Source organism: Chryseobacterium shigense (assembly GCF_900156575.1).
Classification (GTDB): Bacteria; Bacteroidota; Bacteroidia; order Flavobacteriales; family Weeksellaceae; genus Chryseobacterium; species Chryseobacterium shigense.
In genome coordinates this window covers 807,402-889,412 of record NZ_FTNY01000002.1, presented here as the reverse complement: position 1 = coordinate 889,412, position 82,011 = coordinate 807,402, and the positions used below count along the sequence as shown (strand labels likewise).

The following is an 82,011-nucleotide window of genomic DNA, read 5'->3' as shown; positions in this document are numbered from 1 at the left end:
TACAATTTCAAAAACCGCGATATTCTGATGGGAATGAGTGTGATTCAGAGCCGGGATGAAAGAGAAAAGAATAAAGACTTTACCAAAGGAATTTTACTGGGAGGTTATACACAAGCAGAAGGACGAATAGAAACAGATGACGAAACATTCTGGATGCTGTACCTGAATCAGGAGGGAAATGAACAGTGGAGAAAATACGTCAAAGGAGAATCCAGGAAGAAAGAAGAAAGACTTTCAGATATTAAGCTGAACAGAGACGGTTCAATAATTCTTGCCGGAACCAGCGCTGAAGAACTAGGAAAAGAGAACTGGAAGATTGTGAAATTGGGAGACAGTCAGATCAATAAGCTGATCGAAAAACAGGACATTAAAATTTATCCGAATCCGGTTTCAGACTATGCTTACGTAGAAATAGGCTTTGACTTTAAAGAGGCGGATATTGTGTTGTATGATATGGGTGGAAGGGAGCTTCAGAGCTTGAAGACGAAGAATAAAGTGACCAAGATCAATACTCAGAATTTAATTCAGGGGGCTTATCTGGTGACGATCAAAACGGATACGAATAAAACGGCTAACGCTAAATTGATAAAAAAATAAGTGATGAAGAATAAGATTATTTTATTGATGATCGTTCATTTTGTAACGACTGTCTCTGCCCAAATCAATGTAAAATCGCCCAACCTGGATGCGTCGTCTGTATTTAAATTTACAGAAACGCCGGTTTCACTTAATAACGGCCTAGTAAATATCAATTTACCGATATATACCATAAAAACAAAAGATCTTTCAATTCCTATTCAGCTGGATTACCATTCAAGAGGAGTACGGGTTGAGGATATTGCCTCCACAGTTGGAATGGGGTGGAGTTTGAGTTACGGAGGAATGATCAGCAGGCAGGCCAGAGACGGGGCAGATGAGTTATCAAATGGCTACCTTATTACAGATAGTTATACTAACTTTTTTACTAATATTCAGAAAAGAGCAGCGGTGTATGAGCAAACGATATATTCTCCAGCAAGGGATCTGATTCCTGACCAGTTTTATTTTTCTACTCCCGGGTATTCAGGGAAATTTATTTTTGACCAGTTGGACAAAAAAATTGTTCAGCAGCCTTATAGCGATTATAAAATATCTTCAATCGCCACGCAAAGTTCATTACTCAATAGCTGGGTGGTAACAGATGATAAAGGAAATAAATTTTACTATGGAAATTTAGGTTCAAAATCCTTTAAAAGTTCACTTCAGGTAGTCAGTTACGTTCAGAATGGTACACCGGCTATGGCATATAATGCAAATGGAGATGCACCCGATAGTTCACATATTGACACCTGGTACCTGATTCAGATTGAGACGGTTAGCGGAGATCTTATAAAATACAATTATACATTGGATGAATCCGCTTATTACAAAAAAGATTACGATAAGATTGTTTATCCTTGTATTTCAACACCTTGTGACCAGCCTTCCAATCCGGGGGTCTATACTTATTTTTCCAAAATCAATGAAAATAAATATATTCTGGAATCTATTGATTTTCCTGAGGGCAAGGTTAAATTTATACCTTCTTCTTCCAGTCGGGCGGATGTCTTAGGTGGAAAATCATTGGATAAAATTCAGATCTATGACAGTAAAGATCATTTGATTGAATATTTTCAGCTCAATTATAATATCCAGGAATCTATCCAGAATCCTAATACCAATCCTTTATTGGCATCATTAGACGCTTCGTCCAATAAAAGGATGTTTCTCAATGAAGCAATCCGTTATTCAAAGTCTAATACCGTTATTGAAAAATACAATTACCATTACAATTCTACTCCGCTTCCTAACAGATTTTCAACATCTCAGGATATTTGGGGATATTATAACAACGCTTCTAACGGCAGTTATTTGCATTTTTTTGATTACAACGGGCATTTATCAAGCAACCGGGAGAGTGACGATGAGAGATCAAAAGCAGGGATTTTAGAATCAGTAAGCTATTCTACAGGTTTAAAAACAGAATTTATTTATGAAAATAATCTTCTGAAGCCTACTTTTAGTATGGGCGAAGTACTTGGAAGTGTAAACTCACCTTATCGTACTCAATCAGAGACTCTTTTAAAGGCGGGAGATCAACTTCCCAACTATAATGTAGCGACCAATTCATACTACAAAGATATTACGATAGATCCTCAAATGTATGATTCCGAAATAGAAATAACTTTTGATTATCATTCATTTACAGATCCTAATATACCTACAGCATGTAGTTATTATACGGGATGGGTTGAGAAAAACGGTGTACGGGTTACCCTTTTTCCCAATATAGGAGCTAGTAAGACCATTGTAAGGGGAACTTCAAGAACGCGAGCACTTACAGCAGGTTCATCTTACAGAATAGGCATCACAGCATTTGGTTGTTCCTTGGAAGATATTGCTTCTAACCCTTCTGAAAGTGTATCATTGATGTTGGATTATAAGGTTGCCAATACAGGTACTAATGAAACCCTGTACTATGGACCCGGAAACAGGATCAAACAGATTAAATATTGGGATAAAGACCAGTTAAAAATAAAAAAAACGTTTGAATATAAAGGCCCTGCCGGAGAAAACAGCGGAGATTTATTTGGAATGAAAGAATACGTGGGTATAGTAGGGATGAATTCGAACAATATTCCGGTGTTAGATCCAAAAGGAGTTTTGGCAGGCTCCATCAATTCCTCTCTGGAGTCTAACAGTATGGGATACAGATATGTAAAGGAATATATAGGTGATGCTGCTGAAAATAAAGGACGTACGGACTACGAATTCACGAATTTTTCTGATGGAAGCAACTTTTTAAAATATCCTTTTACGCTGCCAACAGACAACCAGTGGACCAGAGGATTATTAGTCTCAAAAAAATATTTTGAGAACAGCAATAATTCTTACAGACTTTTAAGAGAAGAGTTCCACAAATATAAGTTTGGTGGTTTTGATACTCCGTATGAGATCAGTCCGGCAATGGGATTTGAATCGGCAGATGGAATGATTAGCAACTACACCAAAAACAGAGATTATTATATTGTCCCGCTGGCTCATATGTATATGAATCTTTCTCATCTGGTTAACAAACCTCTGCCACACCCTAATTTTTTAGTGGCAGACTTTACCAATAATTTCAGAATATATTATAAACCCTACTATTTTAACAGCGGTAAAATAGAAAAATATAAAACAACAAGCTTTGATTATCTGAATGATAAAACCTTAGCTTCCGACAATACCTTTTTATATAACAGCAATGATCATTATCAACCGATTTCACAAATAACAACCGATACGGATAAAAAAATAATGGAAACCACCTATAAATATGCTCAGGAAAAAGGAAATCAATACCTGATTGATAAAAATATTGTTGGGGTTCCTTTAGAAACTGTTGTTATCAATAAAAAGGATACTCAGGATACAGGAAAAAGAGTATCAAAAACTGAAACAGTATATCCGGTATCTCAATCAGAAGCAGATGCCAAAACTGCAGGATTAGCTTTACCATATGAAATACAGTCCACAGATTTACTCACTATAATCAGTAAAGAAATTGAGTATCAAAAATATGATTCCAAAGGTAATATACAGCAGTACACCACCAAAAATGGTATTCCCACCACCATTATCTGGGGCTATAACCAGACCCAGCCTATTGCCAAGATCGAAGGCGCCAAGCTTTCAGATATCAGTCAATCCATCATTGATACTATTATTAATGCCTCAGACAACGATGCCCAATTAGGTACCGATGCTTCCGAACAGACTTTGATTGCGGCTTTAGACCTGTTTAGAAATAATTCCGCATTATCAGCGTATCAGATCAGTACCTACAGCTATGATCCGTTAATCGGAGTGAAAAGCATCACCCCACCCTCCGGCATCAGAGAACTTTACAAATATGACACTGCCAACAGGCTTGAAAAAGTCATTGATATCAATGGGAAAGTGCTGAAAGAATTCAAATACAATTACCAACAATAAAACACAAATTATGAAAAAAACAATAGTCATTATCGGCATTTTAGCCGTTCAATTTATTTCAGCACAATTATATACCTCTGCAAGTGTTGTTAATCCAACGTCGACTCCTGCATCCAATAATATAGGAATAAGAACTCAAGAGCCTTATTCTAATTTAGAAATTGCCAGCAAGAATGGAGGAAAAATGACAATGTCCACCGGAGGATGGAGCGTTTCTTCTGCCAATCCAAAATATCCTACTTTGGAATTAGCAGAATACTTAAATAATCCTAAAGTGAGAATGGCTGATACTGAAAAATACGGCTATACAAACGCATCAAAATTTTCTATTTTGTTTCATGACCAGTGGTAACCATTAATTTAAGAGAATGTATAAAAAATTATATATAAGCATAGGATTGCTATGGGGTATTCATCACTATGGGCAGGTGGTGTTAACTTCTCCTCCTGCTCCGAATAGCGAAGTGGCAGATCCGCAAAGTATACGGATGCTTCCGGGATTCAAATTTAATTCTGTCAATGGAACATTTCGGGCCTATATAGGGACAACATCTCCCGGTAATCCAGGGAATACTTATACGCCCATTACCATTGATTATTCAGCTAATATTTCAAATACTGAAAATTATATTTATACCAGACAGTATTTAGTCCCTACCGAAGTTTCAAACGGATCGCTGCAACAGATACAGAGTGTTCAGTTTTTCGACGGTCTCGGAAGACCTAAGCAGTCGGTGAGCATCAAATCTACTCCTACAGGAAAAGACCTCGTAACTCATATTCCTTATGATGGATTTGGACGGCAGGTAGACAGCTGGCTTCCGGTTCCTATGGCATCACAGAGTGGAAATATTCAAACCGGAGTGGAAGGGGCTGTCAATGCCTATTATCAGTCCAACGGGATTAATGATTCTTTTCCTTTCAGCCATAAAAATTTAGAAAACTCTCCGCTTGACAGAATTTTAAGCCAGAAAAATCCTGGAGCGGACTGGCAGAACAAACCCGTTGTTTTCGGCTATGAAGCCAATACAACAGGCGAAGTAACAAAATATACCACCGCCACCAGTTGGGTTGATGGAGCTACTTCTTCGGTATTAAGTCTATCCGGAACATACGGAGAAGCTCAACTGTATAAAAATACCGTCACGGATGAAGACAACAATAAGACCATAGAATTCAAGAACGGTAAGGGACAAACGCTATTGGTCAGAAAAGTCATCAGTGCCTCCGAAAATGCAGATACTTATTATGTGTATAATGAATATGACCAGCTGGCATTTGTAATTCCGCCATTGGCGTCTGCTTCTGCATCAGTAGCTGCCGCCGCTTTGGAACATCTTTGTTATCAATATAAATATGATGGCAGAAGCAGACTGGTAGAAAAGAAACTTCCCGGAAAAGGCTGGGAACAGATGGTGTACAATAAAAAAGATCAGTTGATTCTGTATCGCGATACCGTTCTGAAAAACGGAATTGCCAACTTTACAGCTGACCAGTCATGGAATTTTACCAAATATGACCAGTTTGGAAGAGTTGTGTACACAGGAATTTCAAGAGACGGAACTGCGAGACAAAATATACAGACTTCTATTGATAATCAGGCTTCGAATGTTTCTTACGAAGCCCGTGGAGGAAGTTTTGCCTTGAGTGGAATGAATATAGAGTACGGAAACGTTTCATATCCTACAAGTATCGAAAAGATTCTTACCGTCAGCTATTATGATACCTATCCTCAGGGTGCACCAGCAGTTTACGGGACAGTTTTAGGTCAGGAAGTACTGCCTCAGCCTACCCAGGGCTCGAATATCAGCACTAAAAGTCTGCCCACAGCTTCTTATGTGAAAAACATTGACAATGACAGTTGGACAAAAGCATATACCTACTATGATAAGAAAGGACGGGCAATATCCACTCATTCTGTGAATCATCTTGGAGGATACACCAAAACTGAAAGTTTACTGAAGTTTTCAGGAGTTCCGGAATATACACTTACCGAGCATAAAAGAGCTGTAGATGCCACGAAAGTCAACATCAAAGAAACCTTTGAATACGATCATCAGGAAAGGCTGGTCAGACATTGGAATGAGGTCAATGGTGGAGTGAAGGAACTTCTTGCTGAAAATCTATACAATGATCTCGGACAGGTTCAGACCAAAAATGTTGGAAATACAACAGGCAGTCCTTTGCAGAGTGTCAAATATGCATACAATATCAGAGGATGGCTCACGAAACTTAATGAACCTTCCAATCTGCAGAATAAACTCTTTGCTTATGAGTTGAGGTACAGCAAACCGGACAACCAGTTTTCAGGTTCTGCAAAGTACAACGGAAATATTTCGCAGATGTCTTGGATTACCCAAAGTGATGCGGTTCTGAGAAATTACTCTTATGAATATGATGGTCTCAACCGTCTTAAAGAAGGACGTTTCTGGGATGCCATGAATTTAGACAGAGGAGAATACCATGAGAAGCTTACCTACGACCTGAACGGAAATATTAAATCCCTGCTCAGAAGAGGAAGACAGCTTCCCGGCTATACGGCTCCTGAAGTGATGGATGATCTGGAATACCATTATGAAAATGGGGAACAGAGTAATAAATTAGCCTACCTTAAAGAGATGGGAACGGGTAATGCCTTAAGTGGTTATCCGCTTTCATCAGGAAGTACCGGAAGTACGATCAGCTATGACCTGAACGGAAATATGACACTTCAGCAGGATAAAGGGATCTCTATTCAATATAATTATTTAAATTTACCAGGAAAGGTTTCCCAGAATGCCAAAGTAACCGATTACATCTATAGAGCAGATGGAGTAAAAGTAAGAAAGCTCTTTGGTACGGACACCACAGATTATATAGACGGTTTCCAGTATGAAAATGGTACGTTGAAATTCTTCCCTACTGCAGAAGGTTATTTTAATTTCGAGACGGGGAAGTATGTGTACAACTATACCGATCATCTTGGAAATACCCGTTTGAGCTACTTTAAAAATGGCTCAGGAGCAGAGATCATTGAGGAAAGTAATTATTATCCGTTTGGATTGAAGCATGAAGGGTATAATGTTTTGTCGGGAAATCCTGCGTATAAATATAAGTACAATGGGAAGGAGCTTCAGGAAAGTGGAATGTATGATTATGGGGCAAGATTTTATATGCCGGATATTGGAAGATGGGGAGTGATAGATCCGAAAGCAGAACAAATGCGTCGTTGGTCAACTTATAATTATGCATTCGATAATCCAATCAGATTTATTGATCCGGATGGTAGAGCTCCTGTTGATGATCATTTCAATAAATATGGAAAGTATATTGGTACAGATAAGAAAAGTACCAATAATGTTGTTGTGCATAGTAACAGTTCAGCTACAAAATTATCTCAATTAAAAGGTAATACAGGAGCCGCTAGCCTATCTCAGTTAAATTATAATAGCAAAGGAACAAACAAAGCTGTTTCAAATATTTTAGCGCACTATGCAGGAGAAAAAGGAATATCTGGACATACCGGAACGTATTCAGGATCAAGAGGATCCGCTCTAACTATGGCAAATGGTAATATTTTCTTTAATACTAAAGCTTTAAGTGATGGAACTTATGACAATGCTTACAATATTAAATCTACCTTGAATCATGAAGGAGGAAAACTTGGACATAAAAATGAAAACATTCCTGCCAACAGGTATACTTTTGTTGATCATGCAACTGTTTATTTAAATGAAGCTAAAAATCCTGATTTTGGCAAAACAACACAGGGATATCGATACGGACAAGCTGCAAGTTTTGGTCAACGGGTGCTCAATGCGGCTGAAAAAGAAGCAAGTTATGGTGCTGACCGTATGAATATGATCAATGAGTATAATGAAGGAAATACAGGAAGCGTAACCATTACACCATATAATGGTGGAAATAATTTACCAACAAGTACAACAATAACCGTTAGTGTAGGAAACAGCACTTATCCATCAAATCCATATGAAGATATTAAACATCCCCAAGATTAGCCTTTTTCTTTTTATTATTTTTGCATGTAAAGAAAATAAGCAAGATAAAATAGAGTCAGTTTTTGCAGGAGAAACGAGTAAAAAATGGTATGCGTATAGTATAGATAGTATACATTGCGCTCAAGCATTTTATCCTTTTCGGGTATTTGAATTTTTTAAAGATGGACGACAAATCCAGTATATTAATAATTATACGACTAAGAATTTAGACACAATCCCGAAGGATGATCTATACAATCCCGAAAAATGGTTTATTATCAGTGATTCCATTGTTAGTATAGATTCTTATAAAAACTCTAAAAATGGCTATTATCATAAGAATACCAGTAAAATACTGTATTACAATAAAGACACTATTATTTTACAGGGAACAAAACGTAGTAATTATGAAGGAGTTCTAATCCTAACTCGATATAAGGAAAAAGAAAAAAATAAGTAATAAAAAAACCTCCCCCTCGCTGGAGCGAGCGTCTCGCTCCTGTTTATCAATAAAAATAAGCCACTGTTTTTTACAGTGGTTTTATTATTTTAGCCTAAAATAAAGTAAGAAAGATCTTCGGTACAGACACCACAGATTATTTAGACGGTTTCCAGTATGGAAACGGTACATTGAAATTCTTCCCTACCGCAGAGGGTTATTTTAATTTTGAAACCGGAAAATATGTGTATAATTATACCGATCATCTTGGAAATACACGTTTGAGCTACTTTAAAAATGGCTCAGGAGCAGAGATCATTGAGGAGAGTAATTATTATCCTTTTGGATTGAAGCATGAAGGGTATAATGTGTTGTCTGGAAATCCTGCGTATAAATATAAGTACAATGGGAAGGAGCTTCAGGAGACGGGAATGTATGATTATGGAGCGAGATTTTATATGCCGGATTTGGGAAGATGGGGTGTGGTGGATCCGTTGGCGGAGAAAGCTCCAAATCTATCACCCTTTAGGTATGCTTACAATAATCCAATAAGGTTTTTAGATCCCAATGGTGCATATGAAACGGATGGCCATTTTTGGACTGTCTATTTAATGGCTACGATGATGGGAAGAAAAGATGCATATTCGTTAGCTTATTATACAGAAGCTCCGGACAATATAATGGCGAGAAATGGTGAAGTTATGTCGTCACCAAGTACTTGGATGGATCCAGGATTACAAAGAAGTATACATGCTCTAAATGGAGGACGTTCAGGAACTGCAAGAAATATTGCAAGAAATATGCTACATAGTGCAGGATCTATGGCAGAAGTAGGAAGGGCTTTGCATTATTTTGGAGATAGTTATGCACATACAATGATGTCTGATGGAGATACAATGTATCCCAACGGCCAAGGACATTTATTTTCTGCTCATGAACCGGATAAAATTGCCAATCGACCAGACCTGTATTTAGAATATGCAAATAGTTTGGCAGATAATTTGGGTTCGAAATTAGGAGCAGGAAAAATTGATATGTTTACATTTAATTACGTTGCGAATAGTGGAGGTACTACAGAACAAAATAGTGCTGTTTTTGAGACAGAAGTAAGAATAAGAGAAGGTGCTCAGACGTTTTCTGTCGCAGGTAACCAAGTTGGTACAATTAATAATTATTTAAGAGCAAGAAATGGACATTTTAATGGACAGGCTAAAGGAAATGTTGTAAATACTGATGTTGACATGTATAAGCGGAATAAAAAGGGAGAATGGGAAAAAACAACAGAAAATAGAACTTTTATAACTTTTACACAATAATCAATAATGAAAAGAATAATATTATTTAATTTATTATATCATATTCTATCATATTCTATTATTTCTATTACCACTAATAATAGTTTTTATTTTTGAAGGATATGGTACTGAAATGTTTGCTTATACTTTTTATTTTTGCATCATGTATTTTTGTATTGGATTTGTTTTAGATGGTCTAATAATAGCTATTTTAAATTATTTTGAAATAATTAGATTAAAATGGATTTTATTTATTTTGATTTCTATAACTATATTCTTAATAACCGTATACATACTTACACATAAGAATATAATACTAGAGTTATTTACTTTTGGTTTAGATGCTAATTATGTTACCATCATATTTTTAATAAGTATTCTTGTAAGTTTTTCTATTTCTTTAAAATTAATTAGACCTGATAAAAATGAAAAATAGTATTATTTTAGTAAAATTAATAAATATCCTTGCTGGTACAATCTATGATAAAAAGTAATTAAAAGCATTGAAATTTAAGATGCGAATTTATACGTTTACGAATGAAGTATTTTCGTAATATTACAGAAATTACAAGCGTACTACTCATGTCCATCAATAACCCCCCCCCTCGCTCGTGCTTCCTCAATAAAAATAAACCACTGTTTTTTGCAGTGGTTTTATTATTTTAGCTTAAAATAAAGTAAGAAAGATCTTCGGTACAGACACCACAGATTATGTAGACGGTTTCCAGTATGAAAATGGCACGTTGAAATTCTTCCCTACCGCAGAAGGTTATTTTAATTTTGAAACCGGGAAGTATGTATACAACTATACCGATCATCTTGAAATACACGTTTGAGCTACTTTAAAAATGGCTCAGGAGCAGAGATCATTGAGGAGAGTAATTATTATCCGTTTGGATTGAAGCATGAAGGATATAATGTTTTATCTGGAAATTCTGCGTATAAATATAAGTACAATGGAAAGGAGTTGCAGGAGACGGGAATGTATGACTACGGAGCGAGATTTTATATGCCGGATATTGGAAGATGGGGTGTGATTGATCCGCTGGCGGAAATATATAGAAGACATTCACCTTATAATTATACTATCAATAATCCTGTAAGATTTACTGATCCGGATGGAAGAACCATAAACGATCCGCAGAGCAAAAAAGAAGCTGAACACACACACAAATGGGGCTCAATATGAGAAAAACCCAATTAGAATCGCAAAGGAATATGATTTATAGCTCCGCAACCGATAAAAATGGAAAAGTTTCTTTAAGTAAAGCTCAGAAAAAAGAAATAGGTAATATTAATTCGATGATTACTGAAGTTAACAAGTCTGTGAATGATATAACCGATATGATCAATGATAAAAATAATGATTATGTATTCAAAGATGCTTCATTGAACGGTGGACTACCACAAACGATGAGAACAGGCAGTGCAGAAGTAACCATTTATTTTGATGATTATGATAAGAAAGTGCATGAAGGTAGACATGGAGGACAAATTGCCAGAGGAGAATATGACATTAATACTTCAGGAAATTTAACATCTGGAAGTTTTGGAGCAAGTAAAGAAGTGGATGCTTACAAAGCACAATTATCAGCAGTTGGTCAAATATTATATAAACCTTATTTAGATTTTTCAAATCCTAGTAATTTATTGAAAATAAATCAAGTACAAACCGTCACTGAGCTTAATGATATTAACAATAGTTTTCTTCAAAGTTTAGTTGATAATCCTGGATTGAATCAATCTTTAATTTATCCTCCAGCAACTAATACAAGCTATTATGCACAATAAAATAACTTTAATTATATTTATTTTGTTCATTTCCTGCAAAAGCCAATCTTTAACGATAATCGGCAATGAATATATTTATGAACATAGTAATAGAAAATTGTCTATTCAAATATTGGATGAGAATAATCTCATTATTAAAAATGTTTTTAATTGTACGAATATGGCAGATCAGTTCAAAAATATAGTATTTAAAAAGAGATATCGTATTTCTAAGAATAAGATAATAATTTTGAATCCTCAAAAAGAAGAGTTTAACTTACCTTATTTTAATGATAGTGATTGCAATTTTCTGAGTGAAAAATATAGAACAAACATAAGAAAGCTTTATGATGGAAGGACATTTTATCCTGATGAATCTTTGTATCATATACCAAATATTGATACTTTAAAGATAACCCAAGACAACGATTTGTATTATTATAAAAAAGTTGAAAATAGAAGTGTTGGTTTTATATTCAAAAAGCAGTAATACTAGCTTTATAAGCTTCCGTTAATCTATAAAAAAACCATCGCAATTGCGATGGGTTTTTATTTTATAAAGCTGCTGCGTTTTTAGCAAAAAAATCTTTAAACTTTTTATTGGTGAGCCCCCGCTGGCGCGAGCGTCTCGCTCGTGGCCATCAATAAAAATAAACCACTTTTTTTTGCAGTGGTTTTATTATTTTAGCCTCAATTAAAGTAAGAAAGATCTTCGGTACAGACACCACAGATTATTTAGACGGTTTCCAGTATGAAAATGGTATATTGAAATTCTTCCCTACCGCAGAAGGTTATTTTAATTTTGAGACTGGGAAGTATGTATACAACTATACTGATCATCTTGGAAATACTCGTTTGAGCTACTTTAAAAATGGCTCCGGAGCAGAGATCATTGAGGAAAGTAATTATTATCCGTTTGGATTGAAGCATGAAGGGTATAATGTCTTGTCTGGAAATCCTGCGTATAAATATAAGTACAATGGAAAGGAGTTGCAGGAAAGTGGAATGTATGATTATGGTGCAAGATTTTATATGCCCGACTTAGGAAGATGGGGTGTTGTGGATCCGTTGGCTGAACATTCTCATGATGAAACTCCTTATAATTATTGTTCTGGAAATCCAATTAACAGACTTGATCCTAATGGAATGTGTGATGATCCTAACTGTTCTCATGGAGGATTACGTCGCGCTTGGGATAGTGTAGGTAGATTTTTTGGAGGTTGGGGATATGCTGATAAAAAACAAGAAGCGTCCAAGTCAGGAAATTTAGAAGTAGGTATTGTAGAATCTCTCGGACGATGGTTGGATGAACCAGTTGATTCCGGCACTGCACAAGCAGCGGAAGATTTGGCTCATAGCAGTATGTCTGGAAACTTTACAATGCCTGATACAAATGAAGGAGTTTTATTATCTATTGCTGTTGCTTTTGGTTCTGCCATGCAAGATGCTAATGGATTTAGATATCCTAAATATGCTGCTAAAGGTACATCGAAATTTTCAGCAAAAATAAATAGTTGGCACAATTTAAATTCGACTTCAATAGCAGGAGGAAAAACACGCGCAGGAACCTTTGCTCTAAAAGAAATATTAGACTTAGATATAACAACATACAATGCTGGTAATTTTTCAAATGCAAATAATGGTAATGGAGATGTAGTGATTAATGGTAGAGTTTATGGTATGAAAAATGAAGGACAAACATTATTTCCTAGAAGTGGCGGAGCTCCTCAATTTCAAGATTTATCTCAAGGGCAAATTAAAGCAATACAATTGATGAAAACAGTACCTGCTAGCAAAGTAGATCAAGCCCTAAAAGGAGCTGGTGTATCTATTACAGATACTAACATTGCAAGAGATTTTATAAATAAATATTAGTATGATTCATTTTATTTGTTATTTAAAGAAAAAAAAAACTGATCATTATATTGTTGAGTTATTAAAAGAAATTTTTAATTGTGATATAAAGGAAATCAGCAATTTAATAGATGAAGAAAAAAGTCTGATTAAATTTGAGAACCGAATATTAGATGATATTTCTGAATTCCAAGTGGAATTGAATATTTATTGCATAGATGAAAGAAGAGTTGAGGAGCTTAAATTTAATAATAATATTTCTTTGGGCATAGCTATCTCAAAAAATATTAATGAAGACATAGCTGTTAACGATGAAAATATATGTGATAATCCTTATCAATGGATTTTAATAAAGCAAAATAGCTTGTTTTTGGTTGAAGAAGAAGAAGATGATAATAATGGAATTACATTAAATCAGAATAATAGAATTGAAATTCCGTATAATAATTCAATTTAATAAATTTCCCCCGCTGGCGCGAGCGTCACGCTCGCGCCCATCAATAAAAATAAACCACTGTTTTTTACAGTGGTTTTATTAATTTAGTTTAAATTAATGGAAAGAGTTCCACCCTGCCACTGAAGTCATTTTTTTAAGATTAGAAGACACGTAACAGAAATTAAAGAAAGCTTAAAAAGAATGAAAACAGTACTTTTTTATAAACATTCAAAAACCTCTATGGGATTTTTTAAAAAAAATATTAACAAGATTATTTTATTATTCTTCGGAATTATGTTTTGTGGGATCATTATGAAAAAAATATTTGATCCTAACTTATCCAAATATAAATATTTTGATCAGTACTGTAATGGGCAAGTTATTTCAAACTCATATGATCTTACGACTCATTTCAATATTGTTAAAGCATCAGATGGTAATAAAATTTACTTGGAAGACTTAAAAATAATTTCCTTAATTAAAATAGGAGATTCTATAGTAAAGGATAAAGACGTTACCTATTTTACCGTTTATAAAAAAGACAATACTAAAGTAATTTATGATATGTACAATAAAAATTTGAAAATAATAAAATGAAAGCCAAGATGGCACGAGTCTTTCGCTCCTGTCCATCACTAAAAATAAACCACTGTTTTTACAGTAGTTCTATTATTTTAGCAAAAGCTTGATATAAAAAATGAAACAATTTATATACACCCTTGAGCATATATATACCGATGAAGACCATACGGCAATTAAACTTTTAGGATTTTTTGATGACTTAACAAAGTTGGAGAAAATCAAAGATCAGGCATTGAAATTTCCGGGATTTCGGGATTATCCGGATGGATTCTTAAGGATAAAAAATGAAATGAATAAAGTTCATTGGAAGACAGGCTTCACTTCTATAATCGGGGAGGTTGGAAGAGATTATATACCTGAAAAAGATGAAATAGATAGAGGTTCTTCTGTCGTTCAAAATTTAACCGCTATTTTCAGCGTGAGTCACATATATACAATTGACAGATATTTAGATGATGAAAGAATCATTGGTGTATTTTCAAGTTTAGAAGAGGCACAACAAAATGTGGACGAACTAAAACAACAGCCCGGATTTAAAGAGCATCCTGAAGACTTTATGGTTGGTGAAATAGAGCTGAATAAGCTTTTATGGACTTCTGGTTTTTGATTGGAAAAAATCGGGCGATGATATAGCTTATTATATCCCCTGCTGGCGCGAGCGTATCGCTCGTGTCCACCAACAAAAATATGCCACTGTTTTTACAGTGTTTTGAAGTCTTCACTTATGGGCAAATAAAAATAAAATCTCCCCGTTGATCGTCCTAAGTCTATTTTAGATGGCGGTTTAAAATCAATAGAGGATAGAAATAAAAGAGAACAGAGTCCATTAATAAATCAAACAAAATTGCCCTATCATCAATAATTTATATTAAAATGAGATACTATATTTTTATATTACTTGTTTCACTCTTTGGTTGTGAAAACAGAGTACCTAATAAAAGTGGTGATTATACTACTACAGATAAAGAAATTGCTCTTAACTTAGCAGAAAAGAAATGGAAAGAAGTTTACGGAAAATCATCTATAAATAAACAAAAACCATTTGCTACAGAAAAGAAAAACGATAGTATTTGGATAGTTCACGGAACATTTCCTAAGCCAACAATAGGTGGTGTTGCTTATGCAGAAGTGAACGTAAAGACAAAAAAAGTGATTAAATATACTCACGGAGAATAATAAAAACTCCCGCCGAAAGGCGGGAGTTTTTATGTTTTAATTTCCAAAATGACAACTGAAAATCTATAAAATAAGTTGTCAAATTGGCAACAAATATTTTTATTTTCACCCCGCTGCGCAAAGTCGGAAGACTTTGCGCAGATAAATAAAACCCCTCGCTTTTGCGAGGGTTTATGGTTTTACAAAGCAGCAGCGTTTTTAGCAAAAAAATCTTTAAACTTTTTATTGGTGAGCATTTTTTCCACGAGTCGGAAAATGGTTTGCTTGTCTTCTTCTTCTAGCTGTTGAATAAGCCTTATTTGTTCGAGTTCGGTTTTGTCTTCCAAGATTATTTCTTTGGGAGTAGAACCGTCATAATTTATAATCTGGTCAATCGCCCCCCTGCTGGCGCGAGCGTATCGCTCGTGCCCATCAATAAAAATAAAATCTCCCATATCCTTTCCTCCAACTCATTTAGTTGTATCCTTCCGCATTATCTACATAAAAACCATTTATCCATAATCATTATCCAGCTCAGAAAACAACTCTGAAAATAAGTTTTTCAGGATGGCATATTGAATGCCATTTTCTCTGGTTTTACAGCTTGTCTTAAGGTATTCTTAGCTTTTATCGTAGCTATAGCCGTTTTGTTTGCTATATTTGTTACACCATCACACAAAATCCTACCGCCATGAAAAAAATCCTTTTAGCCATTCTCGGCATTCTTGTTATTCTAGTTGCCATACTTTTGATCAAAACGTACACGTATCCGTTTAAAAAGAATACAGCAGGAACTTCTGAAGGGTGGAAACCTGCAAAAAATGATTCTGCACTCATGCGTTTTTCAGGAGGACTTAAAATTCCTACGGTTTCCACAGGAAGTCTGGGAGAATTCAATTATGCTCCCTTTGATCAGTTTAAAGAATATCTGAAAACATCGTATCCGCTGGTCTATCAAAATACCGAAAACAACGAGATCAATACCCATGCATTAGTTTTCCGGCTGAAAGGGAGCGATCCTTCACTGGAACCTGTTCTTTTTCTTTCCCATATGGACGTTGTTCCCCCCGGAGATGCCGACGTAAAAACTAAGGAGCTGAATATTTTCAGACCCAATGACAAACCTTTGCCTCCCGTTTCTAAAGTAGCGGAAGACTGGGATTTCGAACCCTTTTCAGGAACCGTTGCGAACGGAAGAATCTACGGAAGAGGAGCCATCGACATGAAAGGAATGCTATTCTCCCTGATGGAATCTATGAATACAATGATTAAAAATAAAACCGTTCACAAACGCGATATCTATCTGGCTTTCGGTTTCGATGAAGAAGTAGGAGGGCAAAAAGGAGCCGTACAGATTGCAGATTATTTTAGGAAAAAAGGATTAAATTTTGATGCAGTCTACGATGAAGGGGGATTGATCTTGCAAAAAGGAAACGTGGCAGGAATAGATTCTGATGTTGCCGTGGTGGGTTGCGCAGAAAAAGGATTTTTGTCAGCTAAAATTAAGGTTAAGGGTCTTGGCGGACACTCTTCAATGCCACCGATGGAAAGTGCCATAGGAAAGGCTGCCGTCATCATGCAGCGTCTCGAAAATCATCAGATGAAACCTACCATAACTCCGCTCATCAAGAACTTTTTTGATAATATCGGTGGAAGTATGCCATTTCTCAACAGACTTGCTATTGCCAATCAATGGCTGCTGAAACCCGTTCTTTTGTCTCAGCTTACAAAAAATAATACTACCAATGCATTGGTGAGAACAACAACTGCCCTGACCATGATGAAAGGAAGTGATGGAACCAACGTTCTTTCACCCGAAGTCGAATTCGTCGTGAATTTCAGACTTCTACCCGGTAACACAGCCAAAGAGGTCCGCGAACATATTGCAAAAGCCACAGAAGGTTTCGACGTTGAGGTGGAAGAGATCGATAACACAAGAGAAGCTTCCGCAGTTTCTCCAACCAATACTAAAGCTTATCAATTAATAGAAGCCGGAGTCAAAGAGATTCACCCGGGTGCAATCGTTACCCCTTATCTTACCATGGCAGGAACTGATGCCTACAAATACCAGATCGTAAGTAAAAACATCTACAGATTTATGCCCATTAAGATCAACAGCTCAGAACAGCAAAGCATCCACAGTACCAATGAGTACATCAGCATCGAAAACTACCTCAAAATGATTCACTACTTTGAGTATATGATGATGAATTATGATAAATAGTTACGGGATACGGGTTTCGTTGTGCGGAATTTGAGAGTCCGAGAGTTTTAGTGATTTAGAGTCCGAGAGTGCTGGTTGCTGGTTGACAGTTGCTGTTCAAATCTTGAAACGATTATCCCGAAACATGTCTGACATCTGGCCTCTGCGATTAACCATTCAATTGCGAAGCAAAACTCACCATTGACATTTCCTGATCTCAGTCTAAAATCTAAAGTCTCATCTCTGAAATCTGAAGTCTATCATCTGAAATCTATATCTTGACTCTAAAAAAAAATAACACGTCAAGTTTTGTCGCATTACCGCTATAGCTTTGTCCTATCAAAATTACAGAGTTATGGAATTGCCGTTTTACTTAACATTTAAAGAATTTGAAAGCCATTATTACGATACCCTCGAACAGTGGTTTGAAGAATATCACAATGCCAGCGAGATCGATTTTCTGAAAGCGCTTGCAGATCTTTACAGCCCTTATCTCTACTATAGTTTTGCGGATGACAGACTTCTGGCGGATGCTTCTATGGAGATCAAAGACTGCTTTTTTCCATCCCATGAAAAAATTGGAATTTCTTTCTGTCCAAGTTGTGAAAATGGAAAATATCCTAAAGCCTCCAAAGGAATGAACCATATATTTGAATGGAAGAACATTACCATGATGGAATATGCTCAGCATATTCTGGATAAAATCAACAGCCATATACTGAAAAACAGCAGTTCTCCGGATGCCGGTAAAACAATTCTGGATTTCATCAATGAGCGTGAGATTGTTACCAAAAGAGAAGGAGCAGGATATTGTGTCAATTACAGCAGACATCAGGCTGCCGTTCCATTCTTAAAGGCTTATCTTCCTTACTATGGTCAGACTGTCAATATTGCAATATATAGAGATTTTATTTTTTCTGTAGCGCAGATTGCAGAATATATTGATAAGAAGCTGAGATCTGTACAGGCTTTTGAACATACGGTTTATGCTAAATTAAAATCAGAAGCCAAATTCAAAGTACAGATGAGCCATCAATTTTTGACGATCTGTAATTGAATCTTACACCAACCATTCATATTTAAATTATATTATCGGAATACCGCCTCCGGTTTTCCAGACAAATCCTGACAGCAATGCCAGGATTTTGTTTAATTTCACCCATTCAACACCTTCATTTATTTTTAAACGGTAAATTCCAAATAATATCTGCCGCCAGATAATGCACACCACCTTTCTTTATACTTCTGCTTCCTCTGATCAGATCATTTACATATCCTATATCTACAGTAAAAGGAGAGTGTGGAATACTAAACATATAATAAGCTCCAATACGCATTTCCCGGTATCCGAAAGGGGTCCATTTCTGTTCCGGTTCATTAAGGTAACTTGTGGAAAAGAGGCCTTCTGCACTTAAAGCCAGCTTCTGATTGTTTTTCTTTGACAAACTATAGGTTAACTGACTTTTAATTCTTGTTCTCAACTGAAAATCCTCGTCAGCCTGTCGAAAATCAGAATCAAAAAACTTCCGGAATTCCTGACGGACTGTATTCTTCAGTTTCCATCTTTTCCCAAGATTAAATGTGTAAGCATACCTTCCGTAGATCCTTAATTCCTGCTCTGTAGCTTCCTTTTCATAAGGTTCGGAACTTTCATATTTGGGCTGTCGACGATAACTGACCGCATAGCTATATTGTTGATTGGGCGCAAAAGAATGATATACCTCATGGTTCAAAACAATGATGGCCTGTTTTGAGACTAAATTATAATCATCAGGACTGCTTTTCCTTCCCACGGCAATATAACTTAAAGTCTGTTTCTTTCCCAGCGAATCAAGTTGACGCCTTACTCCAAAAGCTGACCAGAAAGCCGAATTCGCATCTCCAAGGCCCGGCGGACTGATCTGTGCATGTAATGATCCGCATAAGCTGAATAAAAATATCCCGATAATAATTTTTCCTGTTCCGAGCATCCTGTAAAATCTGTTGAATCGTATTTTGAGTATCTGTTCAGTCACAAGATGGAGTTGAATATTAAGGGATACTGTAAAATGATGATTTGTTGTAGCCAATGGAGGTCCTTTATCCATGAAATAATGATGTAAATGATTTTAATACTGTTGATAAACAGGACAAATTAAATACATGATTTAGGAATGTTTTAGGAATAGGGAAGGATCAGATACAAAAGTTGTGTACTAAATGAATTCCTCTCGCTGATTATACAAATAGAGAAGATAAAAATAAAAATCTGTTTAATCTGACCAATCTGCGTGAAATTTATAGATCCGTTCCCTTTAGTAGAATCCAGGGAATGGATTACATCTTTATTTCTTTTTTACAAAAAAAAGCCTTAAACAATTAAGTTTAAGACTTTTACATTTTTGCAGAGAGGAAGGGATTCGAACCCTCGATACAGTTACCCGTATACTACCTTTCCAGGGTAGCTCCTTCAACCACTCGGACACCTCTCTAATTGAGATTGCAAAAATAGAGTAATTTCTGGAATCTGCAAATTATTATTCAAAATTAGTCAGTAATTTCTCCGCAAAGGCTTCTGGTGAAGTTGTCGGCAAAAGTTCCTGGGTAATTAGGATTGTCTATCAGGTGCATTGCTTTGGTGATCGCCGTCTCGGCGGTCATGTCCCTTCCGCTGATCGCTCCGATTCTTGAAAAGATATTGCTGTTCTCATATTTCCCAAAGGAGATCCCACCTGATATACACTGACTTACCACTACGATTTCAGTGCCATTGTTGCGGATTTCCTGAAGCGTTTCCTGCGTCTTTTCACTGCTGAAAATGGTTCCCGAACCGAAAACCTGAAGGATTAAAACCTTCATTTTAGGGATTTCCTTAAAGTGACTCAGATGCATTCCCGGAAAAATCCTCCAGAAAAGAATATCTTCAGAAATATGTTCATCCACATGGAATTCTACCCCGGGATCACAACGGTACAGATTATCTTTGATAATATTTAAATGAACTCCGGATTGTCCCAAAATAGGGTAGTTCGGGCTGGAATAGGCATCAAAATACTCCGCAGAATATTTCAGCGTTCTGTTTCCCCGTAATAATTTATATTCAAAATAAACGGCCACTTCCTGAATAACCGCTTCGTCATTTTCATAAAGACTGGCGTAATAAAGACTGGTCAGAAGATTTTCCTTGGCATCCGTTCTCAAATCTCCGATCGGAAGTTGTGAACCTGTCATAATTACAGGTTTCCTCAATCCTTTTAACATGAAACTTAAGGCAGAGGCGGTATAAGACATGGTATCAGTACCGTGAAGGATCAGAAAACCGTCATACAGCTCATAGTTTTTTAGAATATAGTTGGCGATCACCTTCCATTCCTCAGGTCCCATGTCCGAAGAGTCCAACGGTTTTGCGAAAGGGTGCACAAACACTTCGCATTCCATTAATTTCATCTCTGGCATTTTTTCGAAGATATTTCCAAAATCAAAGGCACGGAGACTTCCGGTTTCATAATCTTTTTCCATACCGATGGTTCCTCCGGTATAGATGAGCAGGACTTTTCTTTTCATGAATTACTTTTTAGTAAGAAATTGAGCCTCGTTCAGGTTCATAGCCCAAAATTACGTTAATTTGCAAAGATTTGAAAATGAATGGAAGATTTAGCGCAAACTTTTGACTATTTAAAACAGTTTTTAACAGAGGAAAGACTCTCAAAAATAGAACATTTCTCCAAAGAAAGTTCCGATTTTGTCCTTCCTGTGATGGATGATGTCTACCAGTTCAGAAATGCAGCGGCCATTATAAGATCCGTGGAAGCCTGTGCTTTTCATAAGGTCGTGGCGATGGAGGAGGAAAATGTTTTCGATCCTAACCTTACGGTCACCAAAGGAGCCGAAACCTGGGTGGAAGTCGAAAAAATGTCTAAAAACATAGCTTCCCTGCAGAATATCAAAGACAGAGGATATAAAATTCTGGCCGTATCACTGGAAAAAAATGCCGTGATGCTGCCTGACTATCAGATTACAGAACCTATCGCTCTTGTATTTGGAACGGAGATGGAGGGCGTATCGGAAGAAGTGATCGATTTTGCAGACGAAACACTGGCGATCCCAATGTATGGCTTAACGAGAAGCTACAATGTTTCCGTGGCCGCAGGAATCTGTATGTACGAACTGAAACAGAAACTGATGAAATCAGGGATTGATTATAAATTGAATGAAGAAAAAAAGATGAAAATGAAGATCCGGTGGGCCGTCAACTCCATGCGAAGCGGAAAACAGATCTTTGAAAAATATTTGAGAGATCATAACCTTACCCTATGAACAGAATAGGGGTCTTTATCTTAATCATTTTAAGCAGCTGCAGCAAGAAGGAAGCAGCTGAAAAAAATCATATTGAAGATAAAGACAGTCTGGTACAAAATATAGAAATACATACACAGGAAGAAGAAGATACAGCATCAATTCCTTTTTCCCAATCTCTGAAAGAAAATGGATATCTGTATACACTTAAAGGGCTCGAAAGCCCTAACGGAGCAATCAATTTTAAATCCATCAATATATTTTACAGAAACAAACTTCATCAGAAAATTATTTTTGATACGGTATCTGTTCTGAACGAAAGGGAAGTGGTTTTTAATGTCGATAAAGATGCGAATTTTGACGGGTTTAATGATGTAGAACTCATTAACTGGGCCGGGAATTATGCTTATTCATCAAGCTTTTGGCTGTATAATCAAAAAACAAAGAAATACGATTATTACAAACCCCTGGATACGATTCAGAATATTAAAATTGATACTGGAAAAAGGGAAATTACTTCAGATTATCATATTGGCCCGGTTAATACTTACAGCAAAATCTATCAATGGAAAAATGGAAAACTTTTGATGATGAGCGCCCATATTGAAGAGGAAGGAGATGTCATCCGCATGTATCGGAAGAATGGAAAAATCATTGTAGAATAATGTGTTTTCTCCTTATTTCCTAACTCCTAACTCCTAACTCCTAACTTCTAATCTCTAACATCTAATTTCTACCCCTTCATCATCTTAAAATAATTCCAGGCGGCTACAAATACACCAGCCGTTTCCGTTCTCAGCCTCTGATTTCCAAGGGAAACCGCTTTTACATGACTTTCCGATAGAAATTGAATTTCCTTTTCAGAAAAATCCCCTTCAGGACCAATCAGAAAAGTCATGTGATCCAATGAAGGGATATCTTTAAGTTCCATTCTTTCAAGATTTTCGTGGCAGTGTGCCACGAAAGTATGTTCCGGATCAATATTCTTTAAAAAATCAGTAAGTTTCACCGTATCATTGATGACCGGAAAATGAAACCTCAAGCTTTGTTTGGAAGCGGCAACAGCCTGTTTTCTGATCTTGTCAATATTAAGATTTTTACGTTCAGTTTTTTCAGTCTGTAAAATCGTGATCTCAGAAATTCCCATTTCCACAGCTTTTTCCACAAAAAATTCAATTCGGTCAATATTTTTCGTCGGAGCAATAGCAATGTGAAGTTTTGGATTAAAATCAAGAGTATCTGTTTTAATGTCTGAAACCTCGATATTGGCTTTTTTACCTTCGATCACTAACTTTCCGGAAGCAACATTTCCTTTTCCGTCTGTTACGTGAATGTCTTCACCATCTTTCATCCGAAGAACTTTCACAATGTGCTGTTGTTCTTCTTCATTAATTATTGCTTTTCCGTGATTGATTTCGCCAAAAAAAAGTTTCATATATCGATATTTAGAATGCGCCTGAATTGTATTGATAAGGGATGATTAAAAGCTAATTTCATTATCGCTTAAAAATGCGACACCCGTTTTTATCGTGGTATAAATATCACCTTCACAATCTCTGTAGGAACAGGCGTAAATTTCTTCAATCCACTTATTATTCATAAAAATTAAATTCAAATATTCGTTTTTTCTTAAATTATTTTTGATGGATAAATAATCTCCTTCTTTGGGTTCGTAAGTAAAACTGAATACATTTTCTGAATTGATTTTCTCTACGATTTCTTCCTTTATATTTTGAACATATCCAATTTCTGAACTGATCATTAAATAATCTTCGTCCTCAGATGTTTCTGTCACTTCATTTTTTCCGGTAATCGTTTCTAAAACCCAATAATATTTCGAGTTCTTTTTAGATTGGGTTCCCAGTACTTTTTCTTCTAAGAGTATTTTCATAAATCATATTTTGCTGTTGCGGATGTTTTCATATCCGTAAATTCTCCTCGCTCATATTTCAGTTGAGCGACCATCGCGATCATCGCCGCGTTATCTGTGGTATATTCAAACTTTGGAATATAAATATTCCAGCCAGATTTTTCATGATGATCCTGCATCGCTTTTCTCAAAGCAGAATTGGCAGAAACACCACCGGCAATGGCCACCTCTTTTATATTTAATTCTTTAGCCGCTTTTTCAAGTTTAGCCATCAGAATTTCAACGATTGTTCTTTGAACGGAAGCGCAAAGATCATTCAGATTTTCTTTAACAAAATCCGGATTTTTTCTGACCTCCTTCTGAATAAAATAAAGAACAGATGTTTTGATCCCGCTGAATGAATAGTCATAATTTTCCATTCTGGGCTTGTTGAACGTGAAAGCATCAGGATTTCCTTCCCTGGCCAAGCGGTCTATAATAGGTCCCGCAGGGTAGTCCAGGTCAAAGATCTTTCCAATCTTGTCAAAAGCTTCTCCCGCGGCATCGTCAATTGTTTTTCCGATAATTTCCATATCAAAATAATCCTTTACCAATACGATCATTGTATGTCCTCCGCTTACGGTAAGACACAGGAAAGGGAATTGAGGCGGCATAGGATTTGCATCTTCGATGAAATGGGCTAAAATGTGCGCCTGGAGATGGTTAACTTCAATCAATGGAACATTTAAACTCATTGCCAAAGACTTAGCAAATGAGGTTCCTACAAGAAGAGATCCTAAAAGTCCGGGGCCGCGTGTAAATCCTATAGCTGAAATAGCATTTTGTTGTATATTTGCTTTAGTAATAGATTTTTCAACAACGGGGATTATATTTTGCTGATGCGCTCGCGATGCCAGTTCCGGGACCACACCTCCATATTCTTTATGGATGGCCTGATTCGCAGCAATGTTCGACAGAATACAGTTTCCCTTGATGATAGCTGCTGAGGTGTCGTCGCAAGACGATTCAATACCTAAAATTATAGAGTCGCTCATAATAATGGCAAAGTTAGAGAATAATAACGAGAATGAGAATAAAAAATCAGTAGCTGAGAACCTGAGTGATCAGGTGCAGAAGACTGTGGGGAATGTAGAAGACGCTGTGAAGGAGACAGTTAAAGAAGCATCTGAACTGGCATCAGATGCCATTCATCATCCCGTAGAGACAGCTGGAGAATTTGGAAAACAGGCGGTAAAAGATGTCACCAGCTATTCCTGGTGGGCAAGGCTTCTTCTCATCCTTTTCTGGCTGGGAGTGATTCTCGTGGGTGGAGTATTAACGGTTATTAATCTTCCCGCCACCAAGCAATGGGCAGCAGATCAGGCACTCCAGATCGTTAATAAAGATTTTAAAGCGGGAATGTCTACGGAAAGTGTAGAGGTAGATTATTTCGGAGACGTCATTATAAAAGGATTAAAAATCAAGGATTATAAAGGCCTTGAATTTATCAAAGCTAAAGAATTCCGCGCCAATTCCGACTGGATGTCTTTAGCATTCAATGCCATTTCAGGAAACAGCAATTCATTAAGTTTTAATTCACTTACTCTTGTCAATGCAGACGTAAAAGTCATCACTTACAAAGGTGACAGTATTTCCAATTTTATCAGATTTACACAGTTGTTCGACAGCGGAAAAAAAAGAGACCCGAAAAAGCCTCCTTTTCAGCTGAATTCCCGCGTGCAGATTATCGATTCAAAAGTTTCCATCATCAGTCAGAATTCTCCGGGAGAACCGGGAAAATGGCTTACGGCAACAAAATTTAATCTAATAGCACCTAATGTGAAGGTGAACGGACCCAATATTTCGGCGCTCATCAATAATATGTCCTTCGTCACTTCCAGATGGGGCAAATCTCATTTGGTAGATACATTCTCTACAGAACTTTCTTTAACCCACGAATTTCTTTCATTAAAAGACCTTACTCTGAATACAGACCATTCGCTGCTTCAGGGAAATGTTAAATTTAATCTGCATGACGGCTCATGGTCAGACTTTGCAGACCGTGTCCGCTGGGATATGGATATTAAACAGGGAAGCCAGTTGAGCGGATATGATATCAGCTATTTTGTAACCAACTGGGATAATTTCAAGCCATTCAACCTGTCAGGGAAAATGACCGGCCCTTTGAATAAATTTCATTTAGAGAACTTCCTGATCAGGAATCCTGACGTGAATATTGCCACGAAAACCATGAAGATAGACCGATTGCTGAAAGGAAATTTTTCTATTGAAACCAACGATCTTTCAGCAGACTTTACCTATAAGGATCTTAAAGCCATGATGCCTTCATTTATTTCTAAAAAGATGAAGAATTTTGCTGATGATTTTGGAAAACTGAAATATAACGGAGCGGCAAAAGTAAATCCTGAGCAAATCTATGTAGCAGGCGGAAATCTGATGACAGGAATAGGACAGGCCAAGATCTCCAAGCTTTACCTTACCGGATATAGTACGGCAATGCCTAAATATTCTGGATATCTGGAAGTAAAAGACCTGAATACTTCTGTCATTACGAAAACAAAAACAGTCGGTTTGATCTCCGGTAAATTTGATGTTGACGGACAGAGTTTTGACGTCAATACAATGCGTCTGACGACTAAGTCCCAGATTTCCAGCATCGAGATTATGGATAAGCAGATCAGCAACCTGTATCTGGACGGATTACTAGATCATAAAAAATATAACGGACTTATCACCGTCAATGATGAGCAGGCTAAAGCAACAATTAAAGGCCTTATTGACTTCAGTACCTCGAAGGTTGCTATGAATGTAAATGCAGACGTGACTTCCCTGAATCTGAATTATTTTACCAATAAACCGGGAAGCCAGATTGTAAGCGGGCAGATAGAAGGCAAAATGTCCATGTCTTCCATTAACGACCTTACCTTAGATGTTGATGCCAATAATCTTCACTTTGCTACGGCCACACAAAAATATAATATTCCTAATGCGAAGCTGAAAACCTTTATAGAAGCAGGCGGACGTGTCATTGATGTTGATGCGCCGGGGGCCGCAAGCGGTAAAATTTCAGGAAAATACAGCCTTGCCGATCTTGTAGGAATGATGGAAAACGGGATAGGAAGAATACTCGTTGGCCCTCCGCCAAGAAAGTTATACAGAGGTCAGAATTTTAAAATGAATTTTGATGTTCAGCAAGGGGTGGTGAATTATTTCCTTCCTGATCTGAAACTTCCGCAGGGTGCTGTAGTAGAGGGAGAGTACAACGGAGATTCCAATGATCTGATCCTGAACGTTGACGCGGCTTCTTTGAAGTATATCATGACGAAAAAGGAAGAGATTACGGATGCAGACAAAGCTTTAGCGGCTGCCAATCCTGAATATCAAATCAATGACCGGAGCAATATTTCCAGAGACAGTGCCATGATCGACAGTGTTATGGTCAGGGTTAATACCGCGAATCTGGATCAGCAGCTTTATGCAAGGATCAGTAAACTGGTCTATAATAAAAATATCATCAAAGATTTTGAACTTAAGGGTAAAAATGAAAATAATACAGCCCTTCATCTGGCTACTACATTCAAACATGGAAGTCCGGAGGATGAGCTGAATGAAAATCTTAAAGCTTATGCCATTAATGTAGATCAGTCTACCAATGCTGCAGGAGATTATGTTTTCAGATTTGAGCCTACTGAAGTGAAATTTAATGATGTTACCTGGGCAATTGATACAAGTCCCGAACTGGATCATTCCATCACTTATAGAAAAAATGCCGGAGATTTTGATATACGGAATCTTAGGATTTATTCAGAAAAAAGTGCCCTGTTTATTAAAGAAGCCCAGTTTAAATCGGCCAAAGATTTTTATGTAGATGCAGATATTGAAGAATTTGCGGTAGAAAAGCTTCTGGAGATGCAGTCCGGTGGAAATCCTATGGGAATTAAAGGTCTTGCCAACGGAAGTGTGAAGATTAAAATGGATAAGAGCACGCTGCAGCCATTGGTAGACCTTACGGTAGACAATATCATGATGAACGGAAATGAAATGGGTGACCTGACAATTTCTGCGACCAACGGGTTCTCTCTGAATGTATATGATATCGATATTAAAGTGGCTTCTGCCGGAGTTCTCGGAAATAATAACCTGCATCTTACAGGGACTGTAAATAATAATACAGCCTCTCCAACGATTGATCTTACAGCGGAGATGCGTGATTTTGACCTTGCCTTTACCCAGCAGTTTGTTCAGACTGTTTTCGGAAATATCAGAGGAAAAGCAACGGGAGATCTTAAAATCAATGGAAAGTTGAGCAATCTGGATTATAGTGGTGATATTGCCTTAAAAGGTTTTGGTCTGAAACTTCTTTTTACAGGGGTGGATTACTCATTTGATGATACGGTCATTCCACTTTCAAAAGGGCTTGCAATCCTAAATAATATTGAGGTGCATGACGGAAGATCTAATTCTAAAGGAACCATTTCCGGTGCGATTCAGTTTGAAACGATTTCTTCAATGGGGGTCAACCTCGTGATGAGAGCAGATAATCTTATGGTACTGAATACCTCACAAAAAGATCTTGATCTTTTCTGGGGAAGAGTATACGGACAGGGAGATCTGTATGTGGACGGACCTGTTTCCGGACTGAGTATTTCTACTCCTAATATGAAGGCATTGAATGGAAGTACTTTTACCTTTAATTCCAGTTCGACATCCAATGTGGAAGAATTTAAAATGCTGAGGTTCCTGAAAGAAGGAAAAGACGGGTTGATCACTCTGGAAGAAAAGAAGAGGACCGGAGCCAATATGAATATTGATTTCAGTCTGGATGTAGATAAAGGAACAACTGTGAATGTACTGGTAGGAGATGATGTAGGAAATATTATGGTAAAAGGAATAGCAGAAAAGCTGAGGTTCCAGATGGGAAGACGGGGAGGGATTGCAATGAATGGGACTTATAAGGTAGATAACGGAACATTTGTTTCCAAAGCTATTCTGAATAAAACCTTCCAGATCGAAAAAAACAGCAGCATCCGATGGGATGGCGATGCGATGAAGCCGGCGCTGGATATTACAGCCAATTATGTAAGAATGGTTGCCAATGCTGGTGAATACCTGAGTATGGGGAAACTTCAGCCGATCAGTGTGCTGCTTCAGGCGAATATCACCCAATCATTAATCAATCCAAAAATAGACCTTAATGTGACCGCATTGGATGTGTCCAGCCAGGTGAAAGAAACATTGGCGGCCAAGATGAGCCAGGAAGGAGAAAAAGTTCTTCAGTTCGGTTCCGTGCTATTGTTGAGTACCTTTAATGTATCCAATAGTGGAGGGGTAGATTTTGATGTGGCGGGAGTGGCTGAATCTTCAGGATATAATTTGCTTCTGAAACAACTAGGATCTGTACTGAATACGATGAGTAATGAATTTCAGATTGACCTGAATTATGTAAAAGGTGATCAGAATTCCAATACCGGTGACCGTGCGAATGCCGGGGTGAGCGTAGCCGTTTCACCAAGGATTAATATTAAAACAGGACTGGGAATCCCACTGACAAAAACGGAAGGAGCGCAGAATAATTATCTTTCCGGGGAAGGATCTATTGAATATGATATCTCAAAAAAGAATGACGGAAGTCTTGTTTTAAGAGGATATTCCAAGCCTACCAACATAGGAATGATCAGTACGAATGGTTCTGCAAATCAAGCGTATGGTGGGGGTGTAGTGTGGAGTAAAAGCTTTAATTCTCTCTTCAAAAAGAGGAAAAAAGATAAAAAACAACCAGAAGCTAAAAGTGAAATAAAAACAGATTCTACAAAATCAGGTGCTAAATAATCGTGATATTTTAATGATTTTTATCATCTGTGTTAATTATTGTTAATGTTTGATATAATTTTTTTAGTTAAATAATTTTTTATAAATTTGCAATAAATACATGGATTTTTTAAGAAAATTGTAATTTAACTAATATGAACTATCAACTGGACGAAATAGACAAGAAAATTCTTGATTTCTTAGTCGAAAACACAAGAATGCCTTTTACAGAAATTGCTAAGCAGATGGATGTTTCTGCTGGAACAATTCACGTAAGAGTGAAAAAAATGGAGGATGCAGGTATTATTTTGGGATCATCTCTTAATATCGATTATGGTAAGCTGGACTATCACTTTACAGCTTTCATTGGAATCCTTTTGACAAAATCAAACCGCACTCAAGAGGTATTGAAAGAATTATCAGTACTTCCTAACGTCATCGAAGCTAGCGTTATTTCCGGAAAATATAATATTTTCTGTAAAGTAAGAGCTAAGAATACGGAGGATGCGAAAAGAATTATTTATCAGATAGACGACATTCAAGATGTAATGAGAACCGAAAGTATGATCTCCATGGAAGAGTACTTGAGCGACAAAAACAGATTGATCAACGCTATTTCTATATAATTCAAATTCTAAACGAATATATACCAAAGAACTTATGAATATATTCATAAGTTCTTTATTTTTGTACCTATGGAAGAATACAGTTACTTTGACGAGGATCCAAAGAAAGGATGGGGCTTTATTTTAGCATTTGCAGCATTGATGCTGTTCACAATTATGGGGCTTGGAATAGATGTGGATGAATATCTCCAGCATGAGTTTCTTCAGATCCCGAGATGGTACTTTTTTGTTATCTTTTCCATTGATGTCCTGATGATGATCGGGCTGATTCTGATGTTTTTCTACAGAAAAATAGGCATCTTTATGTTTCCGGCACTGCTGGTCCTGCATTTCTTTATGCATAACTATTACCTGTCTACATTTTTGTATACGGATGTGACCAATCTTTTTCTGTTTACAGGCTTTGGAATGCTTGCCATTATACCCAAATGGAAATTTTTCAGATAAGAATCATTCCGGATATTTAAGTTTTTAATTGTTGCGTGTAAAAATGTAAAGCCTGCTGTTTCAGCGGGTTCTCACTCCATGCTTCCCATTGCCCTGTATAAGGGTCGTAACCGCATTTTAAGGGCTTTGAAAGGTCTGATCCATTGGTGTCTTGATGGGTCCGCTCCGTATAAGCTCGGCAATCGGTACAGATATACCTGAATTCACAGTCTTTGCAGACTTCTATCTTGTCTTTGGTGATGGTCCAGTATTTTTTAAATCCGGGTTTCATCAGAGCTTCTTCAAGACTCACGTCGTTGATATTTCCAAAATGATCAGCCATGAGCGGACAGTTTTTAATATTACCGTTATAATCTATGCCTATTTTTTTATGAAGGCAGGAATTGTAGTTGAGTGCTTCTGAAACTTTCGGAAGGTTGGTGTTGAAATATTTAAGATCTACTTTGCCGCAGGAGGATATTTTGATCTCTTCTTCTACAAAATGCACGCGAAATCTGAATTCATCTTTTATATTAAAAGCTTTTCTTTCACAGTTATAATAAACAATCTGATATATTCGTTCTGTATTCTCATGAAGAGTATGTATGAAGAGTTGATCTACCTCTTTGTGAAATGGCGCATAAATTTCTATTCCGCATGCTACTGATGCGGCGAAGATTGCATCAATCTCTATAAAATCCTGTGCTGCTAATTTTTTTTGACTGTAAATGACCAAATGTTTTATTCTAAGGTTTTCTACCGACATCCTTATATTTTTCAATATAGAAATGTCTGATAAGTCTATAAAAATTTCTGTCAGAAGGCTGGGTTCATCATATTCATAGGAGATAGGCGGGAATTGTTCATCCCAGCTGTTTTCCGTAATAAATCCGTATTCCTTTTCCAGCAGGAGATCTACATATTCCTGAATAAACGGTTGAGATTCGTCATCATATTTCTTCACGATATCTTCTAGAGCATTGTGCTTTAGCTCTTCTAAACATTCATATAATTCCAGAGGATAGAGTTCCGATACATTCCTTTGAAGATCAGAGATGAGAATTCTGGTGGGTCCTTTGGTAACTACTATATTGGAAAACAAATTGAAATATCTCATAACAGCCGGATCAATGGTTTTACAGGTTTTTCCCTAACATAAAAGGTACTTTGATATTTTTTACTTTTCAGTACACATAAGGTGTTGCTATCGATCTTTTTAGGATTTTTATGTTTAAAATATTCCATGTGTTTGAATGATAAAGACAGCTTATTTTTTTCTCCGAAATTTTCTTTCATAAATAATCAGCAATTTTTTTAAACAAGGGATAATTACAATGATAAGCTACATTAGCAAATTGTCCTACGGGATTCACCTCCAGAAAATAATATACCTCGCCACTTTTGATAAAATCCAGAGAACCACAATTAAGATCCAGTAGTTTCATCAGCTTTTGAATCTTCATTTCTACCTCCTTCGGAAGGTTATACCTTATATTTCTATTGGGTTTTTCATCATTATACTTTCTGAAATCTGTTTGAGTCTGCTCATCATTTTGGGAAAAAATAGCCATGGAGAAGCACTCACCGTTTAAATAAAAAGTTCTTATTTCAAAATCCTTTTCTATTTTTTCCTGGAAAAAAGAAGTGAAAAACGGCTTTTTCTCTTTTTCCCTGATGATGGTGGTATACATAATTCCATCCCGTTTTTCAGAGATATTATCCAATATTACATTACCAGTGATCGATTTGGTAATGGTCCTGTTCAGAATAACATCATCGGTATTTTCTGCTAAAAAGTATTGTGGAACCTGCATCCCTGCCTTTCGTGCATATTCCAGGACCAAAAGTTTGTTGACATGACTGTTACTTTGCTTATTCACATGTCTTCTTGATTCTAAAGTGGTAAGTACATAGTCTTCCAGCCAGTGCTGGGCTTCATTCATATGGATATTAATAGAATCATTATGATATTGCAGGCGCTTAAACTGCAGCCCACCTCTTCTGTACCACATACTTTCAATTTCATCAAGAAAAAAAGCTTTGTTTTCGCTTTGGAGAAGAAATCTTTTTTTATCGACTTTTATTTCGAAAAATTCATCATCATTGATAAGAATAAAATTCTTGTCCATAGAGACCAGCCAGCGGATCACTTCTATCGTTGTACGGTCATTATTATCAGAAATTATCAGTATCATTTGGTTTTCAGGCTATCAGAAAAGTCTTTTGCTATTTTATTTCGATATTTCAAGCTTGGTAATCCTATACTCTTTCTGTTGCGGTTTACTTTCGCTGAATCTTTTATATTTTGATACCCTTGGTAAACGCCATAGGTATAAGGAATTTTGTGATGAATATTATTTCGGTCTACCATAGCAGCATAATGGACTGGAGGGCATTCCCCTGACCTTACATACTCTAGTATTTTTGTTTTGAAATACGGGTAGTATTCATCATAATCTGCCATATGCAGTAATAATACACTCATCGGCATAAAAGTATCCTTATGGTATAAACCTATTTTCTGCATGGAAGGGTAGCCATGATTTTCAAAAGTCCATTTCAATAGTTCAGCATTTTTCAGGTCATTTTCAACGCGATCAGAATTATTAATGCGCTCTCCATATTGATCCCGGGCAAATGCAATGACAAAAGAGTCAATCAGTATTTTGTCATGCTTACTTTCCCATCGGGCAACTGCCTGCTCTATGTTCACACTGTCTATTCCATATTTTTTATAAAGCTTAATGAATTCTTTATCTTCCTTTTTATATCTCCAGTAAGGTGCAATTAAGGGAATAAGCCGATAAAGGCTTTTTTGTCCTCCAAAATTTTTGCCGTACTTATCCGAACTCCTTATATAGTTTTCATATTCTTCTATACGCTCCTGATTAAGGGGGCGGTATTTCCTGAACAGTTTTTTGTATTTTTTTATCGCTTTTTCAGGCTGTTTGGCCACTCTGTAGATGCTGTCAATTTCGTTCACCTTATTATAATATGTAATATAATCCCTGCTTTTACAGCAGTAAAAGAGAAAGCAGATTAGTAGAGAACTCAGATGTATACATCTGATATTTTGATTGTGTCTCATATTCAGAAATTGTTATTATAAGTATTTAAGCAGTACCTGCTGATTAGGTAAACAAACAGGACCATAGATAGTCCTGTTTGTGCTGCATCATTTAATAAGGAGCAGTTGGGTTGGCTCCTTCAACCACTAAGGTCATTGTCTTCTTACCGTCTTTATAGTATGCGGTATCTGAGCAATTGTTTCCACAAGCAGTGGATTCTGAGGTTCGTGCTGAATCATCTCCTCCACGGATAGCCTGCAGATTTTTAAGTTCTTTGTTTTCTAATGAAGAAAAGCCGTTCTTCATTCCTTGAAGCTTTTTCATAATTGAATAATTTTTTAATTGATATTTATGTTGTCATATAAACCCTGACATGGGTTTTGTTATTCTGTATTCCATCCCATACTGTACACTTATGGGTTGAAAGCAGAATTCTCAATCAACGTTGATGATTTCAAAACTATCAATAAATAAATCCCTTTAGTGGGATTTTATTTGTCAATTTGTTGCTATTTTTTTTGGACTAAAAGTTGTGCTGTACATAGTGAAAAAGATCCCTAAAAACACCTGTATCGTAAAATTTTATCAATATTTAAAAATGGTGTATAGTATATAAGTCGTAAAACTTAATCATTAAAGAAATGCCGGAATCTCTCATTTGTATGCAGTAATGGCGGATGATACATACATAAAAATTAGGATATATCACCAGCAGATGACGTTCAAAAGATTTATTTTTTTCATCTATTTTTGTATATTGAGCCCCATCATCAAAACCAAAATCACAAAATCGGCGTATGCAAGACCTCGAAGAACTCAATTCTGAGTTAAAAAAGCACCTTGAAGAAACTAAAAAACAGCTTATTAAAGATATTGTACAAATTCTTAAAGGAGAAAATATAGACTATCTTGAAGGCAACGGTAAAGTGGATATCAAAGCTCTGTATTTTGAATATGAGTATGATTATCTTGACATCGTAGCCTGGGCTGTAGATAAAAACGGAGAAATCATTACAGACATCCTTAAGCTTCCAAGTCAAAGAAAAAAACAGACAGGGGGAAGCGCAGATTGGAACTCATTTCTGCCTGAAAATATAGGAATTGCAGCTTCAGAATTTCAGGATTGCCATGAGGACGAAGAGGATTTCGATGACTTATGGGATGAATATAACGAAGAAAAATACGAATTGTTTGAAGACTGGTTCTGTACATGCTGGAAAGAAGCTTCAGCACAGGCAGAAATCAGGGCAGATGCTTATTTTTCAGTACATGACACCTACTTCAAAACAGATCTGGGTACATTCAAAACGATTAATGACGATGAGATAGCAGAACGGTATACATCCCAATCAAATAATTAAACATTAAAATACATCACTATTTATTATGAACACTTATCAATTTTACAAAAAAGAAGGAAACTTTTATACTTTTAAAAACCAGCCAATATTTAGCTTTGTATTGGCCATCATTATGTTCGTGGTTGCAGGAATCTCTTATAAAAATAACATTCCTTTACTGGGCTTATTCCTGGTGGCTCTTGGAGCACTGATCATCGCGAATTTCTTTGCCAAAAAGTTTGTGATTGATACGCAACAGCAGACCATTACCTGCAAACCAAGTGTTTTTGTTGCTTCAAAGACCTATTCTTTTCAGGAGTTTACTCATTTTCAGGTGCTGGCGATGAAGTACCTTGGATTTATAACAACCAATGTATTCCTGAATATTTATTTTGAGGTGAATGGGAAAGAGCAGAAATTTATGATAGGGCAGGCTCTTACTCATAAAAGCATCCAGAAAATGGTCAATGAAACTGAAGATATCATGGGACTAAATGAAAACATGCGATGAATACCAAAGACCGATATAAATTTGAGGATAACGGAAGTGAAATAAGTTTTATGCCTGATTACAACTTTCTGCATACTTTAAAATGGTGGCTGGGCGCTGATATTCTCGCCGTTCCGGTGCTGTATTATTTCAGAAATATACTGTCTGAAAATGCATTTACCATTGCTTCTGTTATATGGGTGATCTACATGGTTTATTTTCTATGGGATCTTATCTTCAAAGTTCCTGTAAAATACATTTTTGATAAAAGGGAAAGGAGCATCTACAGGAAACGATTTCTTACCAAAAAAATCATGAACTTTGATGAGATGACCTATTTCATTAATGATGAAAGCGGAGGATATTACTATGTTATCGGAAAAAAAAGAAACCAGTTTGTGAAAAACTACAGGATCAGCAGCTATTTTTCAGGTTCAAAATCATCCAGAATAAAAGAAGATGAATTTTTGAAAAATATATTGTATCCGGTACTTGATGGGCTAGATATTCCGATCAATAGACCTCAATAATCAGCTTAGGTATAGAAAGACCTGCCTTACTTATCAGCGTCAAAATAAGTACTGCGACCATTCCCCTCCTCCGGAGGGGTGGCAAATCAAAGATTTGACGGGGTGGTAAAACAAAGATCTTATGGGGTGGTAAAACAACTCGGGCTGTTTCAAAGAAACAGCCCGAGCTTAGTTATATGATATAGCTTATCTTACTTATCTAAAATTCTCTTCACCGCTTCTTTCACCGCAGCAGCGTCGATTTTATATTTTTTCATCAGTTCGGCAGGCGTTGCAGATTCTCCGAAGGTATCATTTACAGCAACAAATTCCTGTCTTGTAGGTCTCTTTCTCGCCAGCATTCCCGCGATAGATTCCCCTAAGCCACCAAGATAGTTGTGCTCTTCAGCAGTCACGATCTTTCCTGTCTTTTCAACTGATTTTAAGATGATTTCTTCATCAAGAGGCTTGATGGTGTGGATGTTGATCACCTCACAAGAAATACCTTCTTTTTCAAGTTCGTCAGCGGCTACCAGAGATTCCCAAACCAAGTGCCCTGTTGCAACGATGGTTACATCAGTACCTTCCTGAAGCATAATCCCTTTTCCGATTTCGAAAGGCATATCTTCCGGAATGAATACTGGAACTGTAGGTCTTCCGAATCTTAAATATACAGGGCCTTCGAAGTCTGCAATAGCAAGCGTAGCTGCTTTAGTCTGGTTGTAGTCACATGGGTTGATTACTGTCATACCCGGAAGCATTTTCATCATCCCGATATCTTCCAGAACCTGGTGAGTAGCTCCATCTTCACCCAAAGTAAGACCAGCGTGAGATGCGCAGATCTTTACATTTTTACCTGAATAAGCGATTGACTGACGGATCTGATCATACACTCTTGAGGTAGAGAAGTTCGCGAAAGTTCCTGTAAAAGGAATTTTTCCTGTAATGCTCAAACCTGCAGCAATTCCCATCATATTAGCCTCCGCGATCCCTATCTGAAAGAATCTTTCCGGTGCTTTTTCAATGAATTTTTCCATTTTCAAAGAACCGATAAGGTCTGCACAAAGTGCCACTACATTAGGGTTTTTGTCGGCAAGTTCTGCTAATCCAGCTCCAAATCCTGAACGCGTATCCTTTTTTTCTGTATATGTATATTTCATTTTTTTTTACTAAAGTTTTTAATATTTGATCAATAATAGGTCTAAAGATTTAAAAACGGCCATCATTGATCATTGATCATTTATTATTAATAATCAGCAGGAGCTTCCAGATATAATTGTTTGAATGCGGTATCCAGCTGCTCATCATTCGGAGCTTTCCCGTGCCAAGCGTGTGAACCCATCATATAATCTACACCATAACCCATTTCTGTATGAAGAAGGATTACTACCGGCTTTCCTTTTCCTGTCTCAGTTTTTGCTTTCTCAAGGATAGCGATTACCGCCTCAAGATCATTACCGTTTTTCTCTTCCAAAACAGTCCATCCGAATGCTTCAAGTTTAGCATGTAAATCACCTAAAGTCAATACATCATCCGTATCACCATCGATCTGACGTCCGTTGTAATCAATTGTTGAAATAATATTGTCCACTTTCTTACCGGCAGCATACATCAAAGCTTCCCAAACCTGACCTTCCTGAAGTTCACCGTCTCCGTGAAGCGTGTAAACAAGAGATGGATCTCCGTCCAGTTTTTTACCCTGAGCTACACCAAGGGCTACAGAAAGTCCCTGACCAAGAGATCCTGAAGCGATTCTGATCCCCGGAAGACCCTCATGAGTAGTGGGGTGACCCTGAAGTCTGGAATCCAGTTTTCTGAAAGTTTTCAGCTCTTCTACCGGAAAAAAACCAAATCTCGCTAAAGTAGAATAGTAAACCGGTGAAATGTGTCCGTTTGAAAGATAAAAATGATCCTCGTTCTTACCTTTCATCGTGAAAGGAAGATGATAATTCATTACGTTCCCGTAAAGCGCTGTGAAATATTCCGTACAGCCTAAACTTCCACCCGGGTGTCCTGAATTGACCGCGTGAACCATTCTTAAAATGTCTCTTCTGATCTGCGTAGTAAGAGATTTCAACTCTTCGATACTTTTACTCATTATATCTGATTTATTTACACGCGAATTTACAATTTTTTACCGGCTTACGGAAATGCAAAAATCCGGACTTAGGATCCGGATTTGTAATTATTTTTGCGAAATACCGATTTTAGCAGCCTTCGTTAAGGTATACTGAGATTTGTGTAATGATGCTGTTTACAAATTTAAAAGAAAGCTGCGTTCCCGCATCAAGATCTTCTAAAGTGAAATATCCTGTATCTTTAAGACGCTTTTCTCCCTTTTCATCCCATGCAGGATGTACAGTAAAACTCGGATAATTTCTATAGGCACTCATCAGGTCATCTTTGGTATTTCCTACTCCGATTCCGCTTTTTGTTTTGAATTTTTTGCTTGTGGTTGTCAATCCCATAATACTGACCTCCTTAGGTTTTGCTTCGCTGATATAGTTCTCGTAGAGATCAATAAGGATTAATTCTCCATTATATTTTACGTTGTTCTTGATCTGTCCGTCTGTCATTTTCAATGAGATACCTGCTGTCTTTTCAGCTTCTGCCTTTTCCATAAAGACTTTGTAAGGACCCATTCTTAAAGTGGAAATCTCAAAATCCTGAGCATGTATACAACAGAATGTCAGCAGGAACAGGATCAGTGAAGTAATTTTTTTCATGATTGATGATGTTTTTTTGATAATGAGCAAAGCGACACTGATTTTATTTTTTGCCTAATGTTGTATTAATAGCTTTCTTAATCATCGGTTCCATAATGGTATAGCCGGATAGAGTAGGATGGATACCGTCTTTTGAAAGGCCTTCACGCATCCCTCCTTTTTCATCTCGCATGGCTGCATTGTAATCGATGAAAGGAAGTTTATTCTTTTGTGCGTACTGTTTTAGCCTGCTGTTCAGGGCATCCACTTTCTGCGCCACATCAGTTATTTCCTTACGCCAGGGAAATGCAGCTGCAGGAAGCACAGAAGCTATCATTACTTTGATTCCGTTGCTTTGGGCAATGTCAGCCATGGCCTTGATATTGTTAAACGTAAAATCCTGATCATAGATTCCCGTGTTTTGGGCAATATCGTTAGTCCCGGCATTAACGACGACCAATCTTGGTTTTAAAGCTACGACATCATTTTGAAACCTTAGCAGCATTTGTGAAGAGGTTTGTCCGCTGATGCCTCTTCCGGTATAATTGTTCTCAGAAAAAAACTCCGGATGGCTTTTTACCCAACCTTCGGTAATAGAATTACCCATAAAGACCACATCCACTTTTTTCCTGTCATTGACAATGACCGTATTGTCATCTTTATACTTCGCAAGATTCGCAAAATCAACCGCACTTTGTGCGCTTACCAGTTCGCCTGCCAGCAAGCCTCTGTTGAAAATAGAAATGATCATCAGGGGCTCTTGATAAGATGATAGTATGGATCAGACTACTTTTAAATACTGTTTATTTTTGACCAGCCACAAACCGATGAACGTAAGAAGACCATTAAGAATAATCAGTTCCACCCCAATTCTGTAATCCGTATAAGTCGTAACGGACAGATTGATCAGATAAGTAATAACCGGTGCTAAAAGCGTAACGGCAAGAATGGAATATTTTCTTGAAATCTGAAATTTGGTAAAAATTCCGAAAGCAAATAGTCCTAAAAGCGGTCCATACGTATATCCCGCTATTTCCATGATCAGATAAACAATTGATTTATCATTCATCGCTTTAAAAACCATAATCAGGATGAAAAATACGACCGTGAAAGTTAAGTGAACTTTCATACGAAGGTGTTTTTTCTGTTTTTCCGTTCTGGTTTTATCTTCATTAAGGTTTAATAAATCAACACAATAAGAGCTTGTTACTGCTGTCAGCGCCCCATCCGCAGAAGGGAATAGTGCCGAAATCAATCCAATAATAAAAATAATAGAAATGAACATTGGAAAATGCCCCTGAAGGGATAAAGCTGGAAAAAGGTCATCTCCCATAATATTTTTTATATTTCCTGAAGCATCTTTGAATCCGAAAATATTGGTTATCGTTTCAGATTTTGCAAGGCCATATTCAGCCCCATTCTGCAAAGCAAAAAGATAAAGTAAACCGCCTAAAAACAAAAAGGCAAGATTAACAAAAAGAAGCGTTCCTGCAAATGTCAGCATGTTCTTTTTAGAATTCTGAAGATTATCCACAGAAATATTTTTTTGCATCATTTCCTGATCCAGTCCGGTCATTGCGATGGTAATGAAGATTCCTCCTAAAATAGTTTTAAGGAAGAAAGTTTTGGAGTTAGGATCAAAATTGATAAAATGAGTGTAGTTTTTCTGTTCCAAAATGGTGTACGCTTCGCCAAATGAAAGGTTCAGATTAGATAAAATATAAATGATACAGGCAACCAGACTGATGATCATAAATGAAGTCTGTAAAGTATCCGTAATAACAATCGTTTTCACACCACCTTCAAAAGTATATAAAAGTACCATCAGTAAAAGGACAAGAGCCATTACCCAAAAAGGAACACCCAAACCTTCAAGCAAAAATATCTGCAAAACATTCACGACCAGATATAACCTTGCCGTAGCACCGATCGCTCTGGAAATAATGAAAAATATGGAACCTATTTTATGAGCTTCTACATTAAATCTTTTGCCTAAATAAGTGTAAATAGACGTCAGATTCATCTTATAATAGAGCGGCAGCAAGATGGCAGCAACGATAAAGTAGCCTATGAAAAAGCCAATCACCATCATGTAATACTCAAAACCGCCGAAAATATATTCACTACCGGTCATCTTTCCTACCGTTCCCGGAACTGAAATAAAAGTAACCCCACTTAGGCTGGTTCCTATCATCCCGAATGCCACGAGCCACCATTTACTTTTTTTATTCCCGATAAAAAATGACTGATTATCTGAATTCCGGCTTGTGAAATAGGAAATCACCAAAAGGCCGATAAAATAGATAAATACAAATAGCAAAAGGATGGTTCCTGAATTCATACTGAATTTTTAAATTTTAGCAAATATAGTTTTTTTCTGTTCTGTTAAAAAAAAGAAAAAGCCTTTCAGAGATTAAACGCTGAAAGGCCTGTATTTTGTGAGCAAAAATCAGGATCAGTTCACTAAAACATCCTGCAGCTCTTCACTTTTCTGAAAACTTGCTTTGGCAAACGGACAGAGAGGAATAATTTTTTTATTGTTTTTCCTGGCAAAATCTACCGCTCCCAGAAGCATTTCTTTGCCTACACCTTTTCCATTGTAAGCTTCTTCCACCTCCGTATGGTCAATGATGAATCTTTCTTCTCCGGCCCAGGTATAAGTCATTACTCCTGCACGTTTTCCGTCTATGAATGCCTCAAAACTTCCGTGTTTCTCGTCGTTGTTTTGTTTTACTTCGATCATATTATGAGAATTTAGTTAGTATTTCTATATCGTTAGTTAATATTTTGTGTACAGGACAGGCATCTGCGATCGTATGCAGTCTTTTCAGCTGCTCATCATCCAGAACACCTTCAAAAGTGATCTCTCTTTGGAATACCGCTCTTTTGGTCAAAGGGTAATTTTCAAGCGTTACTTCCACATGAATGTTTTCCACATCCCATTCCTTTCTTTCGATGTACATTCGTAAAGTGGCTGCAGTACAGCTTGCCAGAGAAGTTGCCAGGATTTCCATAGGATTGAAACCTTTATTCTGGCCTCCTTTATCTATCGGTTCGTCGGTAATGATCTGGTTTTCGCCGGCCGTTACCTCAGTATAATATTTTGTTTTTCCTAAACTTGCTTTTACGGTTACCGCCATTATTGTTGTGTATTGAATTTATAACTTAATGCGCCCGAAGGGCATTGGTCAATCTGGTTTTTAAGTTCTTCCGGACTTGCATTTTCAGCTTTTATCCAGGGTCTGTCTTTAGGATGGTAGACTTTGGGAAGCATTTTTACGCAAACAGCCGAGTGGATACACTTCTGAGGCTGCCAGATGACAGTGATACTGCCGTTGGGATATTCGTGAGTTTCCATATCAATTTTCTTTTAATGATTTTTCGATTCTTCGGTCCGGAATCAGCCATATCAGAGCCACGATATAATAAAAACCTATGGCAATATAGGGATAAAAAAATGAAACCGCGATTCCCAGGACATAAAATATAATCGAGATATATTCTTTAAACCTGGAATGGATGGCTTCTTTTAACCTGGAATTGTCACCTTCACAGCGGATGATCAGGTTCTCTAAAATAGTGTAAGCTACCGCAGACATGATCAGGCAGATTCCGTAAGCGGCTACCGGATTTTTCGCAAAATGGGTCGTTCCGATCCATTCCGTAGCGATCGGCATCAGCGAAAGCCAGAACAAAAGATGAAGGTTGGCCCAGAGAATACTTCCGTTGATCTTTTTGACAGCCTGAAGCAGATGATGATGATTGTTCCAGTAGATACCTACATAAATAAAACTGAAAATATAAGCGAGAACTCTCGGGATAATAGGCTTTAAACTGGCCCAGCTGCTTCCTTCCGGAACTTTCAGCTCAAGAACCATGATGGTAATGATGATGGCTAAAACGCCATCGCTGAAAGCCTCCAGTCTTCCCTTAGTCATTGGTTTTGACCGTATTTTTAAAGTTCTCTATTTTTTCCTTAAGTTCTTTCAGCAGGTCAGGATTAATAACGCCACTTTCCATGTCAAAATTTTCATAAAACTTGGGAAGTGAGAAGGTATCCTTGATATCGGCTGCAAATTGCGGGAAAAATGTCTTGGCCGTATTCATCACATTGCCTCCGCCATAACCTCCCGGAGACGTACTCATCAGAAGCATGGGTTTATTCTGAAATACTTTGACATTAATCCTTGATGACCAGTCGAAGACATTCTTAAAGGCTGCACTGTACGATCTGTTGTGTTCTGCGAGCGAACAAATGATCACATCACATTCTTCAATTTTCTTTAAAAAATTATGAGCTTCATCAGGAAATCCCTTCTTTTCGAGATCTACTGAGAAAACGGGCATTGTGAAATCATTAAGGTCGATCAGATTGATGTCTTCGTCGTGAAAATCTTTCAGAACAAATTTCACCAGTTCCCTGTTGATGGACGTAGAAGATGTACTTCCTGCAAATGCTAATATTTTCATGGTTTGTAGTTCTTTACGGATTGTTATTTTCTATTTAAAATCGACTTGGGAAGAGGAACGTATTCGTTTTCGTCACCCGGAACCAGAGGGAATGCTTCATGATTCTGATCATTCCAGTTTACTTTCGCCTGGTCGATCATTTCTTTATCCGAATTCACAAAGTTCCAGAATATAAAACGTTCTTCATCAAAAGGTTCGCCACCAAAAAGATAAACCGTGCCGTTTTCGCTCATTTCGAATTCGCAAAGCTTAGTATCTTTGGCAATCATCAGCTGCTTAGATCCGTAAGAATTTCCATCCGTGGAAACCGTTCCGTCAAGTACATACATGGCCGCTTCGCCGTACAGATCCTTTCCGATGCTTATTTTCTTCGCTTCTTTAGTTTTGATCTCAATAAAAAATAATTTACTATGAACCGGAACCGCAGATTTTCTTCCGAATGCTTCACCGGCAATCAGTTTATACTGAATTCCATCTTCTTCCCATACCGGAATTTCATCGGCTTCAATATGATGGAAAGTAGGTTCTGTCTGTTCCAGATGTTTTGGAAGGCCTACCCAGATTTGAAATCCGTGAAGTCTTTTGTCACTGTGTCTCAAATATTCAGGAGTCCTCTCCGAATGCACCACGCCTTTTCCGGCAGTCATCCAGTTCACCGCTCCCGGTTTTATTTCAACCGCACTTCCAATGCTGTCTCTGTGAAAAATAGATCCTTCTAAAAGGTAAGTTAAGGTAGATAATCCGATATGCGGATGTGGCGGAACATCAAGATTCTGGTAATCTTTCAATTCTGACGGTCCCATATGATCAATGAAAACGAAAGGTCCGACCGCTCTTTTTTCACGGAAAGGAAGAAGTCTTCCCACCAGGAAATTTCCTATATCTGCTGCTTTTTCTTCTATGATAAGTCCGATATTTGACATAATAAAGTAGTGTTTTTGAATTCTGTTTATAAATGGATGAAATACATTGTTGAAGGGCTATAGTTTGTCGTATCCTTCAAATTTTTCATCAACAATACGTTTCCACTCCGGATGTTTCTTGATATAGGCAAAAACATAAGGGCAGAAGGGAAGGAGTTTTTTTCCGTTTTCTTCAATATAGGTTAATGTTTTTTCTACAACAGCGATCGCAGCCCCGGTTCCAGCGAGTTCAGGCTCGGCTTCGGTGTGTACCAATGCGATCTGGTCACCCATTTCGCGGTAATCGATCAATGCAAAATGTCCGTTGATTTCTATTTCAAATCTTGTTGCTGCTTTTACAAGAGGTATATTTTCAAATTCTGGTTTCATAAATTTTTAGAGGATAAAAATGTCAGCAAATCGTAAAGATGAATTGAATCTTAAATATTTACTTTTTTTTAAAGCATTTAGCCAAACCTTATAGGCTTTTAAAACCTATAAGGTTTAACTTCAGCCTTAAAATTTCAATAGAATCAATTGTTTTCATCTGTGCGTTTCACAAAACACTATTAGATAAAGTTAATAAAAAAGGAAGAATGTAAGATTAAGATAAATTTAATTCTGCTAATCTTCCAGGTAACCGAACTTTCCGGTATTAAAATCTTCAAAAGCCTGCATAATTTCTTCTCTCGAATTCATGACGAAAGGTCCGTGAGGATAAATCGGTTCATTGATTGGTTCTCCGCTGATGATCAATACTATAGAGTCTTCAAGAGCTTCAATACTGAACGTATCGCCCTCATTTTTAAATAAGACAAGGTGATCTGCTGGTGCTTTTTCCTCTCCATTCACCGTAATACTTCCTTCAATCACCAATGCAGCCGTATTAAAACGGGCCGGAAAGCTAAACTCAGCTTTGCCTCCTGCTTTCAACTTAGCATTCATCATATTCAAAGGTGTGAAAGTATCTGCCGGACCATGGTGTCCGTTGTATTCTCCTGCAATAACTTCTACAACACCGTTTTCGCCCAAATCAACACGTTCCATAGACGAATTTTCTATAGCCTGGTATTTCGGACAGCTCATTTTATCTTTAGCAGGCAGATTGACCCACAGCTGGACCATCTGAAAAATTCCGCCTTTTTTAGACCATTCGGTTTCGTGGTATTCTTTGTGAAGCACTCCTTTTGCTGCAGTCATCCACTGTACGTCTCCTTCGCCAATAACTCCGCCTCCTCCGGCGCTGTCATGATGTTCTACTTTACCCTGATAAGCTATCGTTACGGTTTCAAAGCCTCTGTGAGGATGGACGCCTACACCTCTTGGTGTTTCAGAACCGTTGAAGTGGAATTTTGAATTATAATCAAGCATAATGAACGGGTCCATTCTTTTCATGTCCAATCCCTGTACCCCTGGTATAAAATTATGAACCCTAAAACCATCCCCTACAAAATGGGCCGGTTTTGGAGATACTACGATTTCTACTCTTTTCGCTGTCATACTATTGTGAATTTTATATAACAAAAATACGGCAGCAAGAAATCAGGTACATTGATCTGTGTTAAGTTCGGTAAAAGGAGAAATAGAAGGAATACAACTGGGAATTAATCTTCCTTAGATTGCATATTCTTCCCATCTGAAATATGAAGCCTTCTGAAAACAAAACCTGAAATAATAGTTAATATTCCCACGGTAAGAAAAGTGTAACGAAAAGCATTGTGAATTTCGCCTTCAATAAAATCTGAATTTTCAAATAATTTTAAAACAATAAGCCCGAAAGCAATTCCAAATCCGATAGCCAGCTGCTGATTAACGGATATCAGTGAATTTCCGCTGCTGGTCTGGAAGTTTCTTAAATCCGCAATGGAAATGGTATTCATGGAAGTAAACTGGATTGAGTTGAAGAACCCAAGTATGGCAATGATGGGCACAAACCAGTATAAAGAAGTATAGATATCCGGAATGGCGAGAAGACAGATCAGGGTTCCGATGATGAAGGTATTCACCATTAATGTCTGCCGGTAGCCATATTTATCTAAAATTTTAATGACGGACGATTTCCCGAATATGGCAGTCAGAGCCATCGGAGCAATGATCCATCCTGAAGTTACGGCCGACTGTTTATAGGCAATCTGAATCATTAGCGGAAGCAATAAAGGAACAGAACTGATTCCGAGTCTTGTGGCCAGGTTTCCTACAATGCCCACGCGGAAAGTTCTTACCTGAAAAAGGTCTAAAGGGAAAATCGGATTTCCTCCTCTTCTTGCATGTTTGTAATAATAGTAAAGAAATAAAAAGCCAAGAATAAATACAAAAAGGACGGGACTTATATTCTGCATATCTCCGAAGAGTTCCAGTGAAATAGACAACAGAAGGGATGCAGCAGCAAAAATGAGAAATCCTTTTAAATCGAAATCAACATCCGTGGATTTGTAATCGGGCATATATTTCAGTCCCAGGATAATGCCTAAAACTCCAATCGGAATATTGATCAGGAAAATCCAGTGCCATGAAAGGTAGTCTACCATATAGCCTCCAACCAACGGCCCAAGTACAGGCCCGATCAGTGCCGGAATAATGGCGAAGTTCATCGCTTTCAGTAATTCACTTTTGTCAAAGGTTTTAATCAACGCCAGTTTTCCTACAGGGGTCATCAAACTTCCCCCGACGCCCTGAATGACCCTCGAAATTACCAGGTGGGTAAGATTCTGTGACATGGAACAGAAGAGCGAACCTAAGCTAAAAAGGATCAAAGAGAAAATAAATACTTTTTTTGTTCCAAAGCGGTCTGCCAAAAAACCGCTGGCAGGCATAAAAACCGCCAGAGTCAGAACATAGCTGATAATGGCATTCTGCATATTGAGTGGAGATTCATGAAGATCCCTGGCAATAGAGGGCAGGGAAGTGTTCAGAATCGTAGAATCCAGCATCTGCATAAAAATAGCCGTGGCCAGAATTAATGGAAGTATTTTTTTTACAGAGGTTGGTTGCGGGCTTGTTTCTGTCATTCGTTGTAGACTGGAAATCGTTAGACTTCCAGATTTATTTATGGGTAAGAAATTACTGTTTTTAAACAGTCTGAATCTTAGATGAAGAATTTAGTATAAAATTAAAAAAGTCCTGTGAATTTTCACAGGACTTTTCAATTTATTTTCTAGGTTTTTCTACTCCTTTCCATTCGTTGCCGGCTTTTCTGTACTGGCTTAAGATGAACGTTTTGAAATCTTTTGTTTTATACTCGATGTTATCAGTGTTCTGTTCGAACGGCATGATGTAATAATAATCGATATCCGTTTTGTCTGATTTGTTCCCTTTTTTCACAGTAGGGACATATTTTGAGAATTTATAGCCTGGAAGGTATTGTTTTAATCTTACGTAAAAGTCTTTGTCTTCTTTTTCGTTAGGAATGATGTCTATGATGTTTAAGTCATCTTTTTTCTTGTTGATCCATAAATAATATGTTTTTTCTTCTCCCAAATTTCTGTTTAAAGAGTTGAAGGCAAACAATTCTTTAGGAACCAGTTCTTTGATCTTTTCAGGATCTACTTTCGTATAGAACTGTCCTTTGGATGGATCTACATAGGTTTCGAGATTGTACATCAAAACCGAATTGTTTTCGAATTTCTTATTCTTAAAATACTGATTTAAAGATAATTCAGCAGTGGCTCTAAGTTCTTTTCCTCTCTCATCTAATTTTTTGGTAGGATTCTGAGGATTTACTTTTTTCACGAACTCATATAAAACAATAGGTTTTACATCTTTAAGGTGAGGATACGTTTTAAGCTGCTCTGCTTTTACCAGCCAGTAGAACTGCTGATAATAGTCATCCTTATCCTGATCTTTTACAGTCTTATAAGATAAAGCAAGCTTTTTTGAATTTAAGTATTTGCCATATTTTCCCTGTCCAAAAGCAAAACTGATGGATAGTAAGGCAAATAAAACAGTAAGATTTCTTCTCATTTTTTTATAATTGATATTTTCGTTGTCCAAATATAATTATTTCTTGGATATTATTTTTGATTGTCAGTTAAATTATATTATATTATTAACGTTTATTCAAAAGAAAATCCTGTATTGCTACAGGATTGATAAAATTTTTAACATTCCAAGCTCGACATTAGAAGTCAGATGCAGAAAGTTAGAGATCAGGCTAGACGAATTGCTATTTGAAACCGATGTCTAAAAAAGATACCTTTCAAATACTACAACACTAATCCCGAATCTGATGATTCATAACTGGTGTCATGCACTTTCACTGCTCTTCCGCTTGGATCATTCATTTTTTTGAAAGCTTCATCCCATTCCAGAGCGATAGGGGTGGAGCACGCTACTGAAGGTACTGAAGGCACTGTTGCGGCGGCCGTTTCACTTGGGAAATGGGTTTCGAAAATAGTTCTGTAACGGTATTCTTCTTTATTCTGAGGGGTATTCAGCGGGAATCTGAATCTTGCATTGGTCATCATTTCATCAGTGACTTCTTTTTCGGCAACCTCTTTTAAGGTATCGATCCATGAATATCCCACACCATCTGAAAACTGTTCCTTCTGTCTCCAGACAATAGATTCCGGAAGAACATCTTCAAACGCTTTTCTTAAGACCCATTTTTCAATTTTTCCTTCTGCAACGTTGATCATTTTGTCCTTTGGATTAACGTTCATGGCAATGTCCATGAATTCTTTATCAAGGAAAGGAACCCTTCCTTCAATTCCCCAGCTCATCAATGCTTTGTTGGCTCTTAAGCAATCATATAAATGAAGCTTACCTAGTTTTCTTACCGTCTCATCATGGAATTCTTTCGCATTAGGAGCTTTGTGGAAATATAAGTATCCTCCGAACAGTTCGTCTGAACCTTCTCCTGAAAGCACCATTTTGATGCCCATAGATTTGATGACTCTTGCCAAAAGATACATCGGGGTAGAAGCTCTAATGGTGGTTACATCGTAAGTTTCCAGGTGATAGATCACGTCACGCACTGCATCCAGTCCCTCCTGAACGGTGAAATTTACTTCATGGTGTACAGATCCGATATGGTCAGCTGCTTTTCTCGCTGCTGCCAGGTCAGGAGATCCTACCAGTCCTACAGCAAAACTGTGAAGTCTCGGATACCAGGCTTCCTGGGTATCTCCACTTTCCACTCTTTGTCTTGCAAATTTTGCCGTAACCGCTGAAATTACAGATGAATCCAACCCTCCGGAAAGAAGAACGCCATAAGGAACGTCGCTCATCAGCTGTCTGTGAACTGCGTCTTCAAGGCCTTTTCTTATTTTAGAAATATTGGTTTCATTATCTTTTACGTTGTCGAAACTTTCCCAGTCTCTTTGATACCACTGCTGAAGCTCAGAACCGTCAGGGCTGTATAAAAGATGTCCCGGAAGGAAGGTTTCAATGGTTTTACAAATTCCCTCCAGTGCCTTTAATTCAGAAGCCACATAGAAGTTTCCGTTTTTATCCCATCCCTGATAAAGAGGGCAGATACCCATATGGTCACGGGCGATCAGATAGATTCCTTTTTCTATATCGTAAAGAGCAAATGCGAAAATTCCGTTAAGCTTTTCAAGAAAGTCTTTGCCATATTTTCTATACAGGGCCAGAATCACTTCACAATCCGACTGAGTCTGAAATTCAAAATCGGGAAACTCTTCTTTTAATTCTCTATGGTTATAAATTTCTCCATTTACCGCCAAAACTACTTTTTCGTCTTTGGTAAATAAAGGCTGTTTTCCTGAAGTAGGATCTACAATTGCCAGTCTCTCGTGAGAGAACACGACTTTGTCATCCTGAAATACACCGCTCCAGTCCGGGCCTCGGTGACGGATTTTTTTTGACATTTCTAAAACCTGAGGTCTTAATATTTCGGTCTTTTGTTTGGCGTCAAACAAACATACTATTCCACACATATTGTTACTTATTTGAAACAAAATTAGCTTTGATGTTTAAAAATAACAATAAAAAATAAATAAAAGTTAATATTTTTAACTTAATAATTTATTTTAAAGAATATTATTAACTATTTGAGTCAATAATCACGTATTTAATTAATTTTTTTCGCCGGGCGATTAATGCTCTTATCATTCTATACAAAATTAAAATGAAATAATTAATAATATATGGTAATTTATTATATGAATTTTAGCCCTTACTTTGTCGCTCGAAATAATTTTTTTTCATCATTTGTGTTTTTACCTTCTTGCAATTCTCTTTGCAAGAAGGTTTTGTTTTATTGGGACCCAAGCAAGACTCCGGAGACATTCCAGGAACTGAAACTTGTGCCTTCTGAGGCTCCCTGAGGGATCTTCACCTGTAGGGTATGCTTTCCTGCTTTCAGATCTCCAAGGGGAATGAAATTAGGATTGGTAACGGTCCCCGGACACCAGTTGGATCTGCTGAGGTCTGAGGAAGAAAGTCCGTCCGGAAAGTTACCCGATGCAGGGTTGTACAATCGATAAGAACCACAGTCTGACCTCCACGGAATAAAAGAAAATGCCATTTTTCCGTCTAACAGTATAGAATTGGCTTTAGGAACAAATTCATCGCCGTTTTCCCAGCCTCCATGGCCTGTGGTAATATATCTGAGCTGAGCATTCTTCAGATCTTTTGTTAAGGTAAATTCTACAAAAAGACCTTTATCCTTATCGAACATCGTTGAATAATCCTGACCGGCCATTTCCATAATGTTTAAGGTATTGAAAAGGGGAATGGCCGTATTGTTTTTGTACACCGTCTGATCACTTTTATGGATCGTGATCTCAAGGCTTACCTTATGACCACCTTTATCGTAATTCCCGATGAAAGCTCCTACCCAGAGTTCTTTTTCGGAAAGAGAAGGTTTAAGTTCCGTAATATCCTGACGGTAGGGGCTAACAGTCTGCCAGTCTTTTCCTTTTAATTGGATATGATTGAATTTCTGAATTCCGAAAGCGGTAAAAAAACGCATCATTTCTACAGCAGGACTGTAATTTTCAGTTGTTGTTACCCCATAATACTGTTTTCCGTTTCCATTCTCATAAGCAGGAAGTTTTTTAGCCCCTTTCTCCAGTCCGTCAAAAAAAGAAGAAGCCTTATCCTGAGGAATAAAAAATACGGTTCCGGTTCTATCGTAGGCATCACCGTTGGATTGTTGCTTAACTTCAACAAAAATATTTTCACCTTCTTTGATCGCAGGGAATTTTATTTTTTTTAGGATAATGGTTCCGTTAGCATATTTTTTAACATTTTCAGTCGATTTTGATTCATCAGAAAAATTGATTGTTTCATTTTCAAAAACCTTCAATGTGGTAAAACGGCTTTTCCAAAGAAGATCCTTATATCCTAAAAGATCGGTAGATTGTATTGAACCTTTTAAGATAGAATCAATATCTGTTTTTTTAATTTTTTTGATTGAGGTGGCAGTGATCAGTGAATTTTTATTTCTTTCAATCTCTAAAACAAAACCTAAATTTTGCCCTAACACAGAGGGGCCACCATTGATCTTTAAATCATTGGTGTACCAAACTTCTATCGTATTGGAGTTTATTTTTGTCACTGCTTTTTTACAGGTGTATCCTAGGATTTTTTTCGTTTCACTGGTTAATTCAAAAGATTGTTTTCCGATGGATTCTGCATCTGAAGAAGAGATAATTTCTCCCGGTTTCAGGAAAGCATAGGAAACAACTGTATTGAAAGGTTTCTCGACCTTGGTAATTTCATATGGATAATCACTTTTCTGCTCCCGGATCGTATTATTCAGAATAAAATTCTCTTTTGCATCTGCCCAGACAAGAGTAGGGGATTGCTCTGTAAGAACTTTTCCATTGTAAGAGCTGGTGTATCGGATCTCATAGGTCTGCGCATACGCAAGACAGCAGAAGAATAATGCAAAGAAGTTGAATAGGTTTTTTATATACATAGGGACAGGTTTTCTGCAAAGATACTATCTATGATCAGTTTTAAGAGCTTTAAAAACGGTTACTGTACGATGAGTAGGGATTAGTGTCTGAGATGTTACAGACGACTCTATACTATTTTCAAAAACTTATAGGTTATGGAAGTTTTCAACAAAAAAAAGCTGCCCTGAAATAGAGCAGCTGTATGTTTTTATATCGATGTTGTATTAAGAAACTCTTTCAATCAACGCCATATAGAATCCATCGTAACCCTGACTAGGCATTACTTTGTCATCTTTGACCATTTTGTATCCCGGGTTGCTTTTCAAAAATTCTTCTACCTGTAAATTATTTTCAGAGGGTAAGATCGAACATGTCGCATAGACCATTTTTCCACCTACTTTAAGCATTTTTGAATAATCCTGAAGGATTTGCTGCTGCTCTTTTTTGATTCTGTCGATAAAGTCCTGATCAATTTTCCACTTACTGTCCGGGTTTCTTTTTAAGACACCAAGTCCTGAACATGGGGCATCAATCAGAAGTCTGTCTACTTTATCATGAAGACGTTTGATCACTTTGTTATCAGAAATCATACGGGTTTCGATATTGTGTGCTCCTGCTCTCTTGGCACGACGCTTCAGTTCAGCCAGTTTCCATTCGAAAATATCTAAAGCTACGATCTGACCTTTATTTCCCATCAATGCAGCCAGGTGAAGTGTTTTTCCTCCTGCACCCGCACACGCATCTACTACTCTCTGTCCTTCTTTTACATCAAGGAAATATCCTATTTTCTGTGAAGAAGCATCCTGAACCTCAAATAAACCTTCCTTAAAAGCTGTCGTAAGAAAAACATTCTTCTTTTCTTCAAGCTGTACAGCATCCGGGTAATTTCTTACCGTGTAAGCTACAACACCTTCGTCAGAAAGGTCAGAAATTAGCTCTTTCGGAGTTGTTTTTAAGCTGTTTGCTCTTAGTACCGTCGGAGCCTGCTCATTTAAAGCATGCATTTCTTTTTCCCAACCCGGTCCTAATTCTTTTTCTAAAGTTTCAGCCAGCCATTCAGGAATAGAATGCTCGATAGCTTTTGTAGGAACGGTATTCTTTTTAAGCTTGGTAAGAATATCAGCGATCTTGATTCCGTCGAATTCCTCAAACTTTTTATAATTGGTCTTGCTCCAAAGCAGATAGGCCATAATCAGTTTATAGATGTTGGTAGGTTTTACCCCCTCACCCATATAGTATTCAAGACGTTTTTTCCAGCGGATAATATTATAGAAAATCTCAGAAACAACGGCTCTGTCCTGGCTTCCCCATTTTCTGTGGGCTTTTAATAGTCTTTCGATCACCTTATCGGCGTATTTATTTTTCTCGAAAAATGTTTCCTGTAAAGCATCGTGAATTCCGATCGCTAAGTTTCTGTGAATAAGTTCCATAAATTTGCTTCGCTGTTTGAATCTGCAAAAGTACGAATTATAGTTGAGAGTTGAGGATTGGGTTGAGGAGTTTGAGCGTTGATGGTTTTTTGGGGGTTGGGTTTTAGAGTAAGAGAGTTATAAATTATGAGTTATGAGTTATGAGTTATGAGTTTTGGAGGCGTGTTTCGGGGTTCTGGAACAAGAAACTCTTCGGAACGGTGAATACATATCCCGAAATTTGTGGGAAATCTGATGTCTACAATCTGGCATCCATCATTCATTCTTCACTTGCAAAGCAAAATTCCCCATTGACATTTTCAAATATTAATCTAAGTCTGCTATCTGAAGTCTGAAATATAAAGCCAACAATTTCCCTTTATCCCAAAAATCTTACCTTTGCAAAAATCAAAAATATGAGTGATACTGTACTTTGCCCGAAATGCAGCTCTGAGTTTACCTATCCAACAGATAATATGATGACCTGTTCACAGTGTTTTTATGAATGGAGTCCTGAAGAGACGGCTGCTGAAACAGCTGGTGAAGGGAAAATTTTGGATTCGAACGGGAATGAGCTTCAGGACGGAGATTCTGTAGTAGTAATTAAAGATCTTCCTGTAAAAGGAGCTCCCAAACCTGTGAAAGCGGGGACTAAAGTGAAAAATATCCGTTTAAGACCCGATAGCGATCATAATATCGACTGTAAAATTGATGGTTTTGGTTCTATGGCTTTGAAATCTGAGTTTGTAAAGAAAGCGTAGGCTTATTGCGAAAAATAAAGAAAGGAAAAGATTGGACAGTGTAATCTTTCAAAGACTTAATTGCAGGGATGTGCTAATGTCCGTCTTAGGGCAGAAAGAGAATTAACCAAAAATTTCCTTATGCTGTGGAAGTACAAATGTAAGAAAAAGTTTTAAACGGCTTCTTATATTTGTACTTTTTTTTACCCGGATATTGGTAATAAGTATAAGTGAATGTAGGAGTTACGGATTTTAGATTCTAAGTCTTACTCAATGGCAAAGGGGTTCTCAGGAGATCGATATATCTTCTTTTCTGAGATGTTAAACCAACGAAATTTTAATATTCCCTTCCACCTTTTCGTCTGTATAAAGGATAAGTTCTTTATTGTATGCTTTGATCTTGTTCCAGTAATGGTTGCCTGCAAATCTGCTTTCAAGAAGTTCGGCATCAATACCATTGTCGGAAATTTTTATTTCTTTAGGATAATATGAAAATTTAGACAGTTGAAATGCAGTCTTTTCTTCTTCACTGAAAATATTAACTTCTCCAAAAAGTTTCGCTACATAAGAATTATAAGGATGCTTGTAAGTTTCTTCCGGACTGTCATTCTGAATCAGTCTTCCGTCTTTTAAAATAACAATCTGATCCAGCCAGGGCATAATATCCTGAAGTTCATGGGTTGAAATAATCAGGGAAATCTGATGTTGTTTCACATACCTGAAAAGTCTTTCCCGAAGTTCTATTTTTCTTGGAAAATCCAGATTACTGAAAGGTTCATCTAAAATGAGAAGTTTGGGTAATACAGAAAGGGCTCTGGCGATGGCCACTCTTTGCTGTTGTCCTCCACTCAAATATTTAGGAAGGGTGTGAGCGAATTCCTGAAGTCCTACCACTTCCAGAAGTTCCATGACCGTTTCTTTTTTTTTGGCTAGATGGATATTAGAAATGAATTTTCCTACATTTTCAGCCACCGTTGCATACGGCATGAGGTCAAAATTCTGAGCTACCAATTTCATTTCAGCTTCTCCGGGAACAAGATTTCCTTTGGGTCCCAAAAGCTTCGTTCCGTTAAAAACGATTTCACCACTTTCCCAGTCGAGAAGTCCATAGATAAGGTTCAGCATGGTAGATTTTCCACATCCGCTTTCTCCCGCCAGTGCAATGATTCTGCCTTCTTCAAAACCCAGATTAAGGTTCTGAAACAGGGGATTATCTTTGTTGTGGGAAAAATATAAATTGTTTATTTCTAAAAGCATAATACAAATGTAAGGTTTTTATGAAAAAATAAAATTTTTTATTATATTAGCAGAAGTAATAAAAATATATCAAAAATGAGAAAAAAACTGTTTTCTTTAGCTATTCCTGCTTTATTGGTGGCAGCGGTAATGGTTTCTTGTAAAAAAGACAAACCTGTTACCAGCGAAAGCAATGAAGTAGCGACTACAAAAGACGGGAACCAGTATACACTGGATACACTGAACAGTAAAGTGGAGTGGAAAGGATATAAAGTATTCAAGTCTGAAAGCACAAGCCATTTCGGAACCATTAAGTTTGAAAGTGGTGACGTGACGGTAAAAGAAGGAAAACTTGAAAGCGGAAAATTTGTTGCTGATATGGGTTCTCTAACGTCTGAAGATTTAAAGAATGATGCTGAGCAGTTAGGTAAATTAAACGGTCATCTTAAAAGTGGTGATTTCTTTGAAGTGGAAAAATTTCCTACGGCATCTTTTGAAATTACAAAAGTGACCCCGGCTACAGAAGGTGATTATAATACCCTTCTTGATGGTAATTTAACGATCAAAGGCATTTCAAAACCGGTTCAGTTTAAGGCTAATGTTTCTGTAAAAGATGGAGTAGTAAGTGTCGCTACTGAGCCAAAGGATATTAAGAGAGAAGAGTTTGGTGTAAAATTCCAGGCTCCTGCTGCCAACGGGGTGATCAAGGATGAGGTGACTCTTCAGATCAACGTTAAAGCTTTAGAAAAGAAATAATTTTTTTATTTAAGTGAAATAAGTGATTGAAGTCTGCCTCCCATAAAGGGGCAGATTTTTTTATCACAGATTCATTATTAAACTTAAAAAACGTATTTTTGCAAAACATTTTGAAAGGGTAAAACAATGATAGAAAAGATAGAAGAACTACTTACCGAAGTAAACAGCTTCAATGCTACGTCTAAAGAGGAAATTGAAAACTTCCGAATTAAGTATAATGGTAAAAAAGGTGTTCTGAATGATTTTTTTGAAAAATTTAAAGAAGTACCAAACGACCAGAAAAAAGAATTCGGACAGAAGATCAATTCTTTGAAACAGGCGGTAGCAGGAAAATTGGAGAATCTTAAAGATTCTTCCCAGTCTGCTATTATCACAGAAAAAGAAGATCTTACAAGACCGGCTTTTCCTTTGGATCTTGGGTCCAGACACCCGATCAATCTGGTGAAAAATAGGATTATTGAGATTTTCAAATCAATAGGTTTCGCAGTAGCCGACGGTCCGGAGATAGAAGATGACTGGCATAACTTTACAGCTCTTAATCTTCCTGAATACCATCCGGCAAGAGATATGCAGGATACTTTCTTTATTGAACAGAACCCTGATATCCTTTTAAGAACGCATACTTCTTCTGTACAGATTCGGTATATGGAAGAAAACCAGCCGCCAATCAGAATTCTTTCTCCGGGAAGAGTATTCAGAAATGAGGCCATTTCTTCACGTTCACACTGTATATTTCATCAGATTGAAGGATTATATATTGACGAAAATGTAAGCTTTGCAGATCTTAAGCAGACGATTCAGTTCTTTACTACTGAACTTTTCGGAAAATCCAAAATCAGAATGAGACCTTCTTATTTCCCTTTTACAGAGCCTAGTGCTGAGATTGATGTTTATTGGGGATTAAATTCAGAAACCGATTACAGAATCACAAAAGGAACAGGTTGGCTTGAGATCATGGGATGTGGAATGGTAGATCCTGCCGTACTGAAAAATGTCAATATCGATGCTGAGAAATATTCAGGATATGCTTTCGGAATGGGGATTGAGAGGATTACCATGCTTCTTTACCAGATGAGCGATATCAGAATGTTCTTCGAAAATGATATCAGAACTTTAGAACAGTTTAAATCACTATAAAAATAACCTCCGGAATTTCCGGAGGTTATTGTTTTTAATTACTGACCTAAGAAACAAAACGTAATTAAAAACGATTCTATTGAAAAATTTACAACGTGTATTGTCTTATTTATAGGGACATACGACGATCATGTGAAGTCATGTTATTAGTATGCCTGCTGTTATTAATAAGACAATCCATCAGGACCATATATTACACCGGGAAATAAAAAAATGCTAACAAATTTTTGCCAGCATTTTTTTTGAAGTTAAAAAGACGGATTATCGGCTTTTTACTTAAGGTATTTTAAAGGATATTTTACATTTTTAAGATCATCGATACTCGCTTTTAATGAGCCAACAGCCAGTTCAGCCTGCAAAAGCATTGGAATATGATTGGCATCATTGGTCACCCACATTGTTACCCCTTCTTTTTCCTTGAAAACTCTTCCGCTTTTTACAGACGGGATAATCTTCAGACAGTTGATGGTTCCAAATTTGGTTTTAAGATCCTCCATCCCTGTTACTTTCAGCTGAAACGGAAACATTTCATCGTCAATCCATACATTCATATTGATCACCGTTCCTACTTTCAGTTCACTGGTACTTTTGCTTCTCAGATAATAGAAGCAGGAAAGCATATCCTGAACTCCTTTTACCGATTTAATCACCTTTGAACCGTTGGCGGGTGTTTTTTTGTCAGTTAATATCAATGTATGGTTATCGTGATTGAAAACCGTTTCAAAATGCTGGCGATAGTTCCCTTCCCTTACATTTCGAACATAAAAGCTTGGAAGACCGGTATCTGTATTGATGAAGCTTTCATATAAATCTTCTACTTTAAAGAAGGCTTTAACGGCGCCTGTAGTCTTTCCTGTTCCTTTTACATAGAGGTGAGGAGCCCCCATATAGGTGGTTTTTTTGGTTGTAAGATTGGCGGTTCCCGCATTCAGGATTCCATAGTGGATTCTGAATGTAATAGATTCACCATCAGCAATATTATCGATCTGAGCGTAGCTCAGCAGGAACGTAAATATTGCAAAAAAACTCAAAATTTTCTTCATGATATGACATTTAACAAAAACACTGCCAAATTTAAGATTCTATTGAATTGACCGGGATTTGATAAATCTCAGGTTTTTATTTAGAATCAATTAAATAGGCTTCGCATTAAAATTAGTAAATTTGCAGTTACATGTATAATTAAATTATCTTTTTATTATGATAACCACTGATATATTGATCATAGGAGCCGGACCTACCGGGCTTTTTGCTGTTTTTGAAGCAGGTTTATTAAAAATGAAGTGTCACATTATTGATGCACTTCCCCAGCCAGGAGGACAGCTAGCTGAGCTTTATCCGAAAAAACCTATTTTCGATATTCCGGGATATCCTTCTGTGAATGCAGGAGAATTAGTTGATAATTTGATGGAGCAGATCAAGCAGTTTCAGCCGGGATTCACTTTGGGAGAAACAGCCGTTTCTTATACAAAGGTAGATGATGAATGGTTTGAAGTGATCACCAACAAAGGAACTGTTCACCGATGTAAAGCGATTGCGATTGCGGGTGGACTGGGAACTTTTGAACCTAGAAAGCCTACTTTCGAAAATGTAGCTGCTTACGAGGAGAAAGGTCTTGAGTATTTCGTGAAAGAACCAGAACATTTCAGAAACAAAAAAGTAGTGATCGCCGGAGGAGGTGACTCTGCACTGGACTGGAGTGTTTTCCTTTCCAATGTGGCCAGTGAAGTGACCTTGATCCACAGAAGAAACGAATTCAGAGGAGCTTTGGATTCAGTGGAAAAAGTTCAGGATCTTAAAAATCAGGGGAAAATTAAATTAATTACACCTGCTGAAGTTACCGGAATCAAAGGAGACGGGAAAGTTGAAGCCATTACAGTAGAAATTGAAGGACAGGAAGCATTCGATATTGAAACGGATTATTTCATTCCTTTATTCGGACTGACTCCAAAATTGGGCGAAATCGGAAACTGGGGATTGAATATCGAGAAAAATGCAATTGTGGTTAACAATGCACTTGATTATCAAACGAATATTGACGGGATCTATGCTATTGGAGATATCAATACGTATCCCGGAAAACTGAAGCTGATTCTTTGTGGTTTCCACGAAGCAACTTTAATGTGTCAGAGTGTTTATAACAGACTGAATCCAGGGAAGAAATTTGTACTTAAATATACAACCGTAAGCGGTGTAGACGGATTTGACGGTAGCCGTAAAGAAGCAGAAAAGGCAGTTGTGAAAAAAATTGACTAATTTTGCATTATTATGTCAGATATTAATATAAAGATCACCGATCGGGAGGGGGTAACCCATGATGTTGTAGCCCCTACAGATATGTCTATGAACCTGATGGAGATCATCCGTTCTTATGAATTGGCGGAAGAGGGAACCATTGGAGTTTGTGGAGGAATGGCGATGTGCGCCTCATGTCAGGTATATGTGATCACTGATCCGGGCCTTGAGCCGATGGGCGATGAAGAAGATGCGATGCTTGCGGAAGCTTACCATGTAAAAGAAAACAGCAGACTGGGATGCCAGCTGCATATGATGGATGCTATGGAAGGTCTTGAAGTAGCCATTGCTCCTTATCCTTAGAAAATATTTAATTTAAGTTTTAAGTTAATATATAAACCTCCTGAAGATTTTCTTCGGGAGGTTTTTTTTATATATGTTATTATAAATTCTTTTCTGTAAATTCATCGTTATCATTTTCTAAATATGATTTGTAAGAAGTCATTTTTTGTAATTTATTTTTAAAATCCGTTTGATCAATCTCAAATCCAGTATATAAAATTATTTCTAATTCTTTTTCATCAAACAATGCAGGATTAATATATAGTTGACCATCATGTTCAAAAGAATAAATGTAATGTGGGAAAATAGCACCAAAAACAGAGGTTTCGTTTTCATTGGGAAAAGGGACTCCATCAAAATATGGTATGTTATCAAAATTACATTTATGTTCTTTAGATTTCCAATTCCAAAAGTTAATAACAATTCCCTTTTTCCCGAATGAAAAATAATTAGCTTGTGAAAATTCGGATGAACTGGAAACGAAAAATGATTCCTTTTTTAAATCATTATTATCTAATTGATGAAGGATTGATGAATAATAATTTCTCATATAGGTTCGACATTTTTCGTCTAAAGACATAATATTTTGAATAAATTCATCTTGATTATTTACTGAGAAATATCTGCAAACATCTTTATTATTTTCATAAAACAAAGGAGAGATAGAATCGAAATCTAAGTTTGAAAAGATATCAAAAAGTTTTTCAAAAATTGTTTTAGATATATCATCTAGTTTTATTTCTAAATCATACTTTTCAATCTCAAAATATTTTGATTTTTCACCAAAGAAGAATAGCCTTTCACCAAATTGTTCTATTGAGTTATAATCCGTGTTTAAGTTAAATTTTTTAAATGCATAAACTTTGTCAAATCCTCTATGCAGGATTTCTATGTGACCTTGAGATGAATATTCATTTAAAATGGTTAAGAAAGTTTCATACATATTTTGATATTTTTTATTCTTAAACTTCATCCTTAGAAATCCATTTCCCTACAGTAGGTGCCTCATAATTTCTCATTTTCTCCAGAAGCTCATCAATACTACCGCTTATCAAAAGCATATCACGATTCACCAGCTTTAAAAAGCCTTTATCCACCATGGTCTGCACCAGTCTTATTAAATCATCATAAAACCCATTAATATTCAAAATCCCGATAGGTTTTGTATGAAGTCCAAGCTGCGCCCAGGTGATCATTTCAAAAAACTCTTCAAGGGTTCCATAGCCCCCGGGAAGAACAATTACGCCATCGCAGAAATCATTCATCTTTGTTTTTCTTTCGTGCATCGTTTCTACGATGATAAGCTCGGTAAGGTTTTTATGGGCAATTTCTTTGGATTGCAGGAAGTGGGGGAGAACGCCTATGGCCTTTCCTCCTTCGCTCAAGGTTCCGTCTGCCACAGCTCCCATCAAACCGACATCTGCCCCGCCGTAGATCAGTTGTATGTGTTGTTGGGCTAGCGTCTGTCCAAGCAGGAAAGCCTGGTCTTTAAAAATATCATCTGTACCGAAACTTGATCCGCAGAATACTGTTATACTTTTCATTATTTTAAATATTGTTACATCATTTTCAAACCATTAAGATCAATGAAGTGATTAAGAAAAGTAAAATATCAAAGATATTTTTAAGCCTAAAGCCTGTGCATTCTTAAATCATCTTAACGACTTAGTAAAAACCTTAATGGTTCAAATTAAAAATATCCAAAATCATACGACTTTGGATATTCAATATAGCAATTTTATCTTTTTATTTTAAAGGAATATTCGCTAAAATATCCTTAGTGAAACTCCAGAATTTCTGAGCAGAAGGAATATTCGCTTTCTCATCCGGAGAGTGTGCTCCTCTGATCGTAGGTCCTAAGCTTACCATTTCCATTGCCGGATAATTGGCTCCGATGATCCCACATTCCAGTCCTGCATGACAAGCAACGACATGAGGTTTTTCGCCAAACTTTTCGGTGTAGATTTTCTCCATCAGCTGTACGATTTCAGAACCCGGTTTTGGTTTCCATCCAGGATAAGAACCACTGAACTCAACATTCATTCCTGCTAATTCCGACACAGATTTCAACTGCTCTGCCACAGAATATTTAGAGGAGTCAACAGATGATCTGGTAAGGTTCAAAATTTTAAGAGCTCCCTCTTTTAATTCTACTCTTGCCACATTGTTGGATGCTTCTACAAGATCTTTAACATCCGGACTCATTCTGTACACGCCATTGTGAAGAGATTTTAAAGTAAGAATGATCTTTTTTGAATCTTCTTCTGAAATAGCCTGGTCGGAAGTCGTGGAGTTTTCAATATGGATATGCAGACCCGGTTCTACGGTCGCCAATTCTTCTAAGATATCTTTTTTAAGAGCAGTTGCCGCTTCGATAAATTCCTGAGCATTTCTCACAGAAATCAACGCTGAACCTTCTCTTGGAATAGCATTTCTCAATCCACCTCCGTCAACAGAGATCAATTGGATGTTCTGCTTTTCCAAACCGCTGTAAAGAAGTCTTCCCAAAATAATATTGGAGTTTCCGAAACCTTTGTGGATATCCATTCCTGAATGTCCTCCCTGAAGTCCTTTCACTTCAATTCTCACGGTTTGTCCTTTAGCTGCTTCTGTTGCGTAATTTTGCGTAATCGTCACATCTACACCCCCTGCACAGCCGATATCAATCTCGTCATCTTCTTCTGTATCCAGGTTTAATAAAATTTCTCCTGTCAACTGCCCTGGTTTTAAACCTAAAGCACCCGTCATTCCTGTTTCTTCATCGATCGTAAAAAGGGCTTCAAGAGCTGGATGAGGAATATCTGAACTTTCAAGAATAGACATAATGGTTGCCACTCCTAAACCGTTATCAGCTCCCAGAGTAGTTCCTTTTGCTTTTACCCAGTCTCCGTCCACTTCCATTTTGATGCCTTCTGTATCGAAATCAAAGCTGACATCGTTGTTCTTCTGGCATACCATATCAAGATGCGACTGAAGGACAATAGATTTGCGGTTTTCCATCCCTGCAGTAGCCGGTTTTCTGATAATAACATTTCCTACTTCATCTACAGTAGTCTCCAATCCTAAGTTTTCACCAAACTCTTTGATGAAAGCAATGACTCTTTCTTCTTTTTTAGACGGTCTTGGAACTGCATTTAATTTGGAGAAATTTTTCCAGATAATCTGCGGTTCTATATTAGATAATTCCATGAACTTTTATTTTTATCAAAATTACAAAATAAAAAATGCTTCCGTGAATCTGGAAGCATTTTTTATAGGTCGTATCAGGACAAAAAGGCAAAATTACCCCTTTGTTTTTCTAACATCCGCATTCACCATAAATAGGCATTGTTTCTACAGTACCATCCGGTTTTTCAATCGTGAGTGTACCTTCGAATAACAAAGCTTCTTCGTGCTTTATTTTTTTACCTTTTATGGAGATTTTGTAATTGTCGGTTTCAATCTCTTTGGTGAGTTCTTCATCTACCTCCATATCGCTTGATGAAATCAGATTCATGGCCAGTCTTTTGCCATCGAGTTTCATATAGGCGGTTTTTCCGGCATCGTCAGCATAGATGTATTTCTCTGCCTCAAAATCAGCCTTATTTCTTGCGAAATAGCACGAGCATTCTTTGATTTCTTTTGGAAAAGGGATGATGTCTACCAGTACCTTTCCCGTTGTTGTTTCTGTTTTTGCAGAATCTTTGACAAGATTTAAAGAATCCGCAGAAGCGGAACTTTGAACGGTTTCTTTATCTTTTTTACAGGCGGTCAAAAGAAGCGCTGAAAAGAAAATGATTAGATATTTCATTGTCTGCTTTTTTATTATTTTAGCCTCTTGCTCTTTCCAGAAGAACCATCATCAATAATGATAAGACGACCAAACTTTCGTCTTCGTCATTAATATCGATCATTCTGTCAAGCTGGAATCTTCTTCCGAAGAATGAAGGCATTTTTTTCATTTTAAAATAGGCTTTTCCGTCAGTTCCTGTCACGGTGTATGAAGGATTAAGGAAATAACCTGTAAACATTCCGATCAAAGGAATTTCTCCTACAAAACCATCCCAGAATCTTACCCATGCACTGTCTTCCTGAATTTTAAATTTCGGCTGGTCATTGGAATCAAGGATATCATAGCTTGCTTTCCAGATAGAGCGCATACCTTTTCTGGCTAGTCTTCCGTAGTTTTTGTTGTCGACAAGATCATTTAAAGAATAAGAAGCATTGAAATCAATCCATTGATTGGCTTTGATTCTGAAGAGCTCTTTAGATTTACTTTCGTCATTGAAAACAATTACATCTTCCTTTAGTTTGAACATTTTTTGACGCACATACGCTACATAGCTTCCGTTTTTGTCAGTAATATTGAAATCACTTGCTAACGTAGAGATTTTGAATTTGAAATCTAGAGGATAGTTTAGATTTTTAAGTACCATTTAGTTTATTTTTTTCATATTAGAACCCCAAAGATAGAGGTTTTTTTAGAATGATGGGGTGGATCAGAAATTAGACATCAGATATGAGACACGAGACTTTAGACTGAGGCTTGTATTTGGGTTGGAAAAAAGGAAATGGTAAATTTTGCTCTGCAAGGGAAAGGTGAATGAGAAATTTAAGAGCCAAGAACCAAGAGTTTAGATGCCAGACATAAGATTACAGACATTACCGCTGATGGTTTCGGGAGCCTCAGTCGTCAGATATTTGTCATACATTCAATATTTTGGGATTTGCAAATCAAAAACCCTTTAATAGTCTAGCTCATTATTTAAAATGGGTAATTTAAACCTAAACCACTAACCCCACATTCCGAAATTCTAAAACCCTCCAACGCTCCAGCACTCTACACCGAAACCCGCACGAACTCTCAACAATATTCCTTATTTTTGTATCTATGGATTACCCTAGTAAAGTTTTAGCAAAAGCCGTAGACGAAATCTCGGGGCTGCCGGGGATTGGCAGAAAAACAGCGTTAAGATTAGCCCTGCATCTGTTAAAACAACCCAATTCCAGAGCGGTAAGTCTCGGAAGCTCATTAATCAATCTTGTCAACGAGATAAAATACTGCAAAGAATGTCACAATTTTTCAGATTTTGAGGTCTGTGAGATTTGCAGCAATGAAAAAAGAAACAGTGAGGTGATCTGCATTGTTGAAGATGTACGTGATGTGATTGCTATTGAAAATACAGGAAAGTTTACAGGAAAATATCTCATCCTGGGCGGAAAGATATCTCCAATGGAAGGTGTAGGCCCCAACCAGCTGAATATTTCAAGCATTGAAAGAAAAGTCAGCCAGGGCGGGGTGAAAGAATTTATTTTCGCATTGAGCGCTACGATGGAAGGGGATACCACTGCGTATTATATTTACAAAAAATTTAAAAACTTCAACGTGAATTTCTCAAGTATTGCAAGAGGAATCTCAGTGGGAGATGAACTGGAATATGCAGATGAGGTGTCTCTGGGAAGGTCTATTATCAACAGATTACCCTACAACGAAAAAGATTAATATGAAGCTGTCGATAATTATTGTTAATTATAATGTGACCAGACTGTTGAGAAACTGTCTCTTGTCTGTTGAGAAATATACAAAGGGAGAGGACTATGAAGTAATTGTAATAGATAATGCATCTACAGACGCTTCCTGGCGCGACCTTATTCCGGAATTCCCTGAAGTCCGTTTTATCTCTTCAGAACAGAATGAAGGTTTTGCTATTGCCAACAATAAAGCTATAAAAACAGCAACCGGAGACTATGTTCTTCTTTTGAATCCTGATACCGAACTGGAAGGATTTTACATGAAAGATATTCTGGATTTCGCAGATTCTAGGCCGCATTTTGGAGGTCTTGGTATAAGAATGCATGATGCGGAAGGTGTTTTTCTTCCTGAAAGTAAACGCTCTGTGCCGGATATGTTTAATTCTTTTGAAAAACTGTTTACGAATTTTAAAAGAAGCAATACAAAGTCTTACTACAGAAGCGATATTGATGAGCATGCGGTGGCAGAAGTAGAGGTGGTTACGGGAGCATTTTTATTGATAAAAAAAGACGTTTATCAGAAAATCGGAGGTCTTGATGAAACCTATTTTATGTATGGTGAAGATATCGACCTTTGTTACACGCTGTTGAGAAATGGCTTTAAAAACTATTATTATGGTGCGGCTTCTATTCTCCATCATAAAGGAGAAAGTACCATTAAAGATGAAGTGTATCTTGACCGTTTTTATGGTGCGATGCAGATCTTTATCGATAAATATTACAGAGAATCCAAGCCGATGCAATATTCATTTTTAAAAGCAGGACTGAAACTCCGCCATAAGATTGAGAAGATTAAACTAAAATAAAAAAGCAGTTCAAATTTGAACTGCTTTTGTTGTATATAAGATAGGTCTGTTATTATTTAGCCGGAGCTGCAGGTACCTGAGCCGGAGCATTGGTAGTCGCTGCGGGAGCAGATTGCTTAGTTGGAGCCGGAGCTTCTTTTTTTACGGGCTGCTGTGCCGGAGCTGTTGTTGTAGGTTTACCGGTGATCACAACGCTTATAAGAATAAGAACGATGATTACTGCGCCAAGAGTCCATGTTGCTTTTTCCATGAAATCATTGGTTCTCTGTACTCCAAACTGTGCAGGTGATGCGCCTCCGAAAGTACTGGAAAGGCCTCCTCCTTTAGGATTTTGAGCCATAACGATGATTACCAATAAGATGCTGGCGATCATAACAAGAACCATCAATAGTATAAATATAGTATCCATTAATTTTGATATCTTTTTGAATGGGCAAATTTAATCTTTTTTTATCGAATGACAAAGAAGATCATCGTAAATGTTATTAAAAATAAAAACGGCAGCCCATGCTGCCGTTTTTTCTGTAATAAACAGTGTTTTTATTTAAAATCAGCATCTTTAGCCTGATTCACATCGTATGATTTTACAGTCATTGTCATGTCCATACCCATTTGATTAATCGAGATGGTGAATGGCATTTTTACGCCATTTACCTCTTTATAATTAGAGAAGGTCGTAGGCACTGTGATTTCCTGTCCCTGTGCTTTTACCGTTTTGGTTTCTCCGGTTTTCAGGCCTGTGCTTACACTGTAATAGTAAGTAGTGTCTTTTCCTTTAATCACATAAGAATCTTCACCACCGATTTTTTCAATTCCGGCCACTTTATAATCCTGAGATTTTGCAAAACCAAGTTCTTCAAAAAGTTCAGTGTTTTTAAGTTTTTCAGCGATTTGTTCTGGCTTCATCTCAACTTTCTGACCCATTTGCTCGGAATACCCCTGCTTTCCGTCAAAAACCTGCTTCTGAACAACCTGTCCCATTGCAGTTACGGTGGTTAATTCTTTACCGCCTTGAGCCTTAGAGATTTTAAAATCAATATTCTGACCTTGCATTGACATCGAGGCGTTCATCACAAAAGAGGTAATCTTGGCAATATTAGCCTTTCCTCCAATGGCGTTGATGTATTTATCAGCGATAGAAGAAACACTCACAGCGGCATCCACCTTTTGTGCAGTTGGTTTGGTAACCGGATTGGCTTCTTTATCAAAATATTTTACAGGATATCCTAATTTTTCCAGTCCTTCAGAAATATCAGCAGCTTTACCAGCGATAAAAATTCTGCTTTGGTTAGGTAAAATGTTAGCTTTTGCAGCATTGGAAATATCTGCCGCCGTTACTTTATCAATTGATTTTAAGTAATTGGTATAGAAATCAGAAGGGAGGTCCTGAACTTTTTGATTTAAAGCAAATTTTGCAATGGTTTCAGGTTTCTCTAATGACATGATGAAAGAACCTTTCAGTTTAGCTTTTGCATTTTCCAGTTCTTCAGGTTTTACCGTAGTAATGGCATTAAGTTCATTCATGAATTCCTTAACTGCTTTATCCGTCACCTCGTTTCTCACACTTGCAGTGGCAGAGAAATCAGAAGAATATTTATCTGCACTCAGGCTTGAGTATGCTCCGTATGTAAATCCGTTTTTCTCACGAAGATTCATGAAAAGTCTCGCTTCACCGCCTCCGCCCAGGATGTAGTTGGCCATCGTAGCTGCGAAATAGTTAGGATCTTTCATTTTAAGATTGTTCAGGTTGTTCACTGAAACTACAGACTGCACCGCAGAAGGTACATCTACAATATTAATTTCAGTTTTAGCAACATTAGCTGATGGTTCAAGAGGAACGATAGGCGTGTTAGCCTTTTTCCATCCACTGAACGCTTTTTCAACCAATGATTTTACCTGGTCAAATTTCACATCACCTACAATTACCAAATAAGCATTGTCCGGAGCGTAATATTTTTTATAAACATTTTGTACGTCAGCCAATTGAATTTTGTTGATAGACGCTACAGTTTCAAATTCTCCTCTTGATGTATTTTTACCATACATTAAGGCATTGGAAACCTTGGAGGCAATTGCAGAAGCATTTTTCTCTTCAGATTTCAATCCCTCTAAAGCTCTTTCTTTTGAGTTCTGAATTTCTTCGGCAGAGAATTTAGGATTGATGATCGCGTCTGCCATTAAGCTTAGTACTTCCGGGAAATATTTTGAAAGAGAGTTAGCAAAAGCACCATTTGAAGAAAAGCTTAGGTTAGCTCCCAGATAATCTACTTTTTTGTTGAAATCCTCTTTGCTTACATTGGTTGTTCCGTTTTCAAACTGTTCAGCCATGATAGAGCTTACACCAGCTACGCTTCCTTCGTTGAATGGAGGTCTGTCCATAGAAAGGGTTGTGTTGACTCTAGGTAATTTATTGTTTTCCACAACCATTACCGTAAGACCATTGCTCAGTTGAAAAGTTTTTGGCTTGGCAATGTTGATCGCAGGAGTAGGTCCCGGTTTCGGCATTGCGTTAAGATCAATTTTTTGTGCTGAAATCGTTCCTGCGAAAAAAAACGCTGCAGCTATATATGTTAATTGCTTTTTCATTTGTAAAAATTTAATTTTAATAATCATTTTTTAAACCTGAAAGTTTTAAATGACTACTTTTTTTCAGGAACGTAATTGATGATTACTCTTTGATTGGAATTCAAATACTTTTTAGCCGCGTTTTGCAGATCCTGTCTTGTGATTGATCTGTAGATGTCAATTTCTTTATTGATCAAATTGGTATTACCCATTAATACGTGGTTGGTTGCCAGTGAAGCAGCAATTCCCTGAATGCTCGAATTGGCATTCACGAACTGATTCTCATACTGGTTTTGAAGTTTCTGATAATCCTCCTCAGAGATCAGCCCTGTCTGAAGCTTTTTGATTTCAGCATCAATGTCAGCCTGTAAAGTCTGTTTTGTTGTCTGTCCCATCGGGATCGCAAAGAATGCGAAAATACTGTAATCTTCAAGACCCTGGTTGAAAGCCTGTACAGCAAGTGCTTTCTTATCCTGATCAACTAATTTTTTGTATAATACAGAAGATTTACCGTTGCTCAGATAGGAAGAAAGCATATCCAGAACATAAGCATCTTTTTCTTTGTTAGCCGGAGTTCTGTACGCAAAAATATACGCAGGAAGCTGAATGTTAGGATCGGTAGCCGTAACTTCTTTTTCCTGAGTGATAGGAGCATCTTTCGGGAAATCTTTCGGATAAAGCGTTCCTTTCTGAATGCCTCCGTAATACTCCTGAATCCACTTTTTAGTCTGTTCAGGCTTGATATCTCCTGCAACCACTAATGTAGCGTTGTTCGGAACGTAGTATTTTTTGTAGAAAGCCTGGAACTCTTCAAGCTTAGCAGAGTTAAGATCTTCCATAGAACCGATGGTAGGCCAGTTGTACGGGTGATTCGTAAATAGATTTTTCTGAATAGTCGGGAAAAGGTTTCCATAAGGCTGGTTGTCCATTCTTAATCTTTTTTCCTCTTTTACAACCTCTCTCTGAGTATCTACTCCCACCTGATTGATGACCGCGTGACGCATTCTTTCAGCTTCCATCCAAAGACCCAGCTGTTCGTTGTTGGAAGGGAATGTTTCATAATAATACGTTCGGTCATTCGTCGTGTTAGCGTTATTTTGACCTCCGTTTGAAGAAACGATCTTAAACCATTCCCCTCTTTTGATGTTAGGGGTTCCTTCAAATAAAAGGTGTTCGAAGAAGTGCGCAAAACCTGTTCTTCCCTTTACTTCATCCTTTGCTCCTACATGGTACATTACCCCTGTAGTCACTACCGGTGCAGAATTATCCTGATGAAGAATTACGTGAAGGCCGTTTGGCAGGTCATACTCTTCGAATTTAATTTGCTGTGCATTCAGGACCATTCCGAAGAAAGATGCTGCTGCCACAGAAAGAAGTCGCTTTTTCATAAAGTAGAAATTGTTTTGTATCAATTAGTAGGAGAAACAGGGTATTTGTTACATATTTAGAGTACATTTTTTTTAATTTTTGTTTATTTGTAAAACGATTGAACTCCGCCATGAGAATGTATTACCCTTTCATTTTTCTTTTCTCCCTTTTTTACTGCGGGCACAGGAAATCATTGATAAGGACGGATTGAAAAAATGCAGAAAAGAGTCGAATAAAAGAGCTGTTTATCCGATGAAGGCGGTGACGAAAAATTTCAATGATTAAACCTATTCTGACCCGGCAGGATACCCTGCCTAATTTTTTTACTTTCTATAAATTAAACTCATAATTTGAATTGTCCTTTGAATACATTAATTTTGTGTTCCCAAAATTTTTTTGCAGTATGGATTATCTGAAAGGACTCAATGAATCACAATATGAAGCCGTTACCTCTCTACAGGGACCTTTGATGGTACTTGCAGGAGCCGGTTCCGGAAAAACGCGTGTGCTGACCATGCGTATTGCTCACCTGATCTATAACGGGGTGGACCCTTTCAATATCCTGGCGCTGACGTTTACCAACAAAGCCGCCCGCGAAATGAAAGACCGTATCGCAAAAGTGGTAGGGGATAGCAATGCAAGAAGCTTATGGATGGGAACCTTTCACTCCGTTTTCGCAAGAATTCTTAGGATTGAAGGCCATTATCTGGGATATCCGTCCAATTTTACCATCTATGATATGCAGGATGCCCTGAATGTGATCAGAAAAGTTTTGAAAGACATGAATATCGATGCCGATCTCTATAAACCCAAAAAAGTTCAGGCAAGAATTTCGACTTATAAAAACAACCTGATCACGGTAAAAGCTTATTTCAACAATCCTGAATTGATGGAGGCTGATGAAAAGGCAAATATGAAATTCATCGGGCAGATCTACCAGCGGTATGTAGATGCCTGTTTCAAAAACGGAGCGATGGATTTTGATGATTTATTGTTAAAAACCAATGAATTGCTGACCCGTTTTCCGGAAGTACTGGCCAAATATCAGGACAGATTCAGATACATCATGGTAGATGAGTACCAGGATACCAACCATTCCCAGTATCTTATCGTAAAAGCACTGGCTTCAAAGTTTGAAAATATCTGTGTGGTAGGAGATGACGCTCAGTCCATCTATTCCTTCCGTGGGGCGAATATCTATAACATCTTAAACTTTAAGAAAGATTATCCGGATGCAATAACGGTTTCCCTGGAACAGAATTACCGATCTACTCAAAACATTGTGAATGCTGCCAATGTTGTCATTTCAAAAAACCTTCAGCAGTTTAAAAAGAATGTTTTCAGTGATAACGAAGAAGGCGATAAAATAAAAATATACCGCTCACTTTCCGATGCTGATGAAGCCAATTTCGTAGCCGGAAATATCTGGGAGCTCAGAAATACCGATCAGAGAAAATACAGCGATTTTGCTATTTTATACAGAACCAACTCACAGACCAGAGCATTTGAAGATGCACTGAGACGTAAAAATATTCCGTACAAAGTGTACGGAGGACTTTCTTTCTATCAGAGAAAAGAAGTAAAAGACCTTATCGCTTATCTGCGTCTTCTGGTCAATGAAAACGATTCAGAAGCATTGATGAGAATCATTAATTATCCGACAAGAGGAATTGGAGAAACCACCCAGAATAAACTGATCGTTTTTGCCGATTCTCATAATGTAACCATCTCTCAGGTATTGGATAATCTGCCGCAATATGCCCCTCAATTGGGTCTGAATAACGGTGTTTTAACCAAACTGAATGATTTCTGGTCCATGATCAAAGCTTTCCAGGTATTACTGAAAACCGATACGGCTTACAGTGTTGCCATGGAAGTTGCCAAACGTACCGGATTGATCAAATTCTTAAAAGATGACCAGACTCCGGAGGGAATTTCCCGTGTAGAGAACGTTCAGGAATTGATGAACTCTATGCAGGGATTCATTGAAGAGCAGATTCAGCTGGAAGACGGAGATCCGAGTCTTCCGAATTTCCTTGAGAATATTGCCCTTTCTGCAGATACTCAGGATAAAAATTTAGAAGAAGATATGGTTTCGCTAATGACCATTCACTTATCGAAAGGTCTGGAATTTCCGGTAGTCCACCTTGTTGGTCTTGAGGAGAACCTTTTCCCGAGCTTTATGAGTTCTGCGACGAGAGAAGACCTTGAGGAAGAAAGACGTCTGTTTTATGTGGCTCTTACAAGAGCGGAAAAGCAAGTCTTTTTCTCTTATGCCGTTTCCCGTTTCCAGTGGGGAAAGATCACCGATGCCGAACCTTCAAGATTCTTAAGTGAAATTGATGATCAGTATATTGAATTTTTAAACCCTGTTCTAGAAAAGAGATTTATCAATAATACCGGAATCAAGTCCAATATTTTTGATGAACACCCATCGGAACAAAAAGCGTTCAGGAGAGTTGAAAAGAAAACCATTGACAAAGGAGATACTTCAAAACCTGCACCAGAAGTCAGAAAATTAAAACCGGTCAGTACAGCGAAAATTATCAATCCAAGCGGAGCTTCTTCCCAGGACATTGAAGTTGGAGATAAAGTAAGACATGATCGTTTCGGAATTGGCGAGGTTTCTTTCCTGGATGGTACAGATCCGCAGAACATCAAAGCCAAAGTGATTTTCATTCATGAAGGGGAGAAAAACCTCATCCTGAAGTATGCTAAACTGACAAAAATATAATACGATATTCTTTCAGCGAAAATGCTGATTGTCATAGTTTAAAACGGATTCTGTTTGGAGTCCGTTTTTTTTTGTTTAAACACAGATAGCACAAATGTTTTTGACGAATCACACGAATGTATTTTAAGCTTTAGTGTCATTTGTGAAGATATTGGTGTCAGTCGTGTTTTAAAACAGCAATAGATCAAAACTATCTTAAAATTTCATAAAATTAAAGTCTATTAATTTTGTAGACTAATGAATTAGTTTTACATTTGCCACTCAAAAAAACATAAACTATAAATTGATATAAGGGTATGAAAAATAAAACGACTATCGTATCAGCTTCTGTTCTTTTTTTCCTCGGAACCTATGCTTTCGGCCAGGAAAAAGAAAAAGACAGTGTAAAAACCAATACTGTAGAAGAAGTTGTGGTGCTGGGCTCCAGAGCTGGTGCCAGATCTAAAATAGACAGCCCGGTTCCTGTGGATGTCTTCAATATAAAAGAAACATCCGTAGTTCTTCCGCAGTCCAGTATAGGACAGATTTTGAATGCGGTAGCCACGTCTTTCACTTCAACGATTCAAACCAATTCAGACGGAACAGATCATTTGGATCCTGCTCAGTTGAGAGGATTGGGCCCGGATCAGGTGCTGGTTTTGGTTAACGGAAAAAGAAGACACACCTCAGCATTGGTCAATGTTAACGGAACACCGGGAAGAGGAACCGTAGGAACCGATCTGAACTCCATTCCTTCATTTGCTTTAAACAGAATTGAAGTTCTGCGTGACGGTGCTTCTGCGCAATATGGTTCAGATGCTATTGCAGGCGTTATTAATCTTGAACTGAAAAGAGATATTGGTAAACTTACCGGTCAGGTAAGCTATGGCGGAAATCTAACACCTACCGCTAATGACCATACAGGAAATTTTGACGGACAGAATATTCAGGTTGACCTGAATTATGGAAATAAGATCGGAAGTAAAGGAGGTTTCTATAACATTACCTGGTCTTCACAGTTCAGAAATCCAACGTCAAGAGCTGGGGCGGAAAGCGGATCCATCTATAATGCTTATAATGCCATTGAAAAAAGAGCTCAAAATGACGGAGTCAATTTATCTTCTCTTTTTTCGAATATAAACAGTGTACCGAATTCCCAGCAACTTATTAATTATATTCATCAATATGCTCAGGGCGTAAGTTATTTTTCTCCGGAACTTCAGAATCAAATCCAGGGTGCCAATACCATCAGTGCTTTGCAGGGATTTTTAAAAGGAGATGTTACCGATCAGGAACTGGCTTACAGAGGACTGAACAGAAAAGATTTCAATATGCAGGTGGGACAGTCAAAACTGAACAACCATCAGCTTTTTGCCAATATTGAAGTTCCAATTAATGATGACTGGAAAGTATATTCTTTCGGGGGATACAGCTTCAGACACGGAACTTCAGGAGGATTTTACAGAAAACCCAACCAGAGCAGAACTTTTACAGGATTGTATCCGGACGGGTATCTTCCACAGATCGGAACCGATATTCAGGATTTGTCGCTTTCTGCCGGAATTAAAGGAAACTGGAACGGCTGGAATATCGATTTAAGCAATACATTCGGACAGAATTCATTCAATTATAATATTCAGGACACGGGAAATACCTCTTTACGATTTGCCTCACCGAATGAGTTTAATGCAGGAGGTTTACGATTCTCTCAGAACACGATCAATTTGGATTTCTCTAAAAAATATGATGTATGGAGTGGAATCAACGTTGCTTTTGGAGCAGAACATCGTTATGAGAATTTCAAAATAACGCAGGGTGATGAAGCTTCTTACACCACTTATGATGCCGCAGGAAATGTATGGAATAATACAACCCCGAGAGCAACCGATTTCTTTGGAAATGCACTGCCGGGAGGATCACAGGTTTTCGGAGGATTTAAACCCGCGAATGCTATTGATAAAAACAGACAGGCAGTAGCAGCTTATGCAGATGTCGAATTTAATTTCACTAACTGGCTATTGGTAGATGCTGCGGCCAGATATGAAAACTATTCAGATTTTGGATCGACTTTCAACTATAAATTAGCTTCAAGAATCAAGGTAGCACCTAATTTTAATGTAAGATTAGCAGGTTCCACAGGATTCAGAGCACCGTCTATCCATCAGATTTATTACAATGTAACGTCCACTTTGTTTACGAACAGCCAGCTTCTGGAAGTGGGAACCTTCAGCAATGATTCACAAATCGCAGGATTGCTGGAAATACCAAAACTAAAGCAGGAAACGTCTAAATCTGCCAGCGTAGGATTTACTTACAGAATTCCTTCCGCAAGTCTGACCTTTACAGCGGACGGATATTTTACCAGAATTAATAACCGAATCATTCTTACCGATCAGTTCTTAAGATCAGATGTGCCGGCAGCTGCGCAGGCCGCTTTTGATGCCCAGGGAGTGAATGGGGCTCAGTTCTTCACCAACGCTATTGATACGGAAACCAAAGGAGTGGATGTTGTGATTTCTCACAATGTACGATTTTCAGGATTCAAATTGGAAAACAGTTTTGCGGCTAATATCAGCGAGACTAGAAAAGTTGGAGATACTCACTCTTCAGGGCTTTTACAATCTCCGAATCTTGAGAAAATCTATTTTTCAGAGAAATCAAGAGTGTATCTGGAAGAAGCTGTTCCAAGGGTAAAAGCAAGTTTATCTCATACCCTTTCATGGAAAAATGCTACGGTTTATCTTAGAAATACCTATTTCGGAAAAGTCACAGGCGCAGACGTGATTGATGCGAATGGTGACGGAATCACAGGGTTCAATGAACATCAGCAGATCGGAGACAAGATCATTACCGATCTTTCCTTAGGATATCAGTTTACAAAAAATATAGGCCTGACGGTAGGAGTCAACAATCTTTTTGATATTTATCCTGACAAAAACCTTCCTGCTTCTACCAACAATGACCAGTTCGTTTATTCACGTTCTACGTCCCAGTTTGGACAAAACGGAAGATATGTGTTCTCAAGACTTAATTTTAATTTTTAAATGATCGTGCGTTTAAAAATCATATTTTCCAGTTGGAAAAACGAAATGGCGCAAGATATTTGAGTGCATCAGGTTTTAAGACGCAAGGATTTTATCTCCGATAAAATTGAGTACCGCTGTCATTGCGAGGAGCAGAGCGACGAAGCAATCTCAAAAAAGGTATTGTTAAATAATTTGAGATTGCTTCACCTAAAGGTTCGCAATGACAGAGGCATAAAAATAGCTGAAAATCTATGATTTTATTGCGCCTTAATCACAGAAGCACTTTAAAACCTTTGCGCCTTTGCGATTACCAAAAAGACGGTTTAATTTGCATAGACGTAAAGATATTTGAAGATATTTTTCTACAACGAAGTTTCAACAAAAATTCCATATCAGAAAGCGGATTCAAATTTTTGAATCCGCTTTTATTTTTAAGCTATTTCCATGTTTTCAGCTCATAAGCACCTTCCCAGAAATGGAATTCCATTCTCGTGGACATGATAAAAGCTTCGGTCATTTTCTCTCTTGTTTCCTCCGTACTGTTTTCGGCCAGTCGGTCACAGATCGCAATAGCCTGATCTACGGCAACAGAAAATTCCTCGCCTCCATACGTATCAATCCACTTTTGATAAGGATTGTTGATCGCATTCTGATGATTGTAAATATAATCTCCGACTTCACGGTAGATCCAGAAGCACGGCAGAACCGCTGCAACGGCAATTTCCACAGATTCTAAAGCTGCAGTACTTCTCAGAAAGTGAATATAATGGTGACAGGCAGGTTCTGCTATTCCTTTATCTTTAACCCCAAAATCGATAAAATAAGATTCATGCAGTGCATTTTCCACCACAATAGTATTTTCAGCAAATCGCATAAAAGCCAGCACATCCTGAAGATCCTGAATTTTAGCAGCGATCAGCGAAAGTGTTCTGCCGAAGTGTTCAAGATATAAAGAATCCTGGGCCATGTAAAACCTGAACTTTTCCTGAGGTAAAGTACCGTTTGATAATTCTTTGATAAACGGCATGTCCAGAATAGACTGATAACGTTCTTCTATTGCTTGCCAGGTGTGTTCAGACCATTTCATTTTTGATTAGTTTTTGTGGATTAAAAAAGTGATTAAGCGGACCGTTTCCAAGCCCTGTTTGTACATCTTTTCCGTTTTCTATCGCTTGATATACATATTGCTGCCCAAGAGAAACAGCATCATATAAAGTAAATCCCTGGGCCAGATACGCTGCAATGGCAGAAGAAAGCGTGCAACCGGAGCCGTGGGTATTATTGGTGCTAAATTTTTTAGTTTCAAAAGAATGGTACTTCTCATGCTCATCGTGAAATAGAGAAGTAATGGTTGAGGTTTCCTGATGTCCGCCTTTCAGAAGAATACTTTTACAGCCCAGTTTCTTTATTTCCTTTCCGGCGGCATAGAGATCTTCAACAGTCTCTACCTTCATCCTGGCTAAAATGGCAGCTTCGTCCATATTGGGTGTAACTACATCAGCAATCGGGAAAAGCTGTTCCGTGATGGCCGATATCGTGTCCTCTTCGATCAGACGGTGACCACTTGTAGCGACCATGACAGGATCAAATACCAGTGGTATTTTTTTATATTTTCCTAAAGTTGAGACAATCGTTTCAACCAGCTGTGGAGTATGAACCATTCCGATTTTAATGGCGTCAGGAAAAATATCATCCAGAATAGCTTCGATCTGATCTGCTACAGCTTCTACCGGAATGGGGTATATTGTTCTTACGCCTTGCGTATTCTGTACCGGTAAAGCCGTTAATACCGAGGTCGAAAAGCATCCCAGAGCAGAGGCTGTTTTAATATCAGCCTGGATGCCTGCCCCGCCGCTTCCGTCAAATCCGGCAATCGTTAATACCGATGGATAGGTGTATTTTTTCATTTTACAATTTCATTTTTTAATTGGTAGGCTGCTTTTTGAGGGTCTTCAGCACCACAAATAGCAGAAACGACAGCAATGCAGTCTGCACCAGCGTTGATGACTTCTTTTGCATTTCCTGAATGAATATGACCGATGGCTACTAAAGGTTTGTCTGTAAGCTGCCTGATCGTTTTAATGCCTTCGAGTCCCCATTCTGTTATTGTGTCAGTTTTCGTATCAGTTCTGAAGACCGGACTAATTCCCAAATAATCGGATACGGCAGTCTGCTCATTGTCAAGCTGGGAAAGATATTCAATCGAGTAGCCAATGATTTTTTGACTGAGATGGGTTTGTTGTCTTAAATAAGTGGGCGGAGCATCACTGTTACCCACATGAATTCCTGCTGCATTGATCTTCTCAGCAACCTCAATATTATCATTAATAATCAGGGGAATAGAATATTTCTCTGTCAATTCTATAAGCTGGAGGGCTTTTGTAAGAAACGACTCCGGGCTGCTGTTTTTCTCTCTTAGCTGAATGACATCCACTCCTCCAAGAATTGCCTGTTCAGCAACCTTCACGAAATTTCTTCCCATGCAGTCAGCTTCAGAAATCACCAGATAAAGTTGAAAGGGAAAAGGATGTAAACTCATTTTCGCTTAATCTTTAAACGGTTGAAAAATTCCTGTTCAGTGATCGTATACAATTGATCGATGAGGTTGACCTGAAGACTTGCAGGACCTTTACTTTCCTCAGCCGCTAGTTCTCCCGCAATACCAATTAATGCCATAGCAGCAGCTACTGCCATTATTCTATCATCTGCAATTCCTATAAATGCTCCGATTAAAGCTGTCGCAGAACATCCAAGACCGGTTACTTTCGTCATCAGCGGATGTCCGTTTTTAATGAAAATTTCCTGTTGATTATTGAGAATAATATCAGTCTCACCGGAAATACAGACTATTATTCCGTATTGGTTTACCAGACTGCGGGCGGCATCAACGGCTTCGTTACTCTGTGCCGTACTGTCTACTCCTTTGGTCGCTGTTGTATTGGCTTTGGCAAGAGCAATGATTTCAGACGCATTTCCTCTGATCACCGTAGGTTGATAAGGTAAAAGTTGATTTAAAATCTGATCCCGGAACGAAGTGGCTCCTGCACCCACAGGATCTAAAACCCAGGGTTTTCCTGTCAAATGGGCAATTTTAGCTGCCAGGATCATAGATTCTGACCAATATTCATCCAAAGTGCCTATATTAATAACCACCGAGTGAGAAATGCTGATCATTTCCTGAATTTCAGATTTTGCATGTGCCATGATAGGAGAGGCTCCCACAGCCAAAAGGGCATTGGCGGTATTGTTCATGACCACATAATTGGTGATGTTATGAACAAGGGGAGATTTTTGTCTGACAAGCTGTACCTGTTCCCAAAGAATTTTTTCCATTGATATCGTTTAAAATAAAAATAGCTTCAGGAAAAAATCCAAAACAAAAAGTACACTGTGAACAATGTCATTTTGCTTTTCCCTACGTCGGTGTCAGCCGTATCAGGTTCAAAGGGACTCTCTCAATTCTTTTTCAGAATACCCCTAAAGCAAAACAAATGTATAAAAAATATCAGAGCACGCAAAACCCTTGCAAAGGATTTTGAACAATGGTTCCTATCTTTCTACAAGCTCTTTGACCGGCTCTCCGTAATAATCGGTTACGGTGGTCTTGATCTGAAGAAGCTGATACCATTTGATAAATGCTCCAATGAATACAATCAGCATGAGAACCATAGCCGTTACAGCTAAAGCTGCCAGCAGATACTGTTCTTTAGGAAGATAGATGGCCGTGACCTGAATATAACCCGCCCAGAACGTTATTCCGGCCATGAAAACGCCTGGAATTGCAGAGCATAATGCATATTTCCCCCTGTTCATCCGGATCAGCATCGTTGTACACACAATAAGTCCGCAGGCAGCCAACAACTGATTACTGATTCCAAAGAGTGGCCAGATACTGCTCACATTTCCAGTGAATACCAGATATCCCCATGCGAATGTAAACAAGAGGCTGCTGATAATAATTCCGGGAATCCAGTTCTTATCATTGAATTTAGGGATCACAGACCCCAGCATTTCCTGTAAAAAGAAACGGCCAACTCTGGTTCCGGCATCAATGGCGGTAAGGATGAAAACGGCTTCAAACATGATGGCGAAATTGTACCAATAAGCCGTCAGCTGATCCATGTACGGGATTTTATTGAAAATATGAGCCATTCCAACGGCTAAGGACACCGCTCCACCCGTTCTTCCGTGAAGCTCAATGCCTATTTTTTGTGAATAATAATCGATGTCTACACCGTGCAGAGAAGGGTGGGCTGCAAGAAAAGCATCATAAGATTCCTTAGGTGTATTGATGGCAAAATAATCACCGGGCATTAAGGTACACGCAGCAATCAGGGCCATTAACGCCACAAAACCTTCTACAAGCATGGCACCATACCCCACAAAAAGGATCTCTTTTTCTTTGTTAAGCATTTTTGGCGTTGTTCCTGTTGCAATAACTGCGTGGAAACCTGAAATTGCTCCACAGGCAATCACAATGAAAATAAAAGGGAGGACAGGTCCCCCGATAACAGGCCCTCCGCCATTCACAAATTCTGTAAGCGCAGGCATCTGAATTGTAGGATGAATGACAATCACTCCCACAGCAAGCATAATAATGGTTCCTATTTTCAAGTAGGTTGACAGATAATCTCTTGGTACGAGAAGCAGCCAAACCGGAAGTACAGAAGCGAGAAAACCATACAGCGGAATCGCAATAGAAATGGTTTTTATATCCCATGTAAACAGATTATTCATCGTTTCATTCTGCATTAAACTATGTCCTCCAATGATTCCTGCTATTAAAAGGATTCCGCCCAAAATACTTGCAAAAAGCACACTGTTTTTTCTGTATCTCATGATCAATCCCATAATCACCGCAATAGGCATTGTGATGACAACAGTAAAAAGAGACCATGAAGCTTCATGCATCGCATTGATACAGGCCAGTGACAAGCCTGCCAATGTAAGAATCAGAATAAATAAAATGGCAAAACCGGCAACCGTTCCTGTAGTTTTTCCAATTTCTTTAGATGCAATCGTAGCAAGGCTTTGTCCTTTATGTCTTACGGATGCAAATAAAACGACCATATCGTGAACGCCGCCGCCAAGCACGCATCCTATCAGAATCCATAATGCACCGGGAAGATACCCGAATTGGGCCGCCAGCACAGGTCCAACTAAAGGCCCAGCAGCGGCAATCGCTGCAAAATGATGCCCAAAAAGAACATTTCTGTTGGTGGCTACATAATCTTTTCCGTCTGCAAATTCTACGGCAGGTGTTGTGTTTTTATCATTAAGGCGCAGTACTTTATTGGCAATGAAAATACCATAAAAGCGGTACGCAATCGCAAAAATCAGGACTGAAACAAATATCAGCGTGAGTGCATTGGTGTTATTCAGAAAATCCATACCATTTGTTTTTTAAGAATGAATAATTAAAAATATTGGATATTTTGTTAAGAATAATTTAAACAAAAGCCAAGTTAATTATTTTAGATGTAAAAAATAATGATATGTATATTAATTTAGCAAATTTACAGTAATAGATTGTTTTTAATACTGTATTCTATTGATTGATAATGCTGTGTTTTAATTTTTGATGTAAAATGTATATGAAATACTATTTTCTGTGAGAATCAATAAAACTTACCATCTGGTCCGTAAGCTTGTCCATATATTGTTTATCCGTTGTTCCAAAACCGTGAATGCCATCTTCAACAATAATCAGGCTATTCTCAACATTTTCTCTGCTGAGTTTTCTGTGCAGTTTCTTAGACTGTTGCAGGGGAACGACTTTGTCTTTATTTCCCTGCATGATTAAGGTAGGTACACCACCTGAAACATAGGTTAGAGGAGAAATTGTTTTGAAATAGTCAACAGCCTTTCTTTGTTCCTTTTTAATATTGTATCCGGACAATCCTCTCACAAGATCTGTTCTGAGGTCTACAATTTTTGGTGCTGCCAGTCCGAACAAGAATACCGGTACTTTTCCAAGCCGTGTATGCAGCAATTTGTTAAGGTCTGAAGGCCCGTAATGGTCTACGACATAATTGACCTTTGCTGAATAAGCAGAAAGTTCCGGGCTTCCGACAAATTGATGATCGGGGGTGTAGGCCGCAAGCAT

Annotated in this window: 74 protein-coding genes, 1 tRNA gene, 3 pseudogenes and 1 riboswitch (1 of these 79 cut by a window edge); of the genes and pseudogenes, 33 read left to right on the top strand and 45 right to left on the bottom strand. The window is 37.7% G+C overall.

All coding sequences use genetic code 11. The features are described 5' to 3' along the window. The 14 genes and pseudogenes from BW964_RS09505 to BW964_RS09435 form a co-directional block, all read left to right on the top strand. A partial coding sequence (locus BW964_RS09505; protein WP_139325910.1) for a T9SS type A sorting domain-containing protein occupies positions 1–597 on the top strand: 597 nt, incomplete at its 5' end. A 3-nt stretch (positions 598–600) separates the two neighbouring features. Further along, a complete protein-coding gene (locus BW964_RS09500; RefSeq protein WP_076506663.1) occupies positions 601–3,996 on the top strand; it encodes a hypothetical protein in 3,396 nt (1,131 codons plus the stop codon). 10 nt (positions 3,997–4,006) lie between these two features. Then, entirely contained in the window at positions 4,007–4,348 is a 342-nt protein-coding gene (locus BW964_RS09495; protein WP_076506662.1) for a hypothetical protein, read from the top strand. A 16-nt stretch (positions 4,349–4,364) separates the two neighbouring features. Continuing rightward, positions 4,365–7,994, top strand: a complete 3,630-nt coding sequence (locus tag BW964_RS09490) for a DUF6443 domain-containing protein (protein ID WP_076506660.1) — start codon at positions 4,365–4,367, stop codon at positions 7,992–7,994. Further along, on the top strand, positions 7,966–8,433 hold the full coding sequence (locus BW964_RS09485) for a hypothetical protein (RefSeq protein ID WP_076506659.1): 468 nt from the start codon (positions 7,966–7,968) through the stop codon (positions 8,431–8,433). Before BW964_RS09490 ends, BW964_RS09485 begins: the two co-directional genes overlap by 29 nt. Positions 8,434–8,534: 101 nt before the next feature. Then, positions 8,535–8,984 (top strand): annotated as a pseudogene (locus BW964_RS22710) (RHS repeat-associated core domain-containing protein); the annotation flags it as partial. Between the two features lie 1,397 nt (positions 8,985–10,381). Continuing rightward, a pseudogene (locus BW964_RS09470) lies at positions 10,382–10,839 on the top strand (RHS repeat-associated core domain-containing protein); the annotation flags it as partial. A gap of 53 nt (positions 10,840–10,892) precedes the next feature. After that, positions 10,893–11,498: a hypothetical protein gene (locus BW964_RS09465; protein WP_123911919.1), complete on the top strand. Its 606-nt coding sequence runs from the start codon at positions 10,893–10,895 to the stop codon at positions 11,496–11,498. 160 nt (positions 11,499–11,658) lie between these two features. Then, a complete protein-coding gene (locus tag BW964_RS22345; RefSeq protein ID WP_123911920.1) occupies positions 11,659–11,967 on the top strand; it encodes a hypothetical protein in 309 nt (102 codons plus the stop codon). A gap of 206 nt (positions 11,968–12,173) precedes the next feature. Then, positions 12,174–12,635 (top strand): annotated as a pseudogene (locus BW964_RS22705) (RHS repeat domain-containing protein); the annotation flags it as partial. Positions 12,636–13,353: 718 nt separating this feature from the next. Beyond that, the gene (locus BW964_RS09450) at positions 13,354–13,788 is read left to right on the top strand and encodes a hypothetical protein (protein ID WP_076506648.1); all 435 of its coding nucleotides are present in this window, start codon (positions 13,354–13,356) and stop codon (positions 13,786–13,788) included. Positions 13,789–13,968: 180 nt separating this feature from the next. Next, positions 13,969–14,364, top strand: a complete 396-nt coding sequence (locus tag BW964_RS09445) for a hypothetical protein (protein WP_104669419.1) — start codon at positions 13,969–13,971, stop codon at positions 14,362–14,364. Positions 14,365–14,464: 100 nt separating this feature from the next. Then, on the top strand, positions 14,465–14,956 hold the full coding sequence (locus tag BW964_RS22700) for a DUF7336 domain-containing protein (protein ID WP_084175748.1): 492 nt from the start codon (positions 14,465–14,467) through the stop codon (positions 14,954–14,956). Between the two features lie 266 nt (positions 14,957–15,222). Then, a complete protein-coding gene (locus tag BW964_RS09435) occupies positions 15,223–15,525 on the top strand; it encodes an NTF2 fold immunity protein (RefSeq protein WP_076506644.1) in 303 nt (100 codons plus the stop codon). 179 nt (positions 15,526–15,704) lie between these two features. On the opposite strand, the gene BW964_RS09430 is transcribed toward BW964_RS09435, so the two are convergent. Further along, complete coding sequence (locus tag BW964_RS09430; protein ID WP_228431936.1) at positions 15,705–15,959, bottom strand: XRE family transcriptional regulator; 255 nt, start codon at positions 15,957–15,959, stop codon at positions 15,705–15,707. 236 nt (positions 15,960–16,195) lie between these two features. Between BW964_RS09430 and BW964_RS09425 the strand changes: the two genes are divergently transcribed. Continuing rightward, on the top strand, positions 16,196–17,728 hold the full coding sequence (locus BW964_RS09425) for a M20/M25/M40 family metallo-hydrolase (protein ID WP_076506643.1): 1,533 nt from the start codon (positions 16,196–16,198) through the stop codon (positions 17,726–17,728). A gap of 334 nt (positions 17,729–18,062) precedes the next feature. After that, positions 18,063–18,764, top strand: coding sequence for a hypothetical protein (locus BW964_RS09420; protein ID WP_076506641.1), 702 nt, complete (start codon positions 18,063–18,065; stop codon positions 18,762–18,764). A gap of 115 nt (positions 18,765–18,879) precedes the next feature. Here the strand turns inward: BW964_RS09420 and BW964_RS09415 are convergent, their stop codons facing one another. The 3 genes from BW964_RS09415 to BW964_RS09405 form a co-directional block, all read right to left on the bottom strand. Next, on the bottom strand, positions 18,880–19,794 hold the full coding sequence (locus BW964_RS09415; protein ID WP_084175745.1) for a DUF2490 domain-containing protein: 915 nt from the start codon (positions 19,792–19,794) through the stop codon (positions 18,880–18,882). Positions 19,795–20,091: 297 nt separating this feature from the next. Next, positions 20,092–20,178: transfer RNA gene (locus BW964_RS09410), tRNA-Ser, on the bottom strand. A 55-nt stretch (positions 20,179–20,233) separates the two neighbouring features. Further along, positions 20,234–21,250, bottom strand: coding sequence for an asparaginase (locus BW964_RS09405; RefSeq protein ID WP_076506640.1), 1,017 nt, complete (start codon positions 21,248–21,250; stop codon positions 20,234–20,236). An 81-nt stretch (positions 21,251–21,331) separates the two neighbouring features. Between BW964_RS09405 and BW964_RS09400 the strand changes: the two genes are divergently transcribed. Together BW964_RS09400 and BW964_RS09395 are read left to right on the top strand one after the other, a co-directional pair. After that, positions 21,332–22,003 (top strand): TrmH family RNA methyltransferase, encoded by a 672-nt coding sequence (locus BW964_RS09400; protein ID WP_076506638.1) that lies wholly within the window; start codon positions 21,332–21,334, stop codon positions 22,001–22,003. Further along, positions 22,000–22,647: an XAC2610-related protein gene (locus BW964_RS09395; protein WP_076506636.1), complete on the top strand. Its 648-nt coding sequence runs from the start codon at positions 22,000–22,002 to the stop codon at positions 22,645–22,647. The genes BW964_RS09400 and BW964_RS09395 overlap by 4 nt, the downstream gene beginning before the upstream one ends. A 68-nt stretch (positions 22,648–22,715) precedes the next feature. Here the strand turns inward: BW964_RS09395 and BW964_RS09390 are convergent, their stop codons facing one another. Genes BW964_RS09390 through tsaD form a run of 3 tightly spaced genes read right to left on the bottom strand, consistent with a single transcriptional unit; the run spans position 22,716 to position 24,886 of the window. Beyond that, positions 22,716–23,417: an RsmE family RNA methyltransferase gene (locus BW964_RS09390; RefSeq protein WP_076506635.1), complete on the bottom strand. Its 702-nt coding sequence runs from the start codon at positions 23,415–23,417 to the stop codon at positions 22,716–22,718. A 45-nt stretch (positions 23,418–23,462) separates the two neighbouring features. Next, positions 23,463–23,873 (bottom strand): hypothetical protein, encoded by a 411-nt coding sequence (locus BW964_RS09385; RefSeq protein WP_076506633.1) that lies wholly within the window; start codon positions 23,871–23,873, stop codon positions 23,463–23,465. Continuing rightward, positions 23,870–24,886 (bottom strand): tRNA (adenosine(37)-N6)-threonylcarbamoyltransferase complex transferase subunit TsaD, encoded by a 1,017-nt coding sequence (gene tsaD, locus BW964_RS09380; RefSeq protein ID WP_076506631.1) that lies wholly within the window; start codon positions 24,884–24,886, stop codon positions 23,870–23,872. The genes BW964_RS09385 and tsaD overlap by 4 nt, the downstream gene beginning before the upstream one ends. 4 nt (positions 24,887–24,890) lie before the next feature. On the opposite strand from tsaD, the gene BW964_RS09375 reads away from it, so the two are divergent. From BW964_RS09375 to BW964_RS09365, 3 genes are all read left to right on the top strand, one after another. Continuing rightward, the gene (locus tag BW964_RS09375) at positions 24,891–29,681 is read left to right on the top strand and encodes a translocation/assembly module TamB domain-containing protein (protein WP_076506629.1); all 4,791 of its coding nucleotides are present in this window, start codon (positions 24,891–24,893) and stop codon (positions 29,679–29,681) included. A 134-nt stretch (positions 29,682–29,815) separates the two neighbouring features. Continuing rightward, positions 29,816–30,286, top strand: coding sequence for an Lrp/AsnC family transcriptional regulator (locus BW964_RS09370; protein WP_034703315.1), 471 nt, complete (start codon positions 29,816–29,818; stop codon positions 30,284–30,286). A 69-nt stretch (positions 30,287–30,355) separates the two neighbouring features. Next, on the top strand, positions 30,356–30,733 hold the full coding sequence (locus BW964_RS09365; RefSeq protein ID WP_076506628.1) for a hypothetical protein: 378 nt from the start codon (positions 30,356–30,358) through the stop codon (positions 30,731–30,733). A gap of 16 nt (positions 30,734–30,749) precedes the next feature. On the opposite strand, the gene gwsS is transcribed toward BW964_RS09365, so the two are convergent. The 4 genes from gwsS to BW964_RS09340 all read right to left on the bottom strand — a co-directional run bounded on the left by gwsS (position 30,750) and on the right by BW964_RS09340 (position 34,104). Continuing rightward, a complete protein-coding gene (gene gwsS / locus BW964_RS09360; RefSeq protein ID WP_076506626.1) occupies positions 30,750–31,829 on the bottom strand; it encodes a grasp-with-spasm system SPASM domain peptide maturase in 1,080 nt (359 codons plus the stop codon). A 175-nt stretch (positions 31,830–32,004) separates the two neighbouring features. Continuing rightward, a complete protein-coding gene (gene gwsG, locus BW964_RS09350) occupies positions 32,005–32,907 on the bottom strand; it encodes a grasp-with-spasm system ATP-grasp peptide maturase (RefSeq protein ID WP_076506623.1) in 903 nt (300 codons plus the stop codon). Continuing rightward, the gene (locus BW964_RS09345; RefSeq protein ID WP_228431938.1) at positions 32,904–33,695 is read right to left on the bottom strand and encodes a hypothetical protein; all 792 of its coding nucleotides are present in this window, start codon (positions 33,693–33,695) and stop codon (positions 32,904–32,906) included. The genes gwsG and BW964_RS09345 overlap by 4 nt, the downstream gene beginning before the upstream one ends. A gap of 196 nt (positions 33,696–33,891) precedes the next feature. Further along, on the bottom strand, positions 33,892–34,104 hold the full coding sequence (locus BW964_RS09340; RefSeq protein WP_076506620.1) for a TIGR04139 family peptide modification target: 213 nt from the start codon (positions 34,102–34,104) through the stop codon (positions 33,892–33,894). 473 nt (positions 34,105–34,577) lie between these two features. Here BW964_RS09340 and BW964_RS09335 point away from each other — a divergent pair, with 473 nt between their 5' ends. From BW964_RS09335 to BW964_RS09325, 3 genes are read left to right on the top strand one after another with little or no spacing between them, the layout of a single operon-like run. Further along, a complete protein-coding gene (locus tag BW964_RS09335) occupies positions 34,578–35,141 on the top strand; it encodes a hypothetical protein (protein ID WP_076506618.1) in 564 nt (187 codons plus the stop codon). A 25-nt stretch (positions 35,142–35,166) separates the two neighbouring features. Next, positions 35,167–35,631 (top strand): hypothetical protein, encoded by a 465-nt coding sequence (locus BW964_RS09330; protein ID WP_076506617.1) that lies wholly within the window; start codon positions 35,167–35,169, stop codon positions 35,629–35,631. Next, entirely contained in the window at positions 35,628–36,140 is a 513-nt protein-coding gene (locus tag BW964_RS09325; protein WP_228431939.1) for a hypothetical protein, read from the top strand. Before BW964_RS09330 ends, BW964_RS09325 begins: the two co-directional genes overlap by 4 nt. Positions 36,141–36,331: 191 nt before the next feature. Here BW964_RS09325 and BW964_RS09320 read toward each other — a convergent pair whose 3' ends face one another. The 18 genes from BW964_RS09320 to BW964_RS09235 all read right to left on the bottom strand — a co-directional run bounded on the left by BW964_RS09320 (position 36,332) and on the right by BW964_RS09235 (position 53,491). Next, complete coding sequence (locus BW964_RS09320; protein WP_076506615.1) at positions 36,332–37,279, bottom strand: transketolase family protein; 948 nt, start codon at positions 37,277–37,279, stop codon at positions 36,332–36,334. A gap of 86 nt (positions 37,280–37,365) precedes the next feature. Continuing rightward, on the bottom strand, positions 37,366–38,220 hold the full coding sequence (locus BW964_RS09315) for a transketolase (RefSeq protein ID WP_394333899.1): 855 nt from the start codon (positions 38,218–38,220) through the stop codon (positions 37,366–37,368). 106 nt (positions 38,221–38,326) lie between these two features. Continuing rightward, a complete protein-coding gene (locus BW964_RS09310; protein WP_076506612.1) occupies positions 38,327–38,845 on the bottom strand; it encodes a hypothetical protein in 519 nt (172 codons plus the stop codon). Positions 38,846–38,888: 43 nt separating this feature from the next. Next, positions 38,889–39,575 (bottom strand): SGNH/GDSL hydrolase family protein, encoded by a 687-nt coding sequence (locus BW964_RS09305; protein WP_076506610.1) that lies wholly within the window; start codon positions 39,573–39,575, stop codon positions 38,889–38,891. A gap of 30 nt (positions 39,576–39,605) precedes the next feature. After that, entirely contained in the window at positions 39,606–41,165 is a 1,560-nt protein-coding gene (locus BW964_RS09300) for a sodium:solute symporter (RefSeq protein WP_076506608.1), read from the bottom strand. A 114-nt stretch (positions 41,166–41,279) separates the two neighbouring features. Then, the gene (locus tag BW964_RS09295) at positions 41,280–41,567 is read right to left on the bottom strand and encodes a GNAT family N-acetyltransferase (protein ID WP_185117116.1); all 288 of its coding nucleotides are present in this window, start codon (positions 41,565–41,567) and stop codon (positions 41,280–41,282) included. Position 41,568: 1 nt separating this feature from the next. Further along, complete coding sequence (locus BW964_RS09290) at positions 41,569–41,964, bottom strand: OsmC family protein (protein ID WP_076506606.1); 396 nt, start codon at positions 41,962–41,964, stop codon at positions 41,569–41,571. After that, on the bottom strand, positions 41,964–42,182 hold the full coding sequence (locus BW964_RS09285) for a (4Fe-4S)-binding protein (protein ID WP_076506604.1): 219 nt from the start codon (positions 42,180–42,182) through the stop codon (positions 41,964–41,966). The genes BW964_RS09290 and BW964_RS09285 overlap by 1 nt, the downstream gene beginning before the upstream one ends. A gap of 1 nt (position 42,183) precedes the next feature. Continuing rightward, entirely contained in the window at positions 42,184–42,762 is a 579-nt protein-coding gene (locus BW964_RS09280; RefSeq protein ID WP_076506602.1) for a TMEM175 family protein, read from the bottom strand. Continuing rightward, the gene (locus tag BW964_RS09275) at positions 42,755–43,294 is read right to left on the bottom strand and encodes an NADPH-dependent FMN reductase (protein ID WP_076506600.1); all 540 of its coding nucleotides are present in this window, start codon (positions 43,292–43,294) and stop codon (positions 42,755–42,757) included. The genes BW964_RS09280 and BW964_RS09275 overlap by 8 nt, the downstream gene beginning before the upstream one ends. 23 nt (positions 43,295–43,317) lie before the next feature. Next, on the bottom strand, positions 43,318–44,217 hold the full coding sequence (locus BW964_RS09270; protein ID WP_076506598.1) for a pirin family protein: 900 nt from the start codon (positions 44,215–44,217) through the stop codon (positions 43,318–43,320). A 57-nt stretch (positions 44,218–44,274) separates the two neighbouring features. After that, positions 44,275–44,586, bottom strand: coding sequence for a GNAT family N-acetyltransferase (locus BW964_RS09265; protein ID WP_076506596.1), 312 nt, complete (start codon positions 44,584–44,586; stop codon positions 44,275–44,277). A 234-nt stretch (positions 44,587–44,820) separates the two neighbouring features. Beyond that, positions 44,821–45,696, bottom strand: a complete 876-nt coding sequence (locus BW964_RS09260; protein ID WP_076506594.1) for a pirin family protein — start codon at positions 45,694–45,696, stop codon at positions 44,821–44,823. A gap of 104 nt (positions 45,697–45,800) precedes the next feature. Further along, positions 45,801–47,204 (bottom strand): MFS transporter, encoded by a 1,404-nt coding sequence (locus BW964_RS09255; protein ID WP_076506592.1) that lies wholly within the window; start codon positions 47,202–47,204, stop codon positions 45,801–45,803. A gap of 139 nt (positions 47,205–47,343) precedes the next feature. Then, a complete protein-coding gene (locus tag BW964_RS09250; RefSeq protein ID WP_076506590.1) occupies positions 47,344–48,156 on the bottom strand; it encodes a hypothetical protein in 813 nt (270 codons plus the stop codon). A 242-nt stretch (positions 48,157–48,398) separates the two neighbouring features. Continuing rightward, a complete protein-coding gene (gene asnB / locus BW964_RS09245; protein ID WP_076506588.1) occupies positions 48,399–50,093 on the bottom strand; it encodes an asparagine synthase B in 1,695 nt (564 codons plus the stop codon). A gap of 320 nt (positions 50,094–50,413) precedes the next feature. Continuing rightward, positions 50,414–52,081, bottom strand: coding sequence for a GLPGLI family protein (locus BW964_RS09240; RefSeq protein ID WP_076506586.1), 1,668 nt, complete (start codon positions 52,079–52,081; stop codon positions 50,414–50,416). Between the two features lie 204 nt (positions 52,082–52,285). Beyond that, on the bottom strand, positions 52,286–53,491 hold the full coding sequence (locus tag BW964_RS09235) for an RsmB/NOP family class I SAM-dependent RNA methyltransferase (RefSeq protein ID WP_076506584.1): 1,206 nt from the start codon (positions 53,489–53,491) through the stop codon (positions 52,286–52,288). A 395-nt stretch (positions 53,492–53,886) separates the two neighbouring features. Between BW964_RS09235 and BW964_RS09230 the strand changes: the two genes are divergently transcribed. Further along, positions 53,887–54,231, top strand: a complete 345-nt coding sequence (locus BW964_RS09230; RefSeq protein ID WP_076506582.1) for a zinc ribbon domain-containing protein YjdM — start codon at positions 53,887–53,889, stop codon at positions 54,229–54,231. Positions 54,232–54,531: 300 nt separating this feature from the next. Here BW964_RS09230 and BW964_RS09225 read toward each other — a convergent pair whose 3' ends face one another. After that, on the bottom strand, positions 54,532–55,467 hold the full coding sequence (locus tag BW964_RS09225) for a sulfate/molybdate ABC transporter ATP-binding protein (protein ID WP_076506580.1): 936 nt from the start codon (positions 55,465–55,467) through the stop codon (positions 54,532–54,534). Positions 55,468–55,542: 75 nt separating this feature from the next. Between BW964_RS09225 and BW964_RS09220 the strand changes: the two genes are divergently transcribed. Together BW964_RS09220 and pheS are read left to right on the top strand one after the other, a co-directional pair. Further along, positions 55,543–56,202 carry a YceI family protein gene (locus BW964_RS09220; RefSeq protein ID WP_076506578.1) on the top strand — a complete coding sequence of 220 codons (660 nt, stop codon included), beginning with the start codon at positions 55,543–55,545 and terminating at the stop codon, positions 56,200–56,202. Positions 56,203–56,328: 126 nt separating this feature from the next. Continuing rightward, a complete protein-coding gene (gene pheS, locus BW964_RS09215) occupies positions 56,329–57,339 on the top strand; it encodes a phenylalanine--tRNA ligase subunit alpha (RefSeq protein WP_073333455.1) in 1,011 nt (336 codons plus the stop codon). Between the two features lie 272 nt (positions 57,340–57,611). On the opposite strand, the gene BW964_RS09210 is transcribed toward pheS, so the two are convergent. Continuing rightward, positions 57,612–58,382 carry a DUF3108 domain-containing protein gene (locus BW964_RS09210; protein WP_076506576.1) on the bottom strand — a complete coding sequence of 257 codons (771 nt, stop codon included), beginning with the start codon at positions 58,380–58,382 and terminating at the stop codon, positions 57,612–57,614. 157 nt (positions 58,383–58,539) lie between these two features. Here BW964_RS09210 and BW964_RS09205 point away from each other — a divergent pair, with 157 nt between their 5' ends. Continuing rightward, positions 58,540–59,595: an NAD(P)/FAD-dependent oxidoreductase gene (locus BW964_RS09205; protein WP_073333460.1), complete on the top strand. Its 1,056-nt coding sequence runs from the start codon at positions 58,540–58,542 to the stop codon at positions 59,593–59,595. A 12-nt stretch (positions 59,596–59,607) separates the two neighbouring features. Further along, on the top strand, positions 59,608–59,937 hold the full coding sequence (locus tag BW964_RS09200) for a 2Fe-2S iron-sulfur cluster-binding family protein (RefSeq protein ID WP_076506574.1): 330 nt from the start codon (positions 59,608–59,610) through the stop codon (positions 59,935–59,937). Between the two features lie 79 nt (positions 59,938–60,016). On the opposite strand, the gene BW964_RS09195 is transcribed toward BW964_RS09200, so the two are convergent. From BW964_RS09195 to BW964_RS09175, 5 genes are all read right to left on the bottom strand, one after another. After that, complete coding sequence (locus BW964_RS09195; protein ID WP_076506572.1) at positions 60,017–60,889, bottom strand: hypothetical protein; 873 nt, start codon at positions 60,887–60,889, stop codon at positions 60,017–60,019. Then, positions 60,879–61,460: an LOG family protein gene (locus BW964_RS09190; RefSeq protein WP_084175742.1), complete on the bottom strand. Its 582-nt coding sequence runs from the start codon at positions 61,458–61,460 to the stop codon at positions 60,879–60,881. Before BW964_RS09190 ends, BW964_RS09195 begins: the two co-directional genes overlap by 11 nt. A 202-nt stretch (positions 61,461–61,662) precedes the next feature. After that, positions 61,663–63,105: an aminoacyl-histidine dipeptidase gene (locus tag BW964_RS09185; RefSeq protein WP_076506568.1), complete on the bottom strand. Its 1,443-nt coding sequence runs from the start codon at positions 63,103–63,105 to the stop codon at positions 61,663–61,665. A gap of 109 nt (positions 63,106–63,214) precedes the next feature. Beyond that, a complete protein-coding gene (locus tag BW964_RS09180) occupies positions 63,215–63,706 on the bottom strand; it encodes a hypothetical protein (RefSeq protein WP_076506566.1) in 492 nt (163 codons plus the stop codon). A 19-nt stretch (positions 63,707–63,725) separates the two neighbouring features. Then, the gene (locus tag BW964_RS09175) at positions 63,726–64,331 is read right to left on the bottom strand and encodes an LURP-one-related family protein (RefSeq protein WP_076506564.1); all 606 of its coding nucleotides are present in this window, start codon (positions 64,329–64,331) and stop codon (positions 63,726–63,728) included. A gap of 455 nt (positions 64,332–64,786) precedes the next feature. Here BW964_RS09175 and recR point away from each other — a divergent pair, with 455 nt between their 5' ends. Then, entirely contained in the window at positions 64,787–65,398 is a 612-nt protein-coding gene (gene recR / locus BW964_RS09170; protein WP_076506562.1) for a recombination mediator RecR, read from the top strand. After that, positions 65,394–66,233 (top strand): glycosyltransferase family 2 protein, encoded by an 840-nt coding sequence (locus BW964_RS09165; protein ID WP_104669426.1) that lies wholly within the window; start codon positions 65,394–65,396, stop codon positions 66,231–66,233. The genes recR and BW964_RS09165 overlap by 5 nt, the downstream gene beginning before the upstream one ends. A gap of 52 nt (positions 66,234–66,285) precedes the next feature. On the opposite strand, the gene secG is transcribed toward BW964_RS09165, so the two are convergent. The 3 genes from secG to BW964_RS09150 form a co-directional block, all read right to left on the bottom strand. Beyond that, a complete protein-coding gene (gene secG / locus BW964_RS09160; RefSeq protein WP_076506558.1) occupies positions 66,286–66,642 on the bottom strand; it encodes a preprotein translocase subunit SecG in 357 nt (118 codons plus the stop codon). 131 nt (positions 66,643–66,773) lie between these two features. After that, positions 66,774–68,819, bottom strand: a complete 2,046-nt coding sequence (locus BW964_RS09155; RefSeq protein WP_076506774.1) for a M16 family metallopeptidase — start codon at positions 68,817–68,819, stop codon at positions 66,774–66,776. Positions 68,820–68,872: 53 nt separating this feature from the next. After that, a complete protein-coding gene (locus tag BW964_RS09150) occupies positions 68,873–70,186 on the bottom strand; it encodes a M16 family metallopeptidase (protein WP_076506557.1) in 1,314 nt (437 codons plus the stop codon). A gap of 383 nt (positions 70,187–70,569) precedes the next feature. Between BW964_RS09150 and BW964_RS09140 the strand changes: the two genes are divergently transcribed. After that, positions 70,570–72,900 carry an ATP-dependent helicase gene (locus BW964_RS09140; protein WP_076506553.1) on the top strand — a complete coding sequence of 777 codons (2,331 nt, stop codon included), beginning with the start codon at positions 70,570–70,572 and terminating at the stop codon, positions 72,898–72,900. A 296-nt stretch (positions 72,901–73,196) separates the two neighbouring features. Continuing rightward, positions 73,197–75,923, top strand: coding sequence for a TonB-dependent receptor plug domain-containing protein (locus BW964_RS09135; protein ID WP_076506552.1), 2,727 nt, complete (start codon positions 73,197–73,199; stop codon positions 75,921–75,923). 418 nt (positions 75,924–76,341) lie between these two features. Here BW964_RS09135 and tenA read toward each other — a convergent pair whose 3' ends face one another. The 6 genes from tenA to BW964_RS09105 all read right to left on the bottom strand — a co-directional run. Then, the gene (gene tenA / locus BW964_RS09130; RefSeq protein ID WP_076506550.1) at positions 76,342–76,992 is read right to left on the bottom strand and encodes a thiaminase II; all 651 of its coding nucleotides are present in this window, start codon (positions 76,990–76,992) and stop codon (positions 76,342–76,344) included. Then, entirely contained in the window at positions 76,979–77,812 is an 834-nt protein-coding gene (gene thiD / locus BW964_RS09125; RefSeq protein ID WP_076506549.1) for a bifunctional hydroxymethylpyrimidine kinase/phosphomethylpyrimidine kinase, read from the bottom strand. Before thiD ends, tenA begins: the two co-directional genes overlap by 14 nt. Then, on the bottom strand, positions 77,809–78,444 hold the full coding sequence (thiE, locus tag BW964_RS09120) for a thiamine phosphate synthase (protein ID WP_076506547.1): 636 nt from the start codon (positions 78,442–78,444) through the stop codon (positions 77,809–77,811). The genes thiD and thiE overlap by 4 nt, the downstream gene beginning before the upstream one ends. Continuing rightward, the gene (gene thiM, locus BW964_RS09115) at positions 78,441–79,238 is read right to left on the bottom strand and encodes a hydroxyethylthiazole kinase (protein ID WP_185117115.1); all 798 of its coding nucleotides are present in this window, start codon (positions 79,236–79,238) and stop codon (positions 78,441–78,443) included. Before thiM ends, thiE begins: the two co-directional genes overlap by 4 nt. A gap of 62 nt (positions 79,239–79,300) precedes the next feature. Beyond that, positions 79,301–79,394, bottom strand: a riboswitch (TPP riboswitch). Positions 79,395–79,454: 60 nt separating this feature from the next. Next, positions 79,455–81,296 carry a carbon starvation CstA family protein gene (locus tag BW964_RS09110; RefSeq protein WP_076506544.1) on the bottom strand — a complete coding sequence of 614 codons (1,842 nt, stop codon included), beginning with the start codon at positions 81,294–81,296 and terminating at the stop codon, positions 79,455–79,457. Between the two features lie 211 nt (positions 81,297–81,507). Continuing rightward, positions 81,508–82,011: the 3' portion of an alpha/beta hydrolase gene (locus BW964_RS09105; RefSeq protein WP_076506543.1), read on the bottom strand. 525 nt of this gene lie beyond the right edge of the window; the window shows 504 of its 1,029 coding nt (coding positions 526–1,029); the start codon falls outside the window, past its right edge; its stop codon occupies positions 81,508–81,510.

Coding starts and splice junctions, on each gene's coding strand:
- BW964_RS09500 (WP_076506663.1), top strand. CDS start 601: ATGAAGAATAAGATTATTTTATTGATGATCGTTCATTTTGTAACGACT.
- BW964_RS09495 (WP_076506662.1), top strand. CDS start 4,007: ATGAAAAAAACAATAGTCATTATCGGCATTTTAGCCGTTCAATTTATT.
- BW964_RS09490 (WP_076506660.1), top strand. CDS start 4,365: ATGTATAAAAAATTATATATAAGCATAGGATTGCTATGGGGTATTCAT.
- BW964_RS09485 (WP_076506659.1), top strand. CDS start 7,966: ATGAAGATATTAAACATCCCCAAGATTAGCCTTTTTCTTTTTATTATT.
- BW964_RS09465 (WP_123911919.1), top strand. CDS start 10,893: ATGAGAAAAACCCAATTAGAATCGCAAAGGAATATGATTTATAGCTCC.
- BW964_RS22345 (WP_123911920.1), top strand. CDS start 11,659: ATGGCAGATCAGTTCAAAAATATAGTATTTAAAAAGAGATATCGTATT.
- BW964_RS09450 (WP_076506648.1), top strand. CDS start 13,354: ATGATTCATTTTATTTGTTATTTAAAGAAAAAAAAAACTGATCATTAT.
- BW964_RS09445 (WP_104669419.1), top strand. CDS start 13,969: ATGAAAACAGTACTTTTTTATAAACATTCAAAAACCTCTATGGGATTT.
- BW964_RS22700 (WP_084175748.1), top strand. CDS start 14,465: ATGAAACAATTTATATACACCCTTGAGCATATATATACCGATGAAGAC.
- BW964_RS09435 (WP_076506644.1), top strand. CDS start 15,223: ATGAGATACTATATTTTTATATTACTTGTTTCACTCTTTGGTTGTGAA.
- BW964_RS09430 (WP_228431936.1), bottom strand. CDS start 15,959: ATGGGAGATTTTATTTTTATTGATGGGCACGAGCGATACGCTCGCGCC.
- BW964_RS09425 (WP_076506643.1), top strand. CDS start 16,196: ATGAAAAAAATCCTTTTAGCCATTCTCGGCATTCTTGTTATTCTAGTT.
- BW964_RS09420 (WP_076506641.1), top strand. CDS start 18,063: ATGGAATTGCCGTTTTACTTAACATTTAAAGAATTTGAAAGCCATTAT.
- BW964_RS09415 (WP_084175745.1), bottom strand. CDS start 19,794: ATGGATAAAGGACCTCCATTGGCTACAACAAATCATCATTTTACAGTA.
- BW964_RS09405 (WP_076506640.1), bottom strand. CDS start 21,250: ATGAAAAGAAAAGTCCTGCTCATCTATACCGGAGGAACCATCGGTATG.
- BW964_RS09400 (WP_076506638.1), top strand. CDS start 21,332: ATGGAAGATTTAGCGCAAACTTTTGACTATTTAAAACAGTTTTTAACA.
- BW964_RS09395 (WP_076506636.1), top strand. CDS start 22,000: ATGAACAGAATAGGGGTCTTTATCTTAATCATTTTAAGCAGCTGCAGC.
- BW964_RS09390 (WP_076506635.1), bottom strand. CDS start 23,417: ATGAAACTTTTTTTTGGCGAAATCAATCACGGAAAAGCAATAATTAAT.
- BW964_RS09385 (WP_076506633.1), bottom strand. CDS start 23,873: ATGAAAATACTCTTAGAAGAAAAAGTACTGGGAACCCAATCTAAAAAG.
- tsaD (WP_076506631.1), bottom strand. CDS start 24,886: ATGAGCGACTCTATAATTTTAGGTATTGAATCGTCTTGCGACGACACC.
- BW964_RS09375 (WP_076506629.1), top strand. CDS start 24,891: ATGGCAAAGTTAGAGAATAATAACGAGAATGAGAATAAAAAATCAGTA.
- BW964_RS09370 (WP_034703315.1), top strand. CDS start 29,816: ATGAACTATCAACTGGACGAAATAGACAAGAAAATTCTTGATTTCTTA.
- BW964_RS09365 (WP_076506628.1), top strand. CDS start 30,356: ATGGAAGAATACAGTTACTTTGACGAGGATCCAAAGAAAGGATGGGGC.
- gwsS (WP_076506626.1), bottom strand. CDS start 31,829: ATGAGATATTTCAATTTGTTTTCCAATATAGTAGTTACCAAAGGACCC.
- gwsG (WP_076506623.1), bottom strand. CDS start 32,907: ATGATACTGATAATTTCTGATAATAATGACCGTACAACGATAGAAGTG.
- BW964_RS09340 (WP_076506620.1), bottom strand. CDS start 34,104: ATGAAAAAGCTTCAAGGAATGAAGAACGGCTTTTCTTCATTAGAAAAC.
- BW964_RS09335 (WP_076506618.1), top strand. CDS start 34,578: ATGCAAGACCTCGAAGAACTCAATTCTGAGTTAAAAAAGCACCTTGAA.
- BW964_RS09330 (WP_076506617.1), top strand. CDS start 35,167: ATGAACACTTATCAATTTTACAAAAAAGAAGGAAACTTTTATACTTTT.
- BW964_RS09325 (WP_228431939.1), top strand. CDS start 35,628: ATGAATACCAAAGACCGATATAAATTTGAGGATAACGGAAGTGAAATA.
- BW964_RS09320 (WP_076506615.1), bottom strand. CDS start 37,279: ATGAAATATACATATACAGAAAAAAAGGATACGCGTTCAGGATTTGGA.
- BW964_RS09310 (WP_076506612.1), bottom strand. CDS start 38,845: ATGAAAAAAATTACTTCACTGATCCTGTTCCTGCTGACATTCTGTTGT.
- BW964_RS09305 (WP_076506610.1), bottom strand. CDS start 39,575: ATGATCATTTCTATTTTCAACAGAGGCTTGCTGGCAGGCGAACTGGTA.
- BW964_RS09300 (WP_076506608.1), bottom strand. CDS start 41,165: ATGAATTCAGGAACCATCCTTTTGCTATTTGTATTTATCTATTTTATC.
- BW964_RS09295 (WP_185117116.1), bottom strand. CDS start 41,567: ATGATCGAAGTAAAACAAAACAACGACGAGAAACACGGAAGTTTTGAG.
- BW964_RS09290 (WP_076506606.1), bottom strand. CDS start 41,964: ATGGCGGTAACCGTAAAAGCAAGTTTAGGAAAAACAAAATATTATACT.
- BW964_RS09285 (WP_076506604.1), bottom strand. CDS start 42,182: ATGGAAACTCACGAATATCCCAACGGCAGTATCACTGTCATCTGGCAG.
- BW964_RS09280 (WP_076506602.1), bottom strand. CDS start 42,762: ATGACTAAGGGAAGACTGGAGGCTTTCAGCGATGGCGTTTTAGCCATC.
- BW964_RS09275 (WP_076506600.1), bottom strand. CDS start 43,294: ATGAAAATATTAGCATTTGCAGGAAGTACATCTTCTACGTCCATCAAC.
- BW964_RS09270 (WP_076506598.1), bottom strand. CDS start 44,217: ATGTCAAATATCGGACTTATCATAGAAGAAAAAGCAGCAGATATAGGA.
- BW964_RS09265 (WP_076506596.1), bottom strand. CDS start 44,586: ATGAAACCAGAATTTGAAAATATACCTCTTGTAAAAGCAGCAACAAGA.
- BW964_RS09260 (WP_076506594.1), bottom strand. CDS start 45,696: ATGACAGCGAAAAGAGTAGAAATCGTAGTATCTCCAAAACCGGCCCAT.
- BW964_RS09255 (WP_076506592.1), bottom strand. CDS start 47,204: ATGACAGAAACAAGCCCGCAACCAACCTCTGTAAAAAAAATACTTCCA.
- BW964_RS09250 (WP_076506590.1), bottom strand. CDS start 48,156: ATGAGAAGAAATCTTACTGTTTTATTTGCCTTACTATCCATCAGTTTT.
- asnB (WP_076506588.1), bottom strand. CDS start 50,093: ATGTGTGGAATAGTATGTTTGTTTGACGCCAAACAAAAGACCGAAATA.
- BW964_RS09240 (WP_076506586.1), bottom strand. CDS start 52,081: ATGTATATAAAAAACCTATTCAACTTCTTTGCATTATTCTTCTGCTGT.
- BW964_RS09235 (WP_076506584.1), bottom strand. CDS start 53,491: ATGGAACTTATTCACAGAAACTTAGCGATCGGAATTCACGATGCTTTA.
- BW964_RS09230 (WP_076506582.1), top strand. CDS start 53,887: ATGAGTGATACTGTACTTTGCCCGAAATGCAGCTCTGAGTTTACCTAT.
- BW964_RS09225 (WP_076506580.1), bottom strand. CDS start 55,467: ATGCTTTTAGAAATAAACAATTTATATTTTTCCCACAACAAAGATAAT.
- BW964_RS09220 (WP_076506578.1), top strand. CDS start 55,543: ATGAGAAAAAAACTGTTTTCTTTAGCTATTCCTGCTTTATTGGTGGCA.
- pheS (WP_073333455.1), top strand. CDS start 56,329: ATGATAGAAAAGATAGAAGAACTACTTACCGAAGTAAACAGCTTCAAT.
- BW964_RS09210 (WP_076506576.1), bottom strand. CDS start 58,382: ATGAAGAAAATTTTGAGTTTTTTTGCAATATTTACGTTCCTGCTGAGC.
- BW964_RS09205 (WP_073333460.1), top strand. CDS start 58,540: ATGATAACCACTGATATATTGATCATAGGAGCCGGACCTACCGGGCTT.
- BW964_RS09200 (WP_076506574.1), top strand. CDS start 59,608: ATGTCAGATATTAATATAAAGATCACCGATCGGGAGGGGGTAACCCAT.
- BW964_RS09195 (WP_076506572.1), bottom strand. CDS start 60,889: ATGAAGTTTAAGAATAAAAAATATCAAAATATGTATGAAACTTTCTTA.
- BW964_RS09190 (WP_084175742.1), bottom strand. CDS start 61,460: ATGAAAAGTATAACAGTATTCTGCGGATCAAGTTTCGGTACAGATGAT.
- BW964_RS09185 (WP_076506568.1), bottom strand. CDS start 63,105: ATGGAATTATCTAATATAGAACCGCAGATTATCTGGAAAAATTTCTCC.
- BW964_RS09180 (WP_076506566.1), bottom strand. CDS start 63,706: ATGAAATATCTAATCATTTTCTTTTCAGCGCTTCTTTTGACCGCCTGT.
- BW964_RS09175 (WP_076506564.1), bottom strand. CDS start 64,331: ATGGTACTTAAAAATCTAAACTATCCTCTAGATTTCAAATTCAAAATC.
- recR (WP_076506562.1), top strand. CDS start 64,787: ATGGATTACCCTAGTAAAGTTTTAGCAAAAGCCGTAGACGAAATCTCG.
- secG (WP_076506558.1), bottom strand. CDS start 66,642: ATGGATACTATATTTATACTATTGATGGTTCTTGTTATGATCGCCAGC.
- BW964_RS09155 (WP_076506774.1), bottom strand. CDS start 68,819: ATGAAAAAGCAATTAACATATATAGCTGCAGCGTTTTTTTTCGCAGGA.
- BW964_RS09150 (WP_076506557.1), bottom strand. CDS start 70,186: ATGAAAAAGCGACTTCTTTCTGTGGCAGCAGCATCTTTCTTCGGAATG.
- BW964_RS09140 (WP_076506553.1), top strand. CDS start 70,570: ATGGATTATCTGAAAGGACTCAATGAATCACAATATGAAGCCGTTACC.
- BW964_RS09135 (WP_076506552.1), top strand. CDS start 73,197: ATGAAAAATAAAACGACTATCGTATCAGCTTCTGTTCTTTTTTTCCTC.
- tenA (WP_076506550.1), bottom strand. CDS start 76,992: ATGAAATGGTCTGAACACACCTGGCAAGCAATAGAAGAACGTTATCAG.
- thiD (WP_076506549.1), bottom strand. CDS start 77,812: ATGAAAAAATACACCTATCCATCGGTATTAACGATTGCCGGATTTGAC.
- thiE (WP_076506547.1), bottom strand. CDS start 78,444: ATGAGTTTACATCCTTTTCCCTTTCAACTTTATCTGGTGATTTCTGAA.
- thiM (WP_185117115.1), bottom strand. CDS start 79,238: ATGGAAAAAATTCTTTGGGAACAGGTACAGCTTGTCAGACAAAAATCT.
- BW964_RS09110 (WP_076506544.1), bottom strand. CDS start 81,296: ATGGATTTTCTGAATAACACCAATGCACTCACGCTGATATTTGTTTCA.